At 69.5% G+C, this 114,415-nt stretch carries 101 protein-coding genes (1 of these 101 only partly in view); 49 read left to right on the top strand and 52 right to left on the bottom strand.

The window, feature by feature from the left end:
* Positions 1–211 precede the first annotated feature (211 nt).
* Positions 212–2,383 carry an RNA polymerase recycling motor ATPase HelR gene (gene helR, locus B0293_RS34725; protein WP_005162689.1) on the top strand — a complete coding sequence of 724 codons (2,172 nt, stop codon included), beginning with the start codon at positions 212–214 and terminating at the stop codon, positions 2,381–2,383.
* 195 nt (positions 2,384–2,578) lie between these two features.
* On the opposite strand, the gene B0293_RS34720 is transcribed toward helR, so the two are convergent.
* Genes B0293_RS34720 through cbiE form a run of 5 tightly spaced genes read right to left on the bottom strand, consistent with a single transcriptional unit; the run spans position 2,579 to position 9,352 of the window.
* Positions 2,579–5,683 carry an arabinosyltransferase domain-containing protein gene (locus B0293_RS34720; RefSeq protein WP_077241463.1) on the bottom strand — a complete coding sequence of 1,035 codons (3,105 nt, stop codon included), beginning with the start codon at positions 5,681–5,683 and terminating at the stop codon, positions 2,579–2,581.
* Positions 5,684–5,716: 33 nt separating this feature from the next.
* A complete protein-coding gene (locus B0293_RS34715) occupies positions 5,717–6,460 on the bottom strand; it encodes a cobalt-precorrin-6A reductase (RefSeq protein WP_005162682.1) in 744 nt (247 codons plus the stop codon).
* A complete protein-coding gene (locus B0293_RS34710) occupies positions 6,457–7,452 on the bottom strand; it encodes a Gfo/Idh/MocA family protein (RefSeq protein ID WP_005162679.1) in 996 nt (331 codons plus the stop codon). The genes B0293_RS34715 and B0293_RS34710 overlap by 4 nt, the downstream gene beginning before the upstream one ends.
* Positions 7,449–8,210, bottom strand: coding sequence for a precorrin-4 C(11)-methyltransferase (gene cobM, locus B0293_RS34705; protein ID WP_005162676.1), 762 nt, complete (start codon positions 8,208–8,210; stop codon positions 7,449–7,451). Before cobM ends, B0293_RS34710 begins: the two co-directional genes overlap by 4 nt.
* Positions 8,207–9,352, bottom strand: a complete 1,146-nt coding sequence (gene cbiE / locus B0293_RS34700) for a precorrin-6y C5,15-methyltransferase (decarboxylating) subunit CbiE (protein WP_005162674.1) — start codon at positions 9,350–9,352, stop codon at positions 8,207–8,209. The genes cobM and cbiE overlap by 4 nt, the downstream gene beginning before the upstream one ends.
* Before the next feature lie 60 nt (positions 9,353–9,412).
* Between cbiE and B0293_RS34695 the strand changes: the two genes are divergently transcribed.
* From B0293_RS34695 to B0293_RS34675, 5 genes are all read left to right on the top strand, one after another.
* Complete coding sequence (locus tag B0293_RS34695) at positions 9,413–11,383, top strand: putative cobaltochelatase (RefSeq protein ID WP_005162671.1); 1,971 nt, start codon at positions 9,413–9,415, stop codon at positions 11,381–11,383.
* The gene (gene cobO, locus B0293_RS34690) at positions 11,383–11,997 is read left to right on the top strand and encodes a cob(I)yrinic acid a,c-diamide adenosyltransferase (protein ID WP_005162668.1); all 615 of its coding nucleotides are present in this window, start codon (positions 11,383–11,385) and stop codon (positions 11,995–11,997) included. The genes B0293_RS34695 and cobO overlap by 1 nt, the downstream gene beginning before the upstream one ends.
* The gene (locus B0293_RS34685) at positions 11,991–13,325 is read left to right on the top strand and encodes a cobyrinate a,c-diamide synthase (protein WP_039919091.1); all 1,335 of its coding nucleotides are present in this window, start codon (positions 11,991–11,993) and stop codon (positions 13,323–13,325) included. Before cobO ends, B0293_RS34685 begins: the two co-directional genes overlap by 7 nt.
* On the top strand, positions 13,318–14,334 hold the full coding sequence (cobC, locus tag B0293_RS34680; protein WP_005162663.1) for an Rv2231c family pyridoxal phosphate-dependent protein CobC: 1,017 nt from the start codon (positions 13,318–13,320) through the stop codon (positions 14,332–14,334). Before B0293_RS34685 ends, cobC begins: the two co-directional genes overlap by 8 nt.
* Before the next feature lie 180 nt (positions 14,335–14,514).
* Positions 14,515–15,150: a hypothetical protein gene (locus B0293_RS34675; RefSeq protein WP_005162660.1), complete on the top strand. Its 636-nt coding sequence runs from the start codon at positions 14,515–14,517 to the stop codon at positions 15,148–15,150.
* Positions 15,151–15,329: 179 nt separating this feature from the next.
* On the opposite strand, the gene B0293_RS34670 is transcribed toward B0293_RS34675, so the two are convergent.
* From B0293_RS34670 to B0293_RS34660, 3 genes are read right to left on the bottom strand one after another with little or no spacing between them, the layout of a single operon-like run.
* Complete coding sequence (locus B0293_RS34670) at positions 15,330–16,091, bottom strand: adenosylcobinamide-GDP ribazoletransferase (RefSeq protein WP_005162656.1); 762 nt, start codon at positions 16,089–16,091, stop codon at positions 15,330–15,332.
* Entirely contained in the window at positions 16,088–17,101 is a 1,014-nt protein-coding gene (gene cobT / locus B0293_RS34665; protein ID WP_005162654.1) for a nicotinate-nucleotide--dimethylbenzimidazole phosphoribosyltransferase, read from the bottom strand. Before cobT ends, B0293_RS34670 begins: the two co-directional genes overlap by 4 nt.
* An 8-nt stretch (positions 17,102–17,109) precedes the next feature.
* On the bottom strand, positions 17,110–17,715 hold the full coding sequence (locus B0293_RS34660; RefSeq protein ID WP_005162652.1) for a bifunctional adenosylcobinamide kinase/adenosylcobinamide-phosphate guanylyltransferase: 606 nt from the start codon (positions 17,713–17,715) through the stop codon (positions 17,110–17,112).
* Positions 17,716–17,751: 36 nt separating this feature from the next.
* Between B0293_RS34660 and B0293_RS34655 the strand changes: the two genes are divergently transcribed.
* Together B0293_RS34655 and B0293_RS34650 are read left to right on the top strand one after the other, a co-directional pair.
* Entirely contained in the window at positions 17,752–18,684 is a 933-nt protein-coding gene (locus tag B0293_RS34655) for a cobalamin biosynthesis protein (RefSeq protein WP_005162650.1), read from the top strand.
* Complete coding sequence (locus B0293_RS34650) at positions 18,681–20,138, top strand: cobyric acid synthase (protein WP_005162649.1); 1,458 nt, start codon at positions 18,681–18,683, stop codon at positions 20,136–20,138. The genes B0293_RS34655 and B0293_RS34650 overlap by 4 nt, the downstream gene beginning before the upstream one ends.
* Here B0293_RS34650 and B0293_RS34645 read toward each other — a convergent pair.
* Both B0293_RS34645 and B0293_RS34640 read right to left on the bottom strand, forming a co-directional pair.
* Positions 20,135–20,896 (bottom strand): CbtA family protein, encoded by a 762-nt coding sequence (locus tag B0293_RS34645; protein WP_005162648.1) that lies wholly within the window; start codon positions 20,894–20,896, stop codon positions 20,135–20,137. The two genes, B0293_RS34650 and B0293_RS34645, sit on opposite strands and share 4 nt — an antisense overlap.
* A gap of 14 nt (positions 20,897–20,910) precedes the next feature.
* Positions 20,911–21,117: a CbtB domain-containing protein gene (locus B0293_RS34640; protein ID WP_005162643.1), complete on the bottom strand. Its 207-nt coding sequence runs from the start codon at positions 21,115–21,117 to the stop codon at positions 20,911–20,913.
* Between the two features lie 331 nt (positions 21,118–21,448).
* Between B0293_RS34640 and B0293_RS34635 the strand changes: the two genes are divergently transcribed.
* Genes B0293_RS34635 through B0293_RS34615 form a run of 5 tightly spaced genes read left to right on the top strand, consistent with a single transcriptional unit; the run spans position 21,449 to position 25,953 of the window.
* Positions 21,449–22,357, top strand: coding sequence for an ABC transporter ATP-binding protein (locus tag B0293_RS34635; protein ID WP_039919090.1), 909 nt, complete (start codon positions 21,449–21,451; stop codon positions 22,355–22,357).
* A 10-nt stretch (positions 22,358–22,367) separates the two neighbouring features.
* Positions 22,368–23,108, top strand: coding sequence for an ABC transporter permease (locus B0293_RS34630; protein ID WP_005162637.1), 741 nt, complete (start codon positions 22,368–22,370; stop codon positions 23,106–23,108).
* Positions 23,109–23,111: 3 nt separating this feature from the next.
* On the top strand, positions 23,112–24,377 hold the full coding sequence (locus tag B0293_RS34625; RefSeq protein ID WP_005162634.1) for a sensor histidine kinase: 1,266 nt from the start codon (positions 23,112–23,114) through the stop codon (positions 24,375–24,377).
* A complete protein-coding gene (locus B0293_RS34620) occupies positions 24,374–25,003 on the top strand; it encodes a response regulator (RefSeq protein WP_005162631.1) in 630 nt (209 codons plus the stop codon). The genes B0293_RS34625 and B0293_RS34620 overlap by 4 nt, the downstream gene beginning before the upstream one ends.
* 56 nt (positions 25,004–25,059) lie before the next feature.
* Entirely contained in the window at positions 25,060–25,953 is an 894-nt protein-coding gene (locus B0293_RS34615; protein ID WP_005162629.1) for an ROK family protein, read from the top strand.
* Here the strand turns inward: B0293_RS34615 and B0293_RS34610 are convergent.
* The 4 genes from B0293_RS34610 to gltB all read right to left on the bottom strand — a co-directional run bounded on the left by B0293_RS34610 (position 25,943) and on the right by gltB (position 35,067).
* Complete coding sequence (locus B0293_RS34610; protein ID WP_005162626.1) at positions 25,943–26,728, bottom strand: DeoR/GlpR family DNA-binding transcription regulator; 786 nt, start codon at positions 26,726–26,728, stop codon at positions 25,943–25,945. The two genes, B0293_RS34615 and B0293_RS34610, sit on opposite strands and share 11 nt — an antisense overlap.
* Positions 26,729–27,012: 284 nt before the next feature.
* Positions 27,013–28,425 (bottom strand): Dyp-type peroxidase, encoded by a 1,413-nt coding sequence (locus B0293_RS34605; protein WP_005162624.1) that lies wholly within the window; start codon positions 28,423–28,425, stop codon positions 27,013–27,015.
* Positions 28,426–29,084: 659 nt separating this feature from the next.
* Positions 29,085–30,536 (bottom strand): glutamate synthase subunit beta, encoded by a 1,452-nt coding sequence (locus B0293_RS34595; RefSeq protein WP_005162621.1) that lies wholly within the window; start codon positions 30,534–30,536, stop codon positions 29,085–29,087.
* Complete coding sequence (gltB, locus tag B0293_RS34590) at positions 30,529–35,067, bottom strand: glutamate synthase large subunit (protein WP_005162619.1); 4,539 nt, start codon at positions 35,065–35,067, stop codon at positions 30,529–30,531. Before gltB ends, B0293_RS34595 begins: the two co-directional genes overlap by 8 nt.
* A 578-nt stretch (positions 35,068–35,645) precedes the next feature.
* Between gltB and B0293_RS34585 the strand changes: the two genes are divergently transcribed.
* The gene (locus tag B0293_RS34585; protein ID WP_005162614.1) at positions 35,646–36,281 is read left to right on the top strand and encodes a YigZ family protein; all 636 of its coding nucleotides are present in this window, start codon (positions 35,646–35,648) and stop codon (positions 36,279–36,281) included.
* 130 nt (positions 36,282–36,411) lie between these two features.
* Here B0293_RS34585 and B0293_RS34580 read toward each other — a convergent pair whose 3' ends face one another.
* The 3 genes from B0293_RS34580 to B0293_RS34570 form a co-directional block, all read right to left on the bottom strand.
* Complete coding sequence (locus tag B0293_RS34580) at positions 36,412–36,981, bottom strand: GNAT family N-acetyltransferase (RefSeq protein WP_005162612.1); 570 nt, start codon at positions 36,979–36,981, stop codon at positions 36,412–36,414.
* A gap of 41 nt (positions 36,982–37,022) precedes the next feature.
* Positions 37,023–37,292: a hypothetical protein gene (locus B0293_RS34575; protein WP_039919088.1), complete on the bottom strand. Its 270-nt coding sequence runs from the start codon at positions 37,290–37,292 to the stop codon at positions 37,023–37,025.
* 131 nt (positions 37,293–37,423) lie between these two features.
* Positions 37,424–37,903: an Lrp/AsnC family transcriptional regulator gene (locus B0293_RS34570; protein ID WP_005162606.1), complete on the bottom strand. Its 480-nt coding sequence runs from the start codon at positions 37,901–37,903 to the stop codon at positions 37,424–37,426.
* A 112-nt stretch (positions 37,904–38,015) separates the two neighbouring features.
* On the opposite strand from B0293_RS34570, the gene B0293_RS34565 reads away from it, so the two are divergent.
* Entirely contained in the window at positions 38,016–39,074 is a 1,059-nt protein-coding gene (locus tag B0293_RS34565; RefSeq protein WP_039919087.1) for a Glu/Leu/Phe/Val dehydrogenase dimerization domain-containing protein, read from the top strand.
* On the opposite strand, the gene B0293_RS34560 is transcribed toward B0293_RS34565, so the two are convergent.
* The 7 genes from B0293_RS34560 to B0293_RS34530 form a co-directional block, all read right to left on the bottom strand.
* Positions 39,016–40,266, bottom strand: a complete 1,251-nt coding sequence (locus B0293_RS34560) for an ABC transporter substrate-binding protein (RefSeq protein ID WP_005162594.1) — start codon at positions 40,264–40,266, stop codon at positions 39,016–39,018. The genes B0293_RS34565 and B0293_RS34560 overlap by 59 nt on opposite strands.
* Positions 40,263–41,420 carry a branched-chain amino acid ABC transporter permease gene (locus B0293_RS34555; protein ID WP_005162591.1) on the bottom strand — a complete coding sequence of 386 codons (1,158 nt, stop codon included), beginning with the start codon at positions 41,418–41,420 and terminating at the stop codon, positions 40,263–40,265. Before B0293_RS34555 ends, B0293_RS34560 begins: the two co-directional genes overlap by 4 nt.
* A complete protein-coding gene (locus tag B0293_RS34550) occupies positions 41,413–42,291 on the bottom strand; it encodes a branched-chain amino acid ABC transporter permease (RefSeq protein ID WP_005162590.1) in 879 nt (292 codons plus the stop codon). The genes B0293_RS34555 and B0293_RS34550 overlap by 8 nt, the downstream gene beginning before the upstream one ends.
* Complete coding sequence (locus tag B0293_RS34545; RefSeq protein WP_039919114.1) at positions 42,288–43,064, bottom strand: ABC transporter ATP-binding protein; 777 nt, start codon at positions 43,062–43,064, stop codon at positions 42,288–42,290. The genes B0293_RS34550 and B0293_RS34545 overlap by 4 nt, the downstream gene beginning before the upstream one ends.
* On the bottom strand, positions 43,061–43,852 hold the full coding sequence (locus B0293_RS34540; protein ID WP_005162588.1) for an ABC transporter ATP-binding protein: 792 nt from the start codon (positions 43,850–43,852) through the stop codon (positions 43,061–43,063). The genes B0293_RS34545 and B0293_RS34540 overlap by 4 nt, the downstream gene beginning before the upstream one ends.
* Positions 43,853–44,034: 182 nt before the next feature.
* Entirely contained in the window at positions 44,035–44,676 is a 642-nt protein-coding gene (locus B0293_RS34535) for a response regulator (protein ID WP_209437323.1), read from the bottom strand.
* A complete protein-coding gene (locus B0293_RS34530; RefSeq protein WP_005162586.1) occupies positions 44,646–45,818 on the bottom strand; it encodes a GAF domain-containing sensor histidine kinase in 1,173 nt (390 codons plus the stop codon). The genes B0293_RS34535 and B0293_RS34530 overlap by 31 nt, the downstream gene beginning before the upstream one ends.
* An 87-nt stretch (positions 45,819–45,905) precedes the next feature.
* On the opposite strand from B0293_RS34530, the gene B0293_RS34525 reads away from it, so the two are divergent.
* Positions 45,906–48,695, top strand: a complete 2,790-nt coding sequence (locus B0293_RS34525) for an FAD-binding and (Fe-S)-binding domain-containing protein (protein WP_005162585.1) — start codon at positions 45,906–45,908, stop codon at positions 48,693–48,695.
* Positions 48,696–48,803: 108 nt separating this feature from the next.
* Here B0293_RS34525 and B0293_RS34520 read toward each other — a convergent pair whose 3' ends face one another.
* Entirely contained in the window at positions 48,804–49,721 is a 918-nt protein-coding gene (locus B0293_RS34520; protein WP_005162584.1) for a phosphotransferase family protein, read from the bottom strand.
* 40 nt (positions 49,722–49,761) lie between these two features.
* Positions 49,762–50,328 (bottom strand): TetR/AcrR family transcriptional regulator, encoded by a 567-nt coding sequence (locus tag B0293_RS34515; protein ID WP_005162581.1) that lies wholly within the window; start codon positions 50,326–50,328, stop codon positions 49,762–49,764.
* Between the two features lie 127 nt (positions 50,329–50,455).
* On the opposite strand from B0293_RS34515, the gene B0293_RS34510 reads away from it, so the two are divergent.
* From B0293_RS34510 to B0293_RS34495, 4 genes are read left to right on the top strand one after another with little or no spacing between them, the layout of a single operon-like run.
* A complete protein-coding gene (locus B0293_RS34510; protein ID WP_005162579.1) occupies positions 50,456–51,646 on the top strand; it encodes a cytochrome P450 in 1,191 nt (396 codons plus the stop codon).
* Between the two features lie 2 nt (positions 51,647–51,648).
* Positions 51,649–51,864, top strand: a complete 216-nt coding sequence (locus tag B0293_RS34505) for a ferredoxin (RefSeq protein ID WP_005162577.1) — start codon at positions 51,649–51,651, stop codon at positions 51,862–51,864.
* 53 nt (positions 51,865–51,917) lie between these two features.
* Positions 51,918–53,138 (top strand): GNAT family N-acetyltransferase, encoded by a 1,221-nt coding sequence (locus B0293_RS34500; RefSeq protein WP_005162576.1) that lies wholly within the window; start codon positions 51,918–51,920, stop codon positions 53,136–53,138.
* Between the two features lie 59 nt (positions 53,139–53,197).
* Complete coding sequence (locus tag B0293_RS34495; protein WP_005162575.1) at positions 53,198–53,896, top strand: nuclear transport factor 2 family protein; 699 nt, start codon at positions 53,198–53,200, stop codon at positions 53,894–53,896.
* Here B0293_RS34495 and mtnA read toward each other — a convergent pair.
* Positions 53,868–54,833, bottom strand: coding sequence for an S-methyl-5-thioribose-1-phosphate isomerase (gene mtnA / locus B0293_RS34490; RefSeq protein WP_005162573.1), 966 nt, complete (start codon positions 54,831–54,833; stop codon positions 53,868–53,870). The two genes, B0293_RS34495 and mtnA, sit on opposite strands and share 29 nt — an antisense overlap.
* A gap of 62 nt (positions 54,834–54,895) precedes the next feature.
* On the opposite strand from mtnA, the gene B0293_RS34485 reads away from it, so the two are divergent.
* Positions 54,896–55,294 carry a RidA family protein gene (locus tag B0293_RS34485; RefSeq protein ID WP_005162570.1) on the top strand — a complete coding sequence of 133 codons (399 nt, stop codon included), beginning with the start codon at positions 54,896–54,898 and terminating at the stop codon, positions 55,292–55,294.
* 155 nt (positions 55,295–55,449) lie between these two features.
* On the opposite strand, the gene B0293_RS34480 is transcribed toward B0293_RS34485, so the two are convergent.
* Complete coding sequence (locus tag B0293_RS34480; protein ID WP_005162568.1) at positions 55,450–55,908, bottom strand: YfbM family protein; 459 nt, start codon at positions 55,906–55,908, stop codon at positions 55,450–55,452.
* A 10-nt stretch (positions 55,909–55,918) separates the two neighbouring features.
* Positions 55,919–56,713, bottom strand: a complete 795-nt coding sequence (locus B0293_RS34475; protein ID WP_005162565.1) for a PIG-L family deacetylase — start codon at positions 56,711–56,713, stop codon at positions 55,919–55,921.
* A gap of 84 nt (positions 56,714–56,797) precedes the next feature.
* Here B0293_RS34475 and B0293_RS34470 point away from each other — a divergent pair, with 84 nt between their 5' ends.
* On the top strand, positions 56,798–57,169 hold the full coding sequence (locus B0293_RS34470; protein WP_005162563.1) for a CU044_2847 family protein: 372 nt from the start codon (positions 56,798–56,800) through the stop codon (positions 57,167–57,169).
* On the opposite strand, the gene B0293_RS34465 is transcribed toward B0293_RS34470, so the two are convergent.
* The 3 genes from B0293_RS34465 to B0293_RS34455 form a co-directional block, all read right to left on the bottom strand.
* Entirely contained in the window at positions 57,166–60,777 is a 3,612-nt protein-coding gene (locus B0293_RS34465; protein WP_005162561.1) for a serine protease, read from the bottom strand. The two genes, B0293_RS34470 and B0293_RS34465, sit on opposite strands and share 4 nt — an antisense overlap.
* Before the next feature lie 70 nt (positions 60,778–60,847).
* A complete protein-coding gene (locus B0293_RS34460) occupies positions 60,848–61,537 on the bottom strand; it encodes a dienelactone hydrolase family protein (RefSeq protein ID WP_005162560.1) in 690 nt (229 codons plus the stop codon).
* Positions 61,534–62,418, bottom strand: a complete 885-nt coding sequence (locus tag B0293_RS34455) for an arginase family protein (RefSeq protein WP_039919112.1) — start codon at positions 62,416–62,418, stop codon at positions 61,534–61,536. The genes B0293_RS34460 and B0293_RS34455 overlap by 4 nt, the downstream gene beginning before the upstream one ends.
* A gap of 76 nt (positions 62,419–62,494) precedes the next feature.
* On the opposite strand from B0293_RS34455, the gene B0293_RS34450 reads away from it, so the two are divergent.
* Positions 62,495–63,847 carry a TrpB-like pyridoxal phosphate-dependent enzyme gene (locus B0293_RS34450; protein WP_005162558.1) on the top strand — a complete coding sequence of 451 codons (1,353 nt, stop codon included), beginning with the start codon at positions 62,495–62,497 and terminating at the stop codon, positions 63,845–63,847.
* Positions 63,848–63,851: 4 nt separating this feature from the next.
* On the opposite strand, the gene B0293_RS34445 is transcribed toward B0293_RS34450, so the two are convergent.
* The 4 genes from B0293_RS34445 to araD form a co-directional block, all read right to left on the bottom strand.
* Positions 63,852–65,066 (bottom strand): GGDEF domain-containing protein, encoded by a 1,215-nt coding sequence (locus tag B0293_RS34445; RefSeq protein WP_245192017.1) that lies wholly within the window; start codon positions 65,064–65,066, stop codon positions 63,852–63,854.
* Between the two features lie 140 nt (positions 65,067–65,206).
* Positions 65,207–66,418, bottom strand: a complete 1,212-nt coding sequence (locus tag B0293_RS34440; RefSeq protein ID WP_005162556.1) for an MFS transporter — start codon at positions 66,416–66,418, stop codon at positions 65,207–65,209.
* Positions 66,419–66,576: 158 nt separating this feature from the next.
* A complete protein-coding gene (locus B0293_RS34435) occupies positions 66,577–68,379 on the bottom strand; it encodes a VanW family protein (RefSeq protein ID WP_039919111.1) in 1,803 nt (600 codons plus the stop codon).
* A gap of 149 nt (positions 68,380–68,528) precedes the next feature.
* The gene (araD, locus tag B0293_RS34430; protein WP_005162553.1) at positions 68,529–70,247 is read right to left on the bottom strand and encodes an L-arabinonate dehydratase; all 1,719 of its coding nucleotides are present in this window, start codon (positions 70,245–70,247) and stop codon (positions 68,529–68,531) included.
* Positions 70,248–70,281: 34 nt separating this feature from the next.
* On the opposite strand from araD, the gene B0293_RS34425 reads away from it, so the two are divergent.
* The 3 genes from B0293_RS34425 to B0293_RS34415 are packed head-to-tail and all read left to right on the top strand — an operon-like array spanning position 70,282 to position 72,461.
* On the top strand, positions 70,282–70,941 hold the full coding sequence (locus B0293_RS34425) for a GntR family transcriptional regulator (protein ID WP_005162551.1): 660 nt from the start codon (positions 70,282–70,284) through the stop codon (positions 70,939–70,941).
* The gene (locus B0293_RS34420) at positions 70,941–71,444 is read left to right on the top strand and encodes a metallophosphoesterase family protein (protein WP_039919084.1); all 504 of its coding nucleotides are present in this window, start codon (positions 70,941–70,943) and stop codon (positions 71,442–71,444) included. The genes B0293_RS34425 and B0293_RS34420 overlap by 1 nt, the downstream gene beginning before the upstream one ends.
* An 18-nt stretch (positions 71,445–71,462) precedes the next feature.
* Positions 71,463–72,461, top strand: coding sequence for a PHP domain-containing protein (locus B0293_RS34415; protein WP_005162534.1), 999 nt, complete (start codon positions 71,463–71,465; stop codon positions 72,459–72,461).
* 52 nt (positions 72,462–72,513) lie between these two features.
* Here B0293_RS34415 and B0293_RS34410 read toward each other — a convergent pair whose 3' ends face one another.
* Both B0293_RS34410 and B0293_RS34405 read right to left on the bottom strand, forming a co-directional pair.
* Entirely contained in the window at positions 72,514–73,365 is an 852-nt protein-coding gene (locus B0293_RS34410; RefSeq protein WP_005162533.1) for a chitosanase, read from the bottom strand.
* 137 nt (positions 73,366–73,502) lie between these two features.
* Positions 73,503–74,144: a GOLPH3/VPS74 family protein gene (locus tag B0293_RS34405; RefSeq protein ID WP_005162530.1), complete on the bottom strand. Its 642-nt coding sequence runs from the start codon at positions 74,142–74,144 to the stop codon at positions 73,503–73,505.
* A gap of 201 nt (positions 74,145–74,345) precedes the next feature.
* Here B0293_RS34405 and B0293_RS34400 point away from each other — a divergent pair, with 201 nt between their 5' ends.
* The 6 genes from B0293_RS34400 (at position 74,346) to hrpA (ending at position 83,132) form a co-directional block, all read left to right on the top strand.
* Complete coding sequence (locus tag B0293_RS34400) at positions 74,346–75,821, top strand: APC family permease (RefSeq protein WP_005162524.1); 1,476 nt, start codon at positions 74,346–74,348, stop codon at positions 75,819–75,821.
* Positions 75,818–76,378, top strand: a complete 561-nt coding sequence (locus tag B0293_RS34395) for a GNAT family N-acetyltransferase (RefSeq protein ID WP_005162521.1) — start codon at positions 75,818–75,820, stop codon at positions 76,376–76,378. The genes B0293_RS34400 and B0293_RS34395 overlap by 4 nt, the downstream gene beginning before the upstream one ends.
* Positions 76,379–76,427: 49 nt before the next feature.
* On the top strand, positions 76,428–76,739 hold the full coding sequence (locus tag B0293_RS34390) for a hypothetical protein (RefSeq protein ID WP_005162518.1): 312 nt from the start codon (positions 76,428–76,430) through the stop codon (positions 76,737–76,739).
* Between the two features lie 40 nt (positions 76,740–76,779).
* Positions 76,780–77,997 carry a cation:proton antiporter gene (locus tag B0293_RS34385; protein ID WP_005162515.1) on the top strand — a complete coding sequence of 406 codons (1,218 nt, stop codon included), beginning with the start codon at positions 76,780–76,782 and terminating at the stop codon, positions 77,995–77,997.
* A gap of 14 nt (positions 77,998–78,011) precedes the next feature.
* Positions 78,012–79,175 carry an alpha-hydroxy-acid oxidizing protein gene (locus B0293_RS34380; protein ID WP_005162512.1) on the top strand — a complete coding sequence of 388 codons (1,164 nt, stop codon included), beginning with the start codon at positions 78,012–78,014 and terminating at the stop codon, positions 79,173–79,175.
* A 123-nt stretch (positions 79,176–79,298) separates the two neighbouring features.
* A complete protein-coding gene (hrpA, locus tag B0293_RS34375) occupies positions 79,299–83,132 on the top strand; it encodes an ATP-dependent RNA helicase HrpA (protein WP_245192022.1) in 3,834 nt (1,277 codons plus the stop codon).
* A gap of 443 nt (positions 83,133–83,575) precedes the next feature.
* Here hrpA and B0293_RS34370 read toward each other — a convergent pair whose 3' ends face one another.
* Complete coding sequence (locus B0293_RS34370; protein WP_005162506.1) at positions 83,576–85,282, bottom strand: bifunctional 3'-5' exonuclease/DNA polymerase; 1,707 nt, start codon at positions 85,280–85,282, stop codon at positions 83,576–83,578.
* Positions 85,283–85,430: 148 nt separating this feature from the next.
* Here B0293_RS34370 and B0293_RS34365 point away from each other — a divergent pair, with 148 nt between their 5' ends.
* On the top strand, positions 85,431–87,065 hold the full coding sequence (locus B0293_RS34365; protein ID WP_005162504.1) for an acyl-CoA synthetase: 1,635 nt from the start codon (positions 85,431–85,433) through the stop codon (positions 87,063–87,065).
* On the opposite strand, the gene B0293_RS34360 is transcribed toward B0293_RS34365, so the two are convergent.
* Positions 87,062–88,012 carry a hypothetical protein gene (locus tag B0293_RS34360; RefSeq protein WP_209437322.1) on the bottom strand — a complete coding sequence of 317 codons (951 nt, stop codon included), beginning with the start codon at positions 88,010–88,012 and terminating at the stop codon, positions 87,062–87,064. The genes B0293_RS34365 and B0293_RS34360 overlap by 4 nt on opposite strands.
* A gap of 260 nt (positions 88,013–88,272) precedes the next feature.
* Between B0293_RS34360 and B0293_RS34355 the strand changes: the two genes are divergently transcribed.
* The 5 genes from B0293_RS34355 to B0293_RS34335 all read left to right on the top strand — a co-directional run bounded on the left by B0293_RS34355 (position 88,273) and on the right by B0293_RS34335 (position 93,021).
* A complete protein-coding gene (locus B0293_RS34355; protein WP_005162497.1) occupies positions 88,273–89,523 on the top strand; it encodes a S8 family peptidase in 1,251 nt (416 codons plus the stop codon).
* Between the two features lie 99 nt (positions 89,524–89,622).
* Positions 89,623–90,375: an SDR family oxidoreductase gene (locus B0293_RS34350; protein ID WP_005162487.1), complete on the top strand. Its 753-nt coding sequence runs from the start codon at positions 89,623–89,625 to the stop codon at positions 90,373–90,375.
* Positions 90,372–91,436 (top strand): phosphotransferase family protein, encoded by a 1,065-nt coding sequence (locus B0293_RS34345; protein ID WP_005162483.1) that lies wholly within the window; start codon positions 90,372–90,374, stop codon positions 91,434–91,436. The genes B0293_RS34350 and B0293_RS34345 overlap by 4 nt, the downstream gene beginning before the upstream one ends.
* Positions 91,437–92,093: a histidine phosphatase family protein gene (locus tag B0293_RS34340; RefSeq protein WP_005162481.1), complete on the top strand. Its 657-nt coding sequence runs from the start codon at positions 91,437–91,439 to the stop codon at positions 92,091–92,093.
* Between the two features lie 10 nt (positions 92,094–92,103).
* Positions 92,104–93,021: an SMP-30/gluconolactonase/LRE family protein gene (locus B0293_RS34335; protein WP_005162478.1), complete on the top strand. Its 918-nt coding sequence runs from the start codon at positions 92,104–92,106 to the stop codon at positions 93,019–93,021.
* Positions 93,022–93,023: 2 nt separating this feature from the next.
* Here the strand turns inward: B0293_RS34335 and B0293_RS34330 are convergent, their stop codons facing one another.
* Positions 93,024–93,494 carry a VOC family protein gene (locus B0293_RS34330; protein WP_005162475.1) on the bottom strand — a complete coding sequence of 157 codons (471 nt, stop codon included), beginning with the start codon at positions 93,492–93,494 and terminating at the stop codon, positions 93,024–93,026.
* A 61-nt stretch (positions 93,495–93,555) separates the two neighbouring features.
* Here B0293_RS34330 and B0293_RS34325 point away from each other — a divergent pair, with 61 nt between their 5' ends.
* Both B0293_RS34325 and B0293_RS34320 read left to right on the top strand, forming a co-directional pair.
* The gene (locus tag B0293_RS34325) at positions 93,556–94,512 is read left to right on the top strand and encodes a helix-turn-helix transcriptional regulator (protein ID WP_005162472.1); all 957 of its coding nucleotides are present in this window, start codon (positions 93,556–93,558) and stop codon (positions 94,510–94,512) included.
* 355 nt (positions 94,513–94,867) lie between these two features.
* Positions 94,868–96,115 (top strand): HNH endonuclease signature motif containing protein, encoded by a 1,248-nt coding sequence (locus B0293_RS34320; RefSeq protein ID WP_039919109.1) that lies wholly within the window; start codon positions 94,868–94,870, stop codon positions 96,113–96,115.
* Between the two features lie 295 nt (positions 96,116–96,410).
* Here the strand turns inward: B0293_RS34320 and B0293_RS44460 are convergent, their stop codons facing one another.
* From B0293_RS44460 to B0293_RS34295, 5 genes are read right to left on the bottom strand one after another with little or no spacing between them, the layout of a single operon-like run.
* Positions 96,411–96,872, bottom strand: a complete 462-nt coding sequence (locus tag B0293_RS44460) for a hypothetical protein (RefSeq protein WP_245192016.1) — start codon at positions 96,870–96,872, stop codon at positions 96,411–96,413.
* 58 nt (positions 96,873–96,930) lie between these two features.
* On the bottom strand, positions 96,931–97,758 hold the full coding sequence (locus tag B0293_RS34310; RefSeq protein WP_005162464.1) for an enoyl-CoA hydratase family protein: 828 nt from the start codon (positions 97,756–97,758) through the stop codon (positions 96,931–96,933).
* Positions 97,755–98,447: an SDR family NAD(P)-dependent oxidoreductase gene (locus B0293_RS34305; protein ID WP_005162461.1), complete on the bottom strand. Its 693-nt coding sequence runs from the start codon at positions 98,445–98,447 to the stop codon at positions 97,755–97,757. The genes B0293_RS34310 and B0293_RS34305 overlap by 4 nt, the downstream gene beginning before the upstream one ends.
* Complete coding sequence (locus B0293_RS34300; protein WP_005162458.1) at positions 98,444–99,946, bottom strand: benzoate-CoA ligase family protein; 1,503 nt, start codon at positions 99,944–99,946, stop codon at positions 98,444–98,446. Before B0293_RS34300 ends, B0293_RS34305 begins: the two co-directional genes overlap by 4 nt.
* Positions 99,943–100,668, bottom strand: a complete 726-nt coding sequence (locus tag B0293_RS34295) for a creatininase family protein (RefSeq protein WP_039919082.1) — start codon at positions 100,666–100,668, stop codon at positions 99,943–99,945. Before B0293_RS34295 ends, B0293_RS34300 begins: the two co-directional genes overlap by 4 nt.
* 48 nt (positions 100,669–100,716) lie before the next feature.
* On the opposite strand from B0293_RS34295, the gene B0293_RS34290 reads away from it, so the two are divergent.
* From B0293_RS34290 to B0293_RS34275, 4 genes are all read left to right on the top strand, one after another.
* Positions 100,717–101,538, top strand: a complete 822-nt coding sequence (locus B0293_RS34290) for a PaaX family transcriptional regulator (protein WP_005162454.1) — start codon at positions 100,717–100,719, stop codon at positions 101,536–101,538.
* Positions 101,535–102,320 carry a tryptophan 2,3-dioxygenase gene (locus tag B0293_RS34285; RefSeq protein WP_005162451.1) on the top strand — a complete coding sequence of 262 codons (786 nt, stop codon included), beginning with the start codon at positions 101,535–101,537 and terminating at the stop codon, positions 102,318–102,320. Before B0293_RS34290 ends, B0293_RS34285 begins: the two co-directional genes overlap by 4 nt.
* Entirely contained in the window at positions 102,317–103,510 is a 1,194-nt protein-coding gene (locus B0293_RS34280) for a PLP-dependent aminotransferase family protein (protein ID WP_005162450.1), read from the top strand. Before B0293_RS34285 ends, B0293_RS34280 begins: the two co-directional genes overlap by 4 nt.
* Positions 103,511–103,670: 160 nt before the next feature.
* Positions 103,671–104,741, top strand: coding sequence for a Glu/Leu/Phe/Val family dehydrogenase (locus B0293_RS34275; protein WP_005162446.1), 1,071 nt, complete (start codon positions 103,671–103,673; stop codon positions 104,739–104,741).
* Between the two features lie 76 nt (positions 104,742–104,817).
* Here B0293_RS34275 and B0293_RS34270 read toward each other — a convergent pair whose 3' ends face one another.
* A complete protein-coding gene (locus B0293_RS34270; protein WP_005162443.1) occupies positions 104,818–105,006 on the bottom strand; it encodes a DUF5302 domain-containing protein in 189 nt (62 codons plus the stop codon).
* A gap of 74 nt (positions 105,007–105,080) precedes the next feature.
* Entirely contained in the window at positions 105,081–106,046 is a 966-nt protein-coding gene (locus B0293_RS34265) for a winged helix-turn-helix transcriptional regulator (protein ID WP_005162438.1), read from the bottom strand.
* A gap of 131 nt (positions 106,047–106,177) precedes the next feature.
* Between B0293_RS34265 and B0293_RS34260 the strand changes: the two genes are divergently transcribed.
* Both B0293_RS34260 and B0293_RS34255 read left to right on the top strand, forming a co-directional pair.
* Complete coding sequence (locus B0293_RS34260; protein WP_005162433.1) at positions 106,178–107,650, top strand: carotenoid oxygenase family protein; 1,473 nt, start codon at positions 106,178–106,180, stop codon at positions 107,648–107,650.
* Positions 107,651–107,780: 130 nt separating this feature from the next.
* The gene (locus B0293_RS34255; RefSeq protein WP_005162430.1) at positions 107,781–109,004 is read left to right on the top strand and encodes an acetyl-CoA acetyltransferase; all 1,224 of its coding nucleotides are present in this window, start codon (positions 107,781–107,783) and stop codon (positions 109,002–109,004) included.
* Here B0293_RS34255 and B0293_RS34250 read toward each other — a convergent pair.
* The gene (locus tag B0293_RS34250) at positions 108,920–109,318 is read right to left on the bottom strand and encodes a hypothetical protein (RefSeq protein ID WP_039919080.1); all 399 of its coding nucleotides are present in this window, start codon (positions 109,316–109,318) and stop codon (positions 108,920–108,922) included. The two genes, B0293_RS34255 and B0293_RS34250, sit on opposite strands and share 85 nt — an antisense overlap.
* A gap of 90 nt (positions 109,319–109,408) precedes the next feature.
* Positions 109,409–110,278 (bottom strand): alpha/beta fold hydrolase, encoded by an 870-nt coding sequence (locus tag B0293_RS34245; RefSeq protein WP_039919079.1) that lies wholly within the window; start codon positions 110,276–110,278, stop codon positions 109,409–109,411.
* Between the two features lie 61 nt (positions 110,279–110,339).
* Between B0293_RS34245 and B0293_RS34240 the strand changes: the two genes are divergently transcribed.
* Positions 110,340–111,077: a TetR/AcrR family transcriptional regulator gene (locus tag B0293_RS34240; protein ID WP_005162420.1), complete on the top strand. Its 738-nt coding sequence runs from the start codon at positions 110,340–110,342 to the stop codon at positions 111,075–111,077.
* 93 nt (positions 111,078–111,170) lie between these two features.
* Here B0293_RS34240 and B0293_RS34235 read toward each other — a convergent pair whose 3' ends face one another.
* A complete protein-coding gene (locus tag B0293_RS34235; RefSeq protein WP_005162418.1) occupies positions 111,171–111,794 on the bottom strand; it encodes a TetR/AcrR family transcriptional regulator in 624 nt (207 codons plus the stop codon).
* 201 nt (positions 111,795–111,995) lie between these two features.
* Positions 111,996–113,360 (bottom strand): sensor histidine kinase, encoded by a 1,365-nt coding sequence (locus B0293_RS34230; RefSeq protein ID WP_005162416.1) that lies wholly within the window; start codon positions 113,358–113,360, stop codon positions 111,996–111,998.
* A 77-nt stretch (positions 113,361–113,437) separates the two neighbouring features.
* On the opposite strand from B0293_RS34230, the gene B0293_RS34225 reads away from it, so the two are divergent.
* Complete coding sequence (locus B0293_RS34225) at positions 113,438–113,953, top strand: P-loop NTPase family protein (protein ID WP_039919078.1); 516 nt, start codon at positions 113,438–113,440, stop codon at positions 113,951–113,953.
* A protein-coding gene (locus B0293_RS34220; protein WP_005162413.1) for an ATP-binding cassette domain-containing protein crosses the window boundary here: on the top strand, positions 113,950–114,415 show its 5' portion. 194 nt of this gene lie beyond the right edge of the window; only the first 466 of its 660 coding nucleotides appear in the window; its start codon is at positions 113,950–113,952; the stop codon falls past the right edge of the window. The genes B0293_RS34225 and B0293_RS34220 overlap by 4 nt, the downstream gene beginning before the upstream one ends.

Raw genomic sequence — 114,415 nt, 5'->3', positions numbered from 1 at the left:
GTGGACACCCAGGTCGGAACTGGCCCGCCGGCGGTTCGGATCGCGTCAGGCGGAAGCTGATTCCGTGGGTATAGAGGCCAGATCAGCCAAGATGCGGACGAAGGTAACTCCCTCCGTAATAAACATATAGCGCATAGGGGGACTTGCCACAAGACCCCGGTCATGCTTCAGACTCACTCGCCGTAGCCGAAACCTGGCGAAAAGGGAGTCTGTGTCAACTCAGGGTCATGAAGAAGAGCTCCGGTCCGAACGCGACCACGTCGCCGGGCTCTACGCGCGCCTGGACGCCGAACGCGCGCGGGTGAAGGGGGAGTTCCAGGCCGCGCTGGGGGGAACCGGCGGGACGGCCATGGAACGCGACGTCGAGGTGCGCGCGCTGGGCAGGGAGTCGCGGCGGCTGGACGTCGTGGACAACGGCCTGTGCTTCGGCAGGCTGGACAGCCTCGCGGGGGAGACCTCCCATATCGGCCGCATCGGTCTCTTCGACGAGGAGAACGACTACGAACCGGTGCTGCTCGACTGGCGGGCACCGGCGGCGCGCCCGTTCTACACCGCGACCGCCGCGACGCCGGAGAAGATGCGCCGTCGCCGTCAGTTCCACACGCACGGACGTGAGCTGCTCGGATTCACCGACGAGGTGTTCGGCCGTCCCGGCGGCGACGCGGAGGGTGACGCGGCGCTGCTCGCGGCCGTCAACGCGCCGCGCGGCGAGGGGATGCGCGACATCGTCGCGACGATTCAGTCCGAACAGGACGAGATCATCCGGCACGAGCATCCCGGGGTGCTCGTGATCGAGGGCGGGCCGGGTACCGGGAAGACCGTGGTGGCGCTGCACCGCGTCGCGTACCTGCTCTACACGCAGCGCGAACGGATGGAGCGTCACGGCGTGCTGGTGGTCGGGCCGAATCCGGCCTTCCTGCACCACATCGGCCGGGTGCTGCCGTCGCTGGGCGAGACCGACGTGGTGTTCATGACCACCGGCGATTTCGTGCCCGGCAAGCACGTCACCGCCGAGGACGGCCCGGAGGCGACGCGGCTCAAGGGGTCGCTGAAGATGCTGGACGTCCTCAAAGCCGCCGTCGCCGACCGTCAGCGGCTGCCGGAGGAGCCAGTGCTGATCGAGCTGGCCGACGTCACCGTCCGGATCGACGCCGAGACCGCGGAATGGGCCAGGGACGAGGCGCGCAAGAGCGGTCTGCCGCACAACGAAGCGCGGGTGACGTTCACCGAGATCGTCACCTACGTCCTGACCGAGCGGGCGATCGCGCGGATCGGGCGCGGCTGGCTGTCACGGGACGACCGAGACGAATGGGAGCGGCTGCGGAAGGACCTGCTCAAGGAACTGGCCGAGAGCGAGAAGTTCACCGCCGCGCTCGACGACCTCTGGCCGATCCTGACGCCCGAAAGCCTGCTGGGGACGCTGTTCTCGTCCTCGGAACGGCTGACGGCCGCGGGCGCCGACCAGGCGTTGCTGCGCGCCGACGGCGAGGCCTGGACGGTGTCGGACATGCCGCTGCTCGACGAACTCGTCGACCTGCTCGGCCGCGACAAGAGGGCCGACCAGGCGGCGGAGAAGGCCCTCGCGCGGGAGAAGAAGGCCGAGGCCGAGTACGCCGAAGGTGTGCTGGACACGATGAAACTCGACCGCGAGGAGATGGACGAGGACGTCATGCTGTCCGCGGAGAACCTCCTGTTCGCGGACGAACTCGCCGATCGTTTCGTCGAGACCGATACGCGCAGCCTCGTCGAGCGCGCCTCGGCGGACCGGGACTGGACGTACCGGCACGTCGTGGTCGACGAGGCGCAGGAACTGTCCGAAATGGACTGGCGGGTGCTGATGCGGCGGTGTCCCAACCGGTCCTTCACCGTCGTCGGGGATCTGGCGCAGCGTCGTTCCGAGGCAGGGGCGCGGTCGTGGGACGCGATGCTGGCGCCGTACGTGCCGGGCCGCTGGGTCTACCGGTCGCTGACGGTGAACTACCGCACGCCGTCGGAGATCATGGCCGTCGCCGCCTCGGTGCTCGCCGAATTCGCGCCGGACGTCCGGGCGCCGGAGTCGGTGCGGTCCAACGGTGTCGAGCCGTGGGCGCGACAGGTTTCGGCGGAATCGCTGGCCGGCGCCATCGAGGAGTTCGTCAAGGACGAGGCCGGGCGCGAAGGCACCAGCGTCGTGATCGGACCGCCGGGAGTGCCGGGCACCGTGCCCGCCTCGGAGACGAAGGGGCTCGAGTTCGACGCCGTCCTCGTCGTGGACCCGGAACGGATCCTGGCCGACGGCCCGCGAGGCGCGGCTGAGCTGTACGTGGCGCTCACCCGCGCTACGCAGCGGCTCGGCGTCCTGCACGAGGCTCCGCTGCCGCCCGCGCTGGCGGGCCTTTCGTGAGCGGCAAGGGCGGAGAAGTGACTCTGCGCGACGCCGGACCCGCGGCACACCCCTCACCCTGAGTGACACCGAGCGCTCTCGCCCGCTGCGACCGGGAGCACGGCTTCTAGAGAGAGCTGAAAGGGCCCTTCACCGCATCGCACGCGGTGAAGGGCCCTTTCGGTGCATCTCATGAGGGGAAAGTCCCCTTCAGCCCTAGCGCGTCGGGTCCTTGCCGTTCGGCTGCCGAGGCCCGGGACCCGGCGACCACCAGCCGGGCACGACCTTCTCGCCGTGGATGATCGTCGGCGCGATCCCCTCGGTGAACGGTTCGACCTGCAGCAGCTGGCCCCAGGATTGGCTGGGCTGGCCGATCAGGTAGCTGGGCACCTCGGGTTCGGCGGCGACCTCTTCGAGCCAGCCGATCGGGCCGCCGTTGGTGCTGGACGCCCAGTTCGCCTCGTCCGCGACGGCGCCCGCGGTGATCCGGTACTCCGGCATCTTCGAGATGCCGTCGTGCGAGGTCACCGGCTCCACGCACGGGTAGACGAACGACGCGGGCCAGTCGACGTACACCGGTTTGCCCGCGATCTTCTCGGTCAGCGTGGTGAACGTCGGCACGCGCGGCGCGGACGCGGCGATCCAGCCGTCCTCGGTGAGGTCGTTGTCGACGATGTTGATCCGTACGGACGTCGTCTCGGCGGGCAGGTCACGCAGGTTGATCCGGGTGTCGTTCCAGCCGTTGGTCCCGGCGCCGGGCGGGAGGACGAACTGGCTGCGGACGACCTTCACGCCTTCGGGGGTGTTCATGCCGTAGTCGAGGCTGACCGACGTCGGCCGCCGCGCGGCGCCCGCGGTGGCGACCACGATCTGGCCGTCGGCCGGCTTTTCGGCGAGGGCGTACCAGTCGCTGCGCAGCCGCCCGGCCCGCGTTTCGGGGTCGAGGAAGCTGCTCCACATCGGCACCTCGTCCGGTTTGAACCCGTGCGGAGGCTCGGCCAGGGGGTCCTTGTCGTCGATCGCGCGGGTGTGGAACCCGGTCTGCACGCGGCCGTTGTCCTGCTCGGGATCGGGCAGCGGCGGCGGAGTCTGCCCTTCGGGCGGCTCCTCCTTCTTGACCGGCACCGTCCGCTGTTCGGGCTGGGCCCGCAGGACGCTGGTCGCGGCGTCGCGTTCCACCATCACGTGGTCGGAGAGGTTGCAGCTCTTGCCGAACAGATGCCCGAAGTTCGCGGCGCCGAGGCTGTAGGAACCCTGCTGGTTGTGGATCGCCCACGCCATGCTGACGAACTCGCCCCCGGCCATCAGACCGCAGACAGCCACCAGCGAGAGCGACCCGAGCCGCAGCGAGCGGCTCCGCCCTTCCTGCGGTCCCGCCTGCTGTCCGGGCCGGTGCGCGCGGACGTTCTCCACGAACGCGTAGATCCCGGAGATCGCGGCCGCGACCAGCAGGATCGTCGACAGCGGGATCCCGCCGATCGACGGCGCCACCGCCGTCCACTGCACGCCGAGTTTCGAGACGAACCAGAACGAGTTGGGCCCGGTCGCGGCCAGCGCGCCGACCACGAGGAGTCCGGCGAGGAACGCCGCCCGGTTCCGTCTCGACCGCAGCACCGTCGAACTGGTCGCGAGCGCGGTCAACGCCGCCATGGCCGCGCCGACCGCGGCGAAAGCGCCGAAGTGGTGTGTCCACTTGGTCGGGGTCAGGGCCAGCAGCAGGAAGAACAGCGCGACCGTGCCGATCAGGCGACGGCTGGGGCCGAGCGCGGCGCCGGGGATCCGGCCGCGGCGCAGCAGCACCACCAGACAGGTCCCGGTGCACAGCAGCACCAGCAGCACGGGGAACCTGCGTGGCACCGATCCGTCAGGGAGGCTTTCGAAGAGCAGTTGGTAGCGCGCTAGTTCCTGGAACCACGACAGGTTCGGGCCGACCAGGGTGCGGATCCGGGTCGCCTCCTGCACGGTGGCGAAGGTCTGGTCGGCGAACACCACGACCAGCACCAGCAGCCCGGAGGCCAGTACCGGCGCGAGCACCGGCAGCCAGCCGTTCTCGGCGCGCTGGCGGACCAGCTTGAACAGCGGGCGGGCGGCGACCAGGAACGGCGCGACCGCGATCAGCCCGGTCGGCGTCGCGGCCAGGGTGAAGGCGGCGGCGGTCAGCCCGAGGCACAACGGCAGCAGACGGCGGGTCACCAGCGTGCGTTCCACCGCGCAGATCGCCAGCAGCGAGCCCAGCGCGGCGACCGGTTCCGGCCGGACACCGTTGTTGAACGGCATCCACCAGACGAGGAACACCGCGGCGGCGGCCCAGCCCGCCGCGCGGCTCATCCGGACCTGGGTGCCGAGCCGCGGCATGACCTCGCGGCTGATCAGCAGCCAGCTCAGCACGCCGAGCAGGAACGACGGGAGCCGGATCCACGGCGGCACCGTGCTGACGTGCGCCATCAGCTGATACACGTGGTAGAACCAGCCGAACGGCGCCTCGGCGACACCGAACCAGCGGTGGTAGTTCGTGAGGTAGCCGGTCTCTTCGGCCACTCTCGACATCGTGAGGATGTAGCCGTCGTCGGAGGTGACCGGGCCGATGAAGACCCACGCGCCGAGCGCGATGATCACCGTCGCGTCGCGGGCGGTCAGCCGCCACCAGCCGACCGGCGCCCAGCGCGGCGCGCGGCGGGCGAACCCGGAGTCCATCCGCCACACCGCGATCAGGCAGCCGATGAACGACAGCGCCGCGATCACGCCGATGATCCACTTCAGCACCGTCGGCGAGGTCTGGTAGCGGGTGTCCGGGACGACCGAGACGTGCAGACCGGCGATCGGGTCCTTGCCCGCGTTGATCGACGAGTAGATCCCGACCAGCCGCGGCCGGACGTCGCCCTCGGCGTGGAAGACCACGGTCTCGGCGACGGTCAGCGTCATCTGGTTCGCGTCCGCCGACAACTTGATGTCGCAGTTGTTCGCCGGCAGCGGCTGCTGCACGATCTGCTGGCCCTGGCTGGACGCGAGCAGCACGCCGTTGTCGATCCGCAGCTGGAGGCCGACGCCCTTGCCCGCGCGCGGGTCGGTGCGGCCGTCGGGCACGGTGGAGAACAGCAGTGCCTGGCCCTGCGAACGCGTGTCGAGCGACCGGACGGTCGTGCACGGCAGGTCGACGCGGAGGTCCTGGGCCCAGTAACCGGTCAAGGGCGCGTTGACGGAGCGGGTGTCGCCGCCCGTTGGCCAGACGACCTCCGCTGTGTCCTGCACCACCGGCAGGAAGGGGAAAGCCAACGCGCACAAGGCGGAGAGCAACCCCAGCGTGACAGCGATCAAACGCATCGGCGCAACGCTAACGGGTCTGGTCCGAACGGCTTACGCAGGGCTGCCCTTCGTCGCGGTGCCGATCCAGGTTAAGGCGTCCTGAACTGTCGTCACGCTGGCCGTTTCGGGACGCCGCGGGCGCCGGACGACGACCACCGGAAGACCGAGGTCGCGGGCCGCGGTGAGCTTCGCGGCGGTCATCGCGCCACCGCTGTCCTTGGTGACGAGCACCCCGACGTCGTGCCGCTCCATGAGCGCGCGTTCCTTCTCCACCGTGTACGGCCCCCGGTCGAGCAGGACTTCGTGCCGCCGGGGGAGTGGCACCTCGGGCGGATCGACGCACCGGATCAGGAACCAGAGGTCGAGTCCGGCGAAGGCGGCGAGTCCCTGCCGTCCGCTGGTGAGGAAAACGCGGTCACCCAGAGCCGGCAGGAGTCGCGCGGCGTGGTCGAGGTCGTCGGCCCAGTGCCAGGTGTCGCCGGGTTGTTCGGTCCAGCCGGGCCGGGCCAGCCTGAGCAGAGGCGTGCCCGTGGCTATTGCGGCTTCGGCGGCGTTGGCGCCGATGCGTTCCGCGAAGGGGTGGGTGGCGTCGATCATCGCGTCGACGTCGTTCTCGGTCAGCCAGCGCGCGAGACCTTCCGGCCCGCCGAAGCCGCCGACGCGGACTTCGCCGTAGGGCAGTTTCGGGCGCGCGACGCGGCCGGCCAGTGAGGACACGACCTGTTCGCCTTGCTCGACCAGCGCTTTCGCCAGTTCGCGGGCTTCGCCGGTGCCGCCCAGGATCAGCAGGGTCATCGGGCCACGGCCGCGCGCCAGCGTTCCAGCGTGCGCAGGTTGGCGAGCGTCTCGGCCCAGGTGAGTTCGGGTGCCTGCCGGTCGGCGAGATGCGTGGCGACGTGGTCGGCCTCACGAGCGAAGAGGCCTTGAGTCGCTTCGACCTCGATCACCTCGGGCTCGCCGCCTTCCGGCGTGAGCACGATCCGCGAGGTCTTCGGCTTGCGCATTTCGTGGATCCACGCCGGTTTCGGCACGTACAGCTGACCTTGCGAGCCGTAGACGCGGATATGGTCGTCCTGCGTCAGCTGGAACCCGCAGGACAGCTGCGCGATGATCCCGCCCGGCAGCCGCAGCAGCCCGGAGGCGAACTCGTCGACGCCGTTCGCGTCGAGCCTCGCCATCCCGAGCACCTCTTCGGGCTCGACGACGTCCTGCCCGGTCGCCGCCTGCGAGACCAGCCGCGCGAGCGAGGTGCAGTAACAGCCGACGTCGAAGATCCCGCCGCCGCCCAGCGCGGGATCGGTGAGCCGGGGCACGGCGAAGTTGTAGCTGAAGGCGACGTCCACCGCGCGGACCTCGCCGATGGCGCCGCACGAGATCAGCTCGGCCAGCCGCCGGATCTGCGGATGCAGCCGGTACATGAACGCCTCCATGAGGAAGACGTCGTTGACCCGCGCCGCTTCGATGACCTTCTCGGCCTCGCTGACGGAGACGGTCAGTGGTTTCTCGCACAGGATGTGCTTCCCCGCCTCGGCCGCCCGGATCGCCCACTCGCCGTGCAGCGGATGCGGCGTCGAGATGTAGACCGCGTCGACGTCCGGATCGGCGAGCAGATCTTCATAGGAGCCATAGCATTTCGGGATCTCGAAGCGGCTCGCGAACTCGGCCGCCCGGTCACCGGATCGCGCGGCGACGGCTTCCAGGACACCGTGCTTGCTCTCTTCGACGCCCGCCGCGAACTCGGCGGCGATGGTCCCGGCGGCCAGCAGGCCCCAGCGCAGACTCTTCACAAGGACTCCGGTTGATTCGCGCGATCACGGGTGGCCGAATACAGGAAGCTGTCGGGAAACCCTTCGGCCGCAAGGACTTCTCCGATGAAGATCATCGCGGCGCGGCTGATCCCGGCTTCGCGTGCCTGCGCGGCGATGGTGCCGAGCGTGCCGCGCAGCACCTGCTCACCCGGCTGGCTCGCCAGCGCGACGACCGCCGCGGGGCAGGACTCTTGATAGAAGGGCCGCAATTCGTCGACTACTTGCTCGATGCGGTTGATCGCCAGATGCAGCGCGAGCGTGGTGCCGGTCCGCGCGAAGTTCGCCAGCGTCTCACCCGGGGGCATGGCCGTGGACCGGGCCTGCGCGCGCGTGATGACCAGGCTCTGGCCGACCTCGGGCACGGTCAGTTCGCGGTTGAGCAGCGCGGCCGCGGCGGCGAACGCGGGGACGCCGGGGGTGACGTCGTAGGGGACGCCCGCCGCGTCGAGGCGGCGCATCTGCTCGGCGACCGCGCTGTAGATCGACGGATCACCCGAACACAACCGCGCGATTTCGTGGCCGTTCCCGTGGGCCTCGACCATGCGCTCGACGATCGCGGGCAGGTCGAGGTTCGCGGTGTCGATGAGCACCGCGTCGTCCGGGCAGTACTCCAGGAGCGCTGGCGGGGTCATGCTGCCGGGGTACAGGCAGGTCCCGCAGCGGCCGAGCAGGTCACGGCCTCGCACGGTGATGAGGTCGGCGGCACCCGGACCGGCGCCGATGAAGTGCACTGTCACGCCTTGCTCCGATAGCTCCATTGGGTCACGGCTCGCGCCGGGGTCCAGCCGGTGAATCCGCCCAGCGGCGCCGCCTGTTCGACGCCGACGCGGATCAGCTCCCCGCCGTGTTCGGTGTACGCGCGGGCCAGGGCCTGTTCGGATTCGAGGGTCACGCCGTGCGCGACGATCCGCGCGCCGGTCGCCAGGCAGGCGTCCAGCACACCGGGCACGGTCAGCCCGCCGCCGACGAAGATCGCGTGAGGCCTGGTCAGCCCTTCGAGTGCGTCCGGCGCGTCGCCGATCACCACGTCGAGTTCCGGGACGCCGAGCGCGTGCGCGTTCCGGGTGATCCTGGCGGCTCGTTCCGGCGAGCGTTCGATCGCGATCGCCCGGTTCAGCGGATGCACCCGCGACCATTCGATCCCGACGCTGCCCGCGCCCGCGCCGACGTCCCACAGCAGCTCGCCGGGGGACGGCGCGAGCCTGGCCAGCGCGGACGCGCGCAGGTCGCGTTTGGTGAGCTGGCCGTCGTGCTCGAAGGCGTCGTCCGGCAGCCCGGTCAGCGGCAGCGCGGGGCCGTCGGCCTCGATGGCGAACACGGTCAGCGAGCCGGGGCCGATCCGCTCTTCGGGGCCGCCGAGGTCGGACAGCGCGGTGACGCGGCTCTTCTCGTAACCGCGGGCTTTGAGCAGGTCAAGCAGGTCTTCGGCGTTCGCTCCGAGGACGAGGATCTTCCGGCCGGGCGCCAGGGCCCGGCTCACCCGGCCGATCGCGCGGCCGACGACCGTGACCACCTCGGTCTCCTCCGCCGACCAGCCGAGCTTCGCGCGGGCGAGCGTCACCGAGGAGAGCGCGGGCAGGATCTCGACGTCGTAGCCGCGCTGGACGAGCGTCGTCCCGATACCGGACAGCAGAGGATCGCCGCTGGCCAGGACGCAGACGCGGCTTCGGCCGGCGAGGAAGTCGTCCAGGGCGGGGAGGAGCGGGCTGGGCCACGGTTCGGATTGCACCCCGGCGGGCAGGTACGCGAGCTGGCGCGGAGCACCGACGACGACGTCCGCGCGCAGGACCGCTTCCCTGGCCTGCCCGGATAGGCCGGACCAGCCATCGGCCCCGATCCCGACCACGGTCAGGGGTGATTTTTCGCGCACGCTCGTCACGTTAGATGACGGATTTCCTGTGCGATGATCGGCCGGAGGTCGTCGACGACGAGGAGTGCTGTGAAGCCGTACCCGTTCACCGCCGTTGTGGGGATGCCGGATCTGCGCCTGGCGCTGGTGCTTTCCTCCATCTCGCCCGCCGTCGGCGGGGTGCTCGTGCGCGGGGAGAAGGGCACGGCGAAGTCCACGATGGTGCGTGCGCTGGCCGGCCTGCTGCCCGGTGTCGACGTCGTGGACGCGTGCCGGTTCTCCTGTGATCCCGTCGAGCCCGACCCGGCCTGTCCGGACGGCCCGCATGCCGAGGGTTCGGCCGCCCACCGGCGTCCCGCGCGGCTGGTGGAACTGCCGGTCGGCGCGGCCGAAGACCGCGTGATCGGCTCGCTCAACCTGGAACGCGCGCTCGCCGACGGCGTCACCGACTTCCAGCCCGGTCTGCTCGCGGCCGCGCATCGCGGGCTGCTGTACGTGGACGAGGTCAACCTCCTGCACGACCACCTGGTCGACACGCTGCTCGACGCCGCCGCCATGGGCCGCGCGACCGTCGAACGCGAGGGTGTCTCGGTGTCGCACGCCGCCCGGTTCGTCCTGATCGGCACGATGAACCCCGAGGAAGGCGAACTGCGGCCGCAGCTGCTGGACCGCTTCGGGCTCACCGTCGAGGTCGCGTCCAGCCGGGATCCCGAACTGCGCGTCGAGGTCGTCCGGCGGCGCCTCGCCTACGAGGCGGACCCCGACGATTTCGCCGGCCGGTACGCCGCGGCCGACGCCGAACTCGCCGCGGACATCGAAGCGGCACAACGACTTCTGCCGTCGGTCAAACTTCCGGACGACGCGCTGCGGCAGATCGCCGAGGTCTGCGCCTCGTTCGAGGTCGACGGTATGCGCGCGGACATCGTGACCGCCCGGACGGCGGTCGCGCACGCCGCCTGGGCGGGGCGGACCGAGGTGACCACCGAGGACGTCCGGGTCGCGGCCCGGCTCGCGCTGCCGCACCGCCGTCGCCGGAATCCCTTCGACGCGCCCGGAATCTCCGAAGAACAGCTGGAGCAGGCGCTCCAGGACGCGCAACCCGAGGATCCCGGTCCCGACGACGACGGTCCCGGTTCCGGGACCCCGCCGGAGGGCGGCGAGACTTCGGGACCGCCGCCGTCGTCGTCCGAAGGCGGCGAAGAGCCCTCGGGTGGCGGCAAGAGCGGCGGTGACCAGAAGCCGGTCGGCGCCGGGGAAGCTTTTCGTGCCAGGCGTTTCGAGGTGAAGGGCACCGGCGAGGGCGCCGCCGGGCGGCGGTCTCGCGCGATCACTGACAACGGGCGGACCATCGGCGTCCAGCCCGCCGGGACCAAGGACGGGCATCCTCATCTCCTGGCCACCGTGCGCGCGGCCGCGCCGCACCAGCGGTCTCGCGGCCGTAGCGGCGCCGGGCTCGTGGTGCGGCCCCAGGATCTGCGGTTCGCCCGCCGTGAAGGGCGCGAAGGCAACCTGGTGCTGTTCTGCGTCGACGCGTCCGGCTCGATGGGCGCGCGCCAGCGGATGCGCGAGGTCAAGACCGCCGTGCTGTCGTTGCTGCTCGACGCCTACCAGCGCCGTGACAAGGTCGGCCTGGTGACCTTTCGCGCCTCCGGCGCCGAACTCGCGCTCCCGCCGACCATCAGCGTCGACGCCGCGGCGTCCCGTTTGGACGGTCTCGCGACCGGTGGCCGCACGCCGCTGGCCGAGGGACTCCTTGAAGCGGCAAGGGTTCTGCGGATCGAGGCGGTCCGTGATCCGCTGCGGCGCCCGCTGCTCGTCGTCGTCACCGACGGCCGGGCGACCAGCGGCGCGGACGCCGTCAAGCGGGCACAGCAGGCGGCCGGATTGCTGGCCGGGAACGTGACGTCGGTCGTGATGGACTGCGAGAGCGGCAAGATGCGCCTCGGCCTCGCCGCGGAACTGGCGGAACACCTGGGCGCGGAACACGTCCCGGTCACCGAGGTCGCCGCCGACACGCTCGCGGGCGCCGTTCGCAGTCGCATCTCCGGAAAGGCGGCGTAATGCCCCAAGGCAAACCGGAAACGGTGCCGAACGACGGGCTCACCACCCGGCAGCGTCGCAACCGGCCCCTGCTCGCCGTCAACACCGGCGAGATGAAGGGGAAGTCCACGGCCGCGTTCGGGATGGCGTTGCGCGCGTGGAACCAGGGCTGGTCGATCGGCGTGTTCCAGTTCGTGAAATCGGCGAAATGGCGCGTCGGCGAGGAAGCCGCGTTCCGCGCGCTCGGCAAGCTGCACGAGGACACCGGTCAGGGCGGCGCGGTCGAGTGGCACAAGATGGGCGAAGGCTGGAGCTGGGCGCGCAAGTCCGGGTCCGAGGAGGACCACGCCGCCAACGCCCGCGAGGGCTGGGCCGAGATCAAACGCCGTCTCGCCGCCGAAACCCACGACTTCTACGTCCTCGACGAGTTCAGCTACCTGCTGAAATGGGGTTGGCTCGAAGTCGACGACGTCGTCTCGACGCTGACTTCGCGTCCTGGCCATCAGCACGTCGTGATCACCGGCCGGTACGCGCCGCCGGAATTGATCGAGGCGGCGGACCTGGTCACCGAGATGACCAAGGTGAAGCACCCGATGGACGCCGGGCAAAAGGGCCAGCGAGGCATCGAATGGTGAATCGCGTGGTCATCGCCGCGCCCGGTTCCGGGCACGGCAAGACCACGATCGCCGCCGGCCTCATGGCGGCGTTGCGCGCGCGGGGGCTGAAGGTGTCCGGGCACAAGGTCGGCCCCGACTTCATCGACCCGAGCTACCACGCGCTGGCCACCGGGCGGCCCGCCCGCAACCTCGACCCGTTCCTGCAGGGCGAGGACCAGCTGATCCCGTTGCTGCGGCACGGTTCCGCCGGGGCCGACATCGCGATCATCGAAGGCGTGATGGGCTTGTTCGACGGGGCGCTGGGCACCGAGGGCTACGCCTCGACGGCGCATGTCGCGCGGCTGCTGGACGCTCCGGTCGTGCTGGTCGTGGACGCCTCGGCGGCGTCCCGCAGCGTCGCCGCGACCGTGCTCGGCTTCGCGCAGTACGACACCCGCGTCCGGCTCGCCGGGGTCATCCTCAACAAGCTGGGCTCGCAGCGGCACGCGGACGAGATCATCACCGCGCTGGAGGCGACCGGCGTCCCGCTGCTGGGAACGTTGTACCGCAACGAAGAGATCCACGCGCCCAGCCGACACCTCGGCCTGGTCCCGGCGGCGGAGCGGGCGAGCGACTCGGAACGGCTGCTGCCGGAACTGGCCGGATGGATCAGCGAGGGCGTCGACCTCGGCGCCGTCGTCCAGGTCGCGCGTTCGGCTTCAAGTCTTTCGGGTGAGCCTTGGCGCCCTTCGCTCGCGCACGAGGGACGGCGTTCGGTCGTCGCCGTCGCGGCCGGACCGGCGTTCACCTTCCGCTACACCGAGGCCGACGAACTGCTCGCCGCCGCCGGTGTCGACGTCGTCGAAGTGGATCCGTTGCAGGACAAGGAACTTCCCGAGGGCTGCGCCGGACTGTACTTCGGCGGCGGCTTTCCCGAGGTGCACGCCGAAGAGCTGTCGGCGAACGTCCCGTTGCGGACGGCGGTGGCTCGCGCGGTCGGCGAGGGAATGCCCGTCGTGGCGGAATGCGCCGGGCTGCTGTACCTCTGCCAGGACATCGACGGGATGCCGATGACCGGCGTCCTCGACGCCTCGGCCACCATGACAAGGCGCGGGAAACTCGGCTACCGCAAGGCTTTCTCGCCCGCGGACACGGTGCTGACCGTCGCCGGGCAGCGCGTCACCGGGCACGAGTTCCACCGCACCATCGTCGAACCCGGCAGCGGCCCGACCCCGGCCTGGGGCTGGGACCGCACGCCCGACGGTTTCGCGTCGGCGTCGCTGCACGCGTCCTACCTGCACGTCCACTGGGCGGGCTACCCCGAACTCGCCGAGCGGTTCGCCGCCGCGGTCCATGCCCATGGCTGACTACGACCTCTGGCATCACGGAGACCGCGAGGTCGGCGAAGGGCTCGTCGATCTGGCGGTCAACGTCCGGCTCCCGGCGCCGCCCGCTTGGCTGCGCGCCGAACTGGCGGCGGCGCTGGACGACCTGGCCGCGTATCCCGACGTCACCGCCGCTGTGTCGTCGGTGGCCGCCCGGCACGGGCTGCCGGAGTCCCAGGTGCTGGTGACTTCGGGCGCGGCGGAGGCCTTCACGTTGCTGGCCACGGCGTTACGTCCTCGGCACGCGGTGGTCGTGCACCCGCAGTTCACCGAACCCGAAGCCGCCCTGCGCGCGGCCGGTCATGCCGTGCACCGGGTTCTCCTGTCGCCCGACGACGGCTTCCGGCTGGGCGGCGTGCCGGAAGACGCGGACCTGGTCTACGTCGGGAACCCCACGAACCCGACTTCGGTGCTGCATCCGGCCGCCGACCTGCTCGCCCTGCGACGTCCCGGCCGCCTGGTCGTCGTCGATGAAGCCTTCCTCGACGCCGTCCCCGGCGAGACCGAAAGCGTTGCGGGGCAACCAGGTTTCGCCGTCCTCCGGAGCCTGACGAAGACCTGGGGGATCGCCGGGCTGCGCGCCGGATACGTCCTGGCGGAAGAGTCCGTTGTGGACAGTCTGCGCGCGGTCCAGCCGCCGTGGTCGGTGTCCTCGCTCGCCGCCGTCGCCGTGGTGGCGTGCTGCCGTCCGGCGGCACTGGAGGAAGCCGAAAAGCTGGCGGCGGCGGCCGAGTCGGACCGGGAGTACCTGGTCTCGGGCCTGACCGCGCTGGACGTCGAGGTGCTGGGAGAGCCGCGAGGGCCTTTCGTGCTCGTGCGGTTGGCTGGTGCGGACGTGGTTCGGGAACGGTTGCGGGAGCGCGGGTTCGCGGTCCGGCGCGGGGACACCTTCCCGGGGCTGGACTCGCGGTACCTGCGGATCGCGGTCCGGGACCGGGAGACGGTGGACCGCTTCCTGGCCGCGCTCGCCACCACGGTGTCCTCCGTCTGATCACGCGAGTTCGCCGCCCAATCACGCGTGTCACGTCTCTGATCACGCGAGTCACGCCTTCCGGTCCAGGTCGTCGTGAGCGCGATGCGTTGCGAAAGCCACTTTCGCAACCTTGAACGTTGCGAAAGTGGCTTTCGCAACGCATCGCCCTGGTGGCCCCCGGGATGGTTGGATGAGCCGGTGAACTTCGTGATCGGCGTCTTCGATCTCTTCGCCTACACCATCCCCGGCGCGCTGTACGTCGCGTTCTTCGGCTACCTCGGGGCGAAGCTCCACCTCCTGACCGCCGCGAGCATCGGTGGTGTGCCGACCGTGCTGCTGGTCGTCGTCATCGTGGTACTGAGTTTCCTGCTGGGCTATCTGGCCTACCCGCTCGGTGAGGCGCTGGAGCGGATCGTGCCGCGCAGGCGCGATCGGAACCCCGTCGAGGTGTTCCTCAAGCGCTCGCCCGCGGCCAAGGATCGCGCGTTCCTGAAGGAGAACACGCACCTCCTGCTGTGCGCGCTGCAACTGCACGACAAGGAGGTCGCGGTCGACGTCACGAGGCTGCGCGCGTCGGGGCTCATGGTGCGCAACTGCGCGCCTCCGTTGCTGCTGGGCGCGATCGCGGCGATCGTCGAGATCTTCGCCGGCAAGCATCCGTTCGTCGCCGCCGGGCTCGCGGTGCTGCTGCTGTTCGCGTCGCTCACTCTGGTCGCGCAGGCCCGGAAACTCAGTCTCTGGGCCGGGATGAAGACCCTCGAACTGTGCTTCTGGATCCCGGAAATCGACGAGAAGCTGACGGCTGCCGACCCTGATCAAGCCGTGGGGGCCTAGGTACCTGTGTGTTCTGGCTGAGGTCGATCGCCACTCCGGTCCGTGAAGGACTCCTTGAGGGACCCAGGGTCCGTGAAGGCCCCCTTCCCTCGGCTCAGCCGAGGAAACTCGACCTTCGCACCCTGGGCAGGCTCGTGAGCGGGGCCGCCGACCCGGAACCGTCCTGACCACTCGCCGGCTCAGAAAGACAAGCCCAGCAGAACCCCCGCGACCGCTACCTCCACACAGCCGCCGAGCACGTCCCCGGTGATCCCGCCCAGCCGCTGGACGCACCGCGCCAGCAGCGCCGACGCGGCCAGATACCCCAGCGTCACCGCGACCAGCCCGTGCCACCAGGCCAGCTGCCACCAGGGAAGAACCAGCGCCGCCGCGCCCGCGAGCACGGCGAACACCACCGCGGCCGCCCATTCCGGCACCGAACCGGCGACGGTCGCGCCCAGCCCTTCCGGCCGGGCCGACGGCACACCGCGCGCACAGCACAGCGAAAGCACACCGCGTCCGGCGAAGACCGCGATCGCGGCCGCCGCGACGCCGTGTCCGGCCGAGATCGCCCCGGCCAGCGCGCCGACCTGCACGAGCAGCACCAGCACCAGGGTCGCGACCCCGGTCGGCCCGGAATCCCCGCGCCGCATGACCTCCAGCGCCCGCTCGCGGTCGTAGGAGGCGCCGAGCCCGTCGGCCGTGTCGGCGAGCCCGTCCAGATGAAGCCCGCGACTGCCCAGCGCCACCGCGCCGATCGCGAGCGCCGCCGACGCGAAAGCGGGCAAGCCGATCAGCTCGCCCAGGAAGACGATCACCGAAGCGACGGCCGCGAGCGGCAGGACGGCAAGCGGAGCGAGCACCATCGCGCCGCCCGCCACCCGCCGGTCGATCAGCCTCGGCGCCGGGACCCGGACCGTGGTCAGGGTCCCGACGGCCATCTTCAGCGCGTCGGCGATCAAGCCAGATCCGCCAGCAGGCCCATGTCCGCGAGGATCGCCCGCGCCGCCCGCAACGTCGGCACCGCCTGCACGGCGCCGCTGCCCTCGCCGAGCCGCAGCCCGAGATCGAGGATCGGTTCGAGCCCGAGCGCCTTCAACGCGTACGCCTGCGACGGTTCGGTCGACCGGTGCCCGGCCAGCCACCACCGCTCGGCCCCCGGCGCGATCTCGCGCGCCACGAGCGCCGCGGCTCCGGAGAAGACGCCATCGAGCAGCACCGGCACCCCGCGGACCGCGGCCTGCACGAGAAAGCCCGCCGTCGCGGCGAGACAGGCGCTGCCCAGAGCGGTCAGCACCGCGAAGGGGTCCTTCACCGCACCGGCCCTGGTCAACGCGGCCTCGACGACCGCGACCTTCCGCGCCCGCCCGTCCTCGTCGATCCCGGTGCCGGTGCCGACGACCTCTTCCGCCGCCAGACCGAGCACCGAAGCGACCACGGCCGCGCAGATCGTCGTGTTGCCGATCCCCATGTCACCGGGGATGAGCAGATCCGCGCCGCCGTCGATCTCCTCGTCCGCGATCGCCAGCCCGTGCTCGAACGCCGTCCGCGCCTCACCCTCGGCGAGCGCGTCCTCGACGTCGATCGAACCGGAACCCCGCCGGACCTTGTGCGCGGTGACCTCGGCCGGGACGTCCGCGCCGTCCCAGTCCACGGCGATGTCCAGCGCCCGCACCTTCGCCCCGGCCTGCGCGGCCAGCACGCCGACCCCACTCTTCCCGGCAAGGAAAACCCGGACCATCGCCGCGGTGACCTCGCGCGGATACGCCGACATCGCGGAAACCCCGTGGTCACCGGCGAACACGACCACGCGGACGTCGTCGAGCGGTCGCGGCGGGACGGTGCCGTGCGCCGCGCTGAGCCAGGCGGCCAGGTCTTCGAGCCTGCCGAGCGAACCCAGCGGTTTGACCAGGCCGTCGAGCCTCGTCCGCGCGGCGGCTTCGGCGGCGGCGTCCGGGATGGCGATACGCATGGCGACTCCTAAGGCAGGTCCAGCATCCGTCCGGCGACGACCAGCACGGTCCGGTCGGACCCGGCGGACACCCGATTGTTCAACGCGCCCAGCACATCACGGAACAGGCGCCCGGAGACCGTCGCGGGCACCACACCGCTGCCGACCTCGTTGCTGACCGCGATCACCGGCACGTCGGCCTGCGCCCACGCCGCGAGGAAGTCTTCGAGGCGGTCGTCGAGCCGCCGTTCCCAGCCCTTGCGCTGCTCCCAGGCGCCGACCTCGTCGAGCACCCGGCTGATCCAGGTGCCGAGGCAGTCGATGAGCAGCGGATGCGTCGCCGTGCGCAGCACCGTGGCCAGATCGGTGGTCTCGATCGTCTTCCAGTTGGCGGGCCGTCGCGCGCGGTGCGCGGCCACCCGGGCGGCCCATTCGGGGTCCTCGGCGCTCGGCGGCAGTCCGGGCGCGACGTAGGTCAGGTGCGGGTGGCGGGACGCGAGGCCCTCGGCATGGTGTGACTTCCCAGAGCGGACGCCGCCCAGTATCAGCACCTTGCCGTCGTCGCGCGAGTAGCGGCGAAGTGCCCTCGCGAGGGACTCGAGAACCCCCGCGAGGCGATGCGTCAGCTTGGTCATACCCCGCATTCTCGTGCACGCGCTACGGTTCGCCACGTGCCACTCCGACAAGCCGCCACCGCAGCCGGACTCGTTACCGGTTACGTCGCCGACGCCGTGTTCGGAGATCCGCGGCGGAGGCATCCCGTCGCCGGCTTCGGCCGCGCCGCGCAAGCCCTTGAGCAGCGGGTTTGGGCGGATTCGAAGGTGCGGGGCGCGGCGTACACCGCGGTCTGCGCGGGCACCGTCACCGGATTGGGTGTCGCGGCGCAGCTCGTGACCCGAAAGCGTCCTTTCGCGCGGTTCGCGCTCACCGCGGCGTCCACTTGGGTGGTTCTGGGCGGCCGGGGGCTCGCGGCCGAGGGCGCGCACATGGCCCGGCTGCTCGACGACGGCGACCTGCCCGCCGCGCGGCGGCGGCTGTCGCATCTGTGCGCCCGCGACGCCACCGATCTCGACACCGGACAACTCGCGCGCGCCACCACCGAGTCCATCGCGGAGAACACTTCGGACGCCGTCGTCGCGCCGTTGCTGTGGGGAGCGGTCGCCGGGATCCCCGGCCTGCTGGGCTACCGCGCGCTCAACACGCTCGACGCGATGGTCGGCTACCGCTCGCCGAAGTACGCCAACTTCGGCTGGGCGTCGGCCAGGGCGGACGACCTCGCGAACCTGGTGCCCTCGCGCGTCGGCGCGGCGCTGACCGTGGCGTCCGCCCCGCTCGCGGGCGGGTTCGCCAAAGCCGCGTTCCGCGTCTGGCGCCGTGACGGGAAACATCATCCGAGCCCGAACGCGGGCCAGGTCGAGGCCGCCTTCGCGGGCGCGCTCGGGGTCCGGCTGGGCGGGACGAACAGCTACGGCGGCCGCACCGAACGCCGCGGCGTCCTCGGCGACGGCCGCGAACCGGAACCGGTGGACGTGCGCCGCGCGGTCCGGCTTTCGCGCGCGGTCGGACTGGCCGCGCTCGCCGTCGCGGTCGCGGTCACGCGGTGAGCGGCCTGCTCGTCGCGGGGACGACGTCGGACGCGGGCAAGAGCCTGGTCACCGCCGCGTTGTGCCGCTGGCTCGCGCGCCGGGGCGTGCGGGTCGCGCCCTTCAAGTCGCAGAACATGTCGAACAACTCGATGGTGTGCGCGGACGGCGCCGAGATCGGCCGCGCGCAATGGCTCCAGGCGCGGGCCGCCCGGGTCGAACCCGAGGCCGCGATGAACCCGGTGCTGCTGAAACCCGGGAGCGACCGTCGCAGCCACGTCGTCGCGCTCGGGAAACCGTTCGGCACGCTGGAAGCGGGGGAGTACGCGACCGGCCGGGCCGGCCTCGCCGAGATCGCCTTCGACACGTTCTCTTCGTTGCGGCGACGCTTCGACGTCGTGCTGTGCGAGGGCGCGGGCAGCCCGGCCGAGATCAACCTGCGCGAGGGCGACTACGTCAACATGGGGCTGGCGCGGCGTTTCGGCTTGCCGGTGGTCGTCGTCGGCGACATCGACCGCGGCGGCGTCATGGCCGCGATGTTCGGCACCCTCGCCCTTCTGTCCGCGGAGGACCAGGCGCTGGTTTCGGGCTGGCTGGTCAACAAGTTCCGCGGTGACGTCGGTCTGCTGCGGCCGGGGCTGGAGACGTTGGAGAAGCTCACCGGTCGCGAGGTCTTCGGCGTGCTGCCCTGGCTCGACCAGGTGTGGATCGACTCGGAGGACGCGCTGGCCGCCGCGGGCTGGGGCGCTTCCGGCGGATCCCTGCGGATCGCCGTCGTGCGTTTTCCGCGCGCCTCCAACGCGACCGACGTCGACGCGCTCGCCGCCGAGCCCGGCGTCTCGGTCGCGCTGACGGCCGATCCGGACACGGTCCGGTCCGCCGACGTGGTGATCCTGCCAGGATCTCGCGCGACCGTGGACGACCTGGCGTGGCTGCGGGCCCGCGGCCTGGCGGACGCCGTCCGCGCGCGGGCCGAGGCGGGCCGTCCGGTGCTGGGGATCTGCGGCGGCTATCAGATGCTGGCCGCCGAGATCGAGGACGACGTCGAATCCGGCGCCGGTACGGTGCCCGGTCTCGGGCTGCTGCCGACGCGGGTCTCGTTCAGTGCGGACAAGGTGCTCGCCCGCCCGGCGGGCGAGTGGCGCGGGCAGCCCGTCGAGGCGTACGAAATCCACCACGGCACCGTGACCGCCACCGGCCCCGCCGAGTCCTTTTTGGACGGATATCGGCGGGGCGCGGTGTGGGGCACGATGTGGCACGGCGCCTTCGAGAACGACGGCTTCCGCCGCGCCTGGCTGGGCGAGGTCGCGGACTGGTCACCGGCCGCCGGGGCACCGGGCTTCGGCTCGCTGCGGGAGGCCATGCTCGACAGGCTCGCCGACGCCGTCGAGGAGCACGTCGACACGGCGGGACTGCTGCGGCTGATCGAAGACGGTGCCGACGGCGGCCTGCCGTTCGTGCCGCCCGGGGTCTAACCGGGTACGGCTTCCTTGCTCTTCAACGCCTTCTCGGCCAGGGCCCCGAAGGTCAGGCCGAGCGCGGTCCAGAGCACCACCTGCGTGCCGACCGAGGCCAGCCGGAAGGTCCACAGCGTGGAACCGGGGAACCCGTCGGGGACCTCGTCGATCGACGGCAGCAGCGCCGCCGCCACGCCGATCAGCACGATGTACCCGCCCGAAGCGATCAGCCCGCCGCGCCACGCGCCGAGCTTGTCGGCCAGTTTCCGGCCGAACGCGGCCGCGAGCAGGCCGATCAGCAGCGAAAGCGCGACGAAGCCGAAGTACAGCGAAGTCCGGCTCCCGATCGTGCCCGCCTGCCCGACGGCCGGGGGATTCCCGGGGTACTTCAAGAACGGCACCAGGAACACGACCACGAAGGCGCCGGCGGCGAGGAGCGCCGCGGTCACCCGCGGCCGCAGAGTGCCGAGCCGTCCGTAGACGAAGGCGAACGCGAGCGAGAACAGCCCGCCGACCGCCACGCCGTACAGGCCGACGCCGGTCAGCAGACCGATAGTGCTCTGCACGCCGCGCGTGACGAGCTCTTCCTCCTCCGGCTCGGCCTGCGCGGGCTCGTGTTCATGCGCTCCCGGAGCACTGTGCGAATGCGCGGAGCTGCCTTCGAGACCGATGGCGGTCTCGACCGAAGGCTCTCCGAGGAAGTAGGCGAAAAGCGTCGCCAAGACGCCGGCGATCAGGCCCGCGAGCATGCCGCGGACCAGCAAGGTCCTCATCATGGGGCGCGTGCCGCCTAGTGGCAGGGGAAGGCCAGCAGGTGCCGGCCGTCGTGGACGAACTCGTGGACGTACGAATTCGCGAACACCGACACCGCGCCCTGCTCGGCGCTGATGAAGTACAGCGTGATCAGCGAGAGGAGGATGACGAGCACCGCCCAGGGCAGGATCTCGCGGACGGGGATCCGGACGGGGACGGGTACTGCGGCTACCGCTTCGGACATGGCGGTGGGACCTCCTCGGGCTAGCGCGGCCTCTTCAGGGGTGACACGACGGCTCCGGGTCTGGCTTCCCCGAACCCGCTGGTCCGAGGTCACAGTGGCGCGACCGCGCGGAATCTCACCGCGTTCCGGGTGCCCGTCGTCTGGCCGGTCGAGCGTAGGTCGCCGTGAAGCGTCCGGTCAATGTGACGGAACCCGATCGGCGCAGGCTTGTCACCACGGAATCGGGAGCCGCGCGATCGTCGGGCATCCACCGATCGGTGGATGAGGGATCCACCGAGGCTTGGCCGCCCGGTCGATTCGGCGCACCCTCGCCGGACGGCATCGTCGTCGTATGGCAATCATCGAGGTAGAAGGCCTCGTCAAACGCTACGGCGACCACATCGCGGTCGACGGAGTCGGCTTCACCGTCGAGCGAGGCGAGATCTTCGGCATCCTGGGCCCCAACGGGGCGGGCAAGACCACGACCGTCGAGTGCGTCGAGGGACTGCGCACCCCGGACGGCGGGACCATCCGGGTCTGCGGGCTCGACCCGCGACGCGAAACCGGTGAGCTCCGGCAGCTGCTCGGCGCGCAGCTACAGGAGAGCGAGCTGCCGGACAGACTCGAGGTCGGCGAGGCCTTGAAGCTCTACAGCTCCTTCTACCGCGAACCGGCGGACTGGCGGGAACTGCTCGGCACCCTCGACCTGACCGACAAAGTGGACACGCAGTTCCGCAGGCTGTCCGGCGGGCAGAAGCAACGGCTGTCGATCGCGCTCGCGCTGATCGGGAACCCGAGGGTGGCGGTGCTCGACGAGCTCACCACCGGCCTCGACCCGCAGGCCCGCCGCGACGCGTGGGACCTGATCGAGGCCGTCCGCGACCGGGGCGTCACGATCCTGCTGGTCACGCACTTCATGGAAGAGGCGGAACGCCTGTGCGACCGGATCGCGGTGATCGACTCCGGCAAGGTGGTCGCCCTCGACACCCCGGCGGGGCTCGTCGCCCGCGTCGACGACCGGCAACGCGTCCGGTTCCTGCCGTCCGCGCCGCTGGACCCCGCCGTGCTGACCGCGTTGCCCGAGGTCAGCTCGGTCGAACAGGCTGGGGAACGGCTCGTGGTGACCGGCACCGGGAACCTGCTGCTCGCCGTGACCACCGTGCTGGCCCGCAACCAGGTCACCGCCGCCGAACTACGCGTCGAGCAGACCTCCCTCGACGACGCGTTCGTCGCGCTCACCGGCCGTTCCGCAGACTCCTGAGGAGACCACGATGTCCGCCCTGACCCGGCTCACCGCCGTCGAGACCAAACTCTTCTTCCGCGAACCGATGCTCGTGTTCTTCGTGCTCGCCTTCTCGCCCGTCCTGCTCGTCATCCTCGGCGCGATCCCCACCATGCGGGAACCGAGCGAGGACCTCGGCGGCGCCAGCGCGATCAGCGTCTACGTGCCGATCATCGTCGCGATGAGCCTCGCCATGTTCGCGCTCACCAGCCTTTCCCAGCTGTTCGCCACCTACCGGGAGAAAGGAATCCTGCGCCGGATGCGGACCACCCCGGTCAAGCCGGGCGTGCTGCTCGGCGCGCAGCTGCTGATGTCCACGGTCCTGTCCGTGGCCACGATGCTGGTCGTGCTGGCCATCGCCAGGCTGGCGTTCGACGTGAGCCTGCCCCGGAACCTGCCCGCGTACCTGATCGGCTACCTGCTGGCCGCGCTGTCCGTTTTCGCGATCGGTCTGCTGATCGGCTCGTTCGCGCCGACCGGCAAAAGCGCCGGCGCGATCGGCACCCTGTCGTTCTTCCCGCTGGTGTTCTTCGCCGGTCTCTGGGTGCCGCGCGTCGAGATGAACGACGTCCTGCGCGCGATCAGCGACCTCACCCCGCTGGGCGCGGGCGTGCAATCATTGCAGGACGCCGCCGCCGGTCACTGGCCGCAACCGTTGCAGGTGGCCGTCATGCTGGGGTGGACGATCGTGGCCGGTGGCCTGGCCGCCCGGTACTTCCGCTGGGAGTGAATCGTGAGCGTCGAAGCGGAGTTGCGCGCGGAGTTCGACCGCTGGGAGCGGACGGAGACGGTGGTCTTCAAGGTCCTCCCGTACGCGTTGCTGGCGATCTGCCTCTTCATCGCGCTGCTGCTTCCGCTTTGGCGGGTGCCGGTGCCGCTGCCGACGGTGATCGGGCTGTCGGTCGCGGTCGCTGCCTGGATGGCCTGGTTCCACACGCTCCGCCCGGAAGGGAAGGGGAAGGGCGGGTATTACGCGGGCTTCATGGCGCTGACCGCCTGCCTTGTCGCGGTCGCGCCTTGGTACGGCCTGTTCACTTTCGTCGGCTACCCGCAGGCGTTCCATTACCTGAAGGGCCACTGGCGCTACGCGGGCGTCGCCGTCACGTCCATGATCTCGGCGATGGCGTACCTGGGCGGACTCACGAACGCTCGGGACCTGTGGCCGGCGTGGGCGGCGATCAGCGTGATCAGCACGGTGCTGGCCGCGGCGTTCTCACGGATCGCCGAGCGGGCCGACCAGCGCATCGTCAAGCAGAAGCAGGCACTCGCCGAGTTGCACGAGGCGAACGCCCGGCTCGAAACCGCGCTGGAGGAGAACGCCGGCCTGCACGCCCAGCTCCTGGTCCAGGCGCGTGAGGCCGGGGTGCTCGACGAGCGGCAGCGGATCGCGCGGGACATCCACGACACGCTGGCTCAAGGGCTGGCGGGCATCCTCACCCAGCTCCAGGCCGCCGAACAGACCTTGGCCGAGCCCCCGGTCCTGCGACGGCACGTGACGAACGCGATGAACCTGGCCAGGGAAAGCCTGACCGAGGCCCGGCGGACGGTGCACGCGGTGCAGCCGGAGGCGCTCGCCGAGGGCAGGCTCCAGGACGCGATCGGCGACGTGACCCGGCGCTGGGCCGAGGTGAACCGCATCGACGCGGCGCTGACCACCACCGGCGACCCGCGGCCGATGCACGCCGACGTCGAAGTGACGCTGCTCCGGGCCGCGCAGGAAGCACTCGCCAACGTGGCCAAACACGCGAAGGCGGGCCGGGTCGGTTTGACCCTCTCGTACATGGAGGATCTGGTGACACTCGACGTGCGCGACGACGGGGTGGGCTTCGCGCCCGATACCAAGCACACCAACGGTTTCGCCGACGGTGGGTTCGGTCTGACCGGGATGAGACAGCGGGTGCGGCGCCTCGCGGGCAGGCTGGAAATCGAGTCGGAGCCGGGCGGGGGCACCGCGATCTCGGTGTCCGTGCCCGCGATCCCGGCCGGAGCCGGGCGATGATCTCCCTGCTGATCGTCGACGATCACCCGGTCGTCCGGGACGGGCTGCGGGGCATGTTCAGCGCCGACCCGCGGTTCGAGGTGCTCGGTGAGGCAGGGGACGGCGAGGAAGCCATCACCGCCGGGGTGAGGCTCCGGCCCGACGTGATCCTCATGGATCTGCGGATGCCCCGGACCGACGGCGTCACCGCCATCGAGGAGCTGGCGAAACGCGGAGTGACCTCGCGGATTCTCGTGCTCACCACGTATGACACCGACAGCGACGTGCTGCCCGCCATCCAGGCCGGTGCCACCGGCTACCTGCTGAAAGACGCGCCGAGGGACGAACTGTTCCGCGCGGTCGAGGCGGCCGCGCAGGGGCAGGCGATGCTTTCGCCCGCCGTCGCGGCCCGGCTGATGGGGCAGCTGCGGCAGCCGACCGCGGGACCGCTTTCGCAGCGTGAACTGGAGGTCCTGGAGCTGATCGCCAAGGGCTCGACGAACCGCGAGGCGGCGAAACGGCTGTTCATCAGCGAGGCGACGGTGAAGACGCATCTGCTGCACGTGTACGCGAAACTCGGCGTCAACGACCGGGCGGCGGCCGTGGCCACCGCGTTCTCCCAGGGCTACCTCACACCGCGTGGCTGACGGAACCCTGCCGCCGCCGGGCGGGCGCATGTAAAAATCCAGCCATGACACCTGCGGTGGCGGCACTCGATGTCGGCGGAACGTCCATCAAGGCGGCCCTGTACGACGCGGACCTGAAAGACCTCGCCAGCCTGCGCGAGCCGACGGCGCGCGGGGCGGACGGCGAGGCGCTCGCGGACCAGGTCGCGCGGATCGTGGAAACACTGGGCAAGCAGGCGGGCACGGGCACGCCGGACGCCGTCGGCGTGGTCATCCCCGGCATCGTCGACGAGGTCGAGCGGGTGGCCCGGTTCTCGGCGAACCTCGACTTCCGGGACGTCCCGTTCGGCGAGATGCTCGACAACAGGCTGGGACTGCCGTTCGCGTTCGGGCACGACGTCCGCGCCGGCGGGCTCGCGGAGTTCCGCGTCGGCGCGGGCAAGGGCTGCACCGACGCCGCCTTCATCCCGGTCGGCACCGGGATCGCGGCCGCGCTCCAGCTCGACGGCAAGCTGTACGCCGCGGGTGGGCAGGGCGGCGAGATCGGGCACATCGACGTCGGTCACCGGCTGCTGTGCGGCTGCGGCGCCACCGGCTGCCTGGAGGCGATCTCCTCGGCGTCGGCCATCGCCCGCCGCTACAGCGAGCACACCGGACGTCCGGCCGAAGGTGCCGAGCAGGTGGTCGACGCCGCGCGGCACGGCGACGAGGCCGCGATCTCCGTGGTCAACGACGCGCTCGAAGGACTCGGGCACGGCATCAAGACCTTGGTCACCCTGCTCGCGCCCGAGGTCGTCGTCCTCGGCGGCGGCCTGTTCACCGCGGGCGACTACGTCCTCGAACCGGTCCGGGCCTGGCTGAGCGCGAACCTGCAGTTCCAGCGGATGCCGGAACTGCGGATCGCGCAGCTCGGCGACGAGGCGGGCAGGCTCGGCGCGGCCCTGCTGGCGCTGGACCGGCTCAAGCCTTGACCACCCGCACGCCTTCCTCTTCGAAGGCGTGCACCCGCTGGGGATCCGCGCGGCCGTCGGTGACGAGGACGTCGACGTCGGCGGTCGCGCAGATCTTCGCGAAGGCGTGACCGCCGAGCTTCCCGCTGTCGGCGAGCACGACGACCTGCCTGGCGCGGGCCGCCATCAGCCGGTTCGTGCTCGCGTCGCCCTCGTGGTGCGCCTGCGCGCCGTGCACCGGGTCGAACGCGTCCACCCCGAGGAACACCAGGTCGAGCGAGATCTGGTCGAGGAACAGCTGCGACAGCGGCCCGGACAGGTCGAACGACTGCTGCCGCGCGACCCCGCCGGTCACCACGATCTTGATGTTGGGCCGCACGGCGAGTTCGTGGGCGATGTTGAGCGCGTTCGTCACCACGGTGAGCAGCGGCCCGCCGCTCGACTCGCCCATGTCCGGCCTGGTCGCGAGCGCGCGGCCCACCTCGGTGCTCGTGGTGCCGCCGTTGAGGCCGACCACCATGCCTGGGTCGACCATTTTCGCGGCGGCGGCGGAGATCCGCTGCTGTTCCGGCGCGTTGCGCGCCGCCTTGTGCCGTAACGGAAGGTCGTAGGCGACGTTGCTCGCGACGGCGCCGCCGCGGGTGCGGACGACGAGATTGCGTCCCGCCAGGTGATCGAGGTCCCGGCGGATGGTCGCGGGGGAGACGCCGAGTTCCCCCGCCGAAACCTCGACCTCGACTTTTTCCCGCTCCCCCACCATGTCCAATAAAGCCGTCAACCGTTCATGCCGGTTCATCCGAGCTCCCTCCCCGAAGCGCGATGTCGCTTACCGCACCGGACAAAGTACTACGCGTCGCGATGCGGTCGGAGAGAAGCGGCGGGTTTGGGACGCCGGGGAGCGGGCGCCGGCCACCCCCAGTGTGACCGGCGCCCGCCCGGTGGCCGGCACGCCCAGGGCCGGCCCGATTCGGAGGTTATCGACTCCGGCTACGGGCTGAATATCCGCATTGCGTCCATTCCGGTGACGTTTACCGGATAATTCGCCATTTGATCACCGATAGTGGGCACGGTGCGTGAAAATCAGCCCCTTCCGGCCAGTCCGCGCAGGAACGCGAGGGACGGCATGAAGAAGTAGTCGCCGCCCTTCAGCGTCACCGCCTGCGGGAACGGATCCGCGGTCACCGTCCGGGTGCCCGCCCAGTCCTTGGCGTAGACGGATTCCGGACGCGGGCCCTGCCCGATGACCGGATCGAGACCCGGCGGCTTGACCCCGACCGCGGGGATCGGGAACCCCGGGTTGTTCGCCCAGATCTGCTGGGTGAACTCGAACTGGTTGCCCAGCGCCGCGTTGAACGCCATGAACAGCAGGCCGACCCCGCCGCTCGGCCGGGCCGACGGCGGCAGATCGGCGTTCGGGTCGTCGGCCCGTTCGCCGTAGGGCACGCCCCGTCGCGCCATCAGGTGCAGGCGTTCCTGCGGGGGCGGTTCCGCCCCGCCGCTGCCGCGCGGGTTCGTCTTCCGGATATGGGCCTGGAACGGGCATTTGGCGCCGGAGACGTCACTTCCGTAGTCGAAGTTGTTCGGCACCGGGCTTTCCGCGCCCTCTTGCCGCTGCGCGGTCAGCGGTGTGCCGTCCTCGAACCGGCCGACGACCATCGCTCCCGCGCGTTCCCGGTCTTCACCGACGAGACCCAATTGGTCGGCCAAGGCATCTTCCGCCTGCTTGAATCGCCGCACGTTCTGTTCCAATTTGCGGAAAACGAAGTAGCTGCCGAAATGCACGCCGGGTTCAGGGGCGGCGCGATCGGGGACGAGCACCTGGTTCAGTGGCGCGCTCGGATCCCAGACGCTGATTCCGTCGGTTGCCGTCTTTTCCGCGTGGATGTCCTCGACCAGGAAGAGCGGCTGGCTCCGGCCGTCGACATAGCCGAAATGTTCGATACCTTCGCCGTGGGAATTCACCCGGCCGAGCCCGGTTTCCTCGGCGACCACGGAAATCGTCGACGGAATCAGCGCGAGAACCGCGTTCCGGCGCGCGGTCACCGATGCGTCGGCCGTGTCGGCGACGATGACGACGGCATGGATCTCGTCGTGGTATCCACTGTCGAACGTGGAGCGAGGCGGATCGTTCAGCCTGTCGCGAGTGTCCTGTGTGCGCATGCCGCGACGGAAGGCTTCGTCTTGCGGTGCCTCGACTTTCAGGAACCGGTAGCCCGCTGAGGTCAGTCCGGCGCCGACGTAGGGAGACCCCTTCACTCCCTCTGTCTTGAAGCGTTCGACCTCGGTCAGGTGGGTCTTCGCCGACTTCATCAGCGGGACGAGCGACGTGAGGAACTTTTTCGCGCTCTTCTCCTCCGAAAAACGGAGGAAGAGTGCGGAGAAATGGTCGCGAGCGTGCGCTTTGAGGATGTTCGGCTGAAGTTCGTCGAGCATCTTAGCGGCGTCGCCGGTCGCCGTCTTCCATTCCAAGGGAATGCTCAGATCGATGGGCATGGCAAGGAATCCCCTCCTTGGGAACCGTCCGGCGGCCCCGGCAGATCTTGCCGGTCCCCACCGCCGTGCGGGACTTACCCCTCGATACAACCGATACCGAAAGCTCGCTGTGATCACCCTCAAGTATGCTCTTCCGGCGGTTTTATCACCCGAAAGAACTAATGGGGGGTCACGCAACGCAACCAGTCCTCTACTTGCGATAGTTCGTCGTCGAACCACCGCAAGCAGAGGACTAAACGCGTGAGGGAGCCGGGACCGAGTCGGCCGGGGTGGTCGTGGGTTCTGTCCGTGAAGGCCTCCTTGAGGGACACTGGGTCCCTCAAGGAGGCCTTCACGGAATCGGCGATCGCCACGTGTGTCCAGACGGACGACTCGCGGCAGACCCCGCCGCGAGCGTGTCGTCCGTCCAATCACGCGAGTCGCGTGTCTGATCACGCGAGTTACGCCTTCCGACCCGGCGACCTGACCTGCGCGATGCGCCGGGGACGGGGTCGCGAAAGCCACTTTCGGGACATCAGACGTCGCGAAAGTGGCTTTCGCGACACGTGCCTTGCCCGCGGAGCACGCGACCAACTCGGCAACAAGTACGTGAAGGCCCCCTTCACTGCGTCTAGCGCAAGGAAGGGGGCCTTCACGTACTGAACCGGCGGAAAAGTGCCTTAGGTGAGCGGCCGGTCGGTCGGGGCGATCGGAGCGGGCAGGACGTCCCGTCCGGTGAGGAACGCGTCCACCCCGGCCGCGGCGGAACGGCCTTCGGCGATCGCCCACACGATGAGCGACTGGCCGCGGCCCATGTCACCGGCCACGAACACGTTGTCCACACTGGTCTTGAACGACTTGTCGCGGGCGACGTTGCCGCGCTGGTCCAGCTCGACGTCGAGCGCCTCCAGCAGCCCTTCCCGCTCCGGGCCCACGAAGCCCATCGCGAGCAGCACCAGCTGTGCCGGGAGTTCGCGTTCCGTGCCGGGAACCGGGACGAACTTGCCGCCCTCGTTGCGCACCTCGACCAGCTTCAGCGCGCGCACCCGGCCGTCGGCGTCGGCGGCGAACTCCTGGGTGTTGACCGAGTACAGCCGTTCGCCGCCCTCCTCGTGCGCGGACGAGACGCGGTAGATCATCGGGTACGTCGGCCACGGATGCGCGTCGGACCGCGAAAGCGGCGGCTTCGGCATGATCTCCAGCTGCGTGACCGACTTCGCGCCCTGGCGGTGCGAGGTCCCGACGCAGTCCGCGCCGGTGTCACCGCCGCCGATGACGACGACGTCGAGACCTTCGGCGCTGATCGGCGTGGCGTCCAGGTCACCGGAGGCGACCCGGTTGGCGTGCGGCAGGAACTCCATCGCCTGGTGGATGCCGTCGTGCTCCCGGCCGGGGATCGGCAGGTCGCGCCATGCGGTCGCACCGCCGGCGAGGACCACGGCGTCGTAGGACGACTTCAGGTCCTCGACGGTGAGGTCGACGCCGACGTTCACCGAGGTCCGGAATTCCGTGCCCTCCGCCCGCATCTGGTCGAGACGGCGGTCGAGCCGGTGCTTCTCCATCTTGAATTCGGGGATGCCGTAGCGCAGCAGCCCGCCGATCTTGTCGGCCCGCTCGAAGACCACGACACTGTGGCCCGCGCGCGTGAGCTGCTGCGCCGCGGCGAGTCCCGACGGCCCGGATCCGACCACGGCCACCTTCTTGCCGGTCTTGGCGACCGGCTCCTGCGGCGTGACCCAGCCTTCTTCGAAGGCCCGGTCGATGATCGAGATCTCGACCCGCTTGATGGTGACGGGATCGTCGTTGATCCCGAGCACACACGCCGTCTCGCACGGCGCCGGGCAAAGGGTCCCGGTGAACTCCGGGAAATTGTTGGTCGCGTGCAGCCGGTCGGCCGCGTCGCGCCAATCGTCGCGCCAGGTCAGCGTGTTCCACTCGGGGATGAGGTTCCCGAGCGGGCAGCCCTGGTGGCAGAACGGGATACCGCAGTCCATGCAGCGTCCGGCCTGCTTCTGCAGCTTCGACGTCGCGAAGTCCTCGTACACCTCGCGCCAGTCCATCAGGCGCAGGTCGACGGGACGGCTCTTCGGCGTCTCGCGAGTGGTGGTCAGAAAGCCCTTGGGATCAGCCATGTGCGGCCTCCATGATCGCCTCGTTCACGTCACGCCCGTCGCGCTCGGCCTCAGCCTGAGCCGCGAGCACCCGCTTGTAGTCCTTCGGCATGACCTTGCCGAACCGGTCGACGGCGGAGTCCCAGTCGGCGAGCAAGGCGCGCGCGACCGCGGATTCCGTTTCGTCGTAATGCTTTTCGAGCGCTTCCCGCAGGAAGTCCACATCGGACGAATCCAGCGGGTCGATGTCGACCATCTCCGGGTTCGTCCGGTGCGCCGGCAGGTCCAGGACGTAGGCGACACCGCCCGACATCCCGGCCGCGAAGTTGCGGCCGATGCCCCCGAGCACGACGACACGGCCACCGGTCATGTACTCGCAACCGTGGTCGCCGACGCCCTCGACGACGGCCAGCGCGCCCGAGTTGCGCACGCAGAACCGTTCGCCGACCTTGCCGCGGATGAAGATCTCGCCGCTGGTCGCGCCGTAGCCGATCACGTTGCCCGCGATGATGTGCTCTTCGGCGTCGTACCGTGCCACCTCGGGCGGCCGCACGACGAGCCGTCCACCGGACAGGCCCTTGCCGACGTAGTCGTTGCCGTCACCGTAGAGCCGCAGCGTGATGCCCTTGGGCACGAACGCGCCGAACGACTGACCGGCGGTCCCGGTGAAGGTGACGTCGATCGTGTTGTCCGGCAGGCCTTCGCCGCCCCACCGCTTGGTGAGCTCGTGACCGAGCATGGTGCCGACGGTCCGGTTCACGTTGCGGACCGGCAGTTCCAGCCGCACCTTGTCCCCGGACGACAGCGCGCCCTCGGCGAGCTGGATCAGCGTGTTGTCGAGCGCCTTCTCCAGCCCGTGGTCCTGCACCGTCTGCTGGTGACGCAGACCGGCGGGAGCCGTGTCGGGCACGTGGAAGATCGGCGTCAGGTCGAGCCCGGCGGCCTTCCAGTGGTCGATCGCCTTGCGCTTGTCGAGCATCTCCGCGTGGCCGACGGCCTCGGCGATGGACCGGAAACCCAGCTCCGCCAGGTACTCCCGGACCTCCTGGGCGATGAACTCGAAGAAGTTCACCACGTACTCGGCCTTACCGCTGAACTTCTCGCGCAGCTTGGGGTTCTGCGTCGCCACGCCGACCGGGCAGGTGTCGAGGTGACACACGCGCATCATGATGCAGCCGGACACCACCAGCGGAGCGGTCGCGAAACCGAACTCCTCGGCGCCGAGCAGCGCGGCGATGACGACGTCACGGCCGGTCTTGAGCTGGCCGTCGGTCTGCACGACGATCCGGTCGCGCAGGCGGTTGGCCAGCAGCGTCTGCTGCGTCTCGGCGAGCCCGAGTTCCCACGGTCCGCCCGCGTGCTTGATCGACGACAGCGGGGAAGCGCCCGTGCCGCCGTCGTGGCCGGAGATGAGCACGACGTCCGCGTGCGCCTTGGAGACCCCGGCCGCGACCGTGCCGACGCCGACCTCGGACACGAGCTTCACGTGGATGCGCGCGGCCGGGTTGGCGTTCTTCAGGTCGTGGATCAGCTGGGCCAGATCCTCGATCGAGTAGATGTCGTGGTGCGGCGGCGGAGAGATGAGCCCGACACCCGGCGTGGAGTGCCGCGTCTTCGCGATCCACGGGTACACCTTCGCGCCGGGCAGTTGCCCGCCCTCGCCGGGCTTCGCGCCCTGCGCCATCTTGATCTGGATGTCGTCGGCGTTGACCAGGTACTCGCTCGTGACGCCGAACCGGCCGCTCGCGACCTGCTTGACCGCGCTGCGGCGCTCGGGGTCGTAGAGCCGCGCCGGATCCTCGCCGCCCTCACCGGTGTTCGACTTGCCGCCGAGGCGGTTCATCGCGATGGCCAGGGTTTCGTGCATCTCCGACGAGATCGACCCGTAGGAGATCGCGCCGGTGGCGAACCGCTTGACGATCTCGGAGACCGGTTCGACCTCCTCGATCGGCACGGCGGGCCGCTGTCCGATCTTGAAGTCGAACAGCCCGCGCAGCGTGTACAGCTTCTGCGCCTGGTCGTCGACGGACTTCGTGTACTCCTTGAAGACCTCGTACTTCCCGGCCCGGGTGGAGTGCTGGAGCTTGAACACCGTCTGCGGGTTGAACAGATGCGGTTCGCCCTCGCGGCGCCACTGGTAGTCCGCGCCGGTCTCCAGCTCGCGGTGGTTCGCGCGGAACCCGTCGCGCGGGAACGCCCGGCGGTGCCGCTCGGCGACCTCCAGCGCGATGGTGTCGAAGCCGACGCCGCCGAGCCGGGAAGTGGTGCCGGTGAAGCAGTCCTGGATGATCTCGTCGCCGAGCCCGACCGCTTCGAAGATCTGTGCGCCGGTATAGGAGGCCACTGTGGACACTCCCATCTTCGACATCGTCTTGCGGACGCCCTTGCCCAGCGCCTTGATCAGGTTCGCGGTCGCCTGCTTGGCGGTGGAACCGGGGATCAGGCCCTGGTCGGCCATCTCCTCGACGGTCGCCATCGCCAGGTACGGGTTCACCGCCGCGACGCCGTAGCCGATCAGCAGCGCGATGTGGTGCACCTCGCGCGCGTCGCCCGCCTCGACGATGAGGCCGGCCTGCGTGCGGGTCTTCTCCCGGACCAGGTGGTGGTGGACAGCGCCGGTGAGCAGCAGCGACGGGATGCCCGCGTGATCTTCGTCGATCCCGCGGTCGGACAGCACGATCAGCCGGGCGCCCTCGGCGATGGCCGCGGACACCTCGGCACGGATCTCGTCGAGCCGCCGCACGAGCGCCTCGCCGCCGCCGTGGACGTCGTAGGTGCCCTGCACGGTGACGGCCTGGAACTCGGGAAGGTCGCCGTCGTCGTTGACGTGCACCAGTTTCGCGAGCTCGTCGTTGTCCAGCACCGGGAACGGCAGCGCGATCCGGCGGCACGACTTCGCGTCGGAGACGAGCAGGTTCGGCTCCGCGCCCAGCTGGGTGCCGAGTGAGGTGACCAGTTCCTCGCGGATCGCGTCCAGTGGCGGGTTGGTCACCTGGGCGAAGAGCTGGATGAAGTAGTCGAACAGCAGCCGCGGACGGCTGGACAGCGACGCGATGGGGGAGTCGTTGCCCATCGAGCCGATCGGCTCCGCGCCGGTGCGGGCCATCGGTTCGAGCAGGACGTCGAGTTCCTCTTCGGTGTAGCCGAAGGCCTGCTGGCGGCGGACGAGCGCGGTGTGCGGCGGGATCTCGCGCTCCCGCGCGGGGAGCCCTTCGAGCGGGAGCAGACCGTCTTCGACCCATTCGTCGTACGGGTGTGCGGTGGCGAGTTCGTTCTTGATCTCCTCGTCCTCGACGATCCGGCCGGCGGCCGTGTCGACGAGGAACATGCGCCCCGGCTCCAACCGTCCTTTCCGGACGATCGTGGACTGCTCCAGCTCCAGCACGCCGACCTCGCTGGCGAGGACGACGAGGCCGTCTTCGGTGACCCAGTAGCGCGCCGGGCGCAGGCCGTTGCGGTCGAGCACCGCGCCGATCTGCGTGCCGTCGGTGAAGGACACCAGCGCGGGGCCGTCCCACGGCTCCATCAGTGTCGAGTGGAATTCGTAGAACGCGCGGCGCGCGGGGTCCATCTCCTGATGGTTCTCCCAGGCCTCCGGGATCATCATCAGCACCGCGTGCGGCAGCGACCGGCCGCCGAGGTGGAGCAGTTCGAGCACCTCGTCGAAGGACGCCGAGTCGCTCGCGCCACGCGTGATGATCGGGTAGATCCGCTTCAGGTCGCCCGGGATCAGGTCGGATTCGAGGAGCGCTTCACGCGCGTCCATCCAGTTCCGGTTGCCGCGCAGGGTGTTGATCTCACCGTTGTGGGCGACGTACCGGTACGGGTGCGCCAGCGGCCACGACGGGAAGGTGTTGGTGGAGAAGCGGGAGTGCACCAGGCCGATGGCGCTGGTGACGCGCTCGTCGGTGAGGTCGGCGAAGAACTTCTCGACCTGCGGCTCGGTGAGCATTCCTTTGTAGACGATCGTCCGCGAGGACAGGCTCGGGAAGTAGACGTCGTCCTCGACGAGCTCGTGCTCGGCGCGTTTGCGCACCACGAAGGCGGCGCGTTCCAGCGCCAGGCCTTCCAGCGCGTCCTGTCCGGCCAGGAACAGTTGGCTGAAGTGCGGCATGGTCTCGGCCGCGCCCGTCCCGACGTGTTCGGTGTGGACCGGGAGGTCGCGCCAGCCGAGCACGCGCATGCCCTCTTCGGCGGCGACGCGCTCGATGGTCGTCATCGCCCGGCCACGCGGGATTTCGTCCTGCGGAAGGAAAGCCGTGCCGACGGCGTAGGCACCGGGCTGGGGGAGGTCGAAGCCGACGACCTCGCGATAGAACTCGTCGGGGACCTGGATGAGGATCCCGGCGCCGTCGCCGGTTTCCGGATCCGCGCCGCGGGCTCCGCGATGTTCCAGATTCCGCAGCGCTATCAGCGCTTTGGCGACGATGCCGTGATCGCGCTTTCCGGAGAGATCGGCGACGAACGCGACACCGCAGGCGTCGTGCTCGAACTCCGGGTCATACAGGCCTTCGGGGGCCTTGCTGCCCTTGTTGCTGGCATGGTGGGTCACGGCTGGCCGCCTCCCAAGGCGTCGGCGCGACCGGTACCACTCCATTCAGACGGGTTCGTACCTGAACCAGCTCACACTGTGACATCTGAAACGAAATGGTCCGGGACCGCGATGGTCAGTCGAGAGGGAACGATCCCGCCCACGGAAAAGGGGCAGGGCTCGTGGAGCCGCACTGCATTGGGCGGCCGATGCGCTTGTCTGTCTCATGTGTACTGCCCGTGCGCCGCAGCCCGCCAAGCCGTTGTGGTGGATGGCAGGCGGGGCGCACGTGGAACTCCCGGGTTCGCCGGTCTTATGACGATAGTGTGAAATCGTTGTTATAGACATACGTCGCTTGGTCGGGGTGGGAAATGCCACGCGGGCGTTGACTTCAAACATCATCTGCCCACTGGCTGGAACGACATGTCCACTGAGTGGTGCATCGCCGCGCTGACCTGCGTAAACGTTCGCTCACGTCACTCGATAGTGTGACCTGGATCGCGCAGTGGAGTGGGTTTCGCCGCCGTCCCGGTGACTCGAGGTGACCATCGGATCGCCCGAACGGCAGAGCGGCCTGCCCGGTTTGAGAGGCTGGGCCGATGGCGGATCGTTATCTCACCGTGGCGGGCACCGGTGTCAACGAGATCGAAATACGGCGTTCACGCTTCCTCTGCGCCCTCGCCCCGGTCACCTCGGAAGAGGCCGCCAGGGAGGTGATCGCCGCCCGGAAGAAGGCCGATCCGGCGGCCCGTCACCACTGCCACGCGTTCGTGCTGGGCGCCGATGGGCGCACTCAGCGTTCGAGCGACGACGGCGAGCCCGCGGGCACGGCGGGCACCCCGATGCTCGAAGTGCTCCGCCGCCGCGAGCTGACCGACACCGTCGCGGTGGTGACCCGGTACTTCGGCGGGGTGCTGCTCGGCGCCGGCGGCCTCATCCGCGCGTACGGGCAGGCCGTCTCGGAGGCCGTCGACGCCATCGGGGTGCGTGAGTACCGGCGGCTGCGGCTGGTCGAGGTCGTCGTCGACTACGACCGGGCCGGACGGCTGGAGAACGACATCCGCTCGTCGCCGTACCTGCTGCACGCGACGCGGTTCGAGGACGTCGCGCACTTCGACGTCGGGCTCGCGCCGGACCAGGGTGACGCCTTCCACGCCTGGCTGGCGGACCTGACCGGCGGGGAAGCCCTCACCGAGGAAGCCGGCGAGATGTGGCTCCCCACCTCCCGCAATTAGTCCTCTAAATGCGGGAAGGGCGGAGCCGACGGCGGCGGGAGCGTGTCCCGAGCGCCACGTTCGAGACGGTGAGCGTCCCGGGCGTGGCGCTCGGGACTCGGCCGGCACTCCCCGCCCCGCATTTAGTCCTCTAAATGCGGGTGGCGCGGGCGCGCCACTCCGCCAGGGTGATGGCGTACTCGACCTCGCCCTCCTCCGTCCCGGGGATCGGGTCGTCGAAGTGCTCGTGGAAGGTCCGGACGTGCCGCATCCCGATCTTCTCCATCACCCGCCGCGAGCCCAGGTTCACCGCCATGGTCGCCGCCCAGATCCGCGTCGTCCCGAATTCGGTGAACCCCTTCTCCAGCAGTGCGAGCGATCCCTCGGTCGCGTACCCCTTGCCCCAGGAAGAGCGGTTCAGCCGGTACCCCAGTTCGGGATCGTCCGTGTGATGACCGCGCAGCGGGCGGAAATGGAACCACCCCAGGAAAGCACCGCCGGACTTCTCGATCGCCGCCCAGAACCCGTAACCGGGGAAACGCTCGTAGTAATCGAGAAAGGCGGGAAGATCACGATTTTCGATCTTCGCCCGATCGGCGGGTTCGCCCCCGTTGAGATACCGCATGACTTCGGGATCATCGTAGAGCGCGAACAGGTCGTCGACGTCGGCGCCGGTGAACTGCCGCAGCAGGAGCCGCTCGGTCTCCAGGAAGACACGCATCCGCGAAGCGTGGCGCCACGAGGGCGCCGGGGCAACCGGTTTTAAGCGGCCACTCCAGGACTGGCGAGGCCGCTCAGCGCGACCACCCCCGCTTCGGTGAGCAGGGCGGGAACGCGCTCGCCCCACCGGCCGCCCCTGGCGGGCGCCACCAGGCCGAGGTGGGCGAGGCGGTGCGCGGTGTGCTGGTCGCAGCAGGCGAGCCCGTCGACGAACAGGTCCGGCTCGCAGCTGCAGCTGATCTCGGCGTGGCCGTCGGCCACGGCTCTCAGGGTGGCCCGCTCACGATGGTTCAGCTCTGTCCGAACGTCCATGGCGCGCCTCCTTTCCGTTCCACTGGGACCATTCAAACCCACACCCCCGACAGTTTCCGTCTTCTCCGGTGCGAAGTCCGGGATTTCGGGCGGACTTAGGGGTGGCGAGTCGCGTAATCCCGGGTACCCACCTAAGGGCTGTCCCCTGGTATTCGACGCGGAAGCGGTTCCAGCTCGGTCTTGCGCAGATGTCGGAAAATGATCGAACTCCGAAACCCGACGATCTCTTTGCGCTTCGACAAACGATCCACCAGGAATGCGTGGAGCTGTTCGACGTCCTGCGCGGCGACATGGATCAGGAAATCGTCGCTGCCGGCGGTGACGAAGACCGAAAGGACCTCCGGCAATTCCGCGACCGAACGCTGGAAGGAGTCGATCACCTCCCGGCTCAGCGGGCGCACCTGCGCCGAGACCATCGCCTGGACGCCGCGGTTGAGGCTCCGCAGGTCGATGTCCGCGTGATAGCCGCGGATGACCCCGCGTTCCCGCAGCAGCCGTGTCCGTTCCAGGCAGGTCGACGGCGCGACGCCGACCTTGCGGGCGATGTCGCGGTTCGACTGCCGCGCATCCGCCTGGAGTTCCCGGATGATCGCCGAATCAAGTTCGTCCACGCGCGCTCCCTTCCTCGTCTTGCCGAATATCGTTCGGCAAGACCTCCACAAGCCTGACGATCACCCTAACTTCAGCGCGAGTAGGTGACTGATTGCGTGGAAGAGGAGCGAAATGTCCGTACAGGAGCTGGTCGTCCGGCGGGGGCGCCGGTCGGGGGTGACCACGATGGTCGCCGTGCATTCGAGCGCGCTCGGCCCGGCCGTCGGCGGCTGCCGGTTCAAGGTCTATCCGCGCGTCCACGACGCGATCGACGACGTCCTCCGGCTGTCCGCGGCGATGACCCGTAAATGCGCCGTCGCGGGCCTGGACTTCGGCGGCGGCAAGAGTGTCGTCGCGCTCGACAGCGTGCCGACGCCCGAGCAGCGCCGCGCGATCCTGCTCGACCACGGCGACCTCATCGCGTCACTCGACGGCGCGTATCGCGCCGGTCCGGACGTCGGAACCGGTCCGGAGGACATGCTCGTGCTGCGCGAGCGGACGCCGCACGTGTTCTGCGTACCCGAGGAGCACGGCGGCACCGGTTCCTCCAGCGGCCCGACCGCCGTCGGGGTGCTCGCCGCGCTGAGGGCCGGGGCGAGGTCCGTCTTCGGCGGCGACGAGATGAACGGCCGCAGGGTGGTCATCAGCGGCTACGGCTCGGTCGGCGCGCAGCTGGCCGCCGCACTGGCCGGGCAGGGCGCCGAGGTCATCGTGTCCGATGTGGACGAACGACGGCTCGCGGCCGCCGAGGAACGAGGGCTCCGCAAGGTCGGGACGGAGCAGGTGCTCGCGATCGAGGCCGACGTCCTGATCCCGGCGGCCGTCGGCGGCGTGTTCGGTCCCGGAGCCGAGGTCGCCGCGCCGCTCGTCGTCGGCCCGGCCAACAATCAGCTCACCGACGACGCGGTGGCGGACGACCTCGCCGCCAGGGGCGTCCTGTGGATCCCGGATTTCGTCGCGAGCGCCGGGGGAGTCGTCTACACCCTCGGCCGCGAGGCCGAAAACCTCACTCACGACCAGGCGCTCGGCCGCGTCGCGGCCCTGGAACAGACCACCCAAAGAATCCTCGACGCCGCTTCGGCCAACGGCACCACGCCGTTGGCCGAAGCGGACGCACTCGCCGAAGCCAGGCTCACTTCTGGTGCGGAGCCACGTACTCCTTCGCCTCGGGAGCCTCGAACAGCGGCTTGACGTAGCGGACCCCGCCCTCGGCCGACGCGTCCGGTGTCGCCGCGTACACCTGGCGCGTCGCCGGGGTGCCCGCTTTCGAGAAGTCCAGCGCCGCCACCAGATCCTCCGTGCTCGCCGACGTCGTCTGCTTCAGCGCCGCGGCGACACCCTCGCGGGTCAGATCCTTGTTCTCGCAGGCCTTCTTGAGCACCGCGCCCCACACCTCGCCGACCGCGTAGCCGTAGGGGACCCCGCCGTTCGGGGTCTCCTTGTACGCCGCCTTGTACTTCGTGGCGACCTCCTTGGCCTTGGGGATGTCGGCGGAGAACGGGACGCTGCTGGCGACGATCGTCAGCTTGTCCAGCGCGTTCGCGGCCGGGCTCTTGAGCAGCACGGGATCGAACGTCGGGTTGTTGCCGAGCACGGGGACGTTCAGCCCGAGTGCCTTGTTCGCCGCGAGCGCGGACCCGGTCTGCGCCGGCGTGGTGGTCAGGACGATGGCCTTGACGCCGTCACCCTTGAGCCCGGTGACGATGTTCGTGAGGTCGTTGTCGGTGGAAGTGATCTTGACTTCCTTGACGGTCAGATTGTGCTTCTTCGCGTAGAACTGCGATCCGCGCAGGCCGTTCTTGCCGTACTCACCGTCGATGTAGACGTGCCCGATCGTGTCGCCGTCCTTCACCAGACCCTGTTCCTGGAGGTAGGAAAGACCGTCGATGATCTCCAGGTCGTAGGTCGTGCCGACGATCATCACGTACTGGTTGTCGAGCAGTTCCGAAGACCACGACGCGGGCGCGGCGACGGTCTTGTCCGACGCGATGTTCTGTTTCAGCGCGGCCACCACCGGCGAGCCGAGCAGTTGCACGAACCCGAGGACCTTCGGCTCGATCTGCGGGTACAGCGTCTTCGCCGTGTCCGCCTTGTAGCCGTGGTCGACGGTCTCCAGTTTGACCTGGCGCCCGCACGCCCCGCCCGCGGCGTTGAAGTCCTTGGCCCACAACTCGTTCCCCTGGGTGATGCCGAGCCCGAGGTTCTTGAACACCCCGGTCTTGTCGGTCATCACGCCGAGGGTGATCTCCGACGACGTCACCCCTTTGCCTGCCTTGACGCCCGAACCGTCCGCCCCCGAGGCCCCCGAGTCGCCCGCCTTCGTGCTGCACGCCGAGAGGGCGAGGGCCGCCGCCAACGCGACGACCGGATATGTGCGCTTCATCTGCCTTGCTCCTCTGGGTGACGGTGTTTCCTCGGTGCGGTGATCCGGCGTCCGATCGCGGCGAGCCCGCCCGGTTCGAAGAGCACCACGAGGATGATCGCGGCGCCGTAGACGAACGAGCTGACCAGGATCGGGGTCAGGGCGCCGTCCCCGGTTCCGGAGAACCAGCCGAGATCGGCGGAGTACAGCGAAAGCACCTGCGGCAGCCCGTTGACGATCAGCGCGCCCACCAGCGCGCCGGGCACCGAGCCGAGTCCCCCGATGATCACCATGGCCAGGAAGGCGATGGAGATGTTGATGCCGTACGTGCCGAATTCGCTCTCGTCGGGTTTGAGGATGTCGAACCACAGCACGGTCATCGCGCCCGCGAGCCCCGCGTAGGCCGAGGAGACCGCGAACGCGCCCGCCTTGGCCCTCGTGACGCTGACGCCCATCACGGACGCGGCGGCTTCGTTGTCCCGCACAGCCCGCCACGACCGGCCGATCCGGCTGCGCACCGCCGCCTTGGCGATCACGAACGCGAGCACGGTCAGCAGCAGGAACAGGTACCAGAGCCGTTCCGCCTGCCGGATCGGCACGCCCATCAGCTCGATTTCGGGTCCGTCGTTGGTGAACGGGAATCCGAACAGCGAGAACGGCTGAGGGGCTCGGCCGGTGGACGTCCCGCCGGTCAGCGTCTCGGCGGACTGTCCGAAGTAGAGCCCCAGGAACACCAGGGACAGCGATGCGACACCGAGGTAGATCCCGCGCAGCCGCCCGGAAACCGGGGCGAACGCCAGGCCCAGCAACGCGGCGATGGCCACCGCGCCGAGAAGCGACAGGCCGGGATCGAGGCCGAGCCCGACCACGCGCTCGTCGTCTGCCGGTCCGGAAAGTACGGTGTAGCCGGTCGCGCCCGCCAGCAGGAAGAACGCGTGCGCCAGCGACAATTGCCCGGCCTGCCCGACCAACAGGGTCAGCCCGATCGCGCCGACCCCGCCGATCATCATGTACTGCCCGGCCTTCAGCCAGGCGGCGTCGAGGTACAGCGGGATGGCGAGCAGGACGACGAGCAGCGCGATCCAAGCCAAGGCCCGCAGCAGCCGCGTCCGATCGCGTTTCGCGGGCGGCGTCGGGGGAGCGGCGGCGGGGGTTTTCACGGCGGTGTCAGACACGTGTGCTCTCCCTCGTCCCGAACAACCCCGACGGCCGCACCACCAGGACCACGAGCATCACCAGGAAGACCGCGCTCTTGGAGAAGTCGAACGACACGTACTGCGCCGAAAGCGCCTCGACGAGGCCGACGACCAAGCCGCCCACCACCGCGCCCGCGGTCGAGTCCAGCCCGCCGAGGATGGCCGCGGGGAACGCCGCGAGCGCGATGGAGTGCGTGCCGCGGGAGAGGCCCGCGCCGGAGAAGTCCTGGGTGGCGATGAACAGCACCGCGACCCCGGCGAGCACCCCGGCGACCAGCCACGCGGTCGCCGTCACCCGGGAACTGCGGATCCCCATCAGCGCGGCGGCCTCCCGGTTCTCGGCCTGGGCCCGCATCGCGACACCCCAGTTCGAGTACTTGAACGCGAGGGTGAACGCGGTGATCAGCACGGCGGCGACGAGCAGCGCCACCAGATGCGTGCGGAACAGCGTGATCCCGCCGAGCTGGAACGGCCGCGCGTCCCAGGCGTCGCCGAGGAACGGCAACGTGACACCCAGGCGTCGCACGATCTCCTCGGTGATGATCACGTCGACGCCGATGGTCAGCAACGCCAGGCTGTTCGCGTCCGCGTGCCGCGAGCGGGACAGCAGGAACCGTTCCAGGAGCAGGGCGAGCAGGCCGGCCGAGACGACGCCGACGAGTGACGCGCCCGCCCAGCCGAGCGATTCGCGGGTCACGACGACCAGGTAGCCGCCGAAGAGCACGAGCGAGCCGTGCGCGAAGTTGACCACCTCGGTGGCCTTGAAGATGATCACGAAACCCAGTGCCAGCAACGCGAACACCGCGCCCTTGCCGAGTCCGTTCACCACGAGTTGCAGGAAAGTGTTCACGCCGTGGCCTCCGTGCCGAGGTATGCCCTGATCACGTCCGGATCCGACTGGACCTCGGCCGGGGTGCCGTCCGCGATGCGCTTGCCGAAGTCCAGGACGGTGACCCGGTCCGCGATGCCCATCACCAGCCCCATGTCGTGTTCGACGAGCAGGATCGAGATGCCGAGTTCGTCGCGGACGTCGCGGATCGTGCCTGCCAGTTCGGCGGTCTCGGTCGCGTTCATCCCGGCCGCCGGTTCGTCGAGCAGGAGCAGGACCGGTTCGACGGCGAGCGCGCGGGCGAGGTCGACGCGTTTCACCGCGCCGTAGGGCAGCGCCCCGACCGGGAGGCCGACCAGTGCGCCGATGCCGAGGAAGTCGCAGATCTCCTTGGCCCGCGCGGAATGCCGCCGTTCGGCCCGTGTCGTCCACGGCATCCGGAGGCCGCAGGCGAGGAAACCGCCCTTGGTCAGCGCGTGCCGTCCGAGCATGACGTTGTCGAGCACGGTCGAACAGGGGGAGAGGGCGGCGTTCTGGAACGACCGGCCGACGCCCAGCCCGGCGAGCCGGTGCGGTGGGAGTCCGGAAAGGACGGTGTCGCCGAGCCGGACCCGGCCGGAGTTCGCCCGGTAGAGGCCGCTGATCACGTTGAAGCAGCTGGACTTCCCGGCGCCGTTCGGGCCGATGAGCGCGTGCAGCGAACCGGAGCCGACGCTGAAGGAGACGTCGTCCAGTGCCCGGATCCCGCCGAAGCGCAGGGTCACGTTCTCGATGTGCAACTCGGGCGGCGTCATCCGGCCCACCTCGACAGGCTCCGGCCCGCGCGATGCTCGCGGGCGTCGACGGCTTCCGCCTCCGCGTGACCACCGAGGTAAAGCCGCTGGACTTCCTCGCTCGCCGCGAGTTCGGCCGTCGTCCCGGCGAGCGCGACGCGGCCGACTTCGAGGACGATCGCGTGATCGGCGACGCGCAGCGCCATCACGGCGTTCTGCTCGACCAGCACCACGGCCGTGCCCTGCTCGTGGATCTCGCGGATGATGGCGCCGATCCGCTCGACGATCTTCGGCGCGAGCCCGAGCGAAGGTTCGTCGAGCAGCAGCAGCCGCGGCCCGGACATCAGCGCGCGGCCGATCGCGAGCATTTGCTGCTCACCGCCGGACAGCAGGCCGGCGCGTTGTTTGGCCCGCTCGGACAGGACGGGGAAGAGCTCGTCGACGCGTTTGCGCGCGGCGGCGCGCTGCGAAGGGGAGCGGGCGCCGATCCCGCCCGCGCGGAGGTTCTCCTCGACCGTCATCCGCGCGAACACCTGGCGGCCTTCGGGGACGCCGACCACACCGAGCCCGACGATGCGGGCCGGGTCCACTTTGGTCAGTGGTGTGCCGTCGTAACGCACCTCACCCGCGGAAACCGAGCCCCGGTGCATGCGCAGCGTGCCGGAGATCGTCCGCAGCAGGGTCGATTTCCCGGCGCCGTTGCTGCCGAGGACGGCCAACACCCCGTCAGGTGAGACGTCGAGGTCGACCCCGTGCAGTGCGGCCATCGATCGGCCGTACCGCACCTGAAGATCACGGACACTCAGCAAGCCGCCTCCTCCGTTCGTGTGACGCGAGTCACGATCGGTGGCGGTCATCCTGCGTGGGCACTCTCCGCCGCGTTACCCCCACGTGGAGAGGTGCCCGGCTACAAAACGGACACGGCGCAATTCGTCCTCTGGATGCGGTAGTCGGTAGCACGAACTACCGCATCCAGAGGACGAAACGCGGGCTAGAGGAGGCCGGCTTCGGAGGCCTTGCCGATGGCTTCGACCCGGTTCCGCGCGCCGAGTTTGTGCAGCGCGGACTGGAGGTAGGTCTTCACCGTGTTCCGCGCCAGCCCGGTCGACTCCGCGATCTCCGGATTCGTCTGCCCCTGCGCGGCCAGCCGCAGGACCTCGTACTCGCGCCGGGTCAGACCGCTGCGGGCCAGCGCGTCGGACCGCTGACCGTCGTCGGGGAAGATGCGCGGGTCGACGACGCGCTCACCCTTGAGCACCTGCCGCAACGCCGCCACCAGATCCGTCCCGGCGACGTCCTTGAGCAGGCAGCCGTGCGCCCCGGAATCCAGCGCGGCCCGCACCCCCTGATGGTCGCCGTGCGCGGTGAACACCACGATCCGCCCGGCCGGATGCACCCGCCGGAGTTCCGCGATGACCTCGGGCGCGAGCATGTCCGGCAACCGCAGGTCCAGGAGGATCAGCGCCGGCTCCAGCTCACCCGCGCGCCGGATCGCGGACCGGCCGGTCTCGGCCGAGCCGACCACGGTCATCGCCGGGTCGTAGCGCAGCAGCAGGCTCACTCCGTCGCGGACCACCGGATGGTCGTCCACGACGAGCACGGTCACCGGCGACGGCACGGTTCCGGCACCCAAGCGCGCAGCGTGCAGCCGTCTTCCTCGTCGCGGACCAGGCTGACCCGGCCGCCGAGCCGCGCGGCGCGTTCGGCCAGCGCGCGCAGCCCCATCCCGGTGCCCGGTTCTCCCGTGTCTTCGGTGCGATGGCCGGTCCCGTCGTCGGCGACGACCACCTGCACGCCGTCTTCGCTGGGCAGCAGGCTGACCACGACGGACAGCGCGCCCGCGTGTTTCTCGACGTTGAGCAGGCCCTCCCGGACCGCCGCCACCAGCAGTCCGGTGCGTTCGGCGTCCAGTCGCGGCACCTGCGCGAGCTGGACGAACCGTGCCGGGACACCGCAGCGGGCCTGGAACGAGCGGCAGTGCTCGGCGAGTTCCACCGGCAGCGCGCGTTCCGGGCTCGACTCCGACAACGCCAGCAGCGACTCGCGCAACGCCCGCGACGCGGCCGAAACGTCGCCTTCCAGCCTCCGCAACCGCGATTCGAGCGCCGGGTTGTCGCTGATGTCCTCGTGCAGGTTCCGGACCTGGACGCCGATGGAGAACAGCAGCGCGCCGACCGAATCGTGCAGCGCGCTCTGCATCCGGAGCCGTTCCGCGGACAGGGCCGTCTCACGGTCGGCCTCGGCGACCGACGCCAGTTTGAGTGCGCGGCCCGCCTCGCCGGCGATGTCTTCGAGGGACTGGACGGCGTCGTCGCCGAAGTCGCGGGGCTCGCGCATGGCGGCGTACGCGACGGCGACGGTCTCGGTCCCGCTGAAGATCGGGACGGCGATCATCGCGGCGAGGCCCTCGCCACGCACCTGCGCGTCGAACTGGTGGGTGATGCTCTGCGAGCTGACGTAGTCGTTGACCCGGACCGGCCTGCCCAGCGCGAGCACGCGGCCGCCGATGCCCTGGCCGATGGGCACGGCGAGGTCCTGCAGCGCGTCCGTGCGGGTGCCCGACATCCAGCGGATCACCGCCTGTTCGGGTCCGGTCAGTTCGGCGACGAAACCGGAATGCGTGCCGATCGACTCGCGGATCAGCCGCGCGGTGCCGTTGAGCGCGGCGACCCGGTCGAGGGTCGCGAGCAGCTCTTCGCGCTCGCGAAGAAGCCCGCCGAGCACCGCGCTGTGCTCGGCGGCGAGGTCTTCAGCGACCTGCCGTCTCGCCGTCACGCGCTCACGATCGCACACCGGAGCGGCTTTCGGACATACCCGACTGGAGAGGGTCCGGCTATGCATCCTGGCCCGCGGTTGTCTTGAATGGACTCCGTGGAGATCCTGGCCGACGCCGCGACACTGGCGCTGTACACGACCGATGCCTCCAACTACCGGCACGTGCCCAAGGGCGTGGTGCTGCCGCGGAGCGTCGACGAGGTGATCGCGGCCGTCGGCGCCTGCCGCGAGGCGGGGCTGCCGGTGATCGCCCGCGGCGGCGGCACCAGCGTGGCGGGCAACTCGTGCGGGCCCGGCGTCGTGATCGACACGTCACGTCACCTCGGCGGCGTTCTCGGCCTCGATCCCGAGGCACGGACCGCGCGGGTCGAGCCCGGAACCGTCCTCGACCACCTCCAGGCGCTCGCCGCGCCGCACGGGCTCCGATTCGGCCCCGACCCGTCGACGCATTCGCGCTGCACGATCGGCGGGATGATCGGCAACAACGCCTGCGGATCGCATTCGGTCGCCTACGGTCGCACAGTCGACGTCGTCCGTGAGCTGGACGTGCTGCTCTACGACGGCACCAGGCTGACCGTCGGCCCGACCTCACCGTCCGAAGTGGACGCACGGGCGGCCAGGCCCGGTACCGAAGGCCGCGTCTTCTCGGAACTCCGCGCGCTCGTGCGGGACAACCTGGCGTTGCTGCGCACCGAACTGTCCTCCTTCAGCAGGCGGGTGTCCGGTTACGGGCTGGAACACCTGTTGCCGGAGAACGGTTTCGACGTCGCCAAGGCACTGGTCGGCAGCGAGGGCACCTGCGTCACCGTGCTCGGAGCGACGGTCTCCCTCGCCGAGGTACCGAAACGCAAGGTGCTCGCGGTGCTCGGCTTCGAGTCCGACATCGCCGCGGCCGACGCCGTCCCGTCGATCCTGCCGTGGTCGCCGCTGACCGTGGAGGGGGTCGACGCGGACCTCGTCGCGCTGCTGGAACCGGGCCGCGCCGACGGGCTTCCGCCGGGCGGTGCCTGGTTGTTCGTCGAGATGGAAGATCCGGACCAGGCGCGCGGGCTGATCGACGGACTGCGCGGCGCGTTGACCGGATCCGTGCTGCTCGACGACGCCGCCGCGCAGAAGCGGCTGTGGCGGATCAGGGAGGAGGGCGCCGGCCTCGCGACCCGGCTGGCCGGGGGAGAGGAGGCCTGGCCCGGCTGGGAGGACGCGGCCGTTCCGCCCGCGCGATTAGGTGCCTACTTGCGTGAGTTCAAGCAGCTCATGCGTGAGTACGGCCGCAAGAGCGTGGTCTACGGCCACTACGGTGAAGGCTGCCTGCATCTGCGGCTGGACTTCGATCTCCTTTCTCCGCAAGGGATCGCCGGGTTCCGGTCGTTCCTGGAAGAGGCGGCGGACCTCGTCGCCGCGCACGGCGGCTCGCTGTCCGGCGAACACGGTGACGGCCAGGCCCGTTCGGAACTGCTGTCCCGGATGTACAGCCCCGAGATGATCGCGCTTTTCGCGCGGTTCAAGGGGATCTTCGATCCGGCGGGCATGATGAACCCCGGCATCCTGGTGAATCCGCGGCCGGTCGACGCCGATCTCCGGGTGCGTCGCGCGCCGCTGGAGCTCGAAGACGTCACCGCGCTGGCGTACCCGGAGGATCAGGGGAGCTTCGGGCAGGCGATGCGGCGATGCGTCGGTGTCGGGAAATGCCGCAACACCACCGGCGCGGGCGTCATGTGCCCGAGCTACCGCGCCACGCGCGAGGAGAAACACTCGACGCGAGGCCGCGCGCATCTGCTCGCCGAGATGGTGAACGGCGAACTGATCACCGACGGCTGGCGTTCCGAAGAGGTCGCCGAGGCGCTGGATCTCTGCCTGTCGTGCAAGGGCTGCCTGTCCGATTGCCCGGTCGACGTCGACATGGCGACCTACAAGGCGGAATTCCTGCATCAGCATCACAAGGGACGGTTGCGCCCGGCGTCGCACTATTCGATGGGCTGGCTGCCGGTGTGGCTGCGGGCGGCTTCGCTGGCGCCGAAGCTGGCGAACACGATGTCGCGCCGGTTCTCCGGTCTGCTGAAGAAGCTCGGCGGGATCGCGCCGGAACGGGATCTGCCGACGTTCGCCCCGACGCCGTTCACGCGGCGGCGCACCGATCTCAAACGCTGGGCGACCGGTTCCCGGCGGGTGGTGCTGTGGCCGGACTCCTTCAACAACTACCTCACGCCGGACGTCCTGGACGCCGCGGCCGAGGTGCTCACCGCGGCGGGCTACGACGTCGTCCTGCCCGATCGCGGCGTCTGCTGCGGGCTCACCTGGGTGTCCACCGGACAGCTGGATGTGGCGAAGAACGTGTTGCGCCGCACGCTTTCCGTGCTCGAACCGTATCTGCGGGCGGGATATCAGGTGGCCGGCCTGGAGCCGAGCTGCACGGCTCTCTTCCGCGGTGACCTGGCGGCCCTCCTGCCCGGTGACCCGGTCGCGGAACTGCTCGCGGAGCGCACCCGCACGTTCGCCGAACTCGTCGAGGACTCGCCGCTGGAGTTCCGGTCACTGGACGTCGAAGCGCTGAGCCAGGTGCACTGTCACCAGCACGCCGTGCTCGGCTTCGGCGCCGACGAAGCGGCCATGCGCGCCGCGGGTGTCCACAATTCCACAATGGATTCCGGCTGCTGTGGACTGGCGGGCAACTTCGGCTTCGAACGCGGGCACTACGACGTCTCCGTCGCCTGTGCCGAGGACCGCATGCTGCCCGCGATCCGCGCCGCCGCCGAGGGCACCGAAGTGGTCGCGGACGGGTTCAGCTGCCGGACGCAGATCGAGCAACTGGACGGGCGGCGGGCGCTGCACCTGGCCGAGTTGCTGCGGCGCGCCCTGCCTGACTGGCGGGACGGGTGAGGCGTCGGTCGAGGTGGTCGTGAGTGGTAAGTGTCGTTCTAACGACACTTACCACTCACGACCACCCCGACCCAGCGCAGCCTTAACCCTTACCACTCACTAGGCGTTTCACCACCAAGCGCGGGCGAGGGCTTCCGGTGTCGGTTCTTCCGGCGCCGGAAGAACCTTGAGGTACCAAGTGAAATTGCTGTAGACGTGCAAGAACGCGTACGCCAGGCAACGCCGGGAGAACTCCTCGTCCGGCTCGGCGCCGTACCCGGCGAGCAGCCGCCGCAGGAAGTCCTTGTCCCCGCCGGAAACGAACAGGCCGACGGCGACGAAGTCGTACTCGGCCGCGCCGCGCATCGCCGGTTCGAAGTCGAAGAGCCCGGTGGCGTAGTACCCCCGTTCGCCGTCGTGGGTGACCATGACGTGGTCGCGCATGAACTCGGTGTGCAACGGGACGGCGGGCGGGCTGCCCAGCTCGACGGAGTCGAGGAACGCCGGGATCCGCTCGATCCAGCCTTCGTCGAGCCCGGTCCGCCGGTGATGCTCGACGACGTTCGCGCGCTGCTCGGCGACGAACGCGGCCCAGTCCGGCGGATCGAGGACGTCCAGGCGCGGGTCTCGCAGCGAATGCAGAGCGGCCAGCGCCTCGCCGAGTTCGGGAGCGAGCCGGTTCCGGTCCTCTGTGGACAGTTTCGGCCAGGCGTCCTTCAGCGTTTCACCGCGCAGGCGCTCCATGAGCACGTAGCCCCAGCCGTCCCGCTCACCGACGTCGCGCAGGGCGGGGGCCGGGATCGGCAGCTTCCCGTGCAGGACTTCGAGCATCGTCCGCTCGGTGGGGAGTTCGTCGAGGTGTACCGGCGGGAACAGCTTGAGCACCAGATCGTCGCCGACGGCGTACACCGGCAGCGAGCCCTCGGTGAACGGGACGACTTCGCCGAGGCCGAGCGACCCGGTCAGCGACGTCACCGCAGGGAGCAGGTCTTGCCTGGTCAGCGCGTCGAACTCGGCTTCGGTGCCGGCGGGCGGGAACGAGATCACGAACCGACCGTAGAACACCGGGCGGGGGACGGCGACGCAATTACCCGCTGTGCTCCAGCAACGTCCGCGCCGCGCCGAGCACGAGGCGGCAGACGTCGTCGGGATCCGCGCTGGCCAGCGGTTCCTTGCCGGTGATCTCGCGGACCAGGCCGATGCCGAGCAGCCAGGCCAGGATGAGGTCGGCCCGCAGATCCGCGTCGTCGGCGTCGGTCAGCGTGGCGAGTACCTTCGCGTACTCCTCGCCGAGCTGACGGCGGACCGCGCTCGCCGCGCTGTCGTGCCCCGTGGAACGCAGGTAGGCGTCCAGCGAGCGGTCGCGGCCCTTGTCGGACTCCAGCATGCTGCGCAACGCCGTCCCGAGCAGTTCACCCGGCGGTGTGGTGGCGATCTGCTCGCGGCCGCCGCGCGCCAGGACCTCCTCGAACAGCGCGTCCTTGGAACCGAAGTAGCGGAACAGCAGCGCCTGGTTGGCTCCGGCGAGCTTCGCGATGTCCCGCACCGTCGTCCGGTCGAAGCCGCGCTCGGCGAACAGCGCCGCCGCCGCGTCGAGCAAGGCCGCCTTGGTCGCGGCCGCGTCACGCCTGCGGACCTGCGGTTCTTCCGTCATCGCGCCTCCCCGGGTCCGCACAGGTTAACGGGGCGTCGCACGGTAGGCGCATTGACGCTCACCGTGATCATGGTTAGCGTTGTAAGCAGTTGCTTACAAACCGCCGAGCCGGGGGGTTTCCGGACAAATGACCACCACAGACACCGAATTCGTCGCCTACCCCTTCAATCAGGAAGCGGGTCTCGAACTCGACGCGGCCTACGCCACCGCCCGCGACACCAAGGGCATGCTCCGCGTCCGTCTCCCGCACGGTGAACCGGCCTGGCTCGCCGTGCGGTACGCCGACGCGCGCCTCGTGCTGGGCGACCGCCGGTTCTCCCGCGCGATGGCCGTGGACAAGGACGAGCCGCGGATGGCGCCGGGCAGGCGGCCCGGCGGGATCCTGAGCATGGACCCGCCCGATCACACCCGGCTGCGCACGCTGGTCGCGAAGGCGTTCACCATGCGCCGCGTCGAAACGCTGCGGCCGAGGGTCGCCGAGCTGGCGACGGGCCTGATCGAGGACATGAAGGCCAAGGGACAGCCCGCCGACCTGGTCGAGGACTACGCGCTGCCGATCCCGGTCGCGGTCATCTGCGAACTGCTCGGCGTCCCCGTCGAGGACCGGCCGAAGTTCCGCGTGTGGAGCGACGCCGCGCTGTCGACCAGCCCGCTGACCACCGAAGAGATGATGGCCAACCAGGACGAGCTGCGGGCGTACATGCACGTGCTCGTCGAGCAGCACCGTGCCGAACCCCAGGACGACCTGATGACCGCGCTGATCGAAGCGCGCGACGTCCACGACAAGCTGAGCGAGCTGGAACTGGTCGACATGTGCATCGGCATCCTGGTCGCCGGGCACGAGACCACCGCCAGCCAGATCCCCAACTTCGTCTACGCGCTGCTCGAACAGCCGGAGCAGCTCGCCCGCCTGCGCGCGGACCTGGACCTGATCCCGGCCGCGGTCGAGGAACTGCTGCGCTTCATTCCTTTGGGTGCCGGAGCCGGGTTCGCCCGCTACGCCACCGAAGACGTCCAGGTGGGTGACGTGCTGGTGAAGGAGGGCGAGCCGGTGATGGTCGCGATCGGTGCCGCCAACCGGGACGCGCTCCAGTTCACCTCGGCGGAAACCCTCGAATTCGGCCGGGAATCCAACCCTCACCTCGGTTTCGGGCACGGTGTGCACCACTGTCTCGGGGCTCCGCTGGCCAGGCTCGAACTGCAGGAGGCGTTGCGGGCGTTGCTGCGAGACCTTCCCGGATTGCGCCTCGGCGGCGATATCGTGTGGAAGACGCAGATGCTGGTGCGGGGTCCCCGCTCCATGCCGATCGGATGGTGAGCATGAGCTGGAAAGTCGAGGTCGATGGCGGTACGTGCATCGGCTCGGGGATGTGCGCCGCGCTGATGCCGGAGGTCTTCGAACTGGAAGGCGTGACGGCGACGGTGGTCGAGGGCGAGGTGAATCCGGACGAGATGGTGCTGGACGCGGCGGATTCCTGCCCCGCCATGGCCATCGAGGTGACGGAAAACGGCGCGGTGATCGGGCCGCGGCCCTGAAGTTCGCTCGTTAATGCGTGGCGGTCGTCGGTGAAACGGCGTAGGACGGCTGGGTGAGCGATGACAGCCTGGCCATCCGGACCCTGACCACCGACGACCTGCCCACATTCGCGGACATGCTCGCGCGCGCGTTCAATCTCGACCCTACGGACGCGCTGAAGCGCCGCGAGGAGCTGGTGTTCGAGCCCGAACGCTGGCACGGCGTCTTCGACGGCGGCGAACTCATCGGCACCGGGGGCGTGCTCACCCGCAAGATCACCGTGCCGGGCGGCGGGCAGACGCCGCTCGCCGCCGTGACCTCGGTCGGTGTCGCACCGGGGCACCGCAGGCGGGGAGCGCTCACCCGGATCATGCGGGCGCAGTTGCACGGCCTGCACGAGGAGTCCCGCGAACCGATCGCCGCGTTGTGGGCCTCGGAATCGGTCATCTATCCCCGGTTCGGCTACGGCCTCGGAGCGCAGTTCTACCGCGCGACGATTCAAGCGAAGGCCGGGTTCCGGCCCGGCGTCGAACCAGGCTCCGAGCGGGTGCGAGAAGTCGGGCTGGACCAGGCGATCCCACTGATCAGGGCGATCTACGAGAAAGAGGCGCCCCAGCGGGTCGGCGCGCTCGACCGGCCGGACACGGCGTGGGAGTTCGTCCTCGACGACCCGGAATACCGGCGCCGGGAGTTCACCGCGCTGAAGTTCGCCGTGTTGCCGGACGCCTACGCGATGTTCCGCGTGAAGAGCGCTTGGAACGAACAAGGGCCGTGCGGGACCCTGCGGGTGATCGAACTGGCCGCGACGACGCCGGAGGCGTACGCGACCCTTTACCGCTACCTGCTCGACTACGATCTGACCACCACGATCGAGCTGAACGCCGCCCTCGACGAACCGCTCATCCACCTCCTCGACGACCCCCGCAAGATGAGCCGGTCCGCCGGGGACTCGCTGTGGGTGCGGCTCGTCGACGTCGACCGCGCGCTGGTCACCCGCCGCTACAACGCTCCGCTGGATCTGGTGTTCGGCGTGCGCGACACCTTCTGCCCGTGGAACACCGGGAACTGGCGGCTCGCCACCGACGCCGCCGGGAACGCGGAGGTGACGAAGGTGGAGGACGCGCCGGATCTCGAACTGGACGTGATCGACCTCGGCGCGATCTTCCTCGGCGGGACCAGGCCGAGCACCCTCTCCGCGGCGGGCCGGATCAAGGAGCGGACCGCGGGGGCGGTTTCGCGGGCGACGGCGGCGTTCGCCACCGACCGCGAGCCTTCCTGCCTGGAATCCTTCTAGCCCCGGCATTACCTCGCGGGTAATCGACTTCGCACGGCTCGCCTTGCCATGGTGGACGAGTGCGAGAAATCAAGCTGGGTGACCTGGTCGAAGGCGCGGTGTCGCCGTCCGCCGCGGCCTTCATCGCGAAACAGACCGAATTCGGGGCGATGCGCTCGGACACCCCCGAAGCGCGGGAAGCCCGGGTTCGGCTGTACGGAACCATTTTCGCCGCCGACGGGACACTGGCCGAATCGGGCAGCGCCGCGCCGATCGAGGGCAGGGCGAACATCGAGAACAACCTGCGGACGCTGCTAGGTGCCTTCCCGACGTTCCGGTTCAACCCGGTGAAGATCGTGGTGAACGGGGACGTCGTCTTCTACGAAGCGGCCAACGAAGCCGTGATCAACGGCGGCATGGTCCGCTACCCGGCCGTCTACCGCGTGGTGCTCAAGGACGGCGAAGTGACCCAGGGGCGCCGCTATCACGATCGGACGGAGTGGTTCCGCCACCTCGCCTACCCGGGCAGGTTGCCGGGCGCGGTGACCGAAGTCCGGCTGGCGCCCGACCAGGCGGCGGCGGGGTCGCGCACGAAGTTCCAGGAGTATCGGGGGACCGTGCGGGCGAAAGGCCGGACGATCGACTTCGGGATCATCGTGAGCACCGCGCCCGGCCTGGTCCGCTGCTACTTCGACACGCTCCCGCTGAGCTACGACGACACGGAGATGGGCGCCTTGTTCACCGAACTGCTCACGGGCGCAGCACCCCCTTCTCGGTGACCACCGCGGTGATCAGCTCGTGCGGAGTCACGTCGAAGGCGGGGTTGAACACCTCCGCGCCTTCGGGCGCGACAAGCGTTCCGCCGAAGCTCAGGACCTCGTCGGGATCGCGTTCCTCGATCACGATCCCGGCGCCGTCCGGCATCGCGGTGTCCACAGTGGACGAAGGGGCGACGACCACGAACGGGATCCCGTGGTGCTTGGCCGCGATCGCCAAGCCGTAAGTGCCGATCTTGTTGGCGACGTCGCCGTTGGCGGCGATCCGGTCGGCGCCGACGAGCACGCAGTCGACCAGGCCGCGGCTCATCGCGGCGGCGGCCGCGCCGTCGGGCTGGATCCGGTACGGGACACCGGCTTCGGCCAGTTCCCAGGCGGTCAGCCGGGCGCCCTGCAGCAGCGGCCTGGTCTCGTCGACCAGCACGGACTCGACCAGGCCATAGGTCTGCAGATGCCAGACGACGCCGAGCGCGCTGCCCCAGGCGACCGTCGCGAGATGGCCGGCGTTGCAGTGGCTGAGCAGCCGCAACGGCCGCCGCCCGCAGTGCGCGAGCACCACTTCGGCCGCCAGCCGCGACGCCTCGTGGTTGATCCGCTCGTCCTCGTCGAGGATCGCCAGCGCTTCGGCGAGGACGGCGTCCGGACCCTCCGGGAGTTTCGCGAGCGCGCGGGAGACGCCCCAGCTCAGGTTGACCGCCGTCGGGCGGGCCTCGGCGACACGCCGCGCCTCGGCCTCGACGTCCCCTTTCGCGCGGGTCGCGAGCACCACGCCGAGCGCGCCCGCCGCGCCGAGCGCCGGTGCGCCGCGGACCGCCAGCCGCTGGATGGCGCCGACGAGATCGCCGACCGTGCGCAGTTCGAGCACGCGGTACTCGGCGGGCAGCACGGTCTGGTCGATGATCGTGACAGCGTCGCCGGTCCAGTCGATCGTCCTGCGCATGGCGAAGGTTCCCCCGGAAATCCAGTTGGCCGGCCGCGACCGGTTCGATGAGGATGCGGACCGTGACCATTCAACGCCACCATCCGCCCGGTCTGCACCCCACGCCCACCTACCACCACGTGACCATCGTCGAAGGACGGCGGGACATCCACCTCGCCGGCCAGTGCCCGCTCGCCGAAGACGGCAAGGTCGTCGAAGGCGACGTGCTCGCGCAGGTCGACCAGGTCGTCGCGAACACGGCCGCCGCGCTCGCCTTCGCCGAGGCGACCCCGGCCGACGTCGTGCGCACCGTGATCTACGTGGTGACGCCGGACGCCGAGGTGCTCTCCGCCGTGTGGGACCGGTTCGTCGCGTCGGAGATCGGGGAGGCCTTCACGACCGCGAGCACCCTGCTCGGCGTCGCGCAGCTCGGCTACCCCGGGCAGCTCGTCGAACTCGACGTCACCGCCGCCACGGCCTGACCCGGACCGTCCCCGCATGCCGACCTCGGGCGTTGCGAAAGCCACTTTCGCAACGTTGAAGGTTGCGAAAGTGGCTTTCGCAACGCTTCACGGACTTGGCACCCGACAGAGCACCTCGCTGGAACACGAATCGCCACTCACGACCACCGGCGACGTCAGGTGATGATCGTGACGACCTGATCCCCGGCCTTCGCGGCATCGGCGAAGAACGGCACGAGCACGTCGTAGTACTCGCGCACGTAGTCCAGCGCCTCGGGCTCGTCCCAGATCGACGGGTAGATCCCCTCGGCCTCGAGATCCGAGAGCTCGACGCCCTCCGAGAGCTTGTCGAACCCGGTCCGCGACAGCTCCGCCGAGATCGTCCGCACCTCGTCCGCGCTGAAGTACCGCGGCGGCCCGTCACTGTCGGCTTCCCCCAGCAGTGTTCCGCCCAGCACGAAGTCGACCTCGAACCCGGCCCGCCCGATCAGGTACCAGAGCGCGTTCCAGGCCTTGTCGACATCCACCGCGCGCTCGGTGCCGTCGGCTTTCTCCGCGTACTCCCAGTACCGATCGGGTTCCTCGATCAGCTCGCGCAGGTCACCGGAGGTGACGCGCAGGTACGCGCCGCACATGCCCATTCGGTCAGAGCCCCGCCATCAGATCGGTCTCGGTGATGCCCGGCCCTTGGCCCGCGCGGATGAACCACTCGACGCCGAACGCCTGCGCGAAACCCTCGTCGGGCATCGCGAGGAAGAACGAGTCCTCGCTGATCTGGCTGGCGTGCGCGCGCATCGCCGCCCGCTTGTGCGGCAGGTACGCGGCGACGTCGACCCTCGCCGTCAGGATCGCCTCCGGCTTGCCGAATTCGGTTCCGTCTTCGAAGTCGGGGAGGTCCTCGGCCTTCATCTGCCCGGTCCGCACCGCCTCCTCCATGCCGCGGCGCATCTCGTCACTGTTGCTCGTCGCCTCGTAGACCCGAGGCGTGCCCGCCAGCTCCGCCGCGCGCATGCCGACGCGGTGCACCTGGATGTGGTCCGGGTGCCCGTAGCCGCCGTTGTCGTCGTAGACGGTCAGGACGTCGGCCTGCTCCTCGCGCAGGATCTCGGCCAGCCGCTGGGCGGCCTCCTCGACGTCTGCCTGCCAGAACGTGCCGGGCACGTCGTTGCGGGGCTCGCCCATCATGCCGGAGTCGGTGTACCCCAGGAACTCCACGCGTTTGGCCCCCAGGACCTCGGCGGAGGCGTGCGTCTCCTGCACGCGGCGCTGCCACAACTCCTCTCCTTCGTCGAGGAACCCGTCCGGGACCTCGCCGACCTCGCCCCTGGTCGCGACGACGAGCACGACACGGTGGCCTTCCTCGAAAGCCTTGCGCATGACGCCGCCCGCGACGATGCACTCGTCGTCGGGGTGGGCGTGAAAACTCACCAATGTGGCCATGGTGGGGAAACTATCGCGAGGTACCGACATATTCCGATGACGTGCCAGGATGGCCGGGTACGAAACTCTGCGAGCGGAGGACCTTTGACGATCGACGAGCCCGTGCTCCCCGGACGGTCGGTGTACTTGCGGGTGGACTCCGACGACGGGCCGATCCTCGTCGAAGCCGCGGTGGTGGGCGGTCAGGAGGACGAGGAGGTCGCCTCCCGGATGCTCGCGTTCGGCGAGTTCACCGCCGCGCTGGGCTCGGTGACCAAGTCGGTGACCGGCGCGGTGATGAGCGGGCTCGGGAAGGTCAAACCGGACAAGGTGGCCGTGGAGTTCGGCTGCGAACTCGGGGTCGAGAGCGGCAAGCTCACGGCGATCCTCGTCAAGGGCACCGCCAAGGCCACGGTCAAGGTCACCATGGAATGGAAGCCGGGGGAGACGGAGCCGGACGGCAAGGAACCCGCCTAACGCGGCCATTTCCGGGAGCGTTCCTCGCTTTCGAGGTATTCGCGGACCGCGTGGTCCGCTCTGACCTGTGACGAGATCTCCCCACCGTATGTGCGATCGAGAGAGATCGCGGCGTTCGCCGCGTCGAGCCGCCACGTCGGGCCGTGAGCGCTGGAGAGCGCGACGCCACGCAGGATCTCCAGACCCAGTTCCTTGTCGTTCCTGCCGATCTTCGACCCCAGGGTCACCACCCGGCCAGGACCGAGCGAGCTGGATCGCATGAGGGCGCGAGCGGCATTCCGGCCGTGGTCGAAATCGACGTCGTAGAGCGCGGCGGCGCTTTCGATTCGCATCTCGGCGTCTTCAAAATAGTCACCGGCCAGTTCCTCCAACAAGGCGACACCGGCGTCGTAGTCCACCTCGGCCACGGCCGCCGCCGCTTCCGCCCGCGTACTCGCGGAGTACTCCGTGTCCAGGGCGAGTTCCTTCAACGCCTTGACGCCGGTTTCCCGGTCGAGCTTCGCGGCGGCGAGTCCCGCCCGCGCCCAAAAGTCCGCGCTGTCGCTCTCGATGCGAAACCCGAAGCTCTCCACGAGCCCATCCGCGCCCCCGACCAGCCGTGCCAGGGCGCTCGCGGCCGCCGCCGGGTCCACGAGACCGGCCGCGAGCCCCACGGTGATCCGGTCGTCGTCCATCGTCTCGTCGGCGATCAGGTCGAGGTGGAGCGCGGTACCCGCGACGTGATCGATCTCCGCGGCGCGGGCGGCGGCCCGGACCCGGGTCGCGGTGTCCGCCGATTCGGTCCTGGCGATGGCTTCGAAGCCGCTGAACCCGGCTTCGTCCCCTTGCCGGGCGAGGTGGTCCGCGGCCCGGAAACGGGCGGAAGTCTCGACCTTCGGACTTTCGGAGATCTCGATCAGCACCGCTCTCGTGCTCTCCGGTGCCCACCGTGCCGCTTCGAGGGCGGCTTCGAAGCGGCGGTCGCCGTCGAACTCCCGCAGACCGCTCAGCATGAGCAGCGCCTCGCCCGAGTCGTGCCGCCCCAGCTCCAGGGCGGCGCTCAGCCGGGTCGGGGCCTCTGCTCGCGCGCTGTAGGCGATCTCGCGCAGCAGTCTCAGACCGTTCCGGGGATCGTGTTCGAGGACCAGGCGGGCGGCTTCGACCCTGAGGTTGTCGGGCATGACCGACCTGGCGATGCTCTCCAGCGCGGCCAGGCTCAGCGTCGGATCGTGTTCGTGGAGTTTCTTGGCCGCGTTCAGTCTTTCCGCACCGCCGATGGCCCGATCCTCCGCGAGGGTCGCGAGCGCCCGCGTCCCGAGGTGCGGCCGGTGCCCCAGCAGGAGAACACCCGAGTCGTAGCGCCGTTGCCAGCTGTACCCGGGCCCGGCCGCCTCCTCGAAGAGTCGCATCGCGCGTTCGAGGTCGACCTCCACCAGTGAGGCCGCGGCGGTGCGCCATTCGTCGTTGCTCAGCCCGTGATCCCGGATCGAGTGCACCAGGAAGTCGGTCAGCCTGGCCGTCGTCCGCTCCGGCAGCCGCACCCCCTGCCGGTGCAGTTCCAGGATGAAGCGGTGGTTCTCACGGCGGTTCTTCCGGCTCAGCAGGCGATTCAACACGGGGCCGACATCCCGGCCGTTCTTCGCCCACAGCGCGACCAGGAAGGTCATGACCTCCAGGTCCTGCCGCGGCCACGGCTTCGGGACCAGCCGGCGGCGGGCGGCCTGCTTGCGGGGATCCGGGTGGTGATCGGCGAGATAGGCGGCGGCGAGATATTCCTGGACGGTCTGGTGCAGGAAACGGAATTCCCCGCGCCGCTCGACGAGCAACCCGCAGCTGCGCAGCACTTCGCGGATCACGCTGGCCCACTCCGCCGAGGACAGTTCGCCGGGTTTGCCGATCACCCCGGTGACGACGGCGACGGCGTCCGGACTCTTCCCGGCGAGGAACGGGTCGACGGCGGCCTGATGCTGGTGGTGGGCGATGAGCTTGAGCAGTTCGGGAGTGCGCTGGACGAGTTCCTCCGTCGCGGCCACCGCCCGCGGGCCGCTCCTGCTGGTCCAGGACCGCAGCATCTCCCGGACGTTGGTGATCCTTCGTTTGGTGAGCAGCAGTTCGACGAAGTCCGCGTAGAGTTCCGCGCGGTTTCCGGGCAGCCGTTGCTCCGGCGCGTCGGCGTAGAGGATGCAGAGCATCGTGGCGATCAAGGGGATCGTCGCGAGATGGCCGATGCCGGCCTGGGTGAGCCGCCGGTCGAAGTCGTCGGCGGCCGAGGGATCCGGAAGACCGAGCTGCTCGAACCATTTCCCGGCGAACGCCTTCAACTCGTGGCGTCCGAACGGTTCGATGGTGAACGTCGGATAGCGATCGCCGTCGGCGACCTTGTTCAGCAGGAAGGTCGGCAGCGGCCGGGTGGTCAGCAGGAACCGGTAACGTCCTTCGGTGCGATGCCGGGTGATCTTCGACAGCACGATTTCCCGCAGGTACGGGTAAAGGATCTCGTCGACACCGTCCACCAGGACGAGCCAGGAGGCGCCCGGGAACGGTGGTTTGGCGAACATCTCCTTCAGCGCCGCCCGGTCCAGGTCGATGTCGATGGTCTGCACGACGCCGTTCGCCAGCATCTCGACCAGGCTTTCGTTCCGGGTGAGCGCGTCCGCGGTGACCAGGATCGGCACCCCGCCGCCACCCGCGCCGTTCAGCCATTGCCGGGCCGAGAGAGCGGCGAGATGTCTGGCCAGACTGGACTTTCCCGCGCCCGGACCGCCGAGCACCTGCGCGCCTTCGTACCGGCGCAGGAGATCCGTGCCGTCCAGACGTTCCGTCGTCTCGGCCGTTTCGTCCGCGGCCTCCCCGCGTGACGCCTGCTGACGGAGGTAGACCTTGGACAGTGGCGCCCGGACGTCGAGCATCGCCGCGTACGGGTGGATGTCGTCGGCCGTGCTCGCCGCCGTGAGATACCGGCGCATGAGCGGGCCGGGGAAACAGACTCCGGCCGCGGCGATCTGCTCGTCGTCCAGCAGCCGCAGCCACGGCGGTGCTTCGGCGAGATTCGCTTCGGCCGAGCCCGGATAGGCGTGGAAGATCGTGCTCATCGGGACGAAGCGCGCGATGTCGTCGTGCGTACCGTCGCGATACCGGACGACGCCGCAGATCGCCCCGGTCCGCCAGTTCAGCACCGGGCCGCCGCTCATCCCCGGCCGGATCCGCCCCTGCGCTCCCTTCAGGAGCACTGGCCCGGCGACGTGTTCCGACGTTCCTTCGTACCGGATCGTCACCGAGTCACCGGCCCGGTAATTGCCTTCCGGATAGCCGAAAACCCACAGTTCGTCACCAGGTTCGACGGCCTCGGCCAGATAGGCGGGAGCGGTAGGCGTCGAGGCTCGCAGGAGCGCGAGATCGAGCCCGCCCGCGCCGCCGGGCAGGAACCAGTCGGTCAGCACTTCAAAGCGGCCGTCCGGGCCGTCCATGAATTCGGCCGGGCCGTCGCCCTCCAGCACGACGTGCGCGCACGTCAGCACGAGCGTCGAAGTGATGTGGAACCCGGTGCCCTTGGCTTTACCCGACGGCGTCGTCAAGGGCACCGTCGAAGCCTGCGCGGCGGCGGTGAGCGCGGCGCGTTGCCCGGACATGCACCCCCCTCGGATCTGTCGAGGTTACAAACCTAGGCCGAGGGAACCACTTGTCAATATCGGAAAGGGCTCAGATCGGATAGACCCGCCGCAGGAAGTCCAGCGTCAGCTCCCAGGCCGCCGCGGCGGGCTCGGGCTGGTGGAACATCGGCGCCACGTGGTTGTGGAACGCGTGCCCCGCGCCCTCGTGGATGTGGATCTCCGCGCCTTCATGAGAAGCGACCGCGTCGGCGAGCTTCCGCACGCCTTCGATGGGGATGTACGGATCGGCCTCGCCGAACTGGAACTGGATCGGGCAGGTGATCTTGTCCAGCAACGGAAGTTGCCCCGGCACGGTCGACCCGTAGTAGGAGACGGCGACGTCCGGATCGCCCTCGGCGGCCGCGGCGTAGGTCATCGAGCCGCCGAGGCAGAAGCCGAAAACGCCCGCGCGGCCATCGGTTCCGGGCAGCGCGCGCAGCATCGCCAGAGTCGCGAGGACGTCGGAGACGGCGCGTTCCGGGTCGAGTTGGCCGGCGACTTCCATCGACGCCGAGATCCCGGCTTCGTCGTGAGTGGCCGACCAGCCGGGGGCGATCCGCCAGAACAGTTCGGGCACGGCGACGACGTAGCCGAGCTTCGCGAGGTCGGCGGCGACGGACTTGAGGTAGTCGTCGAGGCCGAAGATCTCCTGGATCAGCACCAGACCCGGGCCGGAGCCGGATTCGGGCAGCCAGAGCGGGGCGTCGAACGAGCCGTCGGCGACGGTCACCTGGGTCATCGGGTTCCTTCCAGCGCGCGCACGAGACAGTCCGCCACCAGGGCGGCCTGCGTGCCGTCGGGGTCGAGGTCGGGATCGAAGATGGTCAGTTCCAGCCCGGCCGCGCCAGGGATCGCGACGAGACCGCGCAGCAGCTCGACGAGCCTGTCCGGGCTGAGCCCGCCGGGATCGGGACTGTCCACAGCGGACACGAACTCCGGGTCGAGGGTGTCGATGTCGATGTGGATCCAGAAACCGTCCAGCGGCGTGAAGATCTCACGGGCGGCGGCGAGCGCGCCGTCGGTGCCGGACGCCATGATCTCCTGGCTCGTCACGACGCGAAGCCCGGCTTCCCGCACCTCGATGGACTCCTCCGCGCGCACACCCAGCACGAGGACGTCTTCGTCGCGGACGTACGGCGAAAGCCCGTCCACATCGGCCAGTTCCGGGGCGCCGCGGCCGGTCACGACGGCGAGGGCTTCACCGCCGACGTTGGCGACGTGGTCGGAATTGCCGAGGTGCCGGAAGTCGTCGTGCCCGTCGAAGTAGACGATGCCGAAGCGCCCTTCGCGACGCAGAGTCAGCATCGCGGCGAGCGCGATCGAGCAGTCGCCGCCGAGCACGACCGGGAAGCCGCCGTCCGCGCGGATCTTCGCGAGACGCCCGGCGAGGGCGACCGTGTAGGTCGCGATGCCGTCCGCGTTCCGGACGCCGCTGTCGGGCGACCACGCGGGCAGATACCGCGGCGGAGTGACGACGCCGCCGTCGGTCGCGCCCAATCGGGTGAGCAGGCCGTGGTCACGCAGCGCTCCCGGCGCCTTGTAACAGCCCGGGACCACTCCCTCGGCGGGCGGCCGCAGGCCGAGGTTGGACGGTGCGTCGAGCAGTACGAGATTCCCCATCACCACACCGTAGTAGTCGTCCCTGGTGCCGCGCCGTCCGTCCCTTTAGGTTGAAGGGACGGACGGAGGAGGCTCAATGGCGGAGCGCACGAAGTTCATCCTCGACGAAGCGGACATGCCGGCCAGGTGGTACAACGTCGTCCCGGATCTGCCGGAGCCACCACCGCCGCCACTGCATCCCGGCACCCGCGAGCCGATCGGCCCGGACGATCTCGCGCCGCTGTTCCCGCAGGCGCTCATCGCCCAAGAGGTCACCACCGAACGCTACGTCGACATCCCCGAAGAGGTCCTGGACGTCTACCGGCTCTGGCGTCCGTCGCCGCTGTTCCGCGCGCGACGGCTGGAGAAGGCGCTCGGCACGCCCGCCCGGATCTACTACAAGTACGAGGGCGTCAGCCCGGTCGGCTCGCACAAGCCCAACACCGCCGTGCCGCAGGCGTTCTACAACGCGGCCGAGGGTGTCACGAGGCTGACGACGGAGACCGGCGCCGGGCAGTGGGGGAGCGCGCTCGCGTTCGCCTGCGCCACCTTCGGGCTCGAGTGCGAGGTGTGGCAGGTCCGCGCCTCCTACGACCAGAAGCCGTACCGCAAGCTGATGATGGAGACCTTCGGCGCGACGGTGCACCCGAGCCCGTCCGAGCTGACCGAGTCCGGCCGCGCGATCCTGGCCGCCGACCCGGGCTCGACCGGGAGCCTCGGTATCGCGATCAGCGAGGCCGTCGAGCAGGCGGCGCAGGCGGAGAACACCCGCTACGCGCTCGGCAGCGTGCTCAACCACGTGCTGTTGCACCAGACCATCATCGGCGAAGAGGCGCTCAAGCAGTTCGAGCTGGCCGGGGACACTCCGGACGTCCTCGTCGGCTGCACCGGCGGCGGCTCCAACTTCGGCGGCCTCGCCTTCCCGTTCCTGCGCGAGAAACTCGCCGGACGGATGGACCCGGTGATCCGCGCCGTCGAACCGGCCGCCTGCCCGACGCTCACCCGCGGGAAGTACGCGTACGACTTCGGTGACACCGCCGGGCTGACGCCGTTGCTGAAGATGCACACCCTCGGTCACGACTTCATCCCCGACCCCATTCACGCCGGTGGCCTGCGCTACCACGGGATGTCACCGCTGATTTCGCACATCTACGAGCTCGGCCTGATCGAAGCGCTCGCCATCGGACAGGAGGACTGCTTCGCCGCTGGTGTGCAGTTCGCTCGTACGGAGGGGATCATCCCCGCGCCCGAGCCGACGCACGCGCTCGCCGCGTGTATTCAGGAAGCCTTGCGGTGCAAGGAAACCGGTGAGGAGAAGGTGATCTTGACCGCGCTGTGCGGGCACGCGCACCTCGACCTTCCGGCGTACGGCGCGTACCTGGCGGGCGACATCTCCGACCACGCGCTGCCGGACGAGACCCTCGCGAAGTCCTTGGCCGGGCTCCCGTGAGGGGTCAGCCGGTCACCTGGTAGCCCGAGGTCCGGTTCCGCCCGGTGTTCTTCGCCTCGTAAAGCGCGCGGTCCGCGACGGCGATCACCGCGTCGAGGTCGGCGACACCGGGCCGGTCGGCCAGCCCGATCGACACCGTGACGTGCTCCGGCAGGTCACCGGCCCGGGAGGCCACGCTTGACCGGATCCGTTCCGCGATCGCGTGGGCGTGCACGGCGGACGTGCCGGGCAGCAGGACCACGAACTCCTCCCCGCCGAACCGCCCGACCAGATCCGTGCCGCGCACCTCGGTGCGCAGCGTTTCCGCGATCGCCGCCAGGTACCGGTCACCGACCAGATGCCCGTGCCGGTCGTTGATCAGCTTGAACCGGTCGACGTCGACCATCAGCAGGCTGGTGTGCCGTCCCGCGCGCCGCCCGCGGTCGAGTTCGTCGGCCGCGGCCTCACGCCACGCCTTGGCGTTGAGCAGCCCGGTCTTGGCGTCGCTGCGCGCCTGCCGTTTCAGTTGCCGCAGCAGCACCCCGCGGTGCAGCACCAGCGTGATCCCGACGACCAGCAGCAGCACCACCGGCCAGTCCCGCAGCGCCCACGCGACGATCACGCCGAGCGCGATCGTCGCCGCTTCGAGCGCGTACTCGAACGGCTTCGCCAGCGCGTCGCGCAGCCTGTCGTGCGGCGTGCCGTAGTACACCGCGACCGTCATCAGCGCGGTGTTGACCAGCATGAACACCCCGCCCGCCGCGACCACGTACCCGAAGGAGGTGACGTCACGGGGGAGTTCGTCGAACGGGGCCGCGTACCGGGAGAGGAAGGCGGCGGCCGCGAAGCCCGAGAGCACGGTCGCCGACATGGAGAACGTCCGCCGGAACAACGGGTTCGGCTGCCCGCGGAACCAGCGGTAGAAGAACGACACGGTGATGACCAGCGCGGCGAGTCCGGGGTGCACCAGCAATACGGCGGCGAAGGTCCAGACGCTGTCGAGCGAGATGTGCGGCGTGCCCGCGAACCGTTCCCGCACCCGCTCCACCGGCCGCGACAACTCGGTGTACAGCACTGCGCTGGTGATCAGGATCGCGAACGGGAGGGCATCGCCCTGAGTGAACGGGATCCGGAGAAAAGACCAGGCGGATCCGGTGATCGCCGCGACGTCCACCAGGAGGACGAAGCCGATCAAACCGCGGTGGGGTAGCCGCCACAGCGCCCAATTCGTTAGCGCCACGGTGACGAACGTAATCGGTTGGATACTAGGTGTCACTACGCTGTATGGGTAGGCGTGGGTGCACCACGCGTGACCGGAACGGGTAAGCGGAGGGGGTGAGCCCTATGCGCGGGCAGAACTGGTGAGTACCGGGTTCCGGTCTAAAGGGGGTGCAGAGGGGCCACGTGGCGCCAAGCCCGGGTGGCCGGAACAGCCACTACGAGACCGGCCAATGCGATGACCGAGACCGTCGTCGCGGGTGAACCGAGCACGCCGACGAGCAGGCCGCCGGCGATCAGCCCGATTCCCTGCACGGCGATGAGTCCCGACCCGGCGAGGCCGAAGGCCTGGCCTCGTTCGGTGTCGGGGACCAACCGCATGAACGTGGTGCTCGCGGTGACCTGGTAGGCCGCGCACATCCCGGACAGCACGAGCAGTCCGGCGGCGTAGGGGAGCGACGGCCGGAACCAGAACGCCGCGAGCGGCACGATCGCGCCGAGCGCGAGCATCCCGACCATCCGCAGCCGGATTTCGGGCCGTACCAGGCGGCCCAGCACGAACACGCCGAGCACGATCCCCGCCGGATGCGCGGCGAGCAGCAGTCCCGCCGTCGCCGCCCCGCCGCCGATCTCCGCGGCGTAGGGCACGGCGAGACCTTCCGGCACGATCACGAAACCTGCCAGCCACGCCAGGCCGACCAGCGCGCGCAACCGGCGGTCCCGCCAGATCGTGCGGGCACCCGCCGACAGCCGTCGCAGGGTCGACGTCGCCGGTCCATCGGCTCCGGAAGCGGCCCGTGCGCGGACACCCAGCCGCAGGACGATCGCCGAGACACCGAACGTCACCGCGTCGACGGCCAGCCCGCGTCCCGGCCCGATCGCGGCGATCACCGCGCCGCCCAAGGCGAATCCGGCGAGCTGGCCGACCTGATTGGTGATCTTCAGCAGCGACTGGCCCAGCACGTACTGGTCCCCGCTCAGTACCGAGGGAAGGACGGCGGCCTGCGCGGCGGTGAACGGCGCGTTCGCCAACTGCACCAGCACGAGCACGGCGGCGAGTACGGGCAACGGGATGCCGGGGACGGCGAGCACCGCGACCAGGAGCGCCCGGACGACGTCGGAACAGACCATCACCGCGCGGCGCGGGAACCGGTCGGCCAGGCCGCCGAGCAACGGCCCGCCGATCAGGTCGGGCAGGTAGGTGAGCGCGTAGGTCAGCGCGGGCCAGGTCGCCGAACCGGTCCGCTGGAACACCAGGACCGACAGCGCGACCCTGGCCACCTGATCGCCGAGGATCGACTGGAGTTCCGCGAACCAGATCGCCCGCAGTTCACCGACCGCGAAGATCTGCCGGAAGGTCGCCTTGGAGGTCATGTCGTGGCCACCCCCGTCCTATCGGGTCGTGGACACTCAGAGTACCGCTTCGGGTGCTTTCGGTAAAAGAAGCCGAAGGGCGCTTTCCCCGCATGTGATGCAGGGAAAGCGCCCTTCGCCGCGTGAAATGAGGGGAAAGCCCCCTTCAGCCTCCCGGGTTACTCCGTGCCGCAGGTGATCTTCGGCTGCGGGTTGTAGTGGACGTTCCGGGTGTGACGCCGGATCTCGCGGCCGCTCGCGGCGTCCTTGATGATCCGGGTGTCCGAAGTGGTGAAGCCGGGCGCGCCGTTGCTGGGCTTGCAGTTCTCGGCAGGGCCGGGCTTGGTCGGCGGGTCGGACGGGTTGGTGCGGCCGCCGGGGACCGACTCGACGGTGTACTTCTTGGTGCCCCACAGGCGGATCGTGATGTCCGACGGCGTCCAGACGGTCTGGATCGCGACGCCGGTGTCGCTGTCGTTGGTGAACTTCAGGTCGATCACGCTGCCGCCGTTGTGGTTCTGGAACACGGTCGCCTCGCGCGCGGCGGGGTAGCGGCTGATGTAGTAGCTGTGTTCCTTGTGCTCGGTGTCCTTCATACCGGCGAAGTACGAGGCGTTGTACAGCGTGGTCGCGAACTGCGAGATCCCGCCGCCGACCTCGCGGCCGGGCGCGCCGTCCTTGATGACGCCGGCCTCGACGTAACCCTGCGCCGCGCCGCGCGGCCCGGTGAACCCGTTGAGGCTGAACGTCTCGCCCGGCTTCACGATGGCGCCGTTGACCTTCTGCGCCACGACCCGGATGTTCGTCCCCGAGTCCGGGGCGAATCCGCCGGTCTTGAACTCGCTGACGACCTCCTTGATGCCGAGCTGGTTGGCCTGCTCGGTGGTCACCTTGGCCGGGGTCTTCTTGTAGGTCACCGGCATGTCGCGGGGCGCGGCGCGCTTGAGCACGTCGAGCACCGGCTTGAGGCTCGGCTCCCAGTCGACGACGTTCGCGTCCTCGGAGGGCTGGACGGTCGGCTTGCCGCCTTCGAAGACGATCTGCGCGTCCTTGCCCTCCTTTTCGGTGGACTTCAGCTGCGGGCCCGCGGCTTCGATGATCTTGGTGTTGTCCACCTTCGGGTTCAGCACGCCGCCGTCGGCGGGTTCGAAGGTCAGCGCGGCCGCGATGGCGTCGGGTTTGACGATCGCGTCCTTGCCCTCGCCCTTGATGACGATCGGCGCCGCCACGGCGGGCTTCGCGACCTGGTCGAGGGCGGCGTGGACGGCCTCCGCGGAGACCTTGACCGGGGTCTGGGTGACCGCGAGCGTCAGCGGCTCGCCGGTGGCCCAGCGGTCGAGGATGGTCTTCTTGGCGGCCTCGACGTCGAGCTTCTGCCCGGTCTTCGGCTCAACCGCGACCGGCTTGGCCTGTTCGAAGCGGACGGTGCCCTCGACCGGGTCGCGGTCGACCTTGTCGCGCAGGTTCTCCAGCGCCCCGGTGAGCTTCCCGTCGTCGGTCTGCGTGACGACGCCGACCTCGGTGGTGCTGAAGAACGACGCGATCCGCGTGAACGGGTTCAGCGGCTGGTCGCCCGCCTGGTCCAGGGTGGCGGGCCAGTCGAGCCGCAGGCCCGACGTGGTCGGCGCCAGCGACTCCTGGGCGTCGCCCGCGACGACCTTCACCGGCCGGGTCAGCCGCGGTTCGATGCCGGCCTTGAGCTCCTTCTCGGCCGCGGCGCGGTCCATGCCGCCGACGTCGACCCCGGCGACGGTGACGCCGCGGGGGACGCTGCCCTGGGAGACCAGCACGTCGAGGGCGTACACGGCGACCAGCAGCCCGAACACGCCGCCGCCGATGAAGGCGGCCTTGCGGTAGCTGCGACGGCGCTTCGGTGGCGTGGGCTCCTGGGGCGTGGCAGACTCCGCGAACCCGGGCGTGACGACCGGGAGAATGTCCGTCTGCTCAGCGTGGGACTCGGGCCAGCGCGGTTCCTGCGGCAACTCTCCACCCTCCACGGTCCGGGGAGGCCGGACGTCGTGATCGAACATCCGGGCCTTCCACACGTTCCGGACGTACGTTCAAGATACGGGGGGCGTTTTGTGAGCTTGCAACTCGCCCGGTTGGGTGAGCCGGTCACTCCGTCGGGTGGTCACTGGGCGTCAGGTTCCGGGTTTTCGCCCACTTTGGCGAGAAAGTCGAAGTCACAGCCCTCGTCGGCTTGCGTGATGTGTTCGGAGTACAACGCGCCGTAACCCCGTTCGTACCGCGGGGGCGGCGTGGTCCACTGTGCCCGGCGGTGTTGCAATTCCGCATCATCGACGTCGAGGCTCAGTCGTCGCGATGGGACGTCCAAGGTGATCGGATCGCCGTCGCGGACCAGCGCGAGCGGCCCGCCCACGTGGGATTCCGGCGCGACGTGCAGCACGCACGCGCCGTAACTGGTGCCGCTCATCCGGGCGTCGGACACGCGGACCATGTCCCGGACCCCCTTGGCCAGCAGGTGATCGGGCAGCGGCAGCATCCCGTACTCGGGCATGCCGGGGCCGCCGAGCGGCCCGGATCCGCGCAGCACGAGGACGGAATCCTCGGTGATGCCGAGCGCGGGGTCGTTGATGCGCTTCTTCAAGTCCTTGTAGTCGTCGAAAACCACCGCCGGTCCAGTGTGGACGAGCAGGCGCGGATCCGCGGCGATGTGCTTGATCACCGCTCCCGAAGGAGCGAGATTTCCGCGCAGCACAGCGACTCCGCCTTCCGGGGCGACCGGGTTGTCGCGGGGGCGGATGACGTCGTCGTCGTGTACCCGCGCCGTTTCCAGTGTCTCGCCGAGGGTGCGGCCGGTGACCGTGACACGTTCGGTGTGCAGCAGGTCGGTCAGCCGGGACAGCAGGCCGGGAAGCCCTCCGGCGTAATAGAAGTCCTCCATCAGCCAGTCCCCGCCGGGCCGGATGTTCGCCAGTACCGGGACCCGGCGCGCGATCGTGTCGAAATCGTCGACGGACAACGGGATCCGCCCGCGACCGGCCATCGCGATCAGGTGGATGACGGCGTTGGTGGAGCCGCCGAGCGCCAGCACGGTGGTGATCGCGTCGGCGTACGCGCGCTTGTCGAGGATCTTCGTGATGGTGAGGTCCTCCCACACCATGTCCACCACGCGCGCGCCGCTCGCCGCGGCCATCCGGTGGTGCGCCGAGTCCACGGCGGGGATCGACGCCGCGCCGGGCAAGGTCAGCCCGAGCACTTCGGCGACCGACATCATCGTGGCCGCGGTCCCCATCGTCATACAGGTCCCGGGGGAGCGGGCGAGCCCACGCTCCAATTCGGACAGTTCCGCGTCGCCGATCAGCCCGGCGCGCTTGTCGTCCCAGTACTTCCACATGTCGGTGCCGCTGCCGAGCACCTCGTTCCGCCAGTGACCGCGCAACATCGGGCCCGCGGGAACGAAGATCGCGGGGAGGCCCGCGCTCGTCGCGCCCATCAGCAACGCGGGCGTCGTCTTGTCGCAGCCGCCCATGAGGACGGCGCCGTCGATCGGGTAGGACCGCAGGATCTCTTCCGCCTCCATCGAAAGCAGGTTGCGGTAGAGCATCGGCGTCGGCTTCTGGAAGGTCTCCGACAGCGTCGCGACCGGGAATTCCAGCGGGAATCCGCCCGCCTGCCACACCCCGCGTTTGACCTGTTCCGCGCGTTCGCGCAGATGCATGTGGCAGGGGTTGATGTCGCTCCAGGTGTTGAGGATCGCGATGACGGGCTTCCCGAGGTGTTCCTCCGGGTTGTAGCCGAGCTGCCTGCTCCGGGCACGGTGGCTGAAGCCGCGCAGTTCGTCGCCGCCGAACCAGCGGTGGCTGCGGAGATCCTCGGGGGCTTTCATGCCCCGAGTATGGCATCTCATATATGATTTGCTCATGTCGTCGACCTTCAGCCTGCCCGCTTCCCGCACCGAAGTGGTGCTCGAGGAGATCCGCCGCGGCATCCTCACCCGCGAGCTCGAACCCGGCCAGCCGCTGGTCGAAGCCGAACTCGCGGCCCGGCTCGGGGTGTCCAAGACTCCGGTCCGCGAGGCGCTCAAAGTGCTGTCGAACTCGGGACTCGTGACGTTCAGCCCGTACAAGGGTGCCTCGGTGTGCGTGGTGGACGCGGAGCTGGCGAAGTCCGTCTACGACGTCCGCATGGTGCTGGAACCCGAAGCCGTGCGCCGGTCGGTGGAACGCCGCTCGCCGGACCTGCTCGAAGACGCCGCGGAAGCGCTGAAGGAGGCGTCGGCGGCGATCTCGGACAAGGACCAGGCCTCGCTCAGCCTGCTCAACCGCCGGTTCCACCGCGCGCTCTACAGCGGCTGCGGCAATCCGCTGATGGTCTCGATGCTGGACGACCTCAAGGACCGCGCCGCGCTGATCAGTGTGGTCGGCTGGGAGGCGAATCCCAGCTGGCGCAAGGAATGGAACGAGCACAAGGCGGTGCTGGCGGCGGCGAAGAAGGGCGACGCCGACGGCGCGGCAGGGCTGCTGCGCACGCACATCGGCGACTTCCTCGACCGGATCCTCGGAGCCATCGGAGACCGGTGATGCGCCTGCTGATCGTCGCCGACACGCATCTCCCGCCGCGCGCGAAGGCGCTGCCGGACCAGGTCTGGCGCGAGGTAGACGCGGCGGACGTCGTCGTCCACGCCGGCGACTGGGTCGAGGTCGCCCTGCTCGACGAACTCGAGGCCCGGAGCAAGCGGCTCATCGGGGTGTGGGGCAACAACGACGGGGCGGACCTGCGGGCGCGGCTCCCGGAGATCGCGCGGGCGGAACTCGGCGGTGTCCGGCTGGCTGTCGTCCACGAGACCGGCGGGAAACAGGGGCGCGAGCGGCGCTGCGACGAGCGGTTCCCGGACACCGACGTCCTCGTGTTCGGGCACAGCCACATCCCTTGGGACACGGTCACGCCGAACGGGTTGCGGCTGCTGAACCCCGGCTCGCCGACCGACCGGCGGAGGCAGCCGTTCTGCACGTACCAGACCGCCGGGATTCGTGATGGCGAGTTGTGCGACGTCGCGCTTCATGAGCTGCCTCTTCGCCGCTGACGGGGTAGACAGGAAGCCATGGAACCGGCGCAGGCGTTGAGGGAGATCGCGTTCCGGCTGGAGCGCGCGGGCGAACCGAGCTACCGGGTGCGGGCCTTCCGGCAGGCGGCCTCGGTGATCGCCAAGGTGAAGCCCGACGACCTGCGTAAACGCGCCGAGGCGGGCACGCTGACCGCGTTGCCGAACATCGGCAAGGCGACCGCGGCCGTCGTCGAGGACGTCCTCGCCGGCCGTCGTCCCGCGTACTTCGAGAAACTCGGCGAGCCGAAGCTGCCCGACGGCGGTCCGATGCGGGCGGCGCTGCGCGGCGACTGCCACACCCATTCGGACTGGTCCGACGGCGGGAGCCCGATCGAGGAGATGGCCGAGGCCGCCCGCGCGCTCGGCCACGAATGGATGGTGCTGACCGATCATTCGCCGCGCCTGACCGTCGCCAACGGTCTCTCGCCGGAGCGGCTGCGACGGCAGATGGACGTCGTCGCGGAACTGAACGAGACGATGGCGCCGTTCCGGATCCTGCACGGCATCGAGGTCGACATCCACCTCGACGGCACGCTGGACCAAGAGGAAGACTTGCTGGAGCGGCTGGACTTCGTCGTCGCGAGCGTGCACTCGAAGCTGCGGATGCCCGCCAGGGAGATGACGCCGCGGATGATCGCCGCCGTCCAACATCCGAGGGTCCGGGTGCTGGGGCACTGCACCGGACGGCTGGTCATGGGGGCACGCGGGAAGCGGCCCGAGTCGGAGTTCGACGCGGAGGCGGTGTTCACCGCTTGCCGGGACAACGGCGTCGCCGTCGAGATCAACTCGCGCCCCGAACGCCGGGATCCGCCGACGCGGCTGCTGAACCTGGCCGTGGACCTGGGCTGCGAGTTCGCGATCGACAGCGACGCGCACGCGCCGGGGCAGCTGGACTGGCTGGTCTACGGCTGCGTGCGCGCCACCGAGCTGGGGATCGAGCCGGACCGGGTGATCAACACGCGGACCGCCGACGACCTGCTGGCCTCAAGTCCGTGAAGGCCTCCTTGAGGGACCCAGGGTCCCTCAAGGAGGCCTTCACGGACCGGCGTCAGTTGATCTCGTACGGGTCCCCGTAGACCTTCCATCGCAGCGGGGTGTGCAGGTCCAGGTTGCCGTCGTTGAGCCACACCAGCTGAGCGGTGTCGATCCGCGAGGTGTCCGCGTGCGCCTCTTCCTGCTTCATGACCACGCGCCGCGCGTCGAGGAACGCCGTCAGGTACGCCTTCTCGTCACCGCCCTGGGACGGCGGCTTCGCCTTCTGGATCGCGGCCGAGCGGATGCCGCCGAAGCTGTCCTGGCTGGTGCCCGGCCCGTGCATCACGATGGCGTCGTAGTAGATGAATTGTCCCAGTGCGCCCAGTCCGTCCGATTTGGCCTGGTTCACCGCCGGGTCGAAATAGACGCGGTCACGCTCGCCGTTCTGCGCTTCCTTGAAGTCCGAACGTCCGGCGGCCTCCCGCCACGCGTTTTCGAAACCGCTGCCGAGGCCTTCGTGCGAATCGCTGCCGTCGACTTTCCGCAGTGCGGGGAGGTATTCCGCGAGCGGGTTGTCCGGGACCGAGTTCGTGTAGCGCTCGACGAGGTCGAGCATGTCGCCGGTGCCGGAGCAGAACCCGATGATGCCGGCGGTGTAGCCGCGGCCGTCGCCGATGTCCTCGATGTAGGAGTACTGCGCTTTCCAGTCCAGTGAAGAGTTTTCCGCGCTGGAGACGATCTGCATCGCGATCTCCTTCTTCTCCGGCGAGGCGAGGTCGCCACCGGAAGCGAAGATCGACGCCGACGCCGGGGCGGGCTCGGCGGACGCGAGTGAAGAGATCGCGACCGGGCCGGAAACGGCGAGAGCGAGGACGGAAACCGCGCCGAGAGCACGACGCATCGCGGGCCGCAGGGTGTCACTCATGAAAGGTGTCCCTTTCCACAGAGAATTGTCATTTTCTGTCAGGTGTAACTGCGGCGTGGGCACACGATAACCATGGGTGACAGTTTCCGGCAAGGGGTTCGGACGGTTGAAGATTTTCGCGCGACAGGACTGGCGGGTCACCGCCTGTCGCCGGTGTAGACGACGGCGGCGCCGACGGCGTCCACCCCCGAGATCAGCTCGGCGAGCGCCTTCGGGAGTTCCCGGTGCGTGGCCTCCGACCAGGTCCGCAGGCCGGCGCGGTCGAGTTCCGGTTCGCAGAGGTCGTCGAGGCCGATCGTCCAGGCCAGCAGGGCCAGGCAGACCGAATGCGGGTCCGGCCGTTCGGTGCCGAGGACGGCCGTCCTCGCCTTGCTGCGCGCGGCCGTCGACATCAGCAGATCCCGCGGCGGGTACCGGTGATTCTTTCGCATGAGCACCCGGTCGGTCTCGCGGTTGATCACCCCCGCGGTGAGCAGATTGTCCGCGACCGTTTCCCCGAGATCCTGCCGGAGATGGTCGACCCATTCCCGGACGGTGTGCGGCTCGCGTTCGCGAAGGATTTCCGAGAACACCCGATCCAGCGGAGGATGGGCGAGGCCGCGGCGGGTCAGCGGCCGGATTCGCTTGCGTTCCACGGTGATCCGCTCGGCGAGGAGGAGATCGCAAAGCGCGGCACCGGCCATTCCGATGCCGAGTCCCGTGCGGCGCAGCGCGGGTTTTCCGGTGAACTCGTCGTGGGCGAGGAAGAACAAGGAATCGACCAATGTCAGCCGACGCATGAATGGCACGCCCTCCGGCGTTGTAGTGCGGGACGGCCAAAGTAGCGGTAGCCCGCGTACCACTGCGACCCGAGGTCCGTTTTTAGCCTGAACGGACGTATCTCGCCGGGGTGTCCGGCCCTAGGGTGGGATGGCTTTCGCAAGATCAAGAACGCGAACCGACCGTGTTCGCCGACAGACCGACGTCCGGGGGGACGGTTCATGGGTACGCACAGACCGCGGCGCGGTCTCGGCCAACGGCGGCTCGGAGCCGCTCAGATCGTCTTCTTCGTGGTGGCGGCGGCGGGCCCGCTCTTCGCCATCGCGGGCGGGGTCCCGACGAACTACGCGGTCACCGGCAGTATCGGTGTCCCGCTGTCGTTCCTCCTGCTCGCTCCGATCCTGGGGCTGTTCGCGGTCGGGTACGCGGCGATGAGCCGCTACATCACCAACGCGGGCGCCTTCTATCCCTACGTGGCCAACGGCGTCGGCAAATCGACCGGCGCCGGCATCGCGTTCGTCACGCTGGTCTCCTACAACGCCATCCAGATCAGCATCTACGGCCTGTTCGGCTGGTCGGTGTCGACCTGGCTCGGCACGCTCACCGGCTCCCCGCCGCCGTGGTGGCTGTGCGCGCTGGTGATGGTGCTGGTCGTCGGTGCGCTCGGCGTGCTGCGGGTCGACCTCAACGCCAAGGTGCTCGGGGTAGCGCTGTGCCTCGAAGTCGCCGTCGTCGCGATCGTCGATGTCGCGTTGTTCGCGAATCCCGCCGGTGGCAGCGTTTCCTGGGTTCCCCTGGAGCCGTCGAGCCTGTTCACCACCGGTGTCGGCGCGGTGTTCGCCTTCTCCGCCGCGGCTTTCATCGGTTTCGAGGGCGCGGCGACCTACGGCGAGGAGACGCGTGAGCCCAGCCGCACGGTCGGCCGGGCGACGTTCGCCGCGATCGGGCTCACCGCGGTGCTCTACGTCGTTTCGTCGCTCGCGCTGGCCGTGGGCGCCGGGCCCGACGTCATCGTCACCACCGCGGCCGCCCAGGGGCCGGATCTGCTGTTCAACCTGGCGGGCAGGCATCTCGGCGAGACGTTCTCCAATGTCGCGTACACCCTGTTCGTGACCGGCCAGTGCGCGGCGCTGCTGAGCTTCCACAACGCCGTCGCGCGCTACTTCTTCGCACTGGGCAGGGAAGGGCTGCTGCCGCGCTCCCTGGCCAAGACGAGCAAACGCACGGGCGCGCCCGCCGCCGGTTCGCTCACGCAGACCGCGCTCGCGCTCGTCGTCGTCTCCCTGTTCGCGATCGCGGGCCGCGACCCGGTGACCGAACTGTTCACCTGGCTCGGCACGACGGCGTCGACCGGGGTCGTGGTGATCATGATCGCCGTCTCGCTTTCGGTGATCGGCTTTTTCAAACGCCGCCGTCAGGTCGAAAACGCCTGGCGCCGGTGGATGGCGCCGGGGCTGGCGATCCTCGCGCTGTCGGCCGTCCTCGCGCTGATCCTGCTCAACTTCGACCTGCTGCTCGGCCCGGCGGGCAACTTCCTGCTGCGGTGGGGACTGCCCGGGCTCGTGCTCATCGCGGCGTTGGCCGGGTTCCTGCGCGCGGAAGTGTTGCGGACGCGGGATCCCGACACGTACGACGCGATCGGCGGTCCGCTCGAAGGTGAAGACGAAGAACCCGCGAAGCTCCGGGCGGGACGATGATCGTGCGCTCAGCCGAACTGTCCGAAATGGACATCGTGGTCGACGTGCTGACCGAGGCCTTCCACGACGACCCGGTCAGCGTGTGGGTCTTCCCCGATGAGGAACGTCGCCCGGCGGCGCTGACGATCTTCCATCGGGCGATCGTGCGCGGAACCCTGGCCGCGGGTGGCAGCATCGACGTCACCGGCGACCTGTCCGCCGCCGTCCTGTGGACGCCCAGCGGCGAGGAGGACATCGACGGCGACGCGTTCGCCGGGCTCACCGGGGAAGAACTGGGCAGGCTCGCGGCGCTGTTCGAGTTGATGACCGAACGCGCTCCCTCCGGTGAGTACCACCACGCTCAGTTCATCGGTGTCCGCAAGAGCGTGCAACGGCAGGGGATCGGCGGGTGGCTGCTGCGGCACGGACTCGACCGCAACGGCACCGTGCCCGCGTATCTGGAAGCGAGCAGCCCGGAGAGCGCGAAGTTGTACCGGCGGCTGGGTTTCCGTGACCACGGCCCGGCTTTCGCGGTGGAGGGCGGGCCGCCGATGCTGCCCATGTGGCGCGAACCGTGACAGATCTCTCGTCGATTTGTCTATAAAGGACTGGTAAAGTCGGCGGTAGATGACGACGAACCGTGCCCCCGCGACACGGCACCGTTCCGTCTTCTTCCTGCTGATCTTGCTCGTCTTCGCCTTCGTCACGCCGACCGTTCCCCATGGGCACGGCCGATCGGCGAAGGAAGACCCCGTCGCCGTCTTCGCGACCCATCCGCTGCCCGCCTTCCACGGCGGCCAAGCCGTTCCCCTGGCCGACGTGCCCGCCGAAACGGCGATCGTCGACCTCCCTGACACCGGTCCCGTCCCTGAACAGGGCGAACCCGTCGTCATCACCCGCGCGGTGCCACAGGCCCCCGCGCGGGCGCCTCCGCGCTGATCCGGTCCTCATCCCGCATCAGCCACCATCGGAGGTCTCCATGAGTTCCGGTCATGCCCTGCTGGCCGTCGGCGGGGCGTTCCTCGCCGCCGGTGTCATCGCCAGAGCCGGCGCCCGCATCGGGCTGCCCACGATCCCCCTGTTCATGCTGGCCGGATTCGTCTTCGGCCCCAACACCCCCGGACTGTCCCTTGTGGACGATCCCAAGGAACTCGGTGTCCTCGCCGGGCTCGGCCTCGTCTTCCTCCTGTTCTACCTCGGCCTCGAGTTCTCCCTCGACGACCTCGCCAAAGGCGGGCGCAAACTCGTCTGGTCCGGGCTGATCTACCTGATCCTCAACATCGGCGGCGGGCTCGCCTTCGGCTTCCTGCTCGGCTGGGGAACCCGGGAAGCGCTGGTCATCGCCGGTGCCATCGGCATCTCGTCGTCGGCGATCGTCACCAAACTCCTGCTCGAATCCCGCCGGATGAACAACCCCGAATCCCGGCTGATCATGGGCATCATCGTGATCGAGGACATCTTCCTCGCGCTGTACCTGGCGTTGCTGCAACCGGTGCTGTCCGGCGCCGGGAGCTTCGCCACGGCGGCCGCCGACTTCGGCAAGGCGTTCCTGTTCCTGATCGTGATGGTCGCGCTCGCCCGCTGGGGCGGCCGGGTGGTGTCGAAACTGTTCGGCTCGGCCGACGACGAACTGCTGACCGTCTGCTTCGTCGGTGTCGCCGTCATGGGTGCCGCCGTCGCCGAAGAGGTCGGGGTGTCCGACGCCATCGGCGCGTTCATGGTCGGCATGATGCTCGGCGGGTCGAAGGTCGCGCCGCGCATCCACAAGCTGGTGCTCCCGTTGCGGGACGCGTTCGGCGCGCTGTTCTTCTTCATCTTCGGGCTCAGCATCGACCCGAACGCGGTCGGTTCGGTGGTCGTGCCGGTGCTGATCGCGGTGGCGCTGACGATCGTGCTGAACCTGGGCGCGGGCGCGCTGGCCGCGCGGCTGAACGGGTTCGGCCGCCAGGCCGGGGTGAACATCGGGCTGACCGTGCTCACCCGCGGCGAGTTCTCGCTCGTGCTCGCCGCGATGGCGACCGCGGCCGGGCTCGATTCGCGGGTCGCGCCGTTCGTCGCGGGCTACGTCCTGCTGCTGGCCGTGATCGGTCCAGTCGCGGTCATCCGCTCGGAGAAACTCACCTGGTTGCTACCGGCGAGTATCGTCCGGAAGGATTCGACCACCCGGGACCGCGAAGAGCCGGCACCGGTGACGTGACGAGGAGGCCCGGGGTGACCGAGCGGTTCGGCGGCTACCAGAACGAGATCTACCTGCAGGGGCTCGGCGGGACCTTCCCGCCGTGCTCCACCGACGCCACGAAGCTGGAGGAGTCGGCGCGGGAGATCCTGGAGCCCGGGCCGTTCTGGTACGTCGCGGGGGCGGCCGGTTCGGGCGCCACCGCCCGGGCCAACCGGGAGGCGTTCGACCGCTGGCGCCTGGTGCCCAGGATGCTCACCGGCGCCACCGAACGCGATCTGTCGACGACCGTCCTCGGGACGCCGATGCCGGCGCCGGTGCTGCTGGCGCCGGTCGGCGTCCAGTCGATCGTGCACGAGGGAGCCGAACCGGCGGCCGCTCGCGCGGCGGCGTCGATCGGCCTGCCCTACGTCATGTCGACGGCGTCCTCCACGAGCATCGAGGACGTCGCCGAGGCCAGCGGCGAGGGGCCGCGCTGGTTCCAGCTGTACTGGCCGACCGACAACGACGTCTGCGCCAGCATCCTGGCCAGGGCGAAGGCCGCGGGCTTCACCACCCTCGTCGTCACGCTCGACACGTGGACCCTCGCCTGGCGCCCGAACGACCTCGACCACGCCTACCTGCCGTTCATCAAGGGCGAAGGGCTCGGTGTCCCGCTGAGCGACCCGGTGTTCCGCGGCCTGCTGGAGAAGACGCCGGAGGAGGACGCGCCCACCGCGATCCTGCGCTGGATCTCGATGATCACCGGTACCGACAGCACCTGGGACCGGCTGCCGTTCCTGCGCGAGCACTGGGACGGGCCGATCGTGCTCAAGGGCATCCAGCACGCAGACGACGCGCGCCGTGCCGTCGAGGCCGGGATGGACGGGATCGTCGTGTCCAACCACGGCGGCCGTCAGGTCGACGGCGCCGTCGCCTCGCTCGACGTGCTCCCGGAGATCGTGGCCGCGGTCGGCGACCGGCTGGAGGTCCTGTTCGACTCCGGGATCCGCACCGGCGCCGACATCGCCAAGGCGCTCGCGCTCGGGGCGAAGGCCGTGCTGGTGGGGCGGCCCTGGGTCTACGGCCTGGCGCACGCGGGGGAGGACGGCGTCCGGCATGTGCTGCGGAGCCTGCTCGCCGACCTCGACCTGACCATGGGCCTGTCCGGGCACCGCACCCTGGCCGACCTCACCCCGGCCTCCCTCCGGCACTCCTGACCAGCGAGGTGTCGTCTCCGGCATATTCGGAGGCCCCGCTCGTCACGCACGGCTATCCTGGTGCCGGTCATGGCTGCTCACCCTTCCCCGCTCGGCGCCCTGCGCGCTCGCCTGCCCGAATTGATGTCGCGCGACGAGCACCGCCTCCGGCGCCGGCTCGACGGTGCCCGGAAAGCGCGGAACGCCGAGTCGATCACCGCGCAGATCGAGGCCGACATCGAGGCCGCGGAGCTGCGGGTCACCCGCCGCCGTGACGGCGTCCCGAAGATCTCCTATCCCGAAGAGCTGCCGGTCAGCCAGCGCAAGGACGAGATCGCCGACGCCATCCGCGACCACCAGGTGGTGATCGTCGCGGGCGAGACCGGGTCCGGGAAGACGACCCAGCTGCCGAAGATCTGCCTCGAACTCGGTCGCGGGATCCGGGGCCAGATCGGGCACACACAGCCGAGACGGCTGGCGGCGCGCACGGTCGCCGACCGCATCGCGTCCGAGCTGAACACCGAACTCGGCGAGGCCGTCGGCTACAAGGTCCGGTTCACCGACCAGTCCGGTCAGGACACGCTGGTCAAGCTGATGACCGACGGCATCCTGCTGGCCGAGATCCAGACCGACCGAATGCTGCGGCAGTACGACACGCTGATCATCGACGAGGCGCACGAGCGCAGTCTCAACATCGACTTCATCCTCGGCTACGTCAAACAGCTCCTGCCGCGCCGTCCCGACCTCAAGGTGATCATCACCTCGGCGACGATCGACCCGGAACGGTTCTCCAAGCACTTCGGCGACGCGCCGATCGTCGAGGTCTCCGGCCGGACGTATCCGGTCGAGGTCCGCTACCGGCCGATCATCGACCCCGACGATCCGGACGCCGACCAGGACCGCGACCAGACGCAGGCCATCTGCGACGCCGTCGACGAACTCCAGCACGAGGGCCCCGGCGACATCCTGGTGTTCCTCTCCGGCGAGCGGGAGATCCGCGACGCCGCCGACGCGCTGTCCAAACAGGACCTCAAGAACACCGAGATCCTGCCGCTGTACGCGCGGCTCTCGTCGTCGGACCAGCATCGGGTGTTCCAGCGGCACACCGGGCGCCGGGTCGTGCTCGCCACCAACGTCGCCGAGACGTCGCTGACCGTGCCGGGCATCAAGTACGTCGTGGACCCCGGCACCGCCCGGATCTCGCGCTACAGCCACCGCACCAAGGTCCAGCGGCTGCCGATCGAGCCGGTCTCGCAGGCGTCGGCGAACCAGCGCAAGGGCCGCTGCGGCCGGACCTCCGACGGTATCTGCGTCCGGCTGTACTCCGAGGACGACTTCGACGCTCGGCCCGAGTTCACCGATCCGGAGATCCTGCGGACCAACCTCGCGTCGGTCATCCTGCAGATGACCTCGCTCGGCCTCGGCGACATCGCGGCTTTCCCGTTCGTCGAGCCGCCGGACCGCCGCCAAGTCACCGACGGCGTCCAGCTGCTCCAGGAACTCGGCGCTTTCGAGATGTCGGACGGCAAGAAGCTCACCGAAACCGGCCGCAAGCTCGCGCTGCTCCCGGTCGACCCGCGGATGGCGCGGATGGTGCTGGAGGCCTCGCGCAACGGTTGTGTCCGCGAAGTGATGATCATCGCCGCCGCACTGTCCATTCAGGACCCGCGCGAGCGGCCGGCGGAGAAGCAGCAGGCGGCGGACGAGCAGCACGCGCGGTTCGCGGACAAGACGTCCGACTTCCTGGCGTACCTGAACCTGTGGGAGTACGTCAGCGAGCAGCAGAAGGCGTTGTCCAGCAACCAGTTCCGCCGGATGTGCCGCAACGAGTACCTGAACTACCTGCGCATCCGCGAATGGCAGGACATCTTCAGCCAGCTGCGTCAGCTGGCCAAACCGCTCGGCATCACCCTCACCACCACCGGCCCGGCCGATCCGCAACGTGTGCACACGTCGCTGATCGCCGGGCTGTTGTCACACGTGGGGCTCAAGGATCCGGCCAAGGGTGACTACCTCGGCGCACGCGGGGCGCGGTTCTCGGTGTTCCCGGGGTCCGCGCTGTTCAAGAAGCAGCCGAGGTTCGTGATGTCGGCCGAACTGGTCGAGACCTCGCGCCTGTGGGGCCGGGTCAACGCGCGGATCGAGCCGGAATGGGTCGAACCGCTCGCCGGGCACGTGGTGAAGCGGAACTACTCCGAGCCGCACTGGGAACGCAAGCAGGGCGCGGTGATGGCCCTGGAGAAGGTGACGCTGTACGGCGTGCCGCTGGTGGCCGACCGCCGCGTCAACTACGGCCGGATCGACCCGGAGCTGAGTCGCGAGCTGTTCATCCGGCACGCGCTGGTCGAGGGTGACTGGGAGACCCGGCACCACTTCTTCCGCGAGAACCGGGCGCTGCTCGACGAGGTCGAGGACCTGGAGAACCGGGCCCGCCGTCGCGACATCCTGGTCGACGACGAGACCTTGTTCGAGTTCTACGACCAGCGCGTCCCGGCCGACGTCGTCTCCGCGCGGCATTTCGACAGCTGGTGGAAGAAGGCGCGGCACACCGAGCCCGACCTGCTGAGCTTCGAGAAGACGATGCTCATCAACGAGACCGCGGGTGGCGTACGCGAGGCCGACTACCCCGACTTCTGGACGCAGGGCGGCCAGACCTTCAAGCTCACGTACCAGTTCGAGCCGGGGGCGGACGCGGACGGCGTCACCGTGCACATCCCGCTGCCGGTGCTGAACCAGGTCACGGCGGACGGCTTCGACTGGCAGGTCCCGGGCCTGCGCGAAGAACTGGTGATGCAGCTGATCAAGTCGCTGCCCAAGGCGATCCGGCGCAACTTCGTGCCGGCGCCCGACCACGCGAAACTGGTGCTGTCACGGGTCGGCCCGGCCGACGGGCCGCTGCTGCACGCCGCCGCCGACGAGCTGGAAGCGCTGCGCGGGGTGGTGATCCCCGACGACGCCTGGCAGCTGTCGGCGGTCCCGGAGCATCTGAAGATGACCTTCCGCGTGGTCGACGTCCGCGGCAAGAAGGTGTCCGAGGGCAAGGACGTCGAGGCGCTCAAACGGGATCTGAGCGGCCAGGTGCGCGCGACGATCTCCAAGGCCGCGGACAGCATCGAGCGCCAGGGCCTGACGACGCCCGCGTTCGGCGAGCTGCCGAAGGTGTTCGCGAGCAAACAGCGCGGGCACGACGTCAAGGCGTATCCGGCGCTGGTCGACGAGGGCGGCACCGTCGCGGTGCGGCTGCTGGACACGCCGGGGCAGCAGGAACAGTCGATGTGGGCGGGCACGCGGCGGATGCTGCGGCTGAACATCCCGTCGCCGATGAAGTTCATCACCCGCAATCTCGGCAACTCGTCGAAGCTCGTGCTGAACCGGAATCCGCACGGTTCGGTGGCGGCGCTGCTCGAAGACTGCGTCGACTGCGCCGTCGACAAGCTCGTGGCCGACAACGGCGGCCCACGCTGGGACGAGGCCGGTTTCGCCGTCCTGCTGGAAAAGGTGCGCGCCGGGCTGAACGCCGGAGTGCTCGACGTGCTGACCAACGTCGAGAAGATCCTGCGCGCGGCGAACGACGTCGAGACGCGGCTGGCCGACACCCGCGGCCCGAAGGACTCGCTCGCCGACATCCGGGCGCAGCTGGACGGGTTGGTGCACAAGGGCTTCGTCACCGAAACCGGGCAGGACAGGCTGAAGCACGTCGTCCGGTACCTGCGGGGGATCGAACGGCGGCTGGAGAAGCTCCCGACCGAGCCGACCCGCGACATCCAGCGGACCGGCGACATCGCGTGGCTCCGCACCGAGTACCAGTCCGCGCTGGACGCGCTGCCGCCCGGCACTTCGTCCCCCGCACTCCGGGACATCCGGTGGATGATCGAAGAGCTGCGGGTCAGCTTCTTCGCCCAGACGCTCGGTACCGCCCACCCGGTTTCGCTGAAGCGGGTCATCAAGGCCCTCGACGACGCTGCCGCCGGGGGCTGAAGGGGCCCATCGCCGCATCTCACGCGGTGAAGGGCGCTTTCGTCGCATCGCATGCGGCGAAAGCGCCCTTTCAGCTCACTTGACGGGCGCGACGGTGACATGGGTGCCCACGTCACCCAGGTGGCGTTGCGAAAGCCACTTTCGCAACCTTCAATGTTGTGAAAGTGGCTTTCGCAACGTCCTGTGCCGGGAGGGCCCTCGCATTTAGAGGACTTGTTCTATTGAGACGAAAGTCAAACATGGCGTGTTCGGTCGCTCGCCTCTGCGCCTGGCTCAGTGTCCCGAAAGTGGCTTTCGCGACACCTCCGGGACTCCAGCACCCACGAGGACCGCAAGACCCGCGGTGAAGGGGACTTTCCGCGCGTGCGATGAGGGGAAAGTCCCCTCCACCCAGGCTCGGCACCCGACAGGACACGTTTGCCTTACCCCCCAATAAATGCGGCTCACTTCGCGTCGGCGTAGGTGTCCACGGCGGCGATGTGCAACGGGAACCGGACCGGGCAGGCGGTCCCGAACAGCATCCGCGCCGCCTCGGTCATGCTGTCCACAATGGACTGCGAGACCTCGTCGGCGAACTCGGCGGGGGTGTGCACCAGGACCTCGTCGTGCTGGAAGAACACCAGGTGCGCGGGGGAGGGGAGCTTCCCGCGCAGGGTCGCCAGCAGGACCGCGGTCATGTCCGCCGCGCTCGCCTGCACGACGAAGTTCCGGGTGAACCGGCCCCAGTTGCGGGACGCCTGGCGCGCCTTCAGTTCGCCCGCCTCGTCTTCCGCGACGCCGCCGGTCAGCGCGCGCCAGGCCTCCGACGGGGCGGGGGAGGTCCGGCCCAGCCGGGAGCGGACGCGCTCACCGCGTTCACCGGCCTGCGCGGCACGCTCCACATAGGACACCGCGTCCGGGAACCTGGTCCGCAGCAACGCCAGCAGCGGTCCTGCCTCACCCGAGGTGCCGCCGTACATCGCCGACAGCATCGCGATCTTCGCCCTGTCCCGGTCATCCCTGTCGTCCCAAGCGGGCACCGGCACGCGGCGCACCCCGGAGAACATGGCCTCGGCCAGGCTCGCGTACAGATCCGTGGCCGCGGCGACGTCGGCCAGCTTGCGATCCCCGGACAACGCCGTCAGCACACGCGGCTCCAGCTGAGCGGCGTCGGCGACCACCAGTTTCCAGCCCGGATCGGCCCGGACGCAGGTCCGCAGCACCTTCGGGATCTGCAGCGCGCCCCCGCCCCGGCTCGCCCAGCGGCCGGAAACGACCCCGCCGACGATGTAGTGCGGACGGAACCGGCCGTCGTGCACCCACTCGTCGAGCCAGGTCCAGCCGTTGGCCGAATGCAGCCGCGAGAGTTCCTTGTACTCCAGCAGCGGCGGGACGGCGGGGTGGTCGATGTCGCGCAGCAGGTACTTCCTGGCCGACGTGACCTCGATGCCCTCCCGCCCGAGCGCGCGGACGACGCTGGCCGGGGCGTCCGGGTTGACCGGGCGCCCGCCGAACGCCTCGCTGATCTTCGCCGCCAGTTCGACCAGCTTCTTCGGCCGATGCCCGGCCGGGACGCGGGGGCCGAGCTGCTCGGCCAGTAGTTCGAGGTGCAGGTCCGCCCGCCATGGCAGCCCGTCGGCCGACATCTCCGCGGCTGCCAGCGCGCTCGCCGACTCGGCCGCGAAGAGCAGCCGGAGCCGCTCCGGATGCTCGGTGAGCGCGACCCGCTTCTCCTGTTCGGCCAGCACCCGGCGTGCCGCGTCGACCAGCGTGACGCCGGAGGGCAGCCGAGGGCCGCGCGTCTCGAACAGCGTCGGCTGGTCCTCCTCGGCCCACAGCGGCGGCTCGTCGGCGGGCGGTTCCTCGCCGTTCGCCCTGGCCAGCGCCGCGCGCAGGCTTCGCGACTCCTTGGGGCGGCCCTCGTGCGCCAGCAGCAGCCCCTCGGTCAGTGCCAGGTCGTGACACCGCCGCACCCGGACGCCGGCCTTGATCAGCGCCGGATACGCCTGTTCGACCGACGGGAACACCCACCGGGGCGAGTGCTCGGCCTCCACCCGCCGTACTTCGTCCACGAACTCCGGGATCTTCAGCCCGAGCCGCGGCGGCTGTCCGGAAATCGAGATCGCGAAGTCGCCATCTTCCTCTTGACCTGCGATCGCCTGCACACTCACATTGTGGTGGTTCCCACCGACATTTCTGTCACCAGACGGCTAGTGCGCCTGCGCTATCGGTCGGCTACTGTCGAGTAGCAACCCATACCGCCGGTACGCGAACGCCGTCGGCATGGTGTCTCGCCGCAGCAGCAACGGAGGTGCCCGGATGAGAAACCCCACCGGCCTCGCCACCCTGGTGGCGGGCAAGGTGACCGAGACCGTGCGCAGCATCGACGTGATGCGCCAAGCGGGCCTGCTCCCGATCCCGAGGGTCGACGAAGGCCTGCGTTCGCTGGTCATGGTGCGGAAGTGGGGTCCGTTCGCCGGGGCGAACATGATCGCCGCCCGCCGGGACCCGACCGCGACCGGCATCATCGACGAGCTCGGCCCGCTGACCTTCAAACAGCTCGACACCCAGTCGAACGCGCTGGCCAGGGCGTGGTCCGAACGCGGGCTCGGCCCCGGTTCGGTGATCGCCGCGCTCTGCCGCGACCACCGGGGTCTCGTGCTGACGATGCTCGCCTCCGGCAAGCTCGGCGCGAAGCTGCTGCTGATGAACACCGGGTTCGCCAAACCGCAGCTCGCGGACGTCGCGAAGCGCGAAGGTGTCACCGCGCTCGTGTACGACCAGGAGTTCACCGACCTGCTGGACGCGGTCGAGGGCGAGGTCGACCACTACCTCGCGTGGGTCGATTCGGACACCGCGCGCCCCCGCGACATCCCGGTCGTCACCGAACTGGTGGCCAGCACCGACGACCGCGCGTGGCCCGCGCCCGCCAAACCGGGCGGGTTCATCCTGCTGACCAGCGGCACCACCGGGACGCCGAAGGGCGCGCCGCGGCCGCACACCTCCGCGCTCGCCTCCGCTCAGTTCCTCGACCGCATCCCGCTGCGCACCGGCGAAGCGACCTACATGGGCGCGCCGCTGTTCCACGGCACCGGCTTGTCGCAGTTCATCCTGTCCTTCGCGCTCGGCTCGAAGGTCGTCATGCGGCGCAAGTTCGTGCCGGAGGAGACGCTGCGCGGGGTCGCGGAGAACGGATGCACCACGTTGGTCCTCGTGCCGACGATGCTGCAGCGGATCGTCGACCTGCCCGAAGAGGTCCGCGCCAAGTACGACACGTCGTGCTTGCGGATCATCTTCGTCGCCGGCTCCGCGCTGTCCCCGGACCTCGGGAACCGCGCGACCGCCGCGTTCGGCGACGTCGTGCACAACCTCTACGGCTCGACCGAGGTCGCGGTCGCGACGGTCGCGACCCCCGAGGACTGGCGCAAGGCGCCGGGCACGGTCGGCCGCGCGCCGGTGGGCTGCAAGGTCGCGCTGTACGACGAGAAGGGCGGCAAGATCACCGAGCCGCACGTCACCGGCCGGGTGTTCGTCGGCAGCGGGCTGAGCTTCCAGGGCTACACCGACGGGCGCAACAAGGAGATCATCGACGGCCTGCTCTCCAGCGGCGACGTCGGCCACTTCGACGAGGACGGCCTGCTGTTCATCGACGGCCGTGACGACGAGATGATCGTCTCCGGCGGCGAGAACGTGTTCCCGATCGAGGTGGAGAACCTGCTGGTCGAACGCGAGGACGTGCTCGAGGCCGCGGTCGTCGGCGTCGAGGATCCCGAGTTCGGTCAGCGGCTGAAGGCGTTCGTCGTGCGGGCCGAGAAGTCGGACCTGGACGTCGACGGCGTGCGCGAGTACGTCAAGGCGAACCTCGCCCGCTACAAGGTGCCGCGCGACGTGGAGTTCCTCGACGAACTACCGCGCAACGCGACCGGGAAGGTGCTGCGGAACAAGCTCCACTAGTACTCCCAGTCGATGCCGAACACCCCGGGGCCGAAGTCGAGCGCGACGGCGTGGACGCCGCTGCCTTGGTCCAGGGTGAGTTCTTTCCGGTCAAGCGGCGAGGTTCCTTGCCGGGAGTACTGCCAGCACTTGGTGGGGATCGTGTCCGGATCGAACCGGATCTCCAGCAGGTACTCGCGGACGGGGCGCCGGAACTCGCGGTAATGCGTGTTCCGGCACTCCGGGTACGGCGGCCCGGGGTTGGTCAGGGAGTACTCGATCAGGTGCGTCTCACCGCGGTCGATGGGCCGGTCGAAGAGCAGTTCGGCCACGGTGAGCCCGTGCTCGTCGTCGACTTCGGCGCGGCCGACGTGGCAGTTGCGCAGTGTGTTCAGCACCGGCGGCCCGGCTTCGGGATCGCCCTGGGCGTAGACCAGCAGCCAGCGGTCCTGCCCGTCCGCGCCCGCCTGGAACACCGCCCGCGCGGTCACCGCGCGCTGCCCGCCGTCCTCGGCGATCTCGCACAGGTCGTGCAGGCCGACCAGTTTCAGCTGATGGTGTTGTTCGAGCGCGTTGGGCGCGCCGACCTTCTCCAGCAGCGCCTGGAGCGCTTCGAGTGGGAAGGTCAGCGGCTGCTCGGTGGTGGCCCGGCTCCGGCGTGACGACGCCCCACGCGGCCGCGGCGGCGGCAGCAGGCTGAGCAGTGAACCGGCGGGAATCGCCAGGACCTCCTCGAGGACCCGGACCGCGGACAGCGAACTCTGCCGTTCGGGCTGGCGTTTCCCGGACTGCCAGTAACTCAATGCGGTGACGCTGACCGACGCGCCTCGAGCCAGAAGCCGCGCTTGGATACGGTCGAGACTCAGTCCGCTGGTGGCGATGGCCGATCGCAACGCGGTGGCGAACGCGGTACGCGGCTCCTCTTCATCGTCCGTGGTCACTCGGTCCGCCGTGCTCCCCGCCACCATATGTCGCCCGACCGCCCCCGCCTGCCGTTTCTTGACACCGTCCGGTTGATAACAACACGAATAACTTTATCAGTCGGGGGTAACACTCCAGGGGCGCCTTCTGCCAGGAGAAAACGACTTTCCGGACGAGCGTCACTACTCCTTTTGGCCTAGTACTGGTAACTGTGAATCATTGCCCGCCACCTGGCGCACCGGTTTGCATGGCCTCAGCAACGATCATCCTCCCGGGTGATCCGCACGGCGCGGCAGGAAGGGAACCAGTGAGCAAGTCCCGGAAGAACCTGAAGTCCCGAAAGACCCGTAGCGGCCTCGTGGCGGGCGTCGCGCTCGCCGGTGTGACCGCGGCTGTCGCCACGTTCGGCGCGGGTGCGGCCAACGCCGACCAGCAGGGCGAGATCCGCGACGCGGGGGTGGCCAACGCGGTCGGCGGCAGCTACATCGTCGTCCTCAAGCCCACCGCGGTCGGCCAGGGCGTGGCCGCGGCGAGCGAGGTCACCGCGAACGTCGCCTCGAAGGCGCAGGGCCTCACCGGTCAGTACGGCACCACGCTGTCCCGCACGTTCGGCTCGGCGCTGAACGGCTTCTCGATCAAGGCCGACGAGGCCGCCGCCAAGCGGCTCGCCGCCGACCCGCAGGTCGCGTACGTCGTCCAGAACAAGACGTTCAAGATCAGCGAGACCCAGGACAACCCGCCGTCGTGGGGCCTGGACCGCGTCGACCAGGCGGACCTGCCGCTCGACGACAAGTACACCTACCCGACGAAGGCCGACAACGTCACCGCCTACGTCATCGACACCGGCGTTCGCGGTTCGCACAAGGACTTCGGTGACCGCGCGACCGGCGGCAAGGACTTCATCGACAACGACGACACCCCCCAGGACGAGCACGGTCACGGCACGCACGTCGCCGGCACCATCGGCGGCACGGAGCACGGCCTGGCCAAGGGCGTCAAGATCGTCGGCGTCCGCGTGCTGGACGCCAACGGCAGCGGCACCACCGAGGGTGTCGTCGCCGGTGTCGACTGGGTCGCGGCGAACGCCAAGGCCCCGTCGGTCGCCAACATGAGCCTGGGCGGTGGCGCGGACGACGCTCTGGACGAGGCGGTTCGCGGGGCCATCGGCAAGGGCGTGACCTTCGCGCTCGCGGCGGGCAACGAGTCCTCCGACGCCGGCACCACCTCCCCGGCCCGCGTCAAGGAGGCCATCACGGTGGCCGCCAGCGACAAGACCGACAAGCAGGCCAGCTTCTCGAACTACGGTTCGGTCGTGGACCTGTACGCCCCGGGTGTCGACATCACGTCGTCGTGGGGCACCGGTGACGACGCCACGAACACCATCAGCGGCACCTCGATGGCTTCGCCGCACGTCGCCGGCGCTGCCGCGCTGTACCTCTCGGCTCACCCTGACGCCACCCCGGCCCAGGTCTCCGAAGGCCTGGTCGCGGCGGCTGCCGACGGCAAGATCAGCAACCCGACCGGGGGCACCGCGAACAAGCTGCTCCAGGTGAAGTAAAGCCCTATCGGACAGGCTGCCCCCGGCGAACTCCAGGCGCCGGGGGCAGCCATCCGTCCGAGGGGCGCCGGACTTGTTACCAACCGGTAAGCTCCAGCCATGGTCCTGCGGAAGAACATCCTGATCACCGGGGCGAGCTCCGGACTCGGCGAGGGAATGGCCAGGCAGTACGCCGCCAGAGGCCGCAATCTGGCGCTGGCCGCCCGCCGTGTCGACCGGCTCGACGCCCTCGCCGCCGAACTCAAGAAGGCGTATCCCGGCATCACCGTGGTCACCCGGAAGCTGGACGTGAACGACCACGACCAGGTCTTCACCGTCTTCGAGGAGTTCCGTGAAGAGCTCGGCTCCCTCGACCGCGTGATCGTGAACGCGGGCCTCGGCAAGGGGCAGCCGATCGGCTCCGGCCGGTTCGACGCCAACCGCCAGACCCTCCAGACGAACTTCCTCGCCGCGGCCGCCCAGATCGAGGCCGCCGTCGGCATCTTCCGCAAGCAGAAGGAAGGCCACCTCGTCGTGGTCTCCTCTTTCTCCGCACTTCGCGCCTTCCCCGGCAATCTGACCGCGTACGCCGCCTCCAAGGCGGGCGTCTCGGCGCTGACCGAGGGCACCCGGATCGAGCTGATGAAGACGCCGATCAAGGTCACCCAGCTGCTGCCCGGCTTCATCGAGTCGGAAATGAACGTGGACATCTCGAAGATCCCGCTCGCCACCAAGGCGGAGGCGGGCGCGCAGGCGCTGGTCAAGGCGATCGAAACCGAGAAGGCGAAGGCGTTCGTGCCGTCGTGGCCGTGGAGCCTGCTCGCGAAGGTGTTCCGGTTCGTGCCGGTGTCGGTGTTGAGGAAGTTCGGGTGACCCTGGCCGCGGACAAGACCGTCGAGGTACGCGGCGAGGACGCGTTCGACCCCGCCGCGGTGCACGCCTGGCTGGCCGGACGGGTGCCCGGACTCGGCGACGTGCCGCCTGAGGTCCGCCAGTTCCCCGGCGGTGCCTCGAATCTCACGTACCTGCTGACCTATCCGGACCGGGAGCTGATCCTTCGTCGCCCGCCGCTGGGGCACAAGGCGGCGTCCGCGCACGACATGCGCCGCGAGTTCCGGGTCCAGCAGGCGTTGCGGCCGGTCTTCCCCTACGTGCCCGAGGTCCTCGCCTTCTGTGACGACGAATCCGTGCTCGGCGGCGACTTCTACGTGATGGAACGCCTCGAAGGCCTGATCCTGCGCGGAGACCTGCCCGCCGGTTTCGCGTTGCCGCCGGAGAGCGCGCGCGAGCTGTGCGGCAAGGTCGTCGACAGGCTGGTGGAGCTGCACGCCGTCGACGTCGAAGCCGCCGGGCTGGCCGACCTCGGCAAGGGAGCCGGGTACGTCGAGCGGCAGGTGCGCGGCTGGTCGGAGCGGTTCCTCAAGGCGCGCACGGAGAACGTCCCGGACTGCGCCGAGGTGATGGCGTGGCTGAAGGAGAACCAGCCGTCCGAGGTCAAGATCTGCCTGATCCACAACGACTACCGGCTCGACAACCTGGTGCTCGACGACGACCTCGGCATCATCGGCGTCCTCGACTGGGAGATGGCCACCCTCGGCGATCCGCTGATGGAACTCGGCAGCACCCTCGCGTACTGGGTGCAGGACGACGATGACGACGTCATGAAGCTCAGCCGCCGTCAGCCGACGCACGTGCCGGGGATGTACACGCGCGAGGAATTCGTCCGGCGGTACGCGGAGCGATCCGGTCTCGCGATCGGCGACTGGACGTTCTACGAGGTGTACGGCCTGTTCCGGCTCGCGGTGGTGATCCAGCAGATCTACTACCGGTTCCACGCGGGACAGACGACCAAGCCGGCGCTGAAGGATCTCTGGCGGTTCGTCGGCTATCTGGACGGGCGCTGCCGCCGGATCATCGCGGAAGGGCGGGCGTAGATGGGCGCGATCTACCTGGTCCGGCACGGGCAGGCGTCGTTCGGCGCGGAGAACTACGACCAGCTCTCGCCGCGCGGCTTCGAACAGTCCACTGTGGTCGGTGAGGAACTGCTGCGACGCGGCGTCGACTTCACTCAAGCGCGAGCGGGTTCCCTTGCCCGTCAACGGGACACGGCCGCGACGGCGTTGAAGGTGCTCGGCTCCGGGATCGCCGTCGTCGAGGACGAGCGCTGGAACGAGTACGACCACGTCGACATCGCGAAGCATCACGCGGATGGTGCGCGACAGAACGATTCACGGGCGTATCAGTCCGCTTTGGACGGTGCCTTGAGCGCCTGGGTCGAGGCGGGAGCTTCCGGTCCGTGCGCCGAGACCTGGCCTCGGTTCTTGGACCGGGTCAGAGGCGCGCTGGCGGATGTCGTGGCGTCGCTGGGCAAGGGCGAGCACGCCGTCGTCTTCAGCTCCGGCGGCGTGATCGCGACGGTCTGCGGTGCGCTCATGGGCACGCCCGAAGCGGGACTGCTGAAGCTGAACCGGGTCACCGTCAACGCGGGCATCACGAAACTGGTGTCCGGCCGCGGCGGGGTGACCTTGTTGTCGTTCAACGAACATCCGCATTTCGAGGCGGAAGCCGCGAAACTGCTCACCTACCGCTAGGAGACACGCGATGGCGTTCGGCGAGGTCACGGTCATCCCGGTCAACGGGCACGGCCCCGAGGACGTCGTGGTCGACGACCAGGGGCGGATCTACACCGGTGTCGACGACGGGCGGATCCTGCGGCTCTCTCCGGACGGCAAGCGCATCGACGTCCTCGGCGACACCGGCGGCCGGCCGCTGGGGCTGGAGTTCTTCGGTGACGACCTCCTGATCTGCGACGCCAAGGCCGGGCTTTTGACGATGCCGCTCGCGGGCGGTGCGATGACCACGCTGGCGACGTCGGCGGTCGGGCTGGACTTCGTGTTCTGCAACAACGCGGCCGTGGCCGCCGACGGGACCGTGTACTTCACCGACTCGTCACGGCGTTTCGGCATCGAGAAGTGGCGCGACGACCTGATCGAGCAGACCGGCGGCGGCCGGTTGCTGCGCCGGACCCCTGACGGGAAGATCGACCAGCTCGCCGACGGTTTCCAGTTCGCCAACGGCGTCGCGCTCCCGCCCGACGAGTCCTATGTGGCCGTTGCCGAGACCGGTGCCTACCGGGTCTCGCGCGTGTGGCTCACGGGCGAGAAGGCGGGCACGCGGGACTATCTCGTCGACGATCTGTGGGGCTACCCCGACAACATCTCGACCGGCAGCGACGGGCTGATCTGGATCACCGTGGCCAGCCCGAAGGTGCCCGCGCTTTCCTTGGTGCAGAAGCTCCCCGCGCCGCTGCGGGCCGGTGTCCGGGCGCTGCCGACGGCCCTGCAGCCCGCGCCCGCGCGCGAATGCGGCGTGCGCGGGGTGACCCCGGACGGCAAGCAGGTCCACGAACTGCGCGGGGAGATCGACGGGTTCCACGTGCTCGTCGGGGTCCGCGAGCGGGCCGGGAACCTCTACTTCGGTTCCCTGGAGGACAACGCGATCGCCGTCACGTCAGTCTAGGCTCAGTCGATACAGAACTCGTTGCCCTCGGGGTCCTGCATCACGATGAATCCGAGGCTCAGCGGCTGCTCGGGCTCGAAGCGCTTCACTCGCTTCGCGCCCAGGGCGACGAGCCGTTCGCATTCGACTTCGAACGCCGCCATGCGCTCGTCTCCTTCGAGGCCGGGTGCGGCACGGATGTCGAGGTGGACGCGGTTCTTGGCGATCTTGTCCTCCGGTACCTGCTGGAAGAAGATCCTCGGCCCCACGCCGTCCGGGTCTTCGAGGGCGGAGCGGGTGTTGCGCTGATCTTCGGGAACGCCGACGCGCTCGAGGAACTCGTCCCAAGCGTCCAGCGGGTCGGTGCCCTCGGGGACCTCGACCCCGGGCGGGCCGGGGTGGACGTAGCCCAGGGCGTCGCGCCAGAAGATGGACAGGGCCTTCGGGTCGCGGGCGTCGAAGCTGACCTGGAATTCGCGGCTCTTGCGGTTCATGGGGCCACCCTGACACACCTAGCGGACAGGATCGGTCCGCTATCTCTGGCAGTCTGAAGGTATGAAGGACGAGCGGGGTACGACCGAGCGGGTGCTCACCCTGCTCGGGCTGCTCCAGCAGCGCGCGTTGTGGACCGGACCAGAGTTGGGTGCCCGCCTCGGCGTCACCCCGCGCACGATCCGGCGCGACGTCGAGCGGCTGCGCGCGCTCGGCTATCCGGTGCAGGCCGGCAACGGCGTCGGTGGCGGCTACCAGCTCGGCCCCGGCCACGACATGCCGCCACTGTTGCTGGACGACGAGGAGGCGATCGCCACCGCGGTCTCGCTGCTCGCCGGCGCGGGCAGCGGTGAGGCCACGCTCCGGGCGCTGACGAAACTCGACCGGGTACTCCCGGCCAGGCTGCGGCACGAGGTGCGCGCGCTGTCCGGCTCGGTGGTCGCCTTCGACGGCAGCCGCGCGCCGATCGACCCCGACGTACTCATGACGCTGGCCCGCGCTTGCCGCGACGAGGTCGAAGCGGGCTTCTCGTATCCGTCCTCTTCCGGCTTCTCGCTGCGCAGGGTCGAGCCGTACCGCTTGGTCGCCTCTGGACCGCGCTGGTATTTGTTGGCTTTCGACCTCGACCGCGACGACTGGCGCACTTTCCGCGTCGACAAGATGACCGAGGTTTCCGCGCGGTCGTGGCGTTTCCGTCCGCGTCCCGCGCCCGACGCGGCGGCCTATGTCCAGGAGAACGTGGCCAGCCGTGTCTATCGGCATCAGGCGCGTTTTCTGGTGCACGCGCCCGCTTCGGTCGTGCGGGCGCAGATTCCGGCCTCGGCGGCGGTGGTTCGCTCGCGTGGACGTTCGCGGTGCGAGGTTTTGAGCGGGGCCGGGGAGCTGGATTTCCTGCTGATGCATGTGGTGTTGCTGGGACATTCGTTCGAGGTGATCGAGCCGGTGGAGCTGGGGGAGCGGTGCCGGGTCCTGGCCGACCGGTTGCTGAAGGCCTCTGGCTCACCGCATTTAGAGGACTAATTGCGGGACGTCGGTCGTGTCTCGAGCGCCCCGCTACGCTCGCGTGAAGCATTTAGAGGACTAATTGCGGCGCGCGGAGCGTTGCGAGAGAACTCGGGCCTTTGCTATGGGGGTGTGAGTGGCGACACGCAATTAGTCGACTAAATGTGGTGAGGATGCCGGGTCCCGAGCGTCCTGCCAAGGACGCTCACCGTCTCGGACGCGGCGCTCGGGACGGTCTCCCGTAACCACACCACGCTCGCGTGAAGCATTTAGAGGACTAATTGCGGTGTCACTCGAAAGTGGCGAATGCGCGGGGTTTGTGGTGACTTAAAATTACGAACACGTGTTCGATTTTCAGGTGTATTCTGGAGAGGTGTCCGAGACCTTCCTCCCTGAACTCCCGCAGGAGTTGTGGCGTGCAGGCAAGCTGGAGCTTGCCCATGGCGTGCAGCAGTTCTTACAGGTGATGCGGGTGGCGTCCGCCGGGCTGGGGCGATACCTGGCGGAGGTGGAGTCGCGGGGCGCGAAAGATTTGTTCGGCTATGGCAGCACGATCACGTGGTTTGCCGATGTGGCAGGGCTTTCCTTCAAGGAAGCGCGGCCGGTGGTGAATCAGGCGATCGCATTGAATCCGACCCGCGCTCTCGATGGGAGTGGGGTTCCGGCTGCCGCACCCACCACCGCGGCTGCGGCCGCCGAAGGGCTGGTCGGGGCTGAGCGGATCCAGCAGATCCTGGAGATTCTCGCGAAACTTCCTGCTGACGCGTCGGTTGAGGATCGGGAGAGTGCGGAGAAGATCCTCGGCAACCTGGCCCGGGAGGCGGGTCCCCGACAGTTGGCGGACGCGGAGGCGAACCTTCTCGCCTGGCTCGACCCCGACGGCAACGAACCCAAGGACCCAGAGCCGAAGCAGCCGCGTCGCGAGGTCACCCTGGAGCGCCGTCGGGACGGGTTCTGGAAGCTGACCGGTTTGCTCGATGACGAGCTCGGTGCCCGGACCGCCGCCGCACTCGAGGCCTATGCGAAACCTCGCCCGGTCGATGAGTTCGGCCAGGCCGATCTGCGCATGAAATGCGAACGCCAGGGCGATGCGTGGGCCGAGTTGCTCGATCTGGCCATCGCGTGCCCGGATCAACCCGGGACGAGCGGGTATCGGACCTTGGTGCACGTCACCATCGGCCTGGAAGAGCTGAAGACCGGGATCGGGAAAGCCTGCCTGGACTTCGTCGGAACGATGACCGCCCGCGAAGCACGGATGGCCGCCTGCGACTGCCTGATGCTCCCGGTCGTGCTCAACGCCGCCGGGGAACCTCTCGACGTGGGGCGCCTGAGACGGTTCGTCACCCCAGGCCAACGCCGAGCGCTCAACATCCGCGATCGTGGCTGCGCGTTCCCCGGGTGTCATCGAAGACCCAAGAATTGTCACGCCCACCACATTCAGCACTGGGCAGACGGCGGACCCACAGACCTCCGCAACCTCGTGCTCCTCTGTTCCTTCCATCACCGGCTGATCCACCATGGCGATTGGCAAGTCCGCATGGCGGCCGACGGGCTCCCGGAGTTCATCCCACCCCAGTATCTGGACCCGCTACGAAGATCCCGGCGCAACACCCACGCATGACCCGGGGAGCCCGCCAGCCAGCACCGGCGACGGGCCCCTCGGCATGCCCACAGACCGCACAGAAGCTCAACCGCCGCCTCGGTCAAGTGGGTCGTGAGTGTTTTGGGTCGTTAGGGCCAACCGTGTCTTAGGCACCTACGGACGGGCGGTTTCGCGTGACGGAAGGGACGACACTCGTGATCAGACGGACGACACTCGTGATCGGAGGGACAGGACCCGGCTGCGCGCATGTGCCGTCCGACCAGCCACGCGAAACCACCGCCTCGGTCAGGTGGGTCGTGAGTGAAAAGTGTCGTTAGAACGACCCAAAACACTCACGACCACCATGCGCGGGATCGGTTACTGGGGGACCGGTGCCGCGTCCTATCCGACCGGTTGCTGGAGGCTTCTGGTCACCGCATTTAGAGGACTGATTGCGGGACGTCGGTCGTGTCTCGAGCGCCACGCCCGGGACGGTCACCGTCTCGAACGTGGCGCTCGGGACGGTCTCCTGCGGCCGGTCGGTGGCGGCGAGCCAGCGCACCGCGCGCAATTGGCCGTCGCCGTTGTCGGACAAGCCCACGATGTCGCCGCGGGCGTTGATGCCGTTGGCCTTGGTCCGGTGCGTCCGGTTCGTCCATTGCCCGCCGGGCAGGGGCGGCAGCACGGTCACGGTGCCGTCCGGGGCCCAGCGCAGCGCCTGACCCGGGAGTCCGGCGACGCTGGATTCCCCGCACCACGTGAACCCCTCCCCGATTCGCCCGAGTGCGCCGCTCACCGGAGTATGGCGAAACCCGGTCAGCGGCCGGAACCGCCGATCGGACGTGGGGATCAGGTCATCGGCCGGTCCAGCGCGGCGACCGCCCGGCCGTCCAGGCCGCGTAAAACTCCCCATGGTCCTTGGCGGTCATCAGCAAGGCCTGTGTGATCGCTTCGAGTTCGATGGAACTACCCAGGTCCATGTCCAGTTCGCGCGTCAGCAGCACCTTCGTCGTCCCGTACGCCAGCGCCGGACCGTCGGCCAACCGCCGTGCCAACGAAGTAGCCTCAGACAGCAGCGAGGAATCCGGGACGACCTGGGAAGCCAGCCCGATGGCCTCGGCCCGAGCGGCGTCGATCTTGTCGCCCAGCATCAGCAGTTCCGTCGCCCGGCCCAGGCCGACCAGCCGCGGCAGCAGGTAGGCCGAGCCCATGTCCGCGCCCGCCAGGCCGACCTTCGTGAAGAGGAAAGCGAACTTCGCCGACGACGCCAGCAACCGGAAGTCGCTGGCCAGCGCGATCACGGAACCGGCGCCCGCCGCGACACCGTTCACCGCGGCGATCACCGGGATGGGGCATTCCCGCAGCGCCTTCACCACCGCGCCGGTCATGCGGGTGAATTCGAGCAGTTCCGCGGAGTCCATTTTCTGGAGTTCGCCGATGATCTCCTCGACGTCGCCGCCGGAGCAGAATCCGCGCCCGCGGCCGGTGATGACCAGTACCCGGACATCGCCGCGGTGCGGCAATTCGGCCAGGAGGTCGCGGAGGTCCGCGTAGATGTCGAAGGTGAGCGCATTCAGCTTTTCGGGGCGGTCCAAGGTGACCGTGGCGACACCATCGTCCACAGTGAACTCGAAATGTTCCCACTTCGCCGTGATCGGCGGCGTGGCGCGGAACGGGCTCATGACTGGATCCCACCTCCATCGAGGACGAGTGTCTGTCCGTTGATCGCGGCGGCTTCGGCCGCGGCGAAGAAGGTCACCGCGTGGGCGACCTCGTCGGGTTCGAGCAGGCGCCCGAGCGGGGACGCGGCGGCGAGGGCGGCTTCCGCACCTGCCTCGTCGCGACCGGTCCGTTCCTGGATCCGGGCCACCGAGGCGGCCGTCATGTCGGTGCGCACGAAGGCCGGGCAGACGGCGTTCGCGGTGACGCCGGTGCCGACGACCTCGGCGGCGGTCGCGCGCATCAGGCCGACGGCGGCGTGTTTCGACGCGGTGTATCCGGCCGTGTAGCGGTAGCCGATGTGCGACGCCGTCGAGGCGACGGTGACGATCCTGCCGGTGTCCCGCGATCGCATGCCGGGCAGAACCGCCCGTGTACACAGGAAAGCGCCGGTCGCGTTGACCTCGATCTGGGTCCGCCACTGCTCCAGCGACGTCTTCGCCAGCGGCGCGCTCGCGGAGATCCCGGCGTTGTTCACCAGCACGTCCACCGGGCCGAGACCGTCGAAGTACCGCGCGACGGCGTCCTCGTCGGTGACGTCGCAGTCGGCCCGTCCCGGGGCGTGCACCTTGTCCCCGGCGGCCTGGAACCGGGCGGCGATGGCCGCGCCGATCCCGCGTGTCCCGCCGGTGACGACGACGATCCTGCTCACTCTGCCTCCACCCGGCGCAAGGCGCGCCGATCGAGCTTTCCGTTGGCGGTGCGGGGGAGTTCGGTCACGAACACCACCTCGCGCGGATACTTGTGCTTCGCCAGATGCGCCCGCGCGTGATCCTTCAGTTCTTCGGCGGTCACCGAAGCGCCCTCCGCCAGCACGACGCAGGCGCGCGGGACCACCAGACCGTCGACGGTCGCGCCCAGCACCGCGCAGTCGACGACGGCGGGATGGCCGATGAGGCAGTCTTCGATCTCGCTCGGCGCGACGAACACACCGGACACCTTCAGCAGGTCGTCGGCGCGGCCGTGATGGTGGAAGAAGCCGTCGGTGTCGCGGCTGAACAGGTCGCCGGTGCGCAGGGTGTCGCCGTGGAACGTCCGCGCGGTCTTCTCCGCGTCGCCGTAGTACTCGCGCGCGACGGTCGGGCCGGTGACCTCCAGCGTGCCGATCTCGCCGTCCGGCAACGGATCGCCGCTCTCGTCCAGGATCCGCGCGGTGTAGCCGGGGACCTCGCGGCCGAGACTGCCGACCCGCTGCGCACCGGGCACATTGGACAGATAGATGTGGTACGCCTCGGACGACCCGATGCCGTCGATCACCGGGACACCGAACAGGCTGTCCCATTTGCGATGCAGCTCGGAAGGCAACGCCTCGCCCGCCGACGTCGCCAGCCGCAGCGAACTCATGTCCACTTCCGCCGCCGAAGGATGGGCGATCATCGCGCTCATCATGGTCGGCACGTTGACCAGGACCGTCGGCCGGTAGCGCTCGATCAGCGAGAAGAGCAGGTCGGCGGTGCTGCGCTGCGGGAACACGATCCCGGACGCGCCGACGCCGAACGGGAACAACGCGGTCAGATCCCGCGCGTAGCCGAAGAACAGCTTCGGCACGGCGAGCACGCGGTCGTCTTCGCGGAGACCGAGGACACCGAGCGCGTACCGGTCGAAGCTTTCCAGCGCGCTGCGTGCCGGATGCACGCAGGCCTTGGGGGATCCGGTGCTCCCGGTGGTGAACTTCCAGATCGCGACGTCGTCCAAAGTGGTCGGCGCGGCCTCCAGTTCGGCGGCCGCCGACGCCACCAGCGACGTGAACGAGTGTTCACCGGGCGCCAGGTCGACGTCGCCGACCACCAGCAGGTTCCGCGCCCCGGCCTCGCGCAGCGCGGGCAGGGTCGAGCCGTCCGCGATGACGACGACGGCCTCGGTGTACTTCAAGTAGTACGCGTAATCCTTGGGCTGCAGGAACGAATAGACCTCGGCGGTGACCGCGCCGATCTTCTGCGCCGCGTACCAGACGGCCACGAACTCGACGCTGTCGTTCAGCGCCAGCAAGACTCGCTGTCCACTTCGGACACCGAGGTCGCGCAGCACGTTCCCGGCGCGGTTCACCAGCGCGGCCAGGTCCGCGTACGTGACTTCCTCGTCGCCGCACAGCAACGCCGTGCGCTCGCCGGGGAGGCGGTCGACGAAATGGGTCGCCAGATTGAAGGTCATGCCAGCTCCCGGATCGCTTCGACCAGGATGTCGGTGAGCACCGAGAAGGTCTTCTCGCCTTCCTCCGCGGTCGCCTGGGCGGGGGTCCCGCAGTAGGCCTCGGTCATCCCGGCCGAGGTGAAGTCCGTGACCCCGCCGCGCGCAAGGTCGACGTGGACCGCGGGCAGGTCGCGCTGGACGGCGGCGTCGACGAGTTCCGGCCGGTCGGCGAGCACCAGCGACGTCTCGTACTGCCCGGCGTGGCACTCACCGGAGCGGAACTCGTCGGTGAGCCGGGCCGCGTACCGGCGGCGGACCAGGTCGACGAAGCCGACGCCCGCGGTCTCCGCCACCCGCCGCAGCACCGCCAGCTGCGCGGGTTCGAAATGATTGTTGACCAGCAGGATCCGGGTGAATCCCTGCTCGGCGAGCGCGCCGCAGATGTCGGTGAGCAGCGCGTGCAGCGTCTCCTCGCCGATCGAGATCCCGCCCGCGAACCCGGCCGCGAACCGGGTCACGCCGTAGGGCACCTCGGGCAGGATCAGGACGCGAACGCCGGGATCGCCGGCCAGCCGCGCGGCGGCGCGTTCGCACATCCCGCGTGAGATCAGGGGATCGGTGCCCAGCGGCGCGTGCGGCCCGTGCGGTTCGACGGCGCCCACCGGCAGGAGCAGCACGGGAACGCGCGCGTCGGACGCGAGTGCGGCCACCTGAGGCGAGCTCAAATCCGCGAAGTACGTCACTCGAATCAAGCTACACCGCAGCGGCCTGAGGTGTATAGAGTTGCGCGCATGCCCGAATCCGCCACGCCCCACGGCGACCCGGCTCCCCAAGAGCTGGTGATGACGCTGCTCGGCACCTACGTGTCGCCGCGCGAGAGCCGCCGTGTCTGGTCCGGCGGCCTGGTCGCCGTGCTCGCCGGGCTCGGCTTCTCCGACGGCGCCGCGCGGATCGCGCTGGCCCGGCTCGCCCGCCGCGACCTGCTCGCGAGGCACAAGGCGGGCAGGCTCGTCCACTACTCGCTGACCCGCCGCACGATCGCCCTGCTGGAGGACGGCGACCGCCGGATCTTCTCCCTCGGCCGCCGCGAACGCGAGGTCGGGGAGTGGACGGTGCTGTGGCAGAGCATCCCGGAAAGCCGCCGCCAGGCGCGGGAACGGCTCGTGCGACGGCTGCGCTTCCTCGGTTTCGGCCCGGTGCAGGACGGCACCTGGATCGCCCCGCACGACCGCGAGGCCGAGGTGCTCGCCCTGCTGGCCGAACTCGACGTCTCCGAACACGCCGGGCTGATGCTCGGCAGACCGTCGGCCGCGCTCGACGTCCGGCGGTTCGCCGGCCGGGCCTGGAACCTCGACGGCCTCGCCGCGCGTTACGACGCGTTCGTCCGAGATTTCGGCGGATATTCAGGCGACCTGCCTGACGCCGAGGCGTTCCAGGTCCGAACCTGGCTGACGCACACCTTCCGCGCCTTCCCGTCGCTCGATCCGGAACTCCCGGTCGAGCTGGTGCCCGCTCCGCCGAGCCGGGCGGCCGCGGTCGAGCTTTTCCACGATCTTTACCAGGCGCTGGCCCCGGCGTCCCAGCGCCATTTCGATGGAGTGACAGAATCATGAACGACGACACCCAGGCCGCATTGAGTTACACGTCCTACCTTTCGCTGGACGAATTGCTCGACGCGCAGCATCCCCGGTCCGACGAACACGATGAACTGCTCTTCATCGTGATCCACCAAGTGTATGAACTTTGGTTCAAACAAGTTCTCCACGAGGCGCTTTACCTGCAGGAGCAACTCGAAGCGGGTAACACCGCTCACGCCACCCGCACGCTGAGGCGAATCCTGACTATCTTCAAGGTGGTGGTCGCGCAGATCGATGTGCTCGAGACGATGACTCCGAGCCAGTTCACCAGTTTCCGCGCGCGACTCGACGCTTCGAGCGGGTTCCAGTCGGCTCAGTTCCGCGTGCTGGAGGCCGTCCTCGGCCGCCGGGACGAGCGGGTGTTCGCGCATTACCCCGAAGGCGGTGATCAGCGTGCGCAGATCGCGGACGCGATGTCACGGCCGTCGCTGTTCGATTCCTTCACCACCTACCTCGCGGTGAAGGGGTACGACGTCCCGACCGGGCGCGATGTCACCAAGCCACTCGAACCCTCTCCGGCGCTTCAAGAGGTTCTGTTGCGGGTCTACCGCGATGACACCGGGCCGTCAGTGGTGGCGGAGCACCTGGTCGATCTGGACGAAGGGATGCAGGAGTGGCGGTATCGGCACGTGAAGATGGTCGAGCGCACCATCGGAGACAAGACCGGGACGGGGGGTTCGTCGGGCGCGCACTACCTGCGTACGACGCTTTTCTCCCCGATGTTCCCGGACCTCTGGGCGGTGCGGAGCAGGCTGTGACGACTCTCGAGGAACTCCGCCGCGACCCCAACGCGCTCGCGGCGCACTACACGGAATTCGGTGTGGCGGACCGGATCCTGTTGACGGGGCACTCGCACCAGGCATGGCCCGACGTCGCGCGGGAAGGTCTTCTCGAAGCCTTCGCCGACGCGGCCGAAGAGGTTGACACCAAGTGGGACCGCGCGTTCGCGAAGGCCGACGAGATGCGGGCCGGGTTCCGGGCGCTGCTCGGTGACCCGCACGGCGGCATCGCGCTCGGCGCCAGCACACACGATCTGGTGATCCGGTTCCTGTCGGCGATGGACCTCCCGCGTCGCCCGCGGCTGGTGACCACGGACGGCGAGTTCCACACCCTGCGCCGCCAGCTGGGCAGGCTGGCCGAGGAGGGTGTCGAGGTCGTTCGCGTCCCCGCGTCGCCGGTCAGCACGCTGGCCGAACGCGTCGCGGCCGAGGTCACCGAGGACACCGCCGCCGTGCTCGTCTCGGCGGTGCTGTTCGAGACCTCCCGGCTCGTGCCGGGGCTGGCGCACCTCGCCGACGTCTGCCTTTCGAAGTCGGTGAACCTCGTCGTCGACGCCTATCACGCGCTGGGCGTCGTCCCGTTCTCGCTGCACGACCTCGGGCTCACCAACGCCTGGGTGCTCGGCGGCGGCTACAAGTACCTCCAGCTCGGCGAGGGCAACTGCTTCCTGCGGATGCCGGCGCACGCGCAGGAACTGCGCCCGGTCGTCACCGGCTGGTACGCCGAATTCGGCGCGCTCGCGGACGAGCGCCGACCCGGTCAGGTCGCCTACGCGTCCGGATCGGACAGGTTCGCCGGGGCGACCTACGACCCGACGAGTCACTACCGGGGCGCCCGCGTCTTCCGGTTCTTCGCCGAACAGGGCCTCACGCCCGAGTTCCTGCGGGAGGTGTCGCGGCACCAGGTCGGTTTCCTCGCCGAGGGCTTCGACGAGCTCGGCCTGCCCGAAGACGTCATCACCCGGGACCGGGAGACCCCGCTGGACCGCATCGGCGGCTTCCTGTCGCTGAAGTGCGCCGACGCCGGTGCGCTGCAAGCCGCCCTCGCCGAACGCGGCGTCCGGACCGACAGCCGCGGCGCGTACCTGAGGTTCGGCCCGGCGCCGTATCTGTCGGACAGTCAACTCGGCTCCGCGCTCCACATCCTCCGAGAGGTCGTCAACGGCTGAGACTCCTCGCCCCCGGCTTGGCGAACGGACCGGGGCGATCTAGGTTTGCGGATGTGGCACCGTCGCCGCCGGATGACCTTCGTGCGGGGGCTGTGCCTGTTCCAGGAACTTCGCACGTGAGCCACAAGCAGCGTGCACTCCATGACAAGGAGTCACCACAGTGACCGAAGTGTTCGGCCAAGGTACCGGCCATGAACAGGTCGTCTTCTGCCAGGACCAGGCCACCGGCCTGAAGGCCATCATCGGGATCTATTCGACGGCGCTCGGGCCGTCGCTGGGCGGGACCCGGTTCTACCCGTACGAGTCCGAGGACGCCGCGCTCGCGGACGTCCTCGCGCTGTCGAAGGGGATGGCGTACAAGAACGCGCTCGCCGGACTCGACCTCGGTGGCGGCAAGGCCGTCATCATCGGCGACCCCCACAAGCACAAGACCGAAGCGCTGCTTCGCGCCTTCGGCCGGTTCGTCCAGTCGCTGGGCGGCCGCTACATCACCGCCTGCGACGTGGGCACCTACGTGCAGGACATGGACGTCGTCGCCCGGGAATCGGAGTTCGTCACCGGCCGTTCGCCGGAGAACGGCGGCGCGGGCGACTCCTCGGTGCTCACCGCTTTCGGCACCTACCAGGGCATGCGCGCCTCCGCGGACGCCGTCTGGGGTGTTCCGGACCTCGCGGGCCGCAAGGTCGGCGTCGCCGGGGTCGGCAAGGTCGGGCACATCCTCGTCGGGCATCTGATCGAGGCGGGGGCGCAGGTGGTCATCACCGACGTCTCGCCCGCGGCGATCGAGCGCACCCGCGCGGCGTACCCGGGCGTCGAGGTCGTCGAAGACCTCGACGCGCTGATCCGCACCGAGCTCGACGTCTTCGCGCCGTGCGCGCTGGGCGGGGTGCTCACCGACGAGACGGTCGGCCTGCTCCGCACCAAGATCGTCTGCGGCGCGGCCAACAACCAGCTCGCGCACCCCGGCGTCGACAAGCAGCTCGACGACCGCGGCATCCTCTTCGCGCCCGACTACCTGGTCAACGCCGGTGGCGTGATCCAGGTCGACGACGAGCGGCACGGCTTCGACTTCGCGCGGGCGAAGCGCAAGACGACGGCCATCTTCGACACCACCAAGGCGGTGTTCGCGCTGGCCAAGGCCGACGGGGTCCCGCCGGCGACGGCGGCCGACCGGCTGGCCGAGCGCCGGATGACCGAGGTCGGCGGACTGCGGTCGATCCTGACCGTGTAGCCCCCGGAACGAGACAACGGGGCCTTTCTCGCGTGATCCGCGAGGAAGGCCCCGTTGGTTTCACGGGTTGTCCGGCTCAGCCGCTCTTGCGACGGAAGGTGCGCTTGTTCGCGGCCGGGCCGTGCGCGTGCAGGTTCTTCCCGCCGCCGTTCTCGTGGGCCGATCCGGAGCGGGCCTGAGCCTGCTTGCGCTCCAGGGCCTCACGGAACTTGCGCTTCGTGTCGTCCTCTTCGCCATCCGCTGGGGACGGTGCCGGTTCAGTCATTGCTACCTCCGAGGTGACGACGTGTGACCACGTCAGCCTGTCAGGAACGGAACGGCTTGGCGAGTCGATTTACGTCACCTGGGCGGCGCGGGCAGCTGGACCGGGCCGCCGAACTGGATCCGGTTCCGCAGCAGGGGCCGCCAGCAGTGGTCGCACAGCAGGATCGGCTTCAGCCGGTTGCCGCAGTCCACGTGGTCCAGCGTGATGTCGGATGCCTGTCCCGGCACCTCGAAGCCCCGTGACCACTCGGCGATGAAGGCCAGCGCGGGGAAGAACGCGAGGCCTTTCGCGGTCAGCCGGTAGTCGTGCGCGTCGGTGCGGGTCTTCGCGATCCCGGTCCGCAGCACGCCGACCTCGACGAGTTTCGACAGCCGCCCGGAAAGCACGCTCGGCCCGATGCCGAGTTCGCGTTCGAACTCCGAGAAGTGCCGTGCCCCGAGCAGCGCGCTCACGACCAGCCCCGTCGACCAGCGGTCGCCGAGGAGTTCCATCGTGTCCGGGAAGAACATCAGCGGATCGCCCGCGAGGGACTCGGCGTCCTTGCGGCGGAAGCGTTTCGTGGCGGTCGCTTCGACGACGCCGGTGTCGTCGAGCCGTCGCGCGCGGACGTCGCGGGCGTCGACCCGGCGTTCGCAGCCGGCGCAGCCGAGCGGTGCCGAGGTGGCCAGTTCGCAGTCGAGGTGGATCAGCGTCGGCAGCACGGCACGCCGCCCCTCGACCCATTCCCGTTCCCACGCCCAGATCGAGATCAGCAGCGGCCACAGTTCGAGGCCGCGTTCGGTGAGCCGGTACTCGTGCCGGGTGCGGCGCGCGTCCCGGTACGGCGTGCGGACGAGCATGCCCGCGTCGACCATTTCGCGCAGCCGTCCGGACAGCGCGGTGGGGGAGATGCCGAGCCGTAGCCGGAGTTCCTCGTAACGGCGGAAGCGCAGGAAAAGGCTCTGCAGGATCAGCAGGGTCCACTGATCGCCGAGCAGTTCGAGTGCCCGGCGCAGCGGATCGCCCGCCGGCCTGACGCGGTGCGCGGTCGCCTCTGTCACGTACGTGCCTCTCTGATGGTGTCGCTGTCAGCGTACTACTGGCTACAGCAAAAGAAGCCTATTGACAGCTGACTACAGAAATCATAGTGTCTCAGCCAATCGGTCAACACGAACCAACCTGGGGAGTACCGATGACGAGCACCTCCGAGCAACCGATCCTGGTGGCGGCCACCACCGGTGAACCCGAGGTCAACCCGTACCTGATGGGCGTCTACGCCCCGGTCGGCGAAGAGATCGACGCGAGCGATCTCGAGGTCATCGGTCAGATCCCCGCCGACCTCAACGGCGTGTACCTGCGCAACGGGCCCAATCCCCGGTTCGAGCCGGAGGGCCGCTACCACTGGTTCGACGGCGACGGCATGATCCACGCCGTCCACCTGGAGAACGGCAAGGCCCGCTACCGCAACCGCTGGGTCCGCACCAAGGCGTTCGAGGCCGAATCCGAGGCGGGCAAGGCGCTCTGGAAGGGCGTCATGGAGTCGCCGAGGGGCAACCCGTTCGGCAACACGCACGGGCTGAACGTCAAGGACAGCGCCAACACCGACCTGATCTTCCACCGCGGCCAGGTGCTCTCCACCTGGTACATGTGCGGCACGCCGTACGCGGTCGACCCGCTCTCGCTGGAGACGCTGGGCGCCGAGGACTTCCTCGGCACGCTGGTCGGCGACATGATGGCCCATCCGAAGGTCGACGAGCGCACCGGCGAGATGTTCTGGTTCGACTACGGGCCCCGCCCGCCGTACCTGCGCTACGGCGTGATCAGCGCGGACGGCAAGGTCGCCAGCACGACCGAGATCGAACTCCCCGGCCCGCGCCTGCCGCACGACATGGCGATCACCGAGAACCACGCGATCCTGATGGACCTGCCGCTGATCCAGGACCTGGAGGCGGCGCGCAACGGCAGGCACAGGCTGCGGTTCGACCGGTCGCTGCCGAGCCGGTTCGGGGTGCTTCCTCGCTACGGTAACGGTAGCCAGATCCGCTGGTTCGAAGCCAGCCCGTGCTACATCTACCACGTCGTCAACTCTTGGGAGCAGGGCGAGGAAATCGTCCTCGACGTCTGCCGCGTCCAGCGCCCGCAGCCACGGGCCGACGCGCACACCCCGCTCGCCAAGATGCTTTCGTACCTGCGGCTGGACGCCTCGCTGCACCGCTACCGGTTCAACCTGCGGACCGGACAGTGCCTGGAGAACCAGCTCGACGACGACAACACCGAATTTCCGTCCGTCGACTCGAGGGTGGTCGGCGGCCGGAATCGCTTCTCCTACGCGGTGCACATCTCGCCGGACTCGACGCTCAAGTTCGACGGCCTGGTGTGCTACGACAATCGTGCCGGCACCAAGACCGAACATCGGTTCGGTCCGGGCCGGTGGGGCAGTGAGGCGCCGTTCGCACCCCGCGACGGCGCGGCCGCCGATTCCGATGACGGCTATCTGGTGACTTTTGTCCAGGACGAGCGTGAGGGGCGCTCGGAGCTGGACATCTTCGACGCCGCCGATCTCGCTGCCGGACCCGTGGCCAGGGTCCTGTTGCCCCAGCGTGTCCCGCTCGGTTTTCACGCGACCTGGGTCCGGGCGGACCAGCTGGAACCTTCCTGTAACTGAGTGATCCCCTTCGCGCCCGCCCACCAGAGGGGTGTGGGCAGGCGGCGAAGGGCCGGAAAGCCGCCGTCCGGGTCGCCCCTGCCAGGGGGTGGGGCGACCCGGGCACGGCACCAGAAGGCGGAGCTGGCCGATGACGGTCTTCGTACTGGGCGGGGCCCAGACCGATTTCGCGCGGAACTTCGCGAAAGAGGGCGGCGGGCTCTACGAGATGTTCGCCGAAGTGGTGCCCGACGCCTTGGTGGACGCGCAGGTCGAGACGGGGGACATCGGCGTCGCGCACGTCGCCAACCTGGCCGCCGAGCTGTTCACCGGCCAGGCCCACCTCGGCGGGCTGCTGGTGGCGGCGATCCCCGATCTGGACGGCGTGCCGAGCGTCCGGCACGAGGCCGCGTGCGCCTCGGGCGGGACGGCGGTGCTCGCCGCGAGCGCGGACATCGAGTCCGGCCGGTACCACGTCGCGCTGGTGACCGGGCTGGAACTCATGCGCAACACCGACGCGCGGACCGCGGCGGAGCATCTCGGCTCCGCGGCCTGGGTCGGCGAAGAGGCGCAAACGGCCGAATTCCCTTGGCCCGCCTTGTTCTCCGACGTCGCCGACGTCTACGACTGGCGGTACGGCCTCGATCCCGCGCACCTCGGCCTGTTCGCCAGGAACGCGTTCGCGAACGCCGCGCTCAACCCGATGGCGCAGGCGCGGGACTGGAATTTCCCCGACGGCTCGTTCGACCAGGACGACCGGCTGAACCCCGTCGTGACCGGTGTCCTGCGCAAGAACGACTGCGGCCGCATCTCCGACGGGGCCGCCGCGATCGTGCTCGCCTCACCGGAGTTCGCCGCGGACTGGGCGAAACGCACCGGCCGCGACCTCGCGGAGGTCCCGAGGCTGGCGGGCTTCGGCCACCGGACGGCGCATTTGTCGTTGCGGGGCAAGCTGGATCGCGCCGAAGGACACGAGTACCTCTTCCCGCATCTGCGGGGCGCGGTGGTCGACGCGTACTGGCGCGCGAAGGTCTCCGGCCCCGAGGAGATCGACGTCGTCGAACTGCACGACTGTTTCACCATCACCGCGCTCGTGGCGCTGGAACACCTCGGCGCGGCCCCACCGGGGGCGGCGGGACGGCTGATCGAATCCGGCGGGATCGCGCGGGACGGCGTCCTCCCGGTGAACCCCGGCGGCGGGCTGCTCGGGCTCGGTCACCCGGTCGGCGCGACCGGGGTGCGGATGGTGCACGACGCCGCGCGCCAGGTCGCCGGAACCGCCGGGCCGCTTCAGATCGACGGCGTGCGGAACGTGCTGACCTTGAACGTCGGCGGATCCTTCACGACCGTGGTCGCGATGGTCGTCGCCCGCTGAACCCACCGGCCGCGATACGCCGCCCCGGCGAGCGTCGCTCCGAAGAAGACAGCGGCGGCGACGCCGGTTTCGGGAGTGAATTCCAGTGCCCCCAACGCTCCGACGGTGAATCCCGAATGGACACTCCAGGCGATCAGCGCCGTTCCGAGCGCGGCCGCCACCGTCGTCACCGCGCCGGTGACGAGGACGACCAAGGCCAAGGCGGCCAGCGAAAGGCCATGATGTCGAGCCGAACCGAGGAGACCGGCCACCGAAGCCGCGACGACGACGGAGACACAACCGAACGGGAAACCGAAGCTCTCGGGATTCCTCATCCGCCCAGTCAACCCCGCGTCACCGGGCGTGCCGTCCGCGTGAACGGCTTTCCTACGCCTCCGCCGGGAGTCTTGACCAAATCCTGACGGTCAGACCTTGCGCGCGTGCGTGACGATCGCTTCGGCGATCGCGGGCCACAGCTGCTTCGGCAGTTCGTGGCCCATCCCGGGGAACAGCAGCAGCTCGGCGTCCGGGATCGCCTCCGCGGTAGCCTTCCCGCCGCTGACGTTGATCAGCGGGTCGCTCTCGCCGTGGATGACGAGCGTCGGGACGTGGACCTCGCGCAGTTTCGCGGTGCGGTCACCCGAAGCGACGACGGCGGCGGCCTGGCGCAGCCCGCCCGCCGGATGGTTCGCCCGGTCGTGGTTGCGGGTGGCCTTCATCCGCAGGAACTCCTCGTCGGAGGGGTGCCCGGGCGAGCCCACGAGCTTGAACCACGCGATGCCGTCCTCGATGGCCTGCTCGCGGGTGGCGGCGGGTGGCCGGGTCAGCCCGGCGAGCGCGGCGGGCTCCGGATGCCCGACCGAGGGATCCCCGGTGGTCGACATGATCGAGGTGAGGCTGAGCAGCCGCTCCGGTGAGTCGATCGCGAGCTGCTGGACGATCATCCCGCCCATCGAGGCCCCGACGACGTGCGCGCGCTCGAACCCGAGCGCGTCGAACAACCCGGTGATGTCGGACGCGAGATCCGAGAGCAGGTACGGCGCGGAGGTCAGGTCGCCCGACGCGAGCGCGGCCAGATCCGGCGCGGGGAGGTCGTCCAGATAGGACGAGAGGCCGATGTCGCGGTTGTCGAACCGCACGACGTGGAACCCGCCCTCGGCGAGCAGGTCGCAGAAGCCGATCTCCCAGGTGACCATCTGGGCGCCGAGGCCCATCACCAGGACGAGCGGCGGATCGTCGGGGGAGCCGAAGGCGTCGTACTCGAGTTCGAGGCCGTTCACACGCGCGCGGGGCATGGCCCGATCCTGCCGGAAGCCCCCACTTCAGTACCAGCGGAGTGCGGATACGGTAGCCCGCATGCCGACTTTCTCCGAAGACGCGGGTTCCCGGCCGCGGTCACGCGTGGCTTCCGGACGGCCGGCGGTCACCAAGGGCCGGATCATCGACGCCGCGCTGGAGCTGTCGGCCGAGGCCGGTCTGGAGAACTGGACGCTGCGGCAGCTCGCGGCCGCCGTCGACGCCTACCCCGCGGTGGTCTACCACCACGTCGGCGACCGGGACACCGTCGTCGTCGAGGTGCTGGACCGGGTGGTCGGACAGCTGTCCCTGCCCGACGAGACCCTGCCGTGGCGGGCCTGGTTCACCGAGTTCCTGCCCACCGTGCGGACCGTGCTGCGCCGGTATCCCGGTTCGGCGCGACGGCTGGCCCTGTTCGGGCCGTCGGTCGCCGCCGCCGTGCCGACCATGAACACCGGCATCGGCCGCCTGCTCGCGGCCGGTTTCGGCACCGAGGCGCCGTTCGCCTACAACCTGTTGCTCGCCACCGCCTGTCAGTTCGTCGCGATGGAGGACGACCGCGAGAGCGCGATGGCTCTGCAGCTGGACCGCACCGAGGGCTACGCGGCGTACCGCACCCGCACGGATCTGCCGGGGATGGCGGCGCTGGGCGAGTCGGTCGCGGCGCTGGTCGCCGACCCCGATCTCGCGGCCGGTTACTACGAGCGTCTCTACGGTTACGCGGTCGAACGCTGCCTCGACGGGCTCGAACACCGGCTCAGCCGGTTGGACACACTTGGACGTTTGACAGAGCGCTGACAGTGGATCGGCGTAATGTGGAGGAATACCGGTGCTGGTCACCGGTCCCGAAGCCCCTGGCACCAACCTCCCCCTCGAGGTGCCGGGGGCTTCTCACGTCGCGCGCTGGATCTCGGGGAAGACCTCGCCGACCAGTGTGACCAGCGATTTGCTGAGCAGGACGTGCACCTGGGAGCGATCGAGCGAACCCCGCACGAGCCATTCGCGGCCCGCCGCCTTGACCATCCCGCCGAACGCGCGGACGAGGGCGTTCAGCTCCTGGCCGTGTTCGCTCTCGCGGGAGAGTCCGACCGCTTCGAGCACCCGGTCCGCGGATTCGCGATCGGCCTCTTCCAGGATCCGTTCGACTTCGAGGTCCCGGCCGATGCCTTCCGGCGCGATCGCGGCCAGCCACATCTTCTCCTGGCTGGTGACCATGTCCAGGAACCAGTCGATGGCGACGTCGGCGCGCAGTTCGAGCGGGCCGTCCGGCAGGATCTCGACCGCGAGCCGCGGCACGGTCAGCGCGCGCCGGATGATCTCCAGATAAAGCTCGCGCTTGGTCCCGAAGTAGTGGTTGATCAGACCCCTGGCCACCCCGGCCTCCGCCGCGATGTCCGAAGTGGACACTTCCGAGTACGGGCGATCCCCGAAAAGACGTGCCGCACAGGCGAAGATCTGCTCCTTGCGCTCGTCCGGCTCCAGTCTCCGCCATCTCGGCGTCGGCTCGGTCGTCATACCTTCAATCTTCCCACGATCGATTCAGCCCGGCTGGATGGTCACCGGATCCCTGTGACATATAAAAGCAAAGTGTCAGTTAATCCGGCGTGTACCGTCTGTTGGCCCGCTGGTCTTTACCGTCTTCTTTCAGGTGGCATGCCGTGCGCGCTGTCGGGGCGCGTTTGCCTCCTACCGGCCCGGCCTGGCGAGTAACCCCCCCTAGCTCGCCAGGCCCGGGCCTTCTTCTTGCGCCGGGGAGCGCTCGGCGGGCAAGAGCAGCGTGAACGTCGTCGGCGACGGGCTGGTCAGCCGCAGCCGCCCGCCCTCCGCCTCGGACAGGCTCCGCGCCAGCCTCAGCCCGATCCCATGACCCTCGCGGTCTTCGTCCTGGTCGTCGGTCACGAACGGATCGTGCCCGTCCGGGATGGTGCCCTCGTCGCTCACGTCGATGGCCAGCGCGTCACCGGCGTCGCGGGCGAAGACGGAGACCGTGCCGCGCCCGTGCGCCGCCGCATTGTCCAGCAGGACGGCGAGCACCTGCCGCACGGCCGCGTCCGCCGCCCGCGCCGGCAGCGCCCCACGGCCGCTGATCCGCAGCGCGCGCCCGCGTCCGGCGAGCAGGCCGTGCCAGGTCTGGCGGACCTCCTCGAAGAGCTTGCCCAGGTCGAGCAGCGCGCGCGGGGCCCTGGTCTGCTTGGCCAGCGCCAGCAGGTCGTCGATGGTGCGTTCCAGCCGGTCGGCCGACGCGATGCTGTCGCGGATCGTCGCGTAGGGGTCGCGGTCGGGACTCTCCAGCGCCGCCTCCAGTTGCAGGCGCAACCCGGTCAGCGGAGTCCGCAGCTGGTGGGAGGCGTCGGAGGAGAACGTCCGTTCCCGTTCCAGCGTCTCGCCGATCCGCACGGAGGTGGAGTCGAGCGCATCGGCGACCTGATCGATTTCGCGGACCCCGGTGCGGTTGGCGCGCACGGTGAAGTCGCCCTCGCCGAGTTGTTCGGCGGCGCCCGCGAGATCCTCCAGCGGCCGCGCCAGCCGGGTGGCGATCCGGCGCGCGATCAGCCAGCTGGCCCCGATCGCGATGACGGCGAGCCCGGCCATCTTCAGCCAGGTCAGCCGGATCCGGTCGTCCAGTTCGGACCGCGGATGGGCGGCGCGGACCACGCCGACCAGCGACGGACCACTGAGTACCGGGACGGCCAGGACCACTTCGTCCTCGCGCGTCCCGGTCGCCATGTCGGTGTAGTGCGCTTCGCGGACGTACCGGTCTTCGGCGGGCGGCCCGTCGCCGACCAGGAGCCTGCCGGTCGGGGTGTAGACCGCGACCTTGATCCCGCGGATCCGGTCCGCGTCCGGTTTGACCGGCTTGAGCTCCGGGACCCGGCCGTTGGCGAGGTCGCCGGTCACGTCGAGGACGGCCGTGTCGGCGACCCGTTCGAGGTCGTGAGTCGAGTTGCCCTCGTGGAACCTGGCGACCGCGATGGCCAGCGGCGCCCCGAAGAGGGTGATCGCCAGCACCGCGGCCAGCACGGTGAGGGTGACGATCCGGCGGCGCACGGACAGAGTGTGGCCGACGAGGGGGAGGATCACCCACCCGACGCGATATTTTGCCGTCCGTTGACCTGAGATCAAGGCGATGTTGACCCCGTTCGCTTTACCTTGGGGCCATGCGCCGACGTGCCGCCGTCATGGCAGGCCCGGGGCCCGGATCCGTCCCCCTCGTCCGGTTCGCCGTCCCGGGCGAATGTGTGGCCGTGCTGCCCACCGGAAGTGGTGAATCCCCCGATGGGGTGGCCGGCGTAGGCGTGCTGCTCAGGCGCGGGAACCTCTTCGGTCACCTCACCGTCGGCCAGAACATCCTGCTGGCGGGACGGCTCGCCGGCCGCCGTTCCCCCGAAAGCGTCGTGGAGTTGCTCGCGCTGGTCGGCCTGACCGGACGTGCCGACGTCTATCCGGGCGAGCTGTCGGCGCTGGAAGGGGCGCGGGCCGGGGTCGCCGTCGCACTGGCCGGGGCACCCGAGGTGGTCGTCGCCGACGAACCGGCGGGCGAACTGGACGGGCTCGCCGCCCTCGAACTCATGGATCTGCTGTGCGCCGTCGCGACCCGCGGGACGGCCGTCGTCGTGGCGACCCGTGATCCCGAGATCGCGGCGGCCGCGCACCGGATCGTGAGAGTGGCGTGATCACGCCACTGGTCCGCACCGACGAACTGGCGCACACCTATGGTTCCGGGCTGACCGCGGTGGTCGCCGTGCACGGGGTCAGCTGCGTGATCGGCGCGGAGACCCGCGCGGTGGTGACCGGCAGGGCGGGCGCGGGCAAGACCACGCTGCTGCACCTGCTCGCCGGGATGAAGAAACCGACCGCGGGCACCGTCGACTGGCCCGCGTTCGAGCCGTCGCCGCCGGGCCCCGACCTGATCGGGCTGGTGCTGCAGGACGGCGGGCTGCTGCGCGATCTCGACGTCCGGCTCAACGTCGCCCTGCCGCTGGTCCTCGCGGGCCGGACCGGCACCGCGGTCCGCGACGCCGTCGATGGCGCGCTGGACCTGGTGGGCCTCACCGGCTTCGCCAAGAAGGCGCCTCGCGACCTGACCGGTGAGCAGATCCGGCTGGCCATCCTGGCCAGGGCGCTCGCGCCCGCGC

It is taken from the genome of Amycolatopsis azurea DSM 43854 (assembly GCF_001995215.1).
GTDB classification, from domain to species: Bacteria; Actinomycetota; Actinomycetes; order Mycobacteriales; family Pseudonocardiaceae; genus Amycolatopsis; species Amycolatopsis azurea.
Note: the sequence above shows the minus strand (reverse complement) of the source record. Positions and strands in the feature narration are given on the sequence as shown.

Excerpts from the sequence above, each read along its gene's own strand:
- B0293_RS34720 (WP_077241463.1), bottom strand. The coding sequence starts at position 5,683 with ATGCGTTTGATCGCTGTCACGCTGGGGTTGCTCTCCGCCTTGTGCGCG.
- B0293_RS34715 (WP_005162682.1), bottom strand. The coding sequence starts at position 6,460 with ATGACCCTGCTGATCCTGGGCGGCACCGGCGAAGCCCGCGAACTGGCG.
- cobO (WP_005162668.1), top strand. The coding sequence starts at position 11,383 with ATGCCCCAAGGCAAACCGGAAACGGTGCCGAACGACGGGCTCACCACC.
- B0293_RS34685 (WP_039919091.1), top strand. The coding sequence starts at position 11,991 with ATGGTGAATCGCGTGGTCATCGCCGCGCCCGGTTCCGGGCACGGCAAG.
- cobC (WP_005162663.1), top strand. The coding sequence starts at position 13,318 with ATGGCTGACTACGACCTCTGGCATCACGGAGACCGCGAGGTCGGCGAA.
- cobT (WP_005162654.1), bottom strand. The coding sequence starts at position 17,101 with ATGCGTATCGCCATCCCGGACGCCGCCGCCGAAGCCGCCGCGCGGACG.
- B0293_RS34660 (WP_005162652.1), bottom strand. The coding sequence starts at position 17,715 with ATGACCAAGCTGACGCATCGCCTCGCGGGGGTTCTCGAGTCCCTCGCG.
- B0293_RS34645 (WP_005162648.1), bottom strand. The coding sequence starts at position 20,896 with ATGATGAGGACCTTGCTGGTCCGCGGCATGCTCGCGGGCCTGATCGCC.
- B0293_RS34640 (WP_005162643.1), bottom strand. The coding sequence starts at position 21,117 with ATGTCCGAAGCGGTAGCCGCAGTACCCGTCCCCGTCCGGATCCCCGTC.
- B0293_RS34635 (WP_039919090.1), top strand. The coding sequence starts at position 21,449 with ATGGCAATCATCGAGGTAGAAGGCCTCGTCAAACGCTACGGCGACCAC.
- B0293_RS34630 (WP_005162637.1), top strand. The coding sequence starts at position 22,368 with ATGTCCGCCCTGACCCGGCTCACCGCCGTCGAGACCAAACTCTTCTTC.
- B0293_RS34620 (WP_005162631.1), top strand. The coding sequence starts at position 24,374 with ATGATCTCCCTGCTGATCGTCGACGATCACCCGGTCGTCCGGGACGGG.
- B0293_RS34610 (WP_005162626.1), bottom strand. The coding sequence starts at position 26,728 with ATGAACCGGCATGAACGGTTGACGGCTTTATTGGACATGGTGGGGGAG.
- B0293_RS34605 (WP_005162624.1), bottom strand. The coding sequence starts at position 28,425 with ATGCCCATCGATCTGAGCATTCCCTTGGAATGGAAGACGGCGACCGGC.
- B0293_RS34595 (WP_005162621.1), bottom strand. The coding sequence starts at position 30,536 with ATGGCTGATCCCAAGGGCTTTCTGACCACCACTCGCGAGACGCCGAAG.
- B0293_RS34585 (WP_005162614.1), top strand. The coding sequence starts at position 35,646 with ATGGCGGATCGTTATCTCACCGTGGCGGGCACCGGTGTCAACGAGATC.
- B0293_RS34580 (WP_005162612.1), bottom strand. The coding sequence starts at position 36,981 with ATGCGTGTCTTCCTGGAGACCGAGCGGCTCCTGCTGCGGCAGTTCACC.
- B0293_RS34575 (WP_039919088.1), bottom strand. The coding sequence starts at position 37,292 with ATGGACGTTCGGACAGAGCTGAACCATCGTGAGCGGGCCACCCTGAGA.
- B0293_RS34565 (WP_039919087.1), top strand. The coding sequence starts at position 38,016 with ATGTCCGTACAGGAGCTGGTCGTCCGGCGGGGGCGCCGGTCGGGGGTG.
- B0293_RS34560 (WP_005162594.1), bottom strand. The coding sequence starts at position 40,266 with ATGAAGCGCACATATCCGGTCGTCGCGTTGGCGGCGGCCCTCGCCCTC.
- B0293_RS34545 (WP_039919114.1), bottom strand. The coding sequence starts at position 43,064 with ATGACGCCGCCCGAGTTGCACATCGAGAACGTGACCCTGCGCTTCGGC.
- B0293_RS34525 (WP_005162585.1), top strand. The coding sequence starts at position 45,906 with ATGGACTCCGTGGAGATCCTGGCCGACGCCGCGACACTGGCGCTGTAC.
- B0293_RS34515 (WP_005162581.1), bottom strand. The coding sequence starts at position 50,328 with ATGACGGAAGAACCGCAGGTCCGCAGGCGTGACGCGGCCGCGACCAAG.
- B0293_RS34510 (WP_005162579.1), top strand. The coding sequence starts at position 50,456 with ATGACCACCACAGACACCGAATTCGTCGCCTACCCCTTCAATCAGGAA.
- B0293_RS34505 (WP_005162577.1), top strand. The coding sequence starts at position 51,649 with ATGAGCTGGAAAGTCGAGGTCGATGGCGGTACGTGCATCGGCTCGGGG.
- mtnA (WP_005162573.1), bottom strand. The coding sequence starts at position 54,833 with ATGCGCAGGACGATCGACTGGACCGGCGACGCTGTCACGATCATCGAC.
- B0293_RS34480 (WP_005162568.1), bottom strand. The coding sequence starts at position 55,908 with ATGTGCGGCGCGTACCTGCGCGTCACCTCCGGTGACCTGCGCGAGCTG.
- B0293_RS34475 (WP_005162565.1), bottom strand. The coding sequence starts at position 56,713 with ATGGCCACATTGGTGAGTTTTCACGCCCACCCCGACGACGAGTGCATC.
- B0293_RS34465 (WP_005162561.1), bottom strand. The coding sequence starts at position 60,777 with ATGTCCGGGCAACGCGCCGCGCTCACCGCCGCCGCGCAGGCTTCGACG.
- B0293_RS34460 (WP_005162560.1), bottom strand. The coding sequence starts at position 61,537 with ATGACCCAGGTGACCGTCGCCGACGGCTCGTTCGACGCCCCGCTCTGG.
- B0293_RS34455 (WP_039919112.1), bottom strand. The coding sequence starts at position 62,418 with ATGGGGAATCTCGTACTGCTCGACGCACCGTCCAACCTCGGCCTGCGG.
- B0293_RS34450 (WP_005162558.1), top strand. The coding sequence starts at position 62,495 with ATGGCGGAGCGCACGAAGTTCATCCTCGACGAAGCGGACATGCCGGCC.
- B0293_RS34440 (WP_005162556.1), bottom strand. The coding sequence starts at position 66,418 with ATGACCTCCAAGGCGACCTTCCGGCAGATCTTCGCGGTCGGTGAACTG.
- araD (WP_005162553.1), bottom strand. The coding sequence starts at position 70,247 with ATGAAAGCCCCCGAGGATCTCCGCAGCCACCGCTGGTTCGGCGGCGAC.
- B0293_RS34425 (WP_005162551.1), top strand. The coding sequence starts at position 70,282 with ATGTCGTCGACCTTCAGCCTGCCCGCTTCCCGCACCGAAGTGGTGCTC.
- B0293_RS34420 (WP_039919084.1), top strand. The coding sequence starts at position 70,941 with ATGCGCCTGCTGATCGTCGCCGACACGCATCTCCCGCCGCGCGCGAAG.
- B0293_RS34415 (WP_005162534.1), top strand. The coding sequence starts at position 71,463 with ATGGAACCGGCGCAGGCGTTGAGGGAGATCGCGTTCCGGCTGGAGCGC.
- B0293_RS34410 (WP_005162533.1), bottom strand. The coding sequence starts at position 73,365 with ATGAGTGACACCCTGCGGCCCGCGATGCGTCGTGCTCTCGGCGCGGTT.
- B0293_RS34405 (WP_005162530.1), bottom strand. The coding sequence starts at position 74,144 with ATGCGTCGGCTGACATTGGTCGATTCCTTGTTCTTCCTCGCCCACGAC.
- B0293_RS34400 (WP_005162524.1), top strand. The coding sequence starts at position 74,346 with ATGGGTACGCACAGACCGCGGCGCGGTCTCGGCCAACGGCGGCTCGGA.
- B0293_RS34395 (WP_005162521.1), top strand. The coding sequence starts at position 75,818 with ATGATCGTGCGCTCAGCCGAACTGTCCGAAATGGACATCGTGGTCGAC.
- B0293_RS34390 (WP_005162518.1), top strand. The coding sequence starts at position 76,428 with ATGACGACGAACCGTGCCCCCGCGACACGGCACCGTTCCGTCTTCTTC.
- B0293_RS34385 (WP_005162515.1), top strand. The coding sequence starts at position 76,780 with ATGAGTTCCGGTCATGCCCTGCTGGCCGTCGGCGGGGCGTTCCTCGCC.
- hrpA (WP_245192022.1), top strand. The coding sequence starts at position 79,299 with ATGTCGCGCGACGAGCACCGCCTCCGGCGCCGGCTCGACGGTGCCCGG.
- B0293_RS34365 (WP_005162504.1), top strand. The coding sequence starts at position 85,431 with ATGAGAAACCCCACCGGCCTCGCCACCCTGGTGGCGGGCAAGGTGACC.
- B0293_RS34360 (WP_209437322.1), bottom strand. The coding sequence starts at position 88,012 with ATGGTGGCGGGGAGCACGGCGGACCGAGTGACCACGGACGATGAAGAG.
- B0293_RS34350 (WP_005162487.1), top strand. The coding sequence starts at position 89,623 with ATGGTCCTGCGGAAGAACATCCTGATCACCGGGGCGAGCTCCGGACTC.
- B0293_RS34340 (WP_005162481.1), top strand. The coding sequence starts at position 91,437 with ATGGGCGCGATCTACCTGGTCCGGCACGGGCAGGCGTCGTTCGGCGCG.
- B0293_RS34335 (WP_005162478.1), top strand. The coding sequence starts at position 92,104 with ATGGCGTTCGGCGAGGTCACGGTCATCCCGGTCAACGGGCACGGCCCC.
- B0293_RS34330 (WP_005162475.1), bottom strand. The coding sequence starts at position 93,494 with ATGAACCGCAAGAGCCGCGAATTCCAGGTCAGCTTCGACGCCCGCGAC.
- B0293_RS34325 (WP_005162472.1), top strand. The coding sequence starts at position 93,556 with ATGAAGGACGAGCGGGGTACGACCGAGCGGGTGCTCACCCTGCTCGGG.
- B0293_RS34310 (WP_005162464.1), bottom strand. The coding sequence starts at position 97,758 with ATGAGCCCGTTCCGCGCCACGCCGCCGATCACGGCGAAGTGGGAACAT.
- B0293_RS34300 (WP_005162458.1), bottom strand. The coding sequence starts at position 99,946 with ATGACCTTCAATCTGGCGACCCATTTCGTCGACCGCCTCCCCGGCGAG.
- B0293_RS34290 (WP_005162454.1), top strand. The coding sequence starts at position 100,717 with ATGCCCGAATCCGCCACGCCCCACGGCGACCCGGCTCCCCAAGAGCTG.
- B0293_RS34285 (WP_005162451.1), top strand. The coding sequence starts at position 101,535 with ATGAACGACGACACCCAGGCCGCATTGAGTTACACGTCCTACCTTTCG.
- B0293_RS34270 (WP_005162443.1), bottom strand. The coding sequence starts at position 105,006 with ATGACTGAACCGGCACCGTCCCCAGCGGATGGCGAAGAGGACGACACG.
- B0293_RS34260 (WP_005162433.1), top strand. The coding sequence starts at position 106,178 with ATGACGAGCACCTCCGAGCAACCGATCCTGGTGGCGGCCACCACCGGT.
- B0293_RS34255 (WP_005162430.1), top strand. The coding sequence starts at position 107,781 with ATGACGGTCTTCGTACTGGGCGGGGCCCAGACCGATTTCGCGCGGAAC.
- B0293_RS34250 (WP_039919080.1), bottom strand. The coding sequence starts at position 109,318 with ATGAGGAATCCCGAGAGCTTCGGTTTCCCGTTCGGTTGTGTCTCCGTC.
- B0293_RS34245 (WP_039919079.1), bottom strand. The coding sequence starts at position 110,278 with ATGCCCCGCGCGCGTGTGAACGGCCTCGAACTCGAGTACGACGCCTTC.
- B0293_RS34240 (WP_005162420.1), top strand. The coding sequence starts at position 110,340 with ATGCCGACTTTCTCCGAAGACGCGGGTTCCCGGCCGCGGTCACGCGTG.
- B0293_RS34235 (WP_005162418.1), bottom strand. The coding sequence starts at position 111,794 with ATGACGACCGAGCCGACGCCGAGATGGCGGAGACTGGAGCCGGACGAG.
- B0293_RS34225 (WP_039919078.1), top strand. The coding sequence starts at position 113,438 with ATGCGCCGACGTGCCGCCGTCATGGCAGGCCCGGGGCCCGGATCCGTC.